Origin of the sequence: Shimia sediminis (genome assembly GCF_003990645.1) — a bacterium.
GTDB classification, from domain to species: domain Bacteria; phylum Pseudomonadota; class Alphaproteobacteria; order Rhodobacterales; family Rhodobacteraceae; genus Shimia; species Shimia sediminis.
The window spans coordinates 1-115,343 of the sequence record NZ_RYZK01000003.1 but is presented as its reverse complement, the minus strand read 5'-3'; the positions used below and the strand labels follow the sequence as shown (position 1 = coordinate 115,343).

General features: G+C 58.3%; 102 protein-coding genes and 1 tRNA gene (1 of these 103 running past the window's edge). 37 read left to right on the top strand and 66 right to left on the bottom strand.

The features are described 5' to 3' along the window. Positions 1–341 carry the end of an SDR family oxidoreductase gene (locus EK369_RS08515; protein ID WP_127113507.1) on the top strand. 517 nt of this gene lie to the left of the window's left edge, so the window shows 341 of its 858 coding nt (coding positions 518–858); its start codon lies beyond the left edge, outside the window; it ends in the stop codon at positions 339–341. 136 nt (positions 342–477) lie between these two features. Here EK369_RS08515 and msrA read toward each other — a convergent pair whose 3' ends face one another. The 5 genes from msrA to EK369_RS08490 all read right to left on the bottom strand — a co-directional run bounded on the left by msrA (position 478) and on the right by EK369_RS08490 (position 6,773). Further along, on the bottom strand, positions 478–978 hold the full coding sequence (gene msrA, locus EK369_RS08510) for a peptide-methionine (S)-S-oxide reductase MsrA (protein WP_127113505.1): 501 nt from the start codon (positions 976–978) through the stop codon (positions 478–480). After that, positions 971–1,426, bottom strand: a complete 456-nt coding sequence (msrB, locus tag EK369_RS08505; RefSeq protein ID WP_127113503.1) for a peptide-methionine (R)-S-oxide reductase MsrB — start codon at positions 1,424–1,426, stop codon at positions 971–973. The genes msrA and msrB overlap by 8 nt, the downstream gene beginning before the upstream one ends. A gap of 204 nt (positions 1,427–1,630) precedes the next feature. Beyond that, positions 1,631–2,626, bottom strand: a complete 996-nt coding sequence (locus EK369_RS08500; RefSeq protein ID WP_127113502.1) for a GlxA family transcriptional regulator — start codon at positions 2,624–2,626, stop codon at positions 1,631–1,633. 24 nt (positions 2,627–2,650) lie between these two features. After that, the gene (locus tag EK369_RS08495; protein ID WP_127113500.1) at positions 2,651–5,125 is read right to left on the bottom strand and encodes a GcvT family protein; all 2,475 of its coding nucleotides are present in this window, start codon (positions 5,123–5,125) and stop codon (positions 2,651–2,653) included. 130 nt (positions 5,126–5,255) lie between these two features. Then, positions 5,256–6,773 carry a trimethylamine methyltransferase family protein gene (locus tag EK369_RS08490; protein ID WP_127113498.1) on the bottom strand — a complete coding sequence of 506 codons (1,518 nt, stop codon included), beginning with the start codon at positions 6,771–6,773 and terminating at the stop codon, positions 5,256–5,258. 96 nt (positions 6,774–6,869) lie between these two features. Here EK369_RS08490 and EK369_RS08485 point away from each other — a divergent pair, with 96 nt between their 5' ends. Beyond that, positions 6,870–7,778: a LysR substrate-binding domain-containing protein gene (locus tag EK369_RS08485; RefSeq protein ID WP_127113496.1), complete on the top strand. Its 909-nt coding sequence runs from the start codon at positions 6,870–6,872 to the stop codon at positions 7,776–7,778. Between the two features lie 98 nt (positions 7,779–7,876). Here EK369_RS08485 and ubiB read toward each other — a convergent pair whose 3' ends face one another. Together ubiB and ubiE are read right to left on the bottom strand one after the other, a co-directional pair. Then, positions 7,877–9,409, bottom strand: a complete 1,533-nt coding sequence (ubiB, locus tag EK369_RS08480) for a 2-polyprenylphenol 6-hydroxylase (RefSeq protein ID WP_127114051.1) — start codon at positions 9,407–9,409, stop codon at positions 7,877–7,879. Beyond that, positions 9,406–10,158, bottom strand: coding sequence for a bifunctional demethylmenaquinone methyltransferase/2-methoxy-6-polyprenyl-1,4-benzoquinol methylase UbiE (gene ubiE, locus EK369_RS08475; protein WP_127113494.1), 753 nt, complete (start codon positions 10,156–10,158; stop codon positions 9,406–9,408). The genes ubiB and ubiE overlap by 4 nt, the downstream gene beginning before the upstream one ends. Positions 10,159–10,270: 112 nt before the next feature. Here ubiE and EK369_RS08470 point away from each other — a divergent pair, with 112 nt between their 5' ends. From EK369_RS08470 to dnaA, 5 genes are all read left to right on the top strand, one after another. Further along, on the top strand, positions 10,271–10,900 hold the full coding sequence (locus EK369_RS08470) for a hypothetical protein (protein WP_127113492.1): 630 nt from the start codon (positions 10,271–10,273) through the stop codon (positions 10,898–10,900). A gap of 68 nt (positions 10,901–10,968) precedes the next feature. After that, positions 10,969–11,820 carry a bifunctional DNA-formamidopyrimidine glycosylase/DNA-(apurinic or apyrimidinic site) lyase gene (gene mutM, locus EK369_RS08465; RefSeq protein WP_127113490.1) on the top strand — a complete coding sequence of 284 codons (852 nt, stop codon included), beginning with the start codon at positions 10,969–10,971 and terminating at the stop codon, positions 11,818–11,820. A 64-nt stretch (positions 11,821–11,884) separates the two neighbouring features. Further along, a complete protein-coding gene (acuK, locus tag EK369_RS08460; protein WP_127113488.1) occupies positions 11,885–12,661 on the top strand; it encodes an acryloyl-CoA hydratase in 777 nt (258 codons plus the stop codon). Between the two features lie 221 nt (positions 12,662–12,882). Beyond that, entirely contained in the window at positions 12,883–13,146 is a 264-nt protein-coding gene (rpsT, locus tag EK369_RS08455) for a 30S ribosomal protein S20 (RefSeq protein WP_127113486.1), read from the top strand. Positions 13,147–13,646: 500 nt separating this feature from the next. Further along, entirely contained in the window at positions 13,647–15,026 is a 1,380-nt protein-coding gene (gene dnaA / locus EK369_RS08450) for a chromosomal replication initiator protein DnaA (RefSeq protein WP_127113484.1), read from the top strand. 45 nt (positions 15,027–15,071) lie between these two features. Here the strand turns inward: dnaA and EK369_RS08445 are convergent, their stop codons facing one another. Beyond that, positions 15,072–15,950 (bottom strand): phytanoyl-CoA dioxygenase family protein, encoded by an 879-nt coding sequence (locus EK369_RS08445; protein WP_127113482.1) that lies wholly within the window; start codon positions 15,948–15,950, stop codon positions 15,072–15,074. Positions 15,951–16,162: 212 nt separating this feature from the next. Here EK369_RS08445 and dnaN point away from each other — a divergent pair, with 212 nt between their 5' ends. From dnaN to EK369_RS08415, 6 genes are all read left to right on the top strand, one after another. After that, entirely contained in the window at positions 16,163–17,281 is a 1,119-nt protein-coding gene (dnaN, locus tag EK369_RS08440) for a DNA polymerase III subunit beta (RefSeq protein WP_127113480.1), read from the top strand. Between the two features lie 58 nt (positions 17,282–17,339). Further along, positions 17,340–18,443, top strand: a complete 1,104-nt coding sequence (gene recF / locus EK369_RS08435; RefSeq protein WP_127113478.1) for a DNA replication/repair protein RecF — start codon at positions 17,340–17,342, stop codon at positions 18,441–18,443. A gap of 96 nt (positions 18,444–18,539) precedes the next feature. After that, complete coding sequence (gene gyrB / locus EK369_RS08430) at positions 18,540–20,954, top strand: DNA topoisomerase (ATP-hydrolyzing) subunit B (RefSeq protein WP_127113476.1); 2,415 nt, start codon at positions 18,540–18,542, stop codon at positions 20,952–20,954. Between the two features lie 248 nt (positions 20,955–21,202). Beyond that, positions 21,203–22,306 carry a chorismate synthase gene (aroC, locus tag EK369_RS08425; protein ID WP_127113474.1) on the top strand — a complete coding sequence of 368 codons (1,104 nt, stop codon included), beginning with the start codon at positions 21,203–21,205 and terminating at the stop codon, positions 22,304–22,306. Further along, entirely contained in the window at positions 22,306–22,971 is a 666-nt protein-coding gene (locus EK369_RS08420) for an HD domain-containing protein (RefSeq protein ID WP_127113472.1), read from the top strand. The genes aroC and EK369_RS08420 overlap by 1 nt, the downstream gene beginning before the upstream one ends. Beyond that, entirely contained in the window at positions 22,968–23,912 is a 945-nt protein-coding gene (locus EK369_RS08415; RefSeq protein WP_127113470.1) for an AEC family transporter, read from the top strand. Before EK369_RS08420 ends, EK369_RS08415 begins: the two co-directional genes overlap by 4 nt. Here EK369_RS08415 and EK369_RS08410 read toward each other — a convergent pair. After that, positions 23,909–25,072, bottom strand: coding sequence for a cytochrome P450 (locus tag EK369_RS08410; RefSeq protein WP_127113468.1), 1,164 nt, complete (start codon positions 25,070–25,072; stop codon positions 23,909–23,911). The two genes, EK369_RS08415 and EK369_RS08410, sit on opposite strands and share 4 nt — an antisense overlap. An 87-nt stretch (positions 25,073–25,159) precedes the next feature. Between EK369_RS08410 and EK369_RS08405 the strand changes: the two genes are divergently transcribed. Beyond that, entirely contained in the window at positions 25,160–25,669 is a 510-nt protein-coding gene (locus tag EK369_RS08405) for a MarR family winged helix-turn-helix transcriptional regulator (RefSeq protein WP_127113466.1), read from the top strand. Between the two features lie 46 nt (positions 25,670–25,715). On the opposite strand, the gene EK369_RS08400 is transcribed toward EK369_RS08405, so the two are convergent. After that, positions 25,716–27,218, bottom strand: a complete 1,503-nt coding sequence (locus EK369_RS08400; protein WP_127113464.1) for a malonate--CoA ligase — start codon at positions 27,216–27,218, stop codon at positions 25,716–25,718. A gap of 120 nt (positions 27,219–27,338) precedes the next feature. Here EK369_RS08400 and EK369_RS08395 point away from each other — a divergent pair, with 120 nt between their 5' ends. Then, complete coding sequence (locus tag EK369_RS08395) at positions 27,339–28,259, top strand: DMT family transporter (protein ID WP_127114049.1); 921 nt, start codon at positions 27,339–27,341, stop codon at positions 28,257–28,259. On the opposite strand, the gene EK369_RS08390 is transcribed toward EK369_RS08395, so the two are convergent. After that, positions 28,256–29,752: a malonate decarboxylase subunit alpha gene (locus EK369_RS08390; protein WP_127113462.1), complete on the bottom strand. Its 1,497-nt coding sequence runs from the start codon at positions 29,750–29,752 to the stop codon at positions 28,256–28,258. The two genes, EK369_RS08395 and EK369_RS08390, sit on opposite strands and share 4 nt — an antisense overlap. A gap of 5 nt (positions 29,753–29,757) precedes the next feature. Next, on the bottom strand, positions 29,758–30,627 hold the full coding sequence (locus EK369_RS08385; protein WP_127113460.1) for a branched-chain amino acid aminotransferase: 870 nt from the start codon (positions 30,625–30,627) through the stop codon (positions 29,758–29,760). Positions 30,628–30,792: 165 nt separating this feature from the next. On the opposite strand from EK369_RS08385, the gene EK369_RS08380 reads away from it, so the two are divergent. From EK369_RS08380 to dxs, 7 genes are all read left to right on the top strand, one after another. Further along, a complete protein-coding gene (locus EK369_RS08380; protein ID WP_127113458.1) occupies positions 30,793–31,290 on the top strand; it encodes a MarR family winged helix-turn-helix transcriptional regulator in 498 nt (165 codons plus the stop codon). Beyond that, entirely contained in the window at positions 31,287–31,988 is a 702-nt protein-coding gene (locus EK369_RS08375; protein ID WP_127113456.1) for a response regulator, read from the top strand. The genes EK369_RS08380 and EK369_RS08375 overlap by 4 nt, the downstream gene beginning before the upstream one ends. A gap of 79 nt (positions 31,989–32,067) precedes the next feature. Next, positions 32,068–32,559 carry a hypothetical protein gene (locus EK369_RS08370; RefSeq protein ID WP_127113454.1) on the top strand — a complete coding sequence of 164 codons (492 nt, stop codon included), beginning with the start codon at positions 32,068–32,070 and terminating at the stop codon, positions 32,557–32,559. A gap of 118 nt (positions 32,560–32,677) precedes the next feature. Further along, positions 32,678–33,613, top strand: coding sequence for a histone deacetylase family protein (locus tag EK369_RS08365; protein ID WP_127113453.1), 936 nt, complete (start codon positions 32,678–32,680; stop codon positions 33,611–33,613). After that, positions 33,610–33,852 (top strand): exodeoxyribonuclease VII small subunit, encoded by a 243-nt coding sequence (locus EK369_RS08360; protein WP_127113451.1) that lies wholly within the window; start codon positions 33,610–33,612, stop codon positions 33,850–33,852. The genes EK369_RS08365 and EK369_RS08360 overlap by 4 nt, the downstream gene beginning before the upstream one ends. Then, complete coding sequence (locus EK369_RS08355) at positions 33,853–34,722, top strand: polyprenyl synthetase family protein (protein WP_127113449.1); 870 nt, start codon at positions 33,853–33,855, stop codon at positions 34,720–34,722. Positions 34,723–34,740: 18 nt separating this feature from the next. Next, on the top strand, positions 34,741–36,669 hold the full coding sequence (gene dxs / locus EK369_RS08350) for a 1-deoxy-D-xylulose-5-phosphate synthase (protein ID WP_127113447.1): 1,929 nt from the start codon (positions 34,741–34,743) through the stop codon (positions 36,667–36,669). Between the two features lie 108 nt (positions 36,670–36,777). Here the strand turns inward: dxs and EK369_RS08345 are convergent, their stop codons facing one another. The 7 genes from EK369_RS08345 to EK369_RS08315 all read right to left on the bottom strand — a co-directional run bounded on the left by EK369_RS08345 (position 36,778) and on the right by EK369_RS08315 (position 48,454). Next, positions 36,778–38,784 (bottom strand): hydantoinase/oxoprolinase N-terminal domain-containing protein, encoded by a 2,007-nt coding sequence (locus tag EK369_RS08345; protein WP_127113445.1) that lies wholly within the window; start codon positions 38,782–38,784, stop codon positions 36,778–36,780. A 46-nt stretch (positions 38,785–38,830) separates the two neighbouring features. Beyond that, entirely contained in the window at positions 38,831–39,940 is a 1,110-nt protein-coding gene (queG, locus tag EK369_RS08340) for a tRNA epoxyqueuosine(34) reductase QueG (RefSeq protein WP_127113443.1), read from the bottom strand. A gap of 27 nt (positions 39,941–39,967) precedes the next feature. Next, the gene (gene fzlA, locus EK369_RS08335; RefSeq protein WP_127113441.1) at positions 39,968–40,633 is read right to left on the bottom strand and encodes an FtsZ-binding protein FzlA; all 666 of its coding nucleotides are present in this window, start codon (positions 40,631–40,633) and stop codon (positions 39,968–39,970) included. Positions 40,634–40,691: 58 nt separating this feature from the next. Beyond that, positions 40,692–41,348: a monofunctional biosynthetic peptidoglycan transglycosylase gene (mtgA, locus tag EK369_RS08330; protein ID WP_235871373.1), complete on the bottom strand. Its 657-nt coding sequence runs from the start codon at positions 41,346–41,348 to the stop codon at positions 40,692–40,694. A gap of 249 nt (positions 41,349–41,597) precedes the next feature. Next, positions 41,598–46,136, bottom strand: coding sequence for a glutamate synthase large subunit (gene gltB, locus EK369_RS08325; RefSeq protein WP_127113437.1), 4,539 nt, complete (start codon positions 46,134–46,136; stop codon positions 41,598–41,600). Between the two features lie 110 nt (positions 46,137–46,246). After that, positions 46,247–46,909 carry a hypothetical protein gene (locus tag EK369_RS08320; protein WP_127113435.1) on the bottom strand — a complete coding sequence of 221 codons (663 nt, stop codon included), beginning with the start codon at positions 46,907–46,909 and terminating at the stop codon, positions 46,247–46,249. A 111-nt stretch (positions 46,910–47,020) separates the two neighbouring features. After that, positions 47,021–48,454, bottom strand: a complete 1,434-nt coding sequence (locus EK369_RS08315) for an NAD(P)-dependent oxidoreductase (protein WP_127113433.1) — start codon at positions 48,452–48,454, stop codon at positions 47,021–47,023. A 221-nt stretch (positions 48,455–48,675) separates the two neighbouring features. Between EK369_RS08315 and EK369_RS08310 the strand changes: the two genes are divergently transcribed. Then, the gene (locus EK369_RS08310) at positions 48,676–49,479 is read left to right on the top strand and encodes an undecaprenyl-diphosphate phosphatase (RefSeq protein ID WP_127113431.1); all 804 of its coding nucleotides are present in this window, start codon (positions 48,676–48,678) and stop codon (positions 49,477–49,479) included. 49 nt (positions 49,480–49,528) lie between these two features. Here the strand turns inward: EK369_RS08310 and EK369_RS08305 are convergent, their stop codons facing one another. Beyond that, a complete protein-coding gene (locus tag EK369_RS08305) occupies positions 49,529–50,509 on the bottom strand; it encodes a complex I NDUFA9 subunit family protein (RefSeq protein ID WP_127113429.1) in 981 nt (326 codons plus the stop codon). Between the two features lie 226 nt (positions 50,510–50,735). Between EK369_RS08305 and EK369_RS08300 the strand changes: the two genes are divergently transcribed. Beyond that, positions 50,736–50,822 (top strand) — tRNA-Leu (locus EK369_RS08300). A 58-nt stretch (positions 50,823–50,880) separates the two neighbouring features. Here EK369_RS08300 and EK369_RS08295 read toward each other — a convergent pair. Next, positions 50,881–51,165 (bottom strand): hypothetical protein, encoded by a 285-nt coding sequence (locus EK369_RS08295; RefSeq protein ID WP_127113427.1) that lies wholly within the window; start codon positions 51,163–51,165, stop codon positions 50,881–50,883. A 223-nt stretch (positions 51,166–51,388) separates the two neighbouring features. Here EK369_RS08295 and EK369_RS08290 point away from each other — a divergent pair, with 223 nt between their 5' ends. After that, the gene (locus tag EK369_RS08290; RefSeq protein WP_127113425.1) at positions 51,389–53,044 is read left to right on the top strand and encodes a U32 family peptidase C-terminal domain-containing protein; all 1,656 of its coding nucleotides are present in this window, start codon (positions 51,389–51,391) and stop codon (positions 53,042–53,044) included. Here EK369_RS08290 and EK369_RS08285 read toward each other — a convergent pair whose 3' ends face one another. The 8 genes from EK369_RS08285 to EK369_RS08250 are packed head-to-tail and all read right to left on the bottom strand — an operon-like array spanning position 53,045 to position 60,825. Continuing rightward, complete coding sequence (locus EK369_RS08285; protein WP_127113423.1) at positions 53,045–53,521, bottom strand: class I SAM-dependent methyltransferase; 477 nt, start codon at positions 53,519–53,521, stop codon at positions 53,045–53,047. Positions 53,522–53,523: 2 nt separating this feature from the next. Further along, positions 53,524–54,279: a polysaccharide deacetylase family protein gene (locus EK369_RS08280; RefSeq protein WP_127113421.1), complete on the bottom strand. Its 756-nt coding sequence runs from the start codon at positions 54,277–54,279 to the stop codon at positions 53,524–53,526. Continuing rightward, positions 54,276–55,415, bottom strand: coding sequence for a glycosyltransferase family protein (locus tag EK369_RS08275; protein WP_127113420.1), 1,140 nt, complete (start codon positions 55,413–55,415; stop codon positions 54,276–54,278). Before EK369_RS08275 ends, EK369_RS08280 begins: the two co-directional genes overlap by 4 nt. Next, the gene (locus EK369_RS08270) at positions 55,412–55,996 is read right to left on the bottom strand and encodes a histidine phosphatase family protein (RefSeq protein WP_127113418.1); all 585 of its coding nucleotides are present in this window, start codon (positions 55,994–55,996) and stop codon (positions 55,412–55,414) included. The genes EK369_RS08275 and EK369_RS08270 overlap by 4 nt, the downstream gene beginning before the upstream one ends. Next, the gene (locus EK369_RS08265; protein ID WP_127113416.1) at positions 55,993–57,063 is read right to left on the bottom strand and encodes a glycosyltransferase family 4 protein; all 1,071 of its coding nucleotides are present in this window, start codon (positions 57,061–57,063) and stop codon (positions 55,993–55,995) included. The genes EK369_RS08270 and EK369_RS08265 overlap by 4 nt, the downstream gene beginning before the upstream one ends. Positions 57,064–57,066: 3 nt before the next feature. Continuing rightward, positions 57,067–58,302, bottom strand: a complete 1,236-nt coding sequence (locus EK369_RS08260) for a glycosyltransferase (RefSeq protein ID WP_127113414.1) — start codon at positions 58,300–58,302, stop codon at positions 57,067–57,069. Next, entirely contained in the window at positions 58,299–59,522 is a 1,224-nt protein-coding gene (locus EK369_RS08255; protein WP_438672159.1) for a glycosyltransferase family protein, read from the bottom strand. The genes EK369_RS08260 and EK369_RS08255 overlap by 4 nt, the downstream gene beginning before the upstream one ends. Before the next feature lie 25 nt (positions 59,523–59,547). Next, on the bottom strand, positions 59,548–60,825 hold the full coding sequence (locus EK369_RS08250) for a nucleotide sugar dehydrogenase (RefSeq protein ID WP_127113410.1): 1,278 nt from the start codon (positions 60,823–60,825) through the stop codon (positions 59,548–59,550). A gap of 206 nt (positions 60,826–61,031) precedes the next feature. Between EK369_RS08250 and EK369_RS08245 the strand changes: the two genes are divergently transcribed. Beyond that, a complete protein-coding gene (locus EK369_RS08245) occupies positions 61,032–63,392 on the top strand; it encodes a mechanosensitive ion channel family protein (RefSeq protein ID WP_127113408.1) in 2,361 nt (786 codons plus the stop codon). A 315-nt stretch (positions 63,393–63,707) separates the two neighbouring features. On the opposite strand, the gene EK369_RS08240 is transcribed toward EK369_RS08245, so the two are convergent. The 4 genes from EK369_RS08240 to EK369_RS08225 are packed head-to-tail and all read right to left on the bottom strand — an operon-like array spanning position 63,708 to position 69,551. Then, positions 63,708–64,859, bottom strand: a complete 1,152-nt coding sequence (locus EK369_RS08240; protein ID WP_127113406.1) for an ABC transporter permease — start codon at positions 64,857–64,859, stop codon at positions 63,708–63,710. Then, positions 64,856–65,884 (bottom strand): ABC transporter permease, encoded by a 1,029-nt coding sequence (locus tag EK369_RS08235; protein WP_127113404.1) that lies wholly within the window; start codon positions 65,882–65,884, stop codon positions 64,856–64,858. Before EK369_RS08235 ends, EK369_RS08240 begins: the two co-directional genes overlap by 4 nt. Before the next feature lie 12 nt (positions 65,885–65,896). After that, positions 65,897–67,786 (bottom strand): ABC transporter substrate-binding protein, encoded by a 1,890-nt coding sequence (locus EK369_RS08230; protein ID WP_127113402.1) that lies wholly within the window; start codon positions 67,784–67,786, stop codon positions 65,897–65,899. Continuing rightward, on the bottom strand, positions 67,779–69,551 hold the full coding sequence (locus EK369_RS08225; protein WP_127113400.1) for an ABC transporter ATP-binding protein: 1,773 nt from the start codon (positions 69,549–69,551) through the stop codon (positions 67,779–67,781). The genes EK369_RS08230 and EK369_RS08225 overlap by 8 nt, the downstream gene beginning before the upstream one ends. A gap of 219 nt (positions 69,552–69,770) precedes the next feature. Between EK369_RS08225 and EK369_RS08220 the strand changes: the two genes are divergently transcribed. The 6 genes from EK369_RS08220 to EK369_RS08195 all read left to right on the top strand — a co-directional run bounded on the left by EK369_RS08220 (position 69,771) and on the right by EK369_RS08195 (position 75,278). Beyond that, entirely contained in the window at positions 69,771–70,262 is a 492-nt protein-coding gene (locus EK369_RS08220) for a class I SAM-dependent methyltransferase (RefSeq protein ID WP_127113398.1), read from the top strand. 138 nt (positions 70,263–70,400) lie between these two features. Next, positions 70,401–70,988, top strand: coding sequence for a DUF4833 domain-containing protein (locus tag EK369_RS08215; protein WP_164726935.1), 588 nt, complete (start codon positions 70,401–70,403; stop codon positions 70,986–70,988). Further along, positions 70,985–72,091: an inositol-3-phosphate synthase gene (locus EK369_RS08210; protein ID WP_127113394.1), complete on the top strand. Its 1,107-nt coding sequence runs from the start codon at positions 70,985–70,987 to the stop codon at positions 72,089–72,091. The genes EK369_RS08215 and EK369_RS08210 overlap by 4 nt, the downstream gene beginning before the upstream one ends. Before the next feature lie 163 nt (positions 72,092–72,254). Further along, a complete protein-coding gene (locus EK369_RS08205; protein ID WP_164726933.1) occupies positions 72,255–73,001 on the top strand; it encodes a phosphatidate cytidylyltransferase in 747 nt (248 codons plus the stop codon). Positions 73,002–73,041: 40 nt separating this feature from the next. After that, the gene (locus tag EK369_RS08200) at positions 73,042–74,151 is read left to right on the top strand and encodes an LptF/LptG family permease (protein WP_127113390.1); all 1,110 of its coding nucleotides are present in this window, start codon (positions 73,042–73,044) and stop codon (positions 74,149–74,151) included. Further along, entirely contained in the window at positions 74,148–75,278 is a 1,131-nt protein-coding gene (locus EK369_RS08195; RefSeq protein WP_127113388.1) for an LptF/LptG family permease, read from the top strand. The genes EK369_RS08200 and EK369_RS08195 overlap by 4 nt, the downstream gene beginning before the upstream one ends. On the opposite strand, the gene EK369_RS08190 is transcribed toward EK369_RS08195, so the two are convergent. Then, positions 75,275–76,024: a phosphocholine cytidylyltransferase family protein gene (locus EK369_RS08190; RefSeq protein ID WP_127113386.1), complete on the bottom strand. Its 750-nt coding sequence runs from the start codon at positions 76,022–76,024 to the stop codon at positions 75,275–75,277. The two genes, EK369_RS08195 and EK369_RS08190, sit on opposite strands and share 4 nt — an antisense overlap. Positions 76,025–76,110: 86 nt before the next feature. Here EK369_RS08190 and EK369_RS08185 point away from each other — a divergent pair, with 86 nt between their 5' ends. From EK369_RS08185 to EK369_RS08175, 3 genes are all read left to right on the top strand, one after another. Next, entirely contained in the window at positions 76,111–77,223 is a 1,113-nt protein-coding gene (locus EK369_RS08185; RefSeq protein WP_164726928.1) for a glycosyltransferase family 4 protein, read from the top strand. A gap of 78 nt (positions 77,224–77,301) precedes the next feature. After that, complete coding sequence (locus EK369_RS08180; protein ID WP_127113382.1) at positions 77,302–78,843, top strand: xylulokinase; 1,542 nt, start codon at positions 77,302–77,304, stop codon at positions 78,841–78,843. A 9-nt stretch (positions 78,844–78,852) separates the two neighbouring features. Continuing rightward, on the top strand, positions 78,853–79,470 hold the full coding sequence (locus EK369_RS08175; RefSeq protein ID WP_127113380.1) for a CDP-alcohol phosphatidyltransferase family protein: 618 nt from the start codon (positions 78,853–78,855) through the stop codon (positions 79,468–79,470). Here EK369_RS08175 and EK369_RS08170 read toward each other — a convergent pair. The 12 genes from EK369_RS08170 to napF form a co-directional block, all read right to left on the bottom strand. Next, entirely contained in the window at positions 79,455–80,216 is a 762-nt protein-coding gene (locus EK369_RS08170; RefSeq protein WP_127113378.1) for a Frag1/DRAM/Sfk1 family protein, read from the bottom strand. The two genes, EK369_RS08175 and EK369_RS08170, sit on opposite strands and share 16 nt — an antisense overlap. Beyond that, positions 80,213–81,928: an ATP-binding cassette domain-containing protein gene (locus EK369_RS08165; RefSeq protein WP_164726926.1), complete on the bottom strand. Its 1,716-nt coding sequence runs from the start codon at positions 81,926–81,928 to the stop codon at positions 80,213–80,215. Before EK369_RS08165 ends, EK369_RS08170 begins: the two co-directional genes overlap by 4 nt. A 66-nt stretch (positions 81,929–81,994) precedes the next feature. Beyond that, on the bottom strand, positions 81,995–83,107 hold the full coding sequence (locus EK369_RS08160) for a THUMP domain-containing class I SAM-dependent RNA methyltransferase (RefSeq protein WP_127113374.1): 1,113 nt from the start codon (positions 83,105–83,107) through the stop codon (positions 81,995–81,997). A gap of 32 nt (positions 83,108–83,139) precedes the next feature. Next, a complete protein-coding gene (locus EK369_RS08155) occupies positions 83,140–83,658 on the bottom strand; it encodes a DUF2478 domain-containing protein (protein ID WP_127113372.1) in 519 nt (172 codons plus the stop codon). Positions 83,659–83,799: 141 nt separating this feature from the next. Beyond that, complete coding sequence (locus tag EK369_RS08150; protein WP_127113370.1) at positions 83,800–84,057, bottom strand: hypothetical protein; 258 nt, start codon at positions 84,055–84,057, stop codon at positions 83,800–83,802. Between the two features lie 3 nt (positions 84,058–84,060). Further along, positions 84,061–84,768: a NapC/NirT family cytochrome c gene (locus EK369_RS08145; RefSeq protein ID WP_127113368.1), complete on the bottom strand. Its 708-nt coding sequence runs from the start codon at positions 84,766–84,768 to the stop codon at positions 84,061–84,063. A 32-nt stretch (positions 84,769–84,800) separates the two neighbouring features. Beyond that, the gene (locus EK369_RS08140) at positions 84,801–85,235 is read right to left on the bottom strand and encodes a nitrate reductase cytochrome c-type subunit (RefSeq protein WP_127113366.1); all 435 of its coding nucleotides are present in this window, start codon (positions 85,233–85,235) and stop codon (positions 84,801–84,803) included. A 22-nt stretch (positions 85,236–85,257) separates the two neighbouring features. Then, positions 85,258–86,181: a quinol dehydrogenase ferredoxin subunit NapH gene (gene napH / locus EK369_RS08135; RefSeq protein ID WP_127113364.1), complete on the bottom strand. Its 924-nt coding sequence runs from the start codon at positions 86,179–86,181 to the stop codon at positions 85,258–85,260. Further along, positions 86,181–87,041 (bottom strand): ferredoxin-type protein NapG, encoded by an 861-nt coding sequence (gene napG / locus EK369_RS08130; RefSeq protein WP_127113362.1) that lies wholly within the window; start codon positions 87,039–87,041, stop codon positions 86,181–86,183. The genes napH and napG overlap by 1 nt, the downstream gene beginning before the upstream one ends. A 27-nt stretch (positions 87,042–87,068) precedes the next feature. After that, a complete protein-coding gene (gene napA / locus EK369_RS08125) occupies positions 87,069–89,570 on the bottom strand; it encodes a nitrate reductase catalytic subunit NapA (protein WP_127113360.1) in 2,502 nt (833 codons plus the stop codon). 14 nt (positions 89,571–89,584) lie between these two features. Next, complete coding sequence (locus tag EK369_RS08120; RefSeq protein ID WP_127113358.1) at positions 89,585–89,854, bottom strand: chaperone NapD; 270 nt, start codon at positions 89,852–89,854, stop codon at positions 89,585–89,587. Then, positions 89,775–90,674 carry a ferredoxin-type protein NapF gene (gene napF, locus EK369_RS22290; protein ID WP_127113356.1) on the bottom strand — a complete coding sequence of 300 codons (900 nt, stop codon included), beginning with the start codon at positions 90,672–90,674 and terminating at the stop codon, positions 89,775–89,777. The genes EK369_RS08120 and napF overlap by 80 nt, the downstream gene beginning before the upstream one ends. Positions 90,675–90,841: 167 nt before the next feature. On the opposite strand from napF, the gene EK369_RS08110 reads away from it, so the two are divergent. Further along, a complete protein-coding gene (locus tag EK369_RS08110) occupies positions 90,842–91,537 on the top strand; it encodes a Crp/Fnr family transcriptional regulator (protein WP_127113354.1) in 696 nt (231 codons plus the stop codon). Positions 91,538–91,643: 106 nt separating this feature from the next. Here EK369_RS08110 and EK369_RS08105 read toward each other — a convergent pair whose 3' ends face one another. The 20 genes from EK369_RS08105 to EK369_RS08010 all read right to left on the bottom strand — a co-directional run bounded on the left by EK369_RS08105 (position 91,644) and on the right by EK369_RS08010 (position 114,071). Next, the gene (locus EK369_RS08105; RefSeq protein WP_127113352.1) at positions 91,644–94,052 is read right to left on the bottom strand and encodes an FAD-dependent oxidoreductase; all 2,409 of its coding nucleotides are present in this window, start codon (positions 94,050–94,052) and stop codon (positions 91,644–91,646) included. Positions 94,053–94,077: 25 nt separating this feature from the next. Beyond that, positions 94,078–95,631 (bottom strand): trimethylamine methyltransferase family protein, encoded by a 1,554-nt coding sequence (locus tag EK369_RS08100; protein ID WP_127113350.1) that lies wholly within the window; start codon positions 95,629–95,631, stop codon positions 94,078–94,080. 101 nt (positions 95,632–95,732) lie between these two features. Next, entirely contained in the window at positions 95,733–96,746 is a 1,014-nt protein-coding gene (locus tag EK369_RS08095; RefSeq protein WP_127113348.1) for a LysR substrate-binding domain-containing protein, read from the bottom strand. Positions 96,747–96,971: 225 nt separating this feature from the next. Beyond that, positions 96,972–98,039 carry a proline racemase family protein gene (locus tag EK369_RS08090; protein WP_127113346.1) on the bottom strand — a complete coding sequence of 356 codons (1,068 nt, stop codon included), beginning with the start codon at positions 98,037–98,039 and terminating at the stop codon, positions 96,972–96,974. A gap of 9 nt (positions 98,040–98,048) precedes the next feature. Beyond that, positions 98,049–99,554, bottom strand: a complete 1,506-nt coding sequence (locus EK369_RS08085) for a M81 family metallopeptidase (RefSeq protein WP_127113344.1) — start codon at positions 99,552–99,554, stop codon at positions 98,049–98,051. A 33-nt stretch (positions 99,555–99,587) separates the two neighbouring features. Continuing rightward, on the bottom strand, positions 99,588–100,874 hold the full coding sequence (locus tag EK369_RS08080) for a TRAP transporter large permease (RefSeq protein ID WP_127113342.1): 1,287 nt from the start codon (positions 100,872–100,874) through the stop codon (positions 99,588–99,590). Then, positions 100,871–101,365 carry a TRAP transporter small permease gene (locus EK369_RS08075; RefSeq protein WP_127113340.1) on the bottom strand — a complete coding sequence of 165 codons (495 nt, stop codon included), beginning with the start codon at positions 101,363–101,365 and terminating at the stop codon, positions 100,871–100,873. Before EK369_RS08075 ends, EK369_RS08080 begins: the two co-directional genes overlap by 4 nt. Before the next feature lie 53 nt (positions 101,366–101,418). After that, on the bottom strand, positions 101,419–102,447 hold the full coding sequence (gene dctP, locus EK369_RS08070; RefSeq protein ID WP_127113338.1) for a TRAP transporter substrate-binding protein DctP: 1,029 nt from the start codon (positions 102,445–102,447) through the stop codon (positions 101,419–101,421). Positions 102,448–102,660: 213 nt separating this feature from the next. Continuing rightward, positions 102,661–103,590 carry a LysR family transcriptional regulator gene (locus EK369_RS08065; RefSeq protein WP_127113336.1) on the bottom strand — a complete coding sequence of 310 codons (930 nt, stop codon included), beginning with the start codon at positions 103,588–103,590 and terminating at the stop codon, positions 102,661–102,663. Between the two features lie 357 nt (positions 103,591–103,947). After that, complete coding sequence (locus tag EK369_RS08060) at positions 103,948–104,787, bottom strand: alanine racemase (protein WP_127113335.1); 840 nt, start codon at positions 104,785–104,787, stop codon at positions 103,948–103,950. A gap of 2 nt (positions 104,788–104,789) precedes the next feature. After that, positions 104,790–105,947, bottom strand: a complete 1,158-nt coding sequence (locus tag EK369_RS08055; protein WP_127113333.1) for an amidohydrolase — start codon at positions 105,945–105,947, stop codon at positions 104,790–104,792. A 10-nt stretch (positions 105,948–105,957) separates the two neighbouring features. Next, positions 105,958–107,133, bottom strand: a complete 1,176-nt coding sequence (locus tag EK369_RS08050) for a thiolase family protein (protein ID WP_127113331.1) — start codon at positions 107,131–107,133, stop codon at positions 105,958–105,960. 12 nt (positions 107,134–107,145) lie between these two features. Further along, on the bottom strand, positions 107,146–108,438 hold the full coding sequence (locus EK369_RS08045; RefSeq protein WP_127113329.1) for an ArgE/DapE family deacylase: 1,293 nt from the start codon (positions 108,436–108,438) through the stop codon (positions 107,146–107,148). A gap of 8 nt (positions 108,439–108,446) precedes the next feature. Next, complete coding sequence (locus EK369_RS08040) at positions 108,447–109,100, bottom strand: 3-oxoacid CoA-transferase subunit B (RefSeq protein WP_164726924.1); 654 nt, start codon at positions 109,098–109,100, stop codon at positions 108,447–108,449. Further along, a complete protein-coding gene (locus EK369_RS08035) occupies positions 109,087–109,779 on the bottom strand; it encodes a CoA transferase subunit A (RefSeq protein WP_127113327.1) in 693 nt (230 codons plus the stop codon). The genes EK369_RS08040 and EK369_RS08035 overlap by 14 nt, the downstream gene beginning before the upstream one ends. Continuing rightward, positions 109,776–111,131 (bottom strand): aminotransferase family protein, encoded by a 1,356-nt coding sequence (locus tag EK369_RS08030; protein ID WP_127113325.1) that lies wholly within the window; start codon positions 111,129–111,131, stop codon positions 109,776–109,778. Before EK369_RS08030 ends, EK369_RS08035 begins: the two co-directional genes overlap by 4 nt. Continuing rightward, positions 111,128–111,898: an amino acid ABC transporter ATP-binding protein gene (locus tag EK369_RS08025; protein WP_127113324.1), complete on the bottom strand. Its 771-nt coding sequence runs from the start codon at positions 111,896–111,898 to the stop codon at positions 111,128–111,130. The genes EK369_RS08030 and EK369_RS08025 overlap by 4 nt, the downstream gene beginning before the upstream one ends. A gap of 15 nt (positions 111,899–111,913) precedes the next feature. Further along, on the bottom strand, positions 111,914–112,570 hold the full coding sequence (locus EK369_RS08020; RefSeq protein ID WP_127113322.1) for an amino acid ABC transporter permease: 657 nt from the start codon (positions 112,568–112,570) through the stop codon (positions 111,914–111,916). Positions 112,571–112,588: 18 nt separating this feature from the next. Next, positions 112,589–113,236 carry an amino acid ABC transporter permease gene (locus EK369_RS08015; RefSeq protein ID WP_127113320.1) on the bottom strand — a complete coding sequence of 216 codons (648 nt, stop codon included), beginning with the start codon at positions 113,234–113,236 and terminating at the stop codon, positions 112,589–112,591. A 61-nt stretch (positions 113,237–113,297) separates the two neighbouring features. Continuing rightward, a complete protein-coding gene (locus tag EK369_RS08010; protein WP_127113318.1) occupies positions 113,298–114,071 on the bottom strand; it encodes a transporter substrate-binding domain-containing protein in 774 nt (257 codons plus the stop codon). 142 nt (positions 114,072–114,213) lie between these two features. Here EK369_RS08010 and EK369_RS08005 point away from each other — a divergent pair, with 142 nt between their 5' ends. After that, a complete protein-coding gene (locus tag EK369_RS08005; RefSeq protein WP_127113316.1) occupies positions 114,214–115,173 on the top strand; it encodes a LysR family transcriptional regulator in 960 nt (319 codons plus the stop codon). Positions 115,174–115,343: the final 170 nt, after the last annotated feature.

Sequence of the window (115,343 nt, the reverse complement as noted above, 5' to 3'; positions counted from 1 at the left end):
AGAAAAACCAGGTCTTCAGCCGCACCCATATCGAAGACATCGCCCAGGTGCTGATGGCCTCCATGGCCAATCCCAACCCAGGCCGCATCTACAACGTCTGCGACGATGATCCCGCCCCGCCACAGGACGTCATCGAATACGCCGCCGAACTCCTGAACATGGAGCCCCCCCCAGAGGTACCATTTGAAGAGGCACAGATGAGCCCCATGGCCCGCAGCTTTTATTCCGACAGCAAATGCGTACACAACACCCGCATCAAACAGGAACTGGGCGTCACCCTGAAACACCCCACCTACAAGGCCGCCCTGCGCGCCATGCTGGACGCGGAAAAAAACGCCTGAACTTCATTTCGCCAAAAATACTTCGGGGTGAATTGGCCGCAGGCCAAGAGGGGCAGCGCCCCTCATCAGGCTCAGCTTTGCTGAGCCACGCCCAACGCGGACACATCGCGCCAGCGATGCGTCCAAGGCGGGAGGATTACCCCTCCCGCTTGGGCAATACCCAATCGGGACGCACAAAATGACAGGTATAGCCGTTGGGGTTCTTCACCAGGTAATCCTGGTGATAGTCCTCGGCCTCCCAGAAATCACCCACCGGCGCGACCTCGGTCACCACCTTGCCGGGCCATAGCCCCGAGGCATCCACATCTGCAATGGTGTCCTCGGCCACGGCCTTTTGATCGGCGCTCACATAGTAGATCGCCGACCGATAGGACATGCCAACGTCATTGCCTTGCCGATTTGCCGTCGTCGGGTCGTGGATCTGGAAAAAGAACTCCAGGATCTTGCGGTAACTCAAACGCGCCGGGTCATAGGTGATCTCGATCCCCTCCGCATGGGTGCCGTGATCGCGATAGGTGGCATTGGGCACGTCGCCGCCGGTATAGCCCACCCGCGTTGACACCACGCCGTCCATCCTGCGGATCAGCTCTTCCATGCCCCAAAAGCACCCGCCTGCCAGAACCGCCCGCTCAGTCATTGCCGATCTCCTCAACCTGCGCCAGATATGCCCCATACCCTTCGGCCTCCATGTCATCGCGGTGCACGAACCGCAAGCTGGCCGAGTTGATGCAATAGCGCATGCCACCCCGGTCCACGGGGCCATCGGGGAACACATGCCCCAGATGGCTGTCCCCATGCTTGGACCGCACCTCAACCCGCACCATGCCATGGGTGCTGTCATGATGTTCAGTCACATGCGCGGTCTCGATGGGCTTGGTAAAGCTTGGCCAGCCACAGCCTGAGTCATATTTGTCCGAACTGGCAAACAACGGCTCACCCGACACCACGTCCACGTAGATCCCCGGCTCTTTGTTGTTCAGCAGCTTACCCGTTCCGGGCCGCTCGGTGCCGCTTTCCTGGGTGACCCAGAATTGTTCATCCGTCAGCGCCGCAAGCGCGTCCGGGTCCCGGCGATAGGTGGTCATAGGCGTCTCCTGTCGTCCAATTCGCTTCACGATATTAAATGGGGCTGTGGCTGGAATTACAAATACCCATTTCAATCAGCTGACGCATTGGTGATCACGCACCGCCCAGGCACCGCTTCCGGTCAGACCTGTTCGATGACGACGACGCCCCGGATTTGCATCCGCCCAGGGTCGAGAAACAGCCTAGTTTCGCTGAAACAGACTCTAGTTTCGCCCCACATCGCGGCTTGGGGCGACGCCATAGCGGGCGCGATAGCTCTTGGAAAAATGGGTTTGAGAGTTGAAGCCACAGGCAAAGCAAATCTCGGACAGGCTCATGTTGGTGTGAAACAGCAACTCGCGCGCTTTGGCCAGACGCAACCCGATGTAATAGGCTTTCGGCGTGGTGCCCAGGTGCTTGCGGAACAGGCGCTCGAGCTGACGCCCCGAAAGCGCAACCATCTCAGCGATTGCGGCCGGGGACATGGGCTGTTCGATATGCTCGTCCATGATGCGGATGGCTTCGGCGAACTTGGTGTGCCGCGTGCCGGCGCGCAGATGCAGGGACAGGCGCTGGTTCTGATCCTCGCGGCGCGGGCTGGTATAAACCATCTGATCGGCCACGTGATTGGCCAGATCGCGGCCCTGATCGCGCTCGATCAGATGCAGCATCATGTCCATCGACGCCGCCCCTCCGGCACAGGTTGGCCGGTCGCTGTCAATCGCGAACAACGCGTCCCGCAGGTCCACCGCCGGAAAGACCTCGGCAAAGGTCGAATGATAGACCCAATGGGTCGTGGCGGGCCGATCCCGCAGCAATCCGGCATTGGCCAGCGTGTAAGAGCCGCTGCCCAGCGCGCCCACACAAACCCCCAGCCGCGCCTGCCGTCGCAGCCAGTTCATGATGCCCAGGGTCGAGTTGGCGGCAATGTTATCGCCACCCACCACGATCAGCGTGTCATGGCGGCTCAGTTCGCAGAGCGCGCTGTCGACCATCATCGACAACCCGTTCGAGGCCCGCACAGGGTCACCGGTCTCGCCAACCACCAACCAGTCAAACCACCGTTTGTCCTCGAACCCGTTGGCCATGCGCAGGGCTTCCAGCGCACAGGTAAAGCTGAGTTGCGAAAAATCGTTCAGCAGCAGGAACACATAACGTTTGAGCGCAACCGACGTCACCGGTTGCGCGGCTTTTGTGGACAAGGGCACAGGTTTCGTCATGGCACCCTCCTCGGTTTCACAACATCACGCGCGCATGTTGGCGCCATTGGCATCGTAGACAGGCGCACCCTGAACCTCGGCGTCAAACATTTCGCCCAGGATTTCGACCTGTAACAGGGTGCCCGGCGCAGCGTGTTCGGTCGCGACATAGCCCATGGCCATCGACTTTTGTACGTGATGGGCATAGCCACCCGATGAGATATAGCCAACCGCTTCGCCATCTTTCAGGATCGCCTCGTCATTGGACACATCGATTCCGTCAACATCGATGGTCAATGTCACAAGCCTGCGGGCCGGACCGGCCTGTTTTGCGTCAGCTGTTGCGGCTTTTCCGACAAAATCCTTGTTCCAGTTGATAAAGACGTCCATGCCGCTTTCCACCGCGTCGAAATCCGGGCGGAAGTCCAGCGTCCACACGCCCCATCCCTTTTCCAACCGCATCGACATCAGCGCCCGCGCGCCATACCAGCGATAGCCCAGATCGGCCCCCGCCTCTTCGATCGCTTCGGCCAGTCGCAACAGGTACTGCGGTTTGCAGTAGATCTCATACCCCAGCTCTCCCGAGAACGAGATCCGGTTCAGGATCACCGGCACCCCGCCGACAAAGGTCTGGCGCAGGTCACGGAACTTGAAGGCCTCGGCGCTGACATCCTCGCGGGTCAGCCGCTGCAACAACGCGCGCGAATTTGGCCCCGACAGGGCGATGCCATGCCAGTCGTCCGAGACATTCTGATAGCTCACATCCGCGGGCAGGTCCTTTTCAAACCACCGGCGGTGCGCCTCTTGCATGGCGCCCGAACCGAACAGCATGAAATGATCCTCGGCCAGGCACGCCACCGTCAGATCACCGTAGAGTTTGCCCTTGGGTGTCAGCATCGGCGTCAGAGTCAGCCGCCCCGGTTTGGGCACGAATCCGGCAAGGATAGTGTCTAAATACGCCCGTGCGCCCGCCCCTTTGAACTCGTGTTTGGCAAAGTTCGCAATCTCGATCCCGCCCACGGCCTCGCGCACCGCCTTGACCTCGCGGGCGACATAATCGTGGCTGCGGTTGCGCTCAAAACTCGGCTCTTCGTGGGCATCTTCCGGCCCATCCGCGAACCACAGCGCGTTCTCCAGACCAAAGCCCTGATCCATCCGCGCACCCTTGGCCACCAGCCGATCATAGAGTGCGGTGGTCTTCTGCATGCGCCCCTTGGGCAGGGTCTCGTTCGGGAAGGTCATGACGAACCGACGCTCGTAATTCTCGGTCGACTTGATGGTGCCCCAATCCGGCGTCGCAAACTCGCCAAACCGCGCCACATCCATCGCCCAGACGTCAATCGACGGCTCGCCGTCAATCATCCATTCGGCCATGGTCAGCCCCACGCCGCCGCCCTGACAGAAGCCCGCCATGACACCCACAGCGACCCAGTAGTTTTTCATCCCCGGCACCGGACCGATCATCGGGTTGCCATCTGGGCCAAAGGTAAACGGCCCGTTGATCATGTCCTTGATCCCGGCCTCGCCAATCGCCGGAATACGCTCGAACGACATCTCCAGCCGGTCGGCAATGCGGTCCAGATCAGGCTGCAACAGCTCATGCCCAAAGTCCCACGGCGTGCCGTCCACCTTCCACGGTGTCCCCTTCGGCTCATAGGTGCCCAGCAGCATGCCCTGCCGTTCCTGCCGGAAATAGATGTTGGCTTCGTAGTCAATCCCCGCCGGCAGACGCGCGCCATGATTGACCACGGCGTCAATCTTGTCGGTGATCAGGTAATGGTGCTCCATCGGTTGCACCGGCAGATGGATGCCCGACATATGCCCCACCTCGCGCGCCCAGAGGCCACCGCAGTTCACCACATGCTCGGCGTTGATCATGCCCTTGGGCGTGGTCAGGTCCCACGACCCATCCGGGCGCTGACTCATCGCCGTCACACCGCAATGGGTGAAATACTGCGCCCCGTGCACCCGCGCCGACTTGGCAAAGGCATAGGTCGCGCCCGAGGGGTCAAGATCACCGTCCTGATCGTCCCACAGGGCCGCGTGATAGTGCTTTGGATCAATCAGCGGGTGCCGTTCGGCCACCTCTTTCGGGCTGATGAATTCCTGATTCAGCCCCATGTAGCGCGCTTTCGACCGCTCACGCTTGAGGTAGTCATACCATGTCTTGTTCGACGCCAGATAGAACCCGCCCGTGATGTGCAGACCCACCGAATGCCCCGAGGTCTCTTCGATCTCTTTATAGAGGTCGATGGTATAGCTCTGCAGGCGGCTGATATTGGGGTCAGAGCTGATCGTGTGAATCTGCCCCGCCGCGTGCCACGACGAACCGCTGGTCAGCTCGTCCCGCTCTAACAGCACCGCATCTTTCCAGCCGAACTTGGCCAGGTGAAACAGGATCGAACACCCGACAACACCGCCGCCGATCACCACCACCTTGGCGTGGCTGGGCAGCTTCTTGCCCTCCGAGGATTCTTCTTTGTGAATGTTCAACGTCGATTGAGCGAACGTGTCGGACATCTTCCGGTTTCCTTATGAACAAATGGTGTCGGCAGCGAACGGTCGCACCGACGTAATACCGACGTCATACCGACGCGATACAGACAGGGGTTTTTCAAGAGTTTGCATAAGCTGAGACAGGGGCAAGAGATCAGTACCAGGCATCCGGCAACTCCTCTTTCCGCCGCGCCACATAGGCACTCAGTTCTTCGCGTTTTGCCTCGTCCATGGGCGGGGTCTCATACTGGTTCAGCATCTCGTTCCAGCGTTCATAGGCGCGGCGGCGCATGTCTTTTGAGCCACCTTCTTCCCAGCTTTCAACGTTTTCACTGTCGCTGAGTTTCGGCTCGTAAAACGCGGTCTGATAGTTGCGCATGGTGTGCGCCGACCCCAGGAAGTGCCCGCCCGGCGCCACCTCGGCGTAAGCATCCCGCGCCAAGGCTTCGTCGCTGACATCGAGGCCCTGCGAGAGCTTCTGATAGCCCCCCAAACGATCCGCATCCATGATGAGTTTCTCAAACCCCGTGCACAGCCCGCCCTCAAGCCAACCTGCTGCGTGCAATACAAAATTTGCCCCGGCCAGCATGGTGGAATGCATCGAATCCGCGCTCTCGTAAGCCGCCTGCGCATCCTCGATCTTGGACGCTGTCAGCGACCCGCCACAGCGCAACGGCAAACCAGCGCGCCGGGCCATCTGGCCAATGGCATAGTTCGACATCACCGGCTCGGGCATGCCAAAGGTCGGCGCCCCGGACTTGAGCGACATCGACGACAGGAAGTTGCCCAGCACAAAGGGTGCACCGGGCCGCACCAGCTGTGAAAACGCACAGCACATCAGCGCCTCGGCCATGGCCTGCGCCACACTCGCCGCTGTTGAAACAGGCCCCATCGCCCCCGACAGGATGAACGGCACCACAACGATCCCCTGTCCTCGCCCGCAGTAAACCCGGATCGCCTCGGTCACCACCTTGTCCACCAGCAGCGGCGAGTTGGTGTTGACGTTCCCCATGATGACGCAGTTTTCCTCCATGAAATCAGCACCATGCACGATCTCGGCCATGTCGATACTGTCCTGCGCCCGGCTCATCTCGGTGATCGCGCCCAGGTGCGGTTTGTCGGAACAGGTCATGTGGGTGAACAGCATATCCAGATGCCGTTTGCTGACCGGCACGTCACAGGGTTCACAGGTCACGAACCCACCGTGATGCAGGTTCGGATGCATATAGCTCAGCTTGACCAGCTTCTCAAAGGCATCCATGTCACCGTACCGGCGCCCCCCCTCAAGATCGCGCACAAAGGGCGCGCCATAGATCGGCGCAAAGACCTGATTTGTGCCGCCCATGGTGACGGACCGCTCGGGGTTGCGCGCCACTTGCGTGAACTCACGCGGCGCGGTCTTGCACAGGTCACGCAGCCAATCCGCTGGTGCCCGGATGATATCCCCATCCACCTTTGCCCCCGCCGCCTGCCAGATACGCAGAGCTTCGGGGTCATCGCGAAAGGCAATGCCAACCTCTTGCATGATCCAGTCGACCTGATCCTCCAGGCGGGCGATTTTCTCGTCGTCCAGAACATCAAAGAACGGCAAGGATCGCTGAATGAACGGCGACGCCTGCACCGATGAGGGCGCGGTGGCACGGGCGCGGGATGCGCGGGCACGTCTGGCCATTGAGGATCTCCTGAACGCATAAATCAGGGGCATGGTAATACGGGCACCAGACCTCGTGATCCTTGAAAATTCTGATGCTTTGGATAAACCACAGTTATGCAAGAACTGTGGAAACTGCTCACCTCGCCCCGCCACCTCATCTTTTTCGAGGCCGCCGCCCGCCTTGGCTCATTCACCCGGGCGGCGCAGGAGCTGAACGTACAACAGCCCGCCGTCAGCGCCGCAATCCGCCAGCTGGAAGCGTCCCTCGCCGTCCCGCTCTTTCACCGCGCGCATCGCTCGGTGACCCTCACCCCGGCAGGAGAGCGTTTGTTTTCAGACGTTTCCGTGGCGCTCGAGCGTATTCTCAATTCGGCCCGCGCCGTGCATCAAAGGGGGCGCAACGATCATGTCACCCTCTCGGTGTCCACCGCTTTTGCCAACTACTGGATGGTGCCGCGCCTGGGGGCCTTCAACGCGGATCACCCCGACATCGACCTGCGTCTGCAAACCAGCGACCGGGAACCCGACCTTGTCGCCGAATCGATCAGCCTCGGCATCAGGCGCGGATATGGCAACTGGGATGACTGCCACGCCGCCCTGATCGCCCCCGAGGTGATCTATCCCATCGCCAGCCCCCAGGTCATGGCCGCGGCCGTGAATCTCAAGACCGTGCCAAACCTGTTGCACGAACGCCTGATCCACCTCGAAGAACCCACCCGCGAGCGCCCCTCTTGGGGGGACTGGTTTGCCCATCATGGCGTGACCGACCGTGCCCCCAGCGCTGGTCTGCGCCTCAACGACTATGCCCTCGTCCTGCAGGCCGCCATGGCCGGCGAAGGTTTTGCCTTTGGCTGGCAACACGTGACCCGCAAACTGATTGACCAGGGCCTGCTCACCGCCCGCAAGGATTGGGCCTGGCACACCGGCGCCGGGTTCTGGCTGGTCTGGTCCAAGGATCTGCAGATGATCGAACAGGCAACCCGGGTCCGCGACTGGCTGATCGCCAACGCCGAACCCGCCTAGGCTTCATTTCGCCAAAAATACTCCGGGGTGAATTGGCCCTTCAGGGCCAAGAGGGGCAGCGCCCCTCCACAGGCTCAGCTTTGCTGAGCCACCGCAAGCTACAGCAGCATATGCACGGCCATCACAGCCGCCGCGCCAACAACGACACCGGACACCCCGGCCGCAAAAACCACCGGCCAGATGCGCGGCTTTTCCTCTTCCACGGCTGTGGCCTGACGGATCAGCATCCCTTCGACCAGAGCGGGCAGACGCGGACCAAACCGCGCCAGCACGCGGGCGGTTTTCATCAGGTCACGCCCCACGGCACGCGGCCCGATGCTTTCCTTGATGTAGCCTTCGACCACCGGCTTGGCGACGTCCCAGATGTTGACCTCGGGGTCCAGCGACCGCGCCACGCCCTCAACCACCACCATGGTGCGTTGCAACAGGATCAGCTCGGTCCGGGTTTCCATGCCGAAACGCTCGGTCACCTCAAAGAGATATGACAACAACCGCCCCATCGAGATGCGCGTCGCATCCATGCCAAAGATCGGCTCTCCCACGGCGCGCAGCGCGCGGGCAAACTCATCCACATCGCGGTCCGCAGGCACATAGCCTGCCTCGAAATGCACCTCAGCCACGCGCTGATAGTCACGCTGAATGAACCCGAACAGAATCTCTGCGTAAACCCGGCGGGTGTATTCATCGATGTGGCCCATGATGCCAAAGTCATAGGCGATGATATGCCCATCGGCCGCGACCTTCAGGTTGCCCTGATGCATGTCGGCGTGGAAATAGCCGTCGCGCAGCGCATGGCGCAGGAACAGGCTCAGCACCCGGCTGCCCAGCGCATGACGGTCATGCCCTGCCGCATCCAGCGCGTCATTGTCGCCCAGCGGATCGCCCTCGGCCCAGTCCAGCGTCATCACCCGGCGCCCGGAATGCTCCCACAGCACGGTGGGCACCCGAAAGCCTTCGTCCTTGATGGTATTGGCGGCAAATTCGCTGGCCGAGGCCGCCTCGAGCCGCAAATCCAGCTCGCCCGCGACCACGCCGTCAAAATGCTCGATCACATCACGCGGACGCAACCGGCGCGAGGCCGGGGACAGGAACATGATGGTGTCCGCCGCAAAGTAAAACGCGTCAATGTCCTTGCGGAACGCGCGCTCGATACCGGGGCGCAGCACTTTGACCGCAACCTCTTCGCCGGTTTCGGCCAGACGCGCCTTGTGCACCTGGGCAATCGACGCCGCGGCGACCGGTTCGGAAAACTCGGAAAACAGCTCTTCAACCGGCTGATCCAGCTCGGCCTGAACGGCCTTTTTGGCAATCTCGATGGAAAACGGCGGCAGCTTGTCCTGCAGCACACGCAGTTCGGTCGCCAGATCAGGCCCCACCACATCGGGGCGCGTCGACAGCACCTGCCCGAACTTGATATAGGCAGGCCCCAGCGCGTTCAGCGCCCGCACCACCGGCGGCATCGAGGGATCACCCTTGATCCCCAGCCAACGGAACGGCCAGACCAGCGTGCGCGCGACGATCCGCAGGGCACGCGGGGCCTCCATCGCGTCCATGACGACACCCATCGCCCCGGTTCGCTCCATCGTGGCCCCGGTGCGGATCAGCCGCCAGATATTGTGCGGTCCTCTCAAATCTTCCACCCCGAATGCAGCGCGGCAATGCCCAGCGACAGATTGCGATACTTGGCGTTCTCGAACCCGGCTGTTTTCACCATCTCCAGAAAGGTGTCCTGATCCGGGAACTTGCGGATCGATTCGACGAGGTATTGGTACGAGTCGCGGTCATTGGCAATCATCTGCCCCATGCGCGGGATGACGTTAAAGGAATAAAGGTCATAGGCCTTTTGCATCATGTCATTGGGAATCTGGCTGAACTCCAGCACCATGAGCCGCCCGCCGGGCTTCAGCACGCGAAACGCTTCGTTCAACGCTTCTTGGGGCCGCGTGACGTTCCGGATGCCAAACGAGATGGTGTAGACGTCAAAGGTGTTGTCCTCGAACGGCAGCGCCATCGCGTCGCCAACCACCCAATCCAGGCTGTCCGCCTTTTGATCGGCCTCGGCGCGCTTGCGTCCCTCGACCAGCATCGGCTCAGTCAGGTCCAGCACCGTGGCATGTCCATGGCCCGCACGATCCAGAAACCGAAAGGAAATGTCCCCGGTGCCGCCTGCAACGTCCAGCAAACGCTGGCCCGGACGCGGCGCCAGCCAATCCATCATCGCATCCTTCCAGACACGGTGAATCCCGACGCTCATCACATCGTTCATGATGTCGTATTTCGACGCCACCGAGTTGAACACGCCCTGCACCTTACCGGCCTTTTCGGCCTCGGGGACCGTGGTGAACCCGAAGTGAGTGGTTTTGTCGTCTGAACCGGCCATCGGAAGTTCCCAACCTCGCCATATTTCCGTCCGCTTCGGGATACACATATGCGAGGGAAGACACAAATCCCCTTTTGACGCGGCTCTGGCCCATGCGAATTTGGTATATTTGATGACTGATCTGAAAATGCTCGCCCTCTATCTGGGGATCGCCATTGTCCTGTCCCTTGTGATGGGTCGTTCGGTCCTGTTTCGCCGGATTCTGGGGTCGCGCGACCATGACGAAAAAGCCGCGCGCAGGACTGAAAAGGAACGCTACGTCCATACCATCGCCAGCTCTGGCACCGGCGTTACGCCGGAGACGCTGTATGGGCGCACAACCTTTCGCGCCACATGGGGGCTGCGGCTTGTCGGGCTGGCGCTCAGCAGCTGTGTTCTGTTCATGCTGGGCCAGAGCGTCTGGACCGACATGATCCTGGGCAAAGTCGGCGGCGATGCCTTTTGGTTCCTCGGGGCCGTGGCGGTGTGGATCTACTACAACTTCTACATCTTCACCTACGAGGTCACGATTTTCGAAGGCGAAATCATCAACTCGACCTGGCTCTTGGGCCGCGCACGGTTTCCTTTGCACAAGCTCAAGCACTTTGAACATGACACCAGCGGGTTCTACCGGCTCGAATTTGCCGGCGGCGGCATGACCTATGTGCTGCAGTATGTTCAGGGGCGCGACAGGCTGCACAGAGCCCTGAAAGAGGCATTGGAGATGGAGACATACGCCCCGGTTCCCGGCTTGCCGCGATAAAAAGCTGTTCCCCCGAACCCGTGGGGTATGCGACACAAGACCAAGCGCAATCAGACCCACGAGGCCCCATGCCCGAACTGCCCGAAGTTGAAACCGTCCGGCGTGGCCTGTTGCCTTCCATGCAGGGCGCGCGGTTCGCTCATGTCGCCGTCAACCGCCCCGACCTGCGCTGGCCTTTTCCGGATCGTATGGTCGAGCGACTGACAGGCGCAGAGGTGACGGCCCTGCGGCGGCGGTCTAAGTATATCCTGGCCGATCTCGACCGGGGCGAAACCTTGTTGATCCACCTGGGTATGTCGGGCCGCATGACGGTCTCGGGCGACCCACTGGGGCAGTTCACCCACAACCACCCTCAGGCCGAGAAACACGACCACGTGGTCTTTGACATGGAGAACGGGGCGCGCGTGACCTTTAACGACCCGCGCCGGTTCGGGGCGATGGATCTGCTAAAGACGGCCACGGCGGATCAACACCCCCTGCTGGCCAGCATCGGGCCGGAACCGCTGGGCAACGCCTTTGACGAAAAGTACCTCTCCCAACAGCTCAAGAATCGCAACACGCCGATCAAATCGGCCCTTCTGGACCAGAAAATCGTCGCCGGATTGGGCAACATCTATGTCTGCGAAGCACTTTTTCGCGCTGGCGTGTCGCCGCGTCGCAAGGCCGCGAATGTGGCGGCCAAACGGGTTGCAGCCCTGGTGCCGATCATCCGCCAGGTGCTGTCAGATGCCATCGACGCAGGTGGCTCATCGCTCAAGGATTTCCGCCAAGCCGATGGGGAACTTGGATATTTTCAACATAGTTTCGATGTTTACGGTCGAGAAGGCGCCCCCTGCCACACAGAAGGATGTGACGGCACCATCGCGCGAATCACGCAATCCGGTCGCTCATCCTTCTATTGTCCGCAATGCCAAAGATAACTTGATCCACCCCCTCAGAATGGTAAGGAATCGTTCCTGACCGGAACAAGAGAAAGCACCACTCATGGCTTTTGAGACGATCATCGTCGACGTCGAGGACCACGTGGCCCTCATCAAACTGAACCGCCCCGATGCCCTGAACGCCCTGAACCAACAGCTTGTTGGGGAACTGTGCACCGCATTGGAAGAGGCAGACGCCAATGACAAGGTCCGCTGCATTGTCGTGACCGGCTCGGAAAAAGCATTTGCCGCAGGCGCCGACATCAAGGAAATGTCCTCGATGACCTATGCCGAGGTGAACGCGACAAACCTGTTCGCCTCGGTCAACGACCGGATCGTGGCCATTCGCAAACCGATCATTGCCGCCGTGTCGGGCTATGCCCTGGGCGGTGGTTGCGAGCTGGCCATGGCCTGTGATTTCATCATCGCGTCGGACACCGCCAAGTTTGGCCAGCCCGAGGTTAACCTGGGCGTCATCGCCGGTATTGGCGGATCACAGCGCCTGACCCGCTTTGTCGGCAAATCCAAGGCCATGGACATGAACCTGACCGGGCGTTTCATGGATGCAGAAGAGGCCGAACGCTCGGGTCTCATCAGCCGCATGGTGCCCGCGAAAAAGCTGATGGACGAAGCCATGGGCGCGGCCCAGAAGATCGCCGAGAAATCCATGATCGCCACTCGCGCCGCCAAAGAGGCCGTGAACCGCAGCTACGAGACCACCCTGACCGAAGGTCTGCTGTTCGAGCGCCGCGTGTTCCACGCGCTGTTCGCCACCGAAGACCAGAAAGAGGGCATGAATGCCTTCATGGAAAAACGTCAGGCACAGTTCCGCGACCGGTAAGCCGGTGCAGCAATTGCTGAGAATCAGGGGCGCGACCAGTCACGCCCCTTTTTTCTTTGGCCTTTAGGCTTGCATCCCACCCAAAAATCGTTAGTAAGCGCCGTCATACATGCGCGTGCAGCCCGCTCTGGCTTGAATCGATTCTTCCCCTCGGGAAGACGTCCTGTTCGGGAAGTGGCACGCATTAAACGGAACGAACACTAGATAAGGACCTGAGATTCATGGCAAATTCGCCCCAGGCAAAGAAACGCGCCCGTCAGAACGAGCGCCGTCTTGAAGTCAACAAAGCCCGCCGCTCGCGTATCCGCACCCACCTGCGCAAAGTCGAAGAAGCCATTGCTTCGGGCGACAAAGATGCCGCAACGGCAGCCCTGCGCACCGCTCAGCCCGAGCTGATGCGCGGCGTCACCAAAGGCGTTTACCATAAGAACACCGCCTCGCGGAAAATGTCGCGCCTGTCGTCGCGCGTCAAGGCAATGGCCTGATCCGAGCCTGCCAAGTTATTGATGTCAAAAGGCGTCCCGGACCGGGGCGCCTTTTGCTTTTTGTGACCTCTCTGCAGGCGCGAGAGATTCTTTTTCGCAAATCCCCGAGTCAAGTTCGAAGATCGGTTGATCGGCGTGTGCACACGTTGCTAATTTCGGTCTTGCGATTCACGTCGCACCACGGGGGGGACAGACTCCAAATCACAACGGTCCGGGGGGACCGTTTTATGGGAATAGCCGCAAGACCTGACTTTGCGGTGCTGCCATTTTTGGCCGACGAAGCCTTGGCTTCCGGTCTGTCCTGACAACCTGCGCATTCCGCGCGAATGACGACAACCACTTTCGGACCGGGACGTCCGAGGGAACAATGGTTTCTTGCTGTCATTTGGGGGGATTGGGGGCATGCAGGGTTTCGTGATGCCGTGAGCCGCGGGAAGGCATAACTACCGGGCTTTCGGGCCCACAGACGGACGGCTGAACGGCACCAGAAACGGGGACACATGACACAAGAACAATGGGGCGCTTTGAAACAGGACCTGCTCAGAACTGTCGGGCAGAACAATTACAAAACCTGGATCGAACCCCTTGAATTTGCCGAACTGGACGAAGGTGTGGTCACCTTTCACGTTCCGACAAACTTCATCGGCAACTATGTGTCGCAAAACTTTGGGGACCTGATCCTGCACAAGATGGTTGGCGCAGGAGAGACCGTGCGCCGTCTGCACTTTAAGGTCGCCACCAATTCTGCCGCCAATTCAATCGCGCGCCCCGCGGCACAGTCCGCCGCACCAGCGTCAGCCAAAGCGCCCCGCAAAGCCGCAGCCGCCGCCCGCGAAGAGCTGCCGGGCGCGCCCCTGGATGCACGTTTCACCTTTGACAGTTTCGTGGTCGGCAAGCCGAACGAACTGGCCAATGCCGCCGCCCGTCGCGTGGCCGAAGGCGGCCCTGTGACCTTTAACCCGCTGTTTCTTTATGGCGGCGTGGGCTTGGGCAAAACCCACCTGATGCACGCCATCGCCTGGGAGCTGAAAAACCGTCGCCCGGACCTGAACGTGGTGTACCTCTCGGCGGAACAGTTCATGTACCGCTTTGTGCAGGCACTGCGCGACCGCAAGATGATGGACTTCAAAGAGCTGTTCCGCTCGGTTGACGTTCTGATGGTGGATGACGTGCAATTCATCGCCGGCAAGGATTCAACGCAGGAAGAGTTCTTCCATACGTTCAATGCGCTGGTGGATCAGAACAAGCAGATCATCATTTCCGCCGACCGCGCGCCGGGCGAGATCAAGGATCTCGAGGATCGCATCAAGTCGCGCCTGCAATGTGGTCTGGTCGTCGACCTGCACCCCACCGACTATGAACTGCGTCTTGGCATCCTGCAATCCAAGGTCGACCAGTACCGCGCCCAGTATCCCGAGCTGCAACTGGCGGACGGCGTGCTGGAGTTCCTGGCCCACCGCATTTCGACCAACGTGCGCGTTTTGGAAGGCGCCCTGACCCGGCTCTTTGCCTTTGCCTCGCTGGTGGGTCGCGAGATCACCATGGATCTGACGCAGGATTGCCTGTCGGACGTTCTGCGCGCCTCAGAACGCAAAATCTCGGTCGAGGAAATCCAGCGTCGCGTGGCCGAGCATTATAACATCCGCCTTTCCGACATGATCGGCCCGAAACGGGTGCGCACACTGGCCCGCCCGCGTCAGGTGGCAATGTATCTCTGCAAGCAGCTGACCAGCCGCTCCCTGCCCGAGATTGGCCGCCGCTTTGGCGGACGTGACCACACAACGGTCATGCACGGTGTGAAACGCATCGAAGAGCTGCGCATTCAGGACGGTCAGATCGCCGAAGACCTCGAGCTTCTGCGCCGCGCCCTCGAAGCCTGACGACCCCTCGTAGGTCGGACAAACTGTCCGACCTACCTGCGCGCCTCAGGCATACCATTTATCCTCGACGTAATGCGGTTCGGGCCGGTCATGCAGCTGCTCCCACTTGCAGAGCTGCGGGGTCTTGCCCAGCGGCACAGACTGCCCGCCGCGAAACGCCCATTCGCCGCGTTCAGAATTTTCGGCCCGCACATAGCTGGAAATCGCAAAGGAGCGGTCCTGTTGTGACTGGTTGGGCAAGGACCCGTGCACCGTCAGCAACCCCCAGAGTGCCATGTCCCCCGGCTCCATCTCGAGCGGCACCACCTCGCCCGGATCAATCCCCTTGGCACGTAGTTCATCCTCGGCTGTCAGCCCTTTCATGATCTGCCCGTCGCCGTCATCCGAAAGACCGATATAGCCGCGCTTGTGCGACCCCGGCACAACCTGCAGACAGCCATTCTGCATCGTCGACGGATCGATGGCCAAACCGGAGTTCACCGTCGATCCGGCAATGTCGACGTAAGCCTCGCGTGCTTCGCGAAACCGCAGGTCCTGATGAAAGCGATACCCGGTTAGCCCCGCCCCCGGTGGTTTCCAGTGAATTTGCTGCGCCACCTGTTTGATGCTCTGCCCCAAAATGGGTTCCAAGAGCACGCGGTAGCTTTCAGACCGCCGGAACGACTCGAAATACTCCGATATCCAGGCAATCCAGTAGGCCTGGATCACATAGCGCGCGCCAAAATCCTCTTCCGGCAGGATTTCGAAGCTGAGGTTGCCATGCCGCCAGGTGCGGGGATGCCTTAACCCCTCCTGGTAAATCCGCGCGGTTTCTGTGCGCAGCCGCTGCAGCTCATCCCCATCGATGAACTGCCGCACCAATGCGTAGCCTTCTTCGCGGTATTGCTCGGCAGCCTCGCGGGCCTGTGTCTCAGTGATCGGCATGTGCCCTCTCCCGGAATTCACAGGCAGTCTGGCATGATCGGGGCCTGGCGCAAAAAAGTATCTTCCCTACATCGAAAAACACTCAGAACGCACCGCGACCCTGCCATCTCTTGACGCTCCCGCAAAACCATCGGAAAACTCTAAGAAAAGGCTTGAGCCGAAGGGGGAATAGGTTACCTTGCCCCTCCCGGCACCGCAAAAGGGACAAGGATATGAAGATCAGCATCGAACGCGGCAACCTGCTCAAGGCCGTCAGCCAGGCCCAATCCGTTGTCGAGCGCCGCAACACCATTCCAATCCTTGCCAACGTGCTGATCGAAGCCGAAGGCAATACGGTACAATTCCGAGCCACCGATCTGGATATCGAGGTGGTCGACAAGACCCCCGCCATGGTCGAACGCGCAGGGGCCACCACGGTTTCGGCCACGACATTGCACGAGATCGTACGCAAGCTGCCGGACGGCGCTCTGGTCACGCTGACCGACGATGGCGCCTCGGGGCGTCTTACGGTCGAGGCCGGGCGCTCGAACTTTTCGCTCGCCACCTTGCCGCGCGAAGATTTCCCGGTCATGGCATCGTCTGAATACCACTCGAACTTTTCGGCCCCCGCCCCGGTGCTGCGCCGCCTGTTCGACAAGTCCAAATTCGCCATCTCGACCGAAGAGACCCGCTACTACCTGAACGGCGTCTACATGCATGTGGCCGACAGCGAAAACGGCAAGGCCCTGCGCTGCGTGGCCACCGATGGTCACCGCCTGGCGCGCATCGACGCGGATCTGCCTGAGGGCGCATCGGACATGCCCGGCGTGATCGTGCCGCGCAAAACCGTGGGCGAGCTGCGCAAGCTCCTGGATGATGACGAGATGCAGATCGCGGTTTCGGTCTCGGAAACCAAGGTGCGCTTTGCCACCCCCGACATCACGCTGACGTCCAAGGTGATCGACGGCACCTTCCCCGACTACACCCGCGTCATTCCACAGGGCAACACCCGCAAGCTTGAGGTGGACGCCAGCGAATTCGCCCGCGCCGTGGACCGCGTGGCCACCGTGTCATCCGAGCGGTCGCGCGCCGTGAAACTGCAGCTGGACGAGGACAAGCTGGTCCTGTCGGTCAACGCACCTGACAGCGGTGCCGCCGAGGAAGAGCTGGCCGTGGCCTATTCCGACGAGCGGCTCGAGATTGGCTTTAACGCCAAGTACCTGTTGGAGATCGCCAGCCAGGTCGATCGCGAGAATGCGGTGTTCATGTTCAATTCGGCCGGTGACCCGACCCTGATGCGCGAAGGTGGTGACACCAGCGCGGTCTATGTCGTGATGCCGATGCGGGTCTAACGGGCTGACGCCCGTGCCTGCGGCGCGAGTATTTTTGGCGAAATGAAGAGGCGGGGATATGGCTGGCCTCTTTCTTGATTCTCTCTCCCTCTCGCATTTCCGATCCCACAAGAAAGGGTCCGTGACCGTAGACGCGCGCCCAGTGGCGATCTACGGGCCCAATGGGGCGGGCAAGACCAATATCCTCGAGGCGGTGTCGCTGTTTTCGCCCGGACGGGGCCTGCGCCGCGCCAGCGCCGAGGCCATGACCAGACGCCCAGAGGCGCTGGGATGGAAGCTGACCGGGCATCTGCGGTCGCTCGGCCAGCTGCACGAGATCGAGATCTGGTCCGAAGAGGGCCGCGCGCGACAGTTGCGCCTGAATGGCAAGGCGGCAGCCCAGACCGAGTTGGGGCGCGTCGCCCGCGTACTCTGGCTTGTGCCTGCGATGGACCGGCTCTGGATCGAAGGGGCCGAGGGGCGCAGACGGTTTCTGGATCGCATGGCGCTGTCGTTCTTTCCGTCCCATGCCGAAGCGTCGCTGGTTTATGAAAAATCCATGCGCGAGCGCAACAGGCTGTTAAAGGATCAGGTGCGCGATCCGGCGTGGTATGGCGCGCTCGAAGCGCAAATGGCCGAGTCAGGCGCTGCGATCCATGCCAACCGGATTGCTGCCGTCCGCCACCTCAGCGCCGCACAGACCGAGGCCGAGACGGCTTTTCCGGTGGCTAACCTGACGCTCAGCCATCCGGATGCGAAGATGCCGGACACGGCAGATGAGCTGCGCGCAGCCCTTGCCGACAGCCGCCCGCGCGACCTGATCGCCGGACGTACGCTGATCGGCCCCCATCGCGCCGACCTCGATGCCATCTATACCGCCAAGGGCGTGCCGGCGCGCGATTGTTCCACAGGTGAGCAAAAGGCGCTGCTGATCTCGCTGATCCTTGCCAATGGCCGGGCTTTGACGCGCGACTTTGGCGCCCCCCCGATCCTGTTGCTCGACGAGGTTGCCGCGCACCTCGACGCCACCCGCCGCGCCGCGCTTTACGACGAGATCTGCGCCCTTGGGGCACAGGCCTGGATGACCGGCACAGGCGCGGAATTGTTCGCCGATCTGGGGGATCGGGCACAGTATCTGGAAGTCACTGAAGAAGAGGGCATCTCGTCTCTCAAACCCCATTGATTCCACAGGATTCGTGACACAAAAAACTTGGCGCTATTGCGTGACATTCCCTGCCCGACACCCTATTTTGGCCGGACTGAATAGGGGAAATACCAAATGTCCGAAGAGACCCAGAGCAACCCGGAATACGGCGCGGATTCCATCAAGGTTCTCAAAGGCTTGGAAGCCGTCCGCAAACGTCCCGGTATGTACATCGGTGATACCGACGATGGCTCGGGCCTGCACCACATGGTGTATGAGGTCGTCGATAACGGCATTGACGAGGCGCTGGCCAAACATGCCGACCACGTGCGGGTGAAAATTCACGCCGACAGTTCGGTCTCGGTGTTCGACAACGGACGCGGGATTCCCGTGGGCATCCACGAGGAAGAGGGCGTCTCGGCGGCCGAGGTCATCATGACCCAGCTGCACGCCGGTGGTAAGTTCGACTCGAACTCGTACAAGGTTTCGGGTGGTCTGCACGGGGTTGGCGTCTCGGTTGTGAACGCGCTCTCGGACTGGCTGGAACTGCGCATCTGGCGCGAAGGCAAGGAACATATCGCCCGGTTCGAACATGGCGACACGGTCAAGCACCTCGAAGTTGTGGGCGACACCGATCAGACCGGCACCGAAGTGCGCTTCATGGCCTCGCTCGATACCTTCTCCAACCGCGACTACGTGTTTGAGACGCTGGAAAAGCGCCTGCGCGAACTGGCCTTTCTGAACTCGGGCGTACGGATCCTGCTCGAAGATGAACGCCCTGCCGAAGCCCTGCGGACCGAACTGTTTTATGACGGCGGCGTCATGGAATTCGTCAAGTATGTCGACCGCCACAAAACCCCGCTGATGGAAGAACCGATCTACGTCAAAGGCGAGCGGGACGATATCGGCGTCGAGGTGGCGATGTGGTGGAATGACAGCTATCACGAGACCGTGCTGCCCTTTACCAACAACATCCCGCAACGCGATGGCGGCACCCATATGGCGGGTTTCCGGGGGGCTTTGACCCGCACCCTGCAAAAGTACGCGCAGGAAACCGGGATCGCCAAAAAGGAAAAGGTCAGCTTTACCGGCGACGACGCCCGCGAAGGCCTGACCTGTGTGCTGTCGGTCAAGGTGCCGGACCCGAAGTTCTCGTCCCAGACCAAGGATAAGCTGGTCAGCTCCGAGGTCCGCCCCGCCGTCGAAGGGTTGATGAACGAAAAGCTGGCCGAGTGGTTCGAAGAAAACCCGAACACCGCGAAAATGATCGTCTCCAAGATTGTCGAAGCCGCCCACGCCCGCGAAGCCGCCCGCAAGGCGCGCGAGCTGACCCGGCGGAAATCGGCGATGGACGTGAATTTCCTCGCGGGCAAGCTCAAGGATTGCTCGGAAAAAGACCCCTCGCAAACCGAAGTGTTCCTCGTCGAGGGGGATTCGGCGGGAGGCTCGGCCCAGACCGGCCGCGACCGCCGGACCCAAGCCATCCTGCCGCTCCGCGGGAAAATCCTCAACGTGGAACGCGCGCGGTTTGACCGGATGCTGTCGTCCCAAGAGATCGGCAACCTTGTCATGGCGCTGGGGACCGGCATTGGCCGCGATGAATTCAACATCGACAAACTGCGCTATCATAAGATCGTCATCATGACCGACGCCGACGTCGACGGCGCCCACATCCGCACATTGTTGCTGACGTTCTTTTACCGTCAGATGCCGGAGCTCATTGAAAAGGGTCATCTTTTCATTGCTCAACCACCACTTTACAAAGTGGCGCGCGGCAAGTCCGAGGTTTACCTCAAGGATCAGGCCGCGCTGGATGACTACCTGGTGGAACAGGGCATCGACGGTGCGGTTCTGAAACTGGGCAGTGGCATGGACATGGTCGGCGCCGACCTTGCCCGCGTGGTGGGCGAAGCCCGTCAGCTGAAACGCGTGCTCGACGCCTTCCCGACCCATTACCCACGTCACATCCTGGAACAGGCTGCCATTGCAGGCGCCTTTGTGCCCGGTGCCGTAGACGCCGACCTGCAGGGCGTGGCCGACACCGTGGCCCAGCGCCTTGACCTGATCGCTCTGGAATACGAACGCGGCTGGCAGGGTCGCATCACACAGGATCACGGCATCCGTCTTGCGCGCATCCTACGCGGTGTGGAAGAGGTGCGCACGCTGGACGGTCCGATGCTGCGGTCGGGCGAGGCGCGCAAGACCGGCAGCTTCACCGAAAGCCTGCAAGAGGTCTACAACACCCCGGCAACGCTCATGCGCAAGGACCGCAGGCAGCTGATCCATGGGCCGCTTGACCTGTTGCACGCGATCCTGACCGAAGGCGAAAAGGGCCTGTCGCTGCAACGCTACAAGGGTCTGGGCGAAATGAACCCGGACCAGCTGTGGGAAACCACGCTGGACCCCGATGCCCGTACCTTCCTGCAGGTCAAGGTTGAAGACATGGCCGAGGCCGACGACCTCTTTACCAAGCTGATGGGCGACGTGGTGGAACCCCGCCGCGAGTTCATCCAGAAAAACGCGCTGAGTGTCGAAAACCTCGACTTCTGATCGCACACGGAAAACCAAACACACAGGGCGGTGATGTTCTCACCGCCCTGTGTGCTTTCCGGCGGGATTGGGGGCCAAAGACACGGCAGAGAAATGTTGTACAAAATGGAGAGTCACCCCCAAAACTTTTGTACAAAATGGTCATTTTGCCCATGTTACGGTTTAATCCGCGTCGGATTACGGCCCCAAGGGGTCTTGAGAAACTGCCCCCTGCCCGCTATGCCGCTGGCAAGCAAAGGAGCCACCCCATGTCGATGAATTCCTTCGGACATCTCTTCCGCGTCACCACCTGGGGTGAAAGTCACGGACCCGCTTTGGGCGCCACGGTCGATGGCTGCCCTCCGGGTGTTCCAGTGGACGAGGCGATGTTGCAAAACTGGCTCGACAAACGTCGTCCCGGCCAGAACAAGAACACCACGCAGCGCAATGAGCCTGACGCCGTGCGTATCCTGTCCGGCGTGTTCGAAGGCCAAAGCACCGGCACACCGATCCAGCTGATGATCGAAAACACCGATCAACGCAGCCGCGACTACGGTGACATTTCCGAGACGTTCCGCCCCGGCCACGCCGACATAACCTATTGGCAAAAATACGGAATTCGCGACTATCGCGGCGGCGGTCGGTCCTCTGCGCGTGAGACCGCAGCCCGTGTTGCCGCCGGTGGGATTGCCCGCGAAGCCATCAAGGCGCTGGCCCCGAACGTCGAGATCAAGGGCTACATGACCGCCATGGGCGCGTTGGATATCGACCGCTCCGCCTTTGACTGGGACGCCATCGACCAGAACCCTTTCTGGATTCCGCAAAGCGTCGAAGTGGCGCAGGAATGGGAGGATTACCTCCAGAAACTGCGCAAGGATCACAACTCGGTCGGCGCGATTGTCGAAGTGGTGGCACGCGGCGTCCCCGCAGGCCTTGGCGCGCCGGTCTATGGCAAGATCGACACCGATCTGGCCGCAGCCATGATGTCCATCAACGCCGTCAAAGGCGTCGAAATCGGCGAAGGCATGGCCGCCGCCCGCCTCACCGGCACCGACAATGCGGACGAGATTTTCATGGGTGAAAACGGCCCGGAATACGGATCAAACCACGCTGGCGGCATCCTTGGCGGGATCTCGACCGGGCAGGACATAACCGTAAGATTCGCTGTAAAACCAACGTCTTCCATCCTGTCTCCGCGTAAATCCATCCGCAAGGACGGCTCCGCAATCGAGGTCATCACCAAGGGTCGTCATGACCCCTGTGTTGGCATCCGCGCCGTGCCTGTGGGCGAAGCCATGATGGCTTGCGTGATCCTCGACCACCTGTTGCTGCATCGCGGTCAGGTTGGTGAGAACCGCGGCAAGATTGGCTGATGAAACTCTTGCGCGCCGAATTGCGCCAGATCGTTCAACAGCAGATGAGCCAGGACCCCGCGCATGACATTGCGCATCTGGATCGGGTCTGGGCCAACGCGCACCGTATCGCGCGCGATGAAGGCAATGCCAATCTCAGGGTCCTGATGGCTGCGGCCTATCTGCATGATCTGGTCAATCTGCCCAAAGACGCCCCCAACCGGGCCGAGGCCTCGCGCATGTCCGCCAAGGCAGCCGTGCCAATCCTGACCGATCTGAACTACACGGCGGAGGAAATCAAAGCCGCCCAGCACGCCATTGCGGCGCACAGCTATTCCGCTCAGATTCCACCGGAGACACCCGAGGCGGTGATCTTGCGCGACGCCGATCGACTGGACGCTCTGGGCGCCATCGGTATTGCACGGACTTTCATGGTGGCGGGCACGATGGATCGCGGTCTGGCGGACCCAAACGATCCCTTTGCCGCCAATCGCCCGCTGGACGATCAGATGTGGTCGATCGACCACTGGCACCTTAAGCTGTTGCAATTGCCTAAAGAAATGGCAACGGCCAAGGGCCGTAAGATTGCCAACAAACGCGCGCGCCTGATGCTGGCCTACCTGACGCAGCTGTCAAAAGAGATGGACACGGAGCTGCCGGACTATTGGTCGGAGCTGTTGCAGTGACCGACATTCTGACCATCACCTTTCCGATCTACGCCGCCATTGCCATTGGCTATCTGGTCGTCCTCAAGGGGTGGTTCACACAGGCTGATATGCGCAGCTTTGGCAAATACGTCATGAACATCGCCATGCCCGCACTGTTGTTCAATGCTGTGGCTTCGCGGGACGTCGGAGAGGTTCTGCACTGGGGCTATCTGGCCGCCTATACCCTTGGCGGCGTTGCAACAATTGTGATCGCCTTTCTGTGGTTCTCGGTCACAGCCCGCGACAAAAGCCGCCGTGCCATTGCCGTTCTCGGCAGCACCTGTCCAAACTCAGGGTTCATCGGCTACCCCCTGATGCTGCTCACCTTTCCCGAGATCGCGGGCATCGTTCTGGCGCTCAACATGCTGGTGGAACTGATTGTGCTGATCCCGGTCTGCCTCGTCCTGATGGACATGGCTCGCGACGGTGCACACCAGTCTCCCGTGCGCCAGATCGCTGGCAACATCGCCAACACGTTTAAACGCCCGATGATGCTGGGGCTATTGCTGGGGCTGGCGGTCTCGGCACTGAACCTGCCAGTGCCCGGACCGGTCGACCACCTGTTCCGCATGATCGCCGCCTCGGCCGCAGCACTGTCGCTGATCGTCATTGGCGGCTCGCTTGTGGGCCTGCCGCTCAAGGGCAATCGCCTGTTCGCCACACAAATCTCGGCGGCAAAACTGTTCTTGCACCCGGCCATGGTGTTTCTGGCTGTGCTGGCCTTGCCTGCCCTCGGGATCGCGCCGCTGGACCCCCAAATGTTTGCCGCCGTGATCCTGTCTGCCGCCATCTCGATGTTTGGCATTTACACCGTTCTGGCGCAGGAAAGCGGGCTAGAAGGGCTGGCCTCGATTGCGATGCTGATCGCCACCAGCACTGCGTTCTTTACCCTGTCCGCCCTATTGATGCTGCTGACCTAAGCGTCCCAGGCCACCGGCATGGTCAGCGGCCCGCGAAAGGCCCAGCCGCCAAACGGCACATCACCGTTCAGTCGCAGCCCCGGTAGGTTCTCAAAAATCTGCGGCAATGCCACTTCCGCGATCAAACAACGCGCCGCCCATGCCCCGGCGCAGAAATGCGGCCCGGCCCCAAAGGCGATTGACGGGCCGACGTCCTGTGTCATGTCGAAGATGTCCGGTCTTTCAAAAACGGCCTCGTCCCGATTGCCCGACCCGAACATGAAAAACACCCTATCCTCAGGTTCAAAGGTGACGCCACCGGTCTCATGGCGTTGAGCCACCCGGCGTGGCGACATGCCGATAGGTGAATTCCACCGCGCGTATTCCTCAAAGGCCTGCAACCAAGTCATCGCGCCGTCTTGTACCATCGCCAATTGTTCGGGATGGGTCAGCAGCGCCCAGACCACCCCCGCAATCGCATCACGCGGTTCATTCTGCCCGCCGCTGATTGCCAGCTTGATGTTGGCGCGGATGGCCGCGTCCGGCAGCCCGGATTGCATCTGGACCGACAACAGGGAATGGTTGGGATCGGCCTCCAGCACAGGCTTCATCTCGTCGATGTGGCGATCAATTGATGCGGTGCAATCATGGCAGGCCGCCTCGACCTCCGGGTCACCGGCATAGTTCGAGCAGCCATCAATCATGCCCTGGCTGACGCGGTCCATTTCCTGCCATGTCATGTTGGTCAGCCCGGTAATCGACTTGAGCGCCTCACCCGAAATGCGCATGGCAATGTCGCGCACCATGTCGGCCTGTCCCTTGGGGTGCAGTTCACGCAAAACAGTCTCTGTTGCAGCCTGAAACTGCGATTTCCAGACATCCCGCACGGTCCGGGGCGAGATTGTTGGAAAGATCGCCTTGCGCTCGGCGCCATGTGCCTCGCCGTCTTTGCGCATCATGTTTTGGCCCATGAGGACGGTCATCAACCCATTCGGCTGATCCGAGGAAAACACGTCGATCTTTTTTTCATTCTCGAAAATGTCATCCCGCCGCGTGAACAGGGTCGCGTCCAGTTGCGGCACATAGGCAATAGGCGCGGTGGCACGCATCTCTTTGAGGGTCGGGTAGGGATCTCGCCAGAACGCTTGCGGATCGATTTCGAAAACGGGGGCAGTGGACATTGGAATCACCCTTGTGTTGTCAGGTCAACACGACCAACTCACCGCAATCGTGTTGTCATGTCAACACATAACATGTAAACTAATCACATGACCAATCTGACCGATGATCTGTTCCTGATCGACCCCAACGACTCGCCAGAAACTCCGGCCCGCCGCACGCTTAGCTTTTCGCGCACGCCAACGGTGCTGCTGACGTTTGCAGCCAACCGGTTTACCCGCAGCGCGGCGCGACATTATCAAGAGACCTTTGGGATCGGCGCCATGGATTGGCGTATGCTGGTGATGTTGGCGCGCGAACCGGGCAGCAGCGTGTCACATGCGTCCAAGACGATGGGCATCGACAAGGCCGCCGTCAGCCGCAGCCTGCAGCGGTTGCAGTCCAATGACCTGGCCTCGCCCGCTGCAACAGGGCCAGATGAGCGCCGAAAGGACTGGACGCTGACGCAGACGGGCGCGGAACTGCATGACCGTATCCTTGAAGACGCCCTGGCACGGCAACGCCAATTGCTTGACGGGTTCTCACCGGAAGAGGTTCAGCAGCTTAACGGCTACCTCACTCGGTTTCTGACCAACCTGGATGCCCTGAACGACGACTAGATCGCCCCCGCGGCCTCTTATTGGTCAAAACGCCTACATCCGACCGTCAGGCAAACAAGTCCGCGTAGGTTTCGCGAAGCGCTTTCTTTTGCACCTTGCCCATAGTGTTGCGCGGCAGTTCCGGCACCAGAAGCACCTTTTTGGGCTGTTTGAACTTGGCCAGTTGTCCGTCCAAGGCCATGGCAATGCCCTCGGCCTGCAGGGTGTCGGCATCAGGCACCACAACGGCCACAACACCTTCACCAAAATCGGGATGAGGCACCCCGATCACAGCGCTTTCCAACACGCCGGGCAGGTCGTCGATCAACGCCTCGACCTCTTTTGGGTAGACGTTGAACCCCCCGGTGATCACCAGATCCTTGTCGCGCCCGACGATGGTGACATAGCCATCCGCATCGATCTTTGCGAGATCCCCGGTGATGAACCAGCCATCGGGCAGCAATTCTTCTGCCGTCTTCTCAGGCATCTGCCAATAGCCCTGAAACACGTTGTCCCCACGTACTTCCAGCACGCCGATCTCTCCGGCCTCAACCTCTTGCCCATCCTTGCGGATACGGGCCTCGACCCCGGGCAAGGGAAAGCCCACGGTCCCGGCCCTGCGGTCGCCGTCATAAGGGTTCGACGTCGACATGTTGGTTTCGGTCATCCCATAGCGTTCCAGAATGCGATGACCGGTGCGATCTTCCCATTTTTCATGGGTATCCACCAACAACGGCGCCGAACCAGAGATGAACAATCGCATGTTCGCCGCCCGCGCTCGGGTCAGGCGCGGGTCATCCAGCAGGCGGGTGTAAAACGTGGGCACCCCCATCAGCGCAGTGGCACGCGGCATGGCGTCAAGGATCTGATCGGCATTGAACCCGGCAAGAAACTCGACCGACGCCCCGGCCAGCAGCGCCACGTTGGTGGCAACGAACAGCCCGTGGGTGTGAAAAATCGGCAAGGCATGAATCAGCACGTCTGCCTTGGTGAACCGCCAGTAGTCCCGCAGCATCTCGGAGTTTGAGGCGAGGTTCTTGTGGCTCAGCATCGCGCCCTTGGACCGTCCCGTCGTGCCCGAGGTATACAGAATTGCGGCCAAATCGTCGGGCCCACGCGCAACGGGTGTGAACCCACCCCGTCCCACGATGGCCTCTTCCAACGTGCCGCGCCCCTTGTCGTCGAGTGTCAGAACCTTGGCGTCACCCGCGATGTTGCGCACTGCGTCTTCATGCAAAGGATCACATACCACCACACGCGGGGTCGCATCGCCCAGAAAATACGAGACTTCGGACGTGGTGTAAGCCGTGTTCAGTGGCAAAAAGACCCCGCCAGCCATCACGGTGCCAAGGTAAAGCTGGATTGCTTCGATAGTCTTGGACACCTGAACCGCGACGCGATCTCCGGGCTCAACGCCCAGGGAAACAAGCGCCGCTGCCATCCGTTCGGCCCCTGCGAACAGCTCGCCAAAAGTCATGCTGGCGCGCTGGTGAATGCGCGCAAAATTGCGCGTTTCCTGGCCGACAGATGCAGCATGCAGACGGGATATCAAATAGTTCTGGTCGTACAAGGTCGGCTCCTTCACAAGTCTCTTGCGGTTTGTCCCCTGCGCCAAGGCCAAGATCAAGCCCTCTGCTTGCTCTTATTGCCGCATTTAGTTAACGTGACAAGCACATCGAAAGCACCCCATATGCACCCCCTTCGCGGCATTCTTCTCAAAGTCATCTCGGTCCTGCTGTTCTCAGTCATGGCCGCATGCATCAAGGCGGCATCAGCACATGTGCCCCCCGGTGAAGCGGTGTTCTTTCGGTCGATCTTTGCCATGCCGGTGATATTCGGCTGGCTAGCGATGCGGCGAGAATTGCGCACGGGTCTCAAGACCGACAACGTGATGGGCCACTTTTGGCGCGGGGTGATCGGCACCACAGCGATGGCACTGGCGTTCGCTGCACTTGGACTGCTGCCATTACCCGAGGTCACTGCGATCGGCTATGCCGCACCGCTGCTGGTCGTGGTTTTTGCCGCCATGTTCCTGGGCGAACAGGTGCGATTGTTCCGCCTCTCGGCCGTCGGACTTGGTTTGATCGGCGTGATGATCATTCTCTATCCTCGCCTCTCAGCCTTTAACGGGGTCGAGCGCGATGCAATTGCCGCCCTTGGCGCGGTCATCACGCTGGGGTCGGCCACCTTTATGGCGCTGGCGCAGATCCATATCCGTAAACTGGTGCAGACCGAGAACACCGCGGCGGTCGTGTTCTATTTCACCCTCAGCTCGACCCTGCTTTCGTTACTGACAGTTCCGTTCGGCTGGGTCATTCCGAACACAACCGAATTCCTGCTCTTGGCCATCGCTGGACTATTGGGCGGCACCGCGCAGATATTCCTGACGTCGGCTTACCGCTTTGCGCCTGCCTCGGTCGTGGCACCTTTTGATTATGCCTCGATGCTCTTTGCGCTGCTGATCGGCTACTTCATCTTTCAGGAAGCACCAACCGTTCCGATGCTAGTCGGAGCCACAATTATCATCTTGTCCGGTATCCTGATCATCTGGCGTGAACGGCAGTTGGGTCTGAAACGCGGCGCCCGCAAGACCCTGACCCCCCAAGGCTAGGCCCGGATCACATCCAGAACCGAGCCGTCGCGGTATTCACAGACGGCCACAATGCGGCCTTCTGCGCGGCCTTGCACGGCCCCCTCACAGGCAGCGCGCGCTTGCCGGATCAGCTCTGCAATCTCAACAACCGGCAGACCCGCTTTCAACGCTTGGTCTTTCAACGCCGGGCGGCTCGGATGCACTGCTATTCCGACCTCTGTCACCACGGCCCCGATCGTGTCTCCGGGGGTCGTGAGGCAGGTCAATTCAGGCACTAACTTGGGGAATCCGCCCGCTGTGAGGGATGTTGTCACAATCGGCAGCTTTGCCCCTGCCGCCGTATCCGCATGACCGCCGGACCCGCCGATGATGCGGCCATCACTGGCTTGGGTGACATTGACGTTGAACCCTGCGTCCACCTCTGCCGCGCCGAGGATCATCACGTCGAGCAGGTTGGCAATCGCCTCTTGCCGCGCCGGGCTGGCATAGAGTGCTGCGGACATGGCGTGGTGTGACGGGTCCCTGGCATAGGATTCCACCGCCTCAAGATCAAAGGCCTGTACATCCCATATTTCGTCGAACAGCCCGGTGCGGTGCATCTCGACCAACGGCCCTGTCACGCCCCCTGCTGCGAAGCTTCCGGTCACGCCGCGGTCTGCCATGATCGGCGCAAGCGACCGCGCCACGGCAAGCGACGTTGCCCCTGCTCCGGTCTGAAACGAGAACCCGTCAGTCAGCAATCCTGAGGCCGCGATCAGGCTTGCCGTGAAATCGGCGATTGCCTTTCCCTTGGCGGAAGGGGCACGGCCTGTTGTGCCCGATACGATCTCGGACGCGGCCCCGATTGAGGCGACCTGAACCACCTGATCCACCTGATGCGCCGGAATGCAAATGCGGGGCAATCTGTCGGCCATGTGATCCGTCACGGCAATCACCTGCGCCGCGTGGGCCGCATCGACCATCGCATAGCCCAAGGGGCCACAGGCCTCTGGTCCAACTGCCCCGGTGAGGTTTCCCAAGCGATCCACTGCCGGGGCCGCAACAAAAGCCACATCGATCTTTAAACGCCCGCTTTCAATCGCGCAGGCCCGCCCACCGTGGGTTTGCAAAACCGCAGGGTTGCGCAACACGCCCGCCTTGACCGCATCCGCCAGCGGCCCGTTCATGTACGAGGTGGTGATCCGCGTCACGGTTCCGTCTTTTAGCAAGGGAACCAGGCTGGCGTGGCAGGGAAACAGCGACGAGGCAGCGATATGCAGGTCCCCAATGCCAAGCGCCTTGCAGGCAAAAAGCACCTGCCGCATGACGTCATCACCGTTTCTCAGATGATGGTGGAACGACAGGGTGGCACCGCTCTGCACCCCGGCCTGGCGAATGGCTTGACCGAGTTCCTGTGTAAACCGTGTCTCGACCGCGTCGCGGGGCGGTTTGGGCAAGGTCAGAGACGAAACGGCCCCGGCATAGATATGCACGGGGCCGTAACCATCAATGTATCTCGGCAGGTCCGACACCCGGATCAGGCGCGTACGAGTTTTTCGTAGCTCTCTGCGATATCACGTGTGATGTCGCCAACCTCAAAGGTGTAGTCACCGATCTGACCCACCGGGGTGACTTCGGCCGCAGTACCGGTCAGCCAGCATTGCTCGAAATCGGCCATTTCCTCGGGCAGGATGTGGCGTTCGATCACGGTGATGCCCTTGTCCTTCAACATCTGGATCACAGTCTGACGGGTAATGCCGTTCAGGAAGCAGTCGGCCAGCGGCGTATGCACCTCGCCATCTTTCACAAAGAACACGTTGGCACCGGTCGCTTCGGCGACATAACCGCGATAGTCCATGAACAGCGCATCCGAGCAGCCCTTGGCCTCGGCCTTGTGCTTGGAGATGGTGCAGATCATGTAAAGGCCCGCGGCCTTGGCATGCACCGGAATGGTCTCTGGCGAGGGACGTTTCCACTCGGCAATGTCCAGCTTGGCACCCTGCATTTTGGCGTCACCGTAATAGGCCCCCCAAGGCCAGACGGCGATCGCCATGCGCACCGGGTTCTTGGCTGAAGCCACACCCATGTCTTCGCCCGACCCGCGCCAGACCACTGCACGCACATAGGCGTCGGTCAGGCCGCTTTCCTTCAGCGTGGCCTCTTTGGCGGCTTCGATCTCGTCCACCGAATAGGGCATCGGCATGTCCAGCGCTGCCGCGCTGGCGATCAGACGCTCAGAATGCTCGCGGCTCTTGAAAATCTTACCGTTGTAAGCACGCTCACCTTCAAACACCGAGCTTGCATAGTGCATGGCATGGGTCAGCACATGCACCTTGGCCTCGCGCCAGTCGACGAATGCGCCATCCATCCAGATTTTGCCGTCCCGATCATCATAAGAACCCGACATGAGCCCTCCTCCAGCATAGTCAGTTTGCATTTGTTGCGCGAAAAAGGGCCGAACCGGACACAATGTTGCGCAAAATCTGAGAGTCGCTATCAGTTCACGCTTGGAGTGTCAACAAAGCTGACGTATTGTGACCTGTATACAGGCAAAAATGATTGGTGTGCGGGCATGCCGGAAACCAGTAGCAGCGAAAGCCTTCTTTACCTGACCGACGAACAGCTGCGTCAGGGGATTGAGGCCATGTACTTCGCTTATCGCGGCTTTACCGCTGATCCGGATCGCATCCTGGCGACAATGGCCTATGGGCGGGCGCATCACAGGGCCATTCACTTTGTCAAACGCGCGCCGGGCACGACGGTCACCAACCTGTTGGAAATTCTCGGCGTCACCAAGCAGTCGCTGAACCGCGTTTTGCGCACTTTGATCGAAGACGGGTTGATAGAAAGCCGTGTGGGGCCAACAGACCGCCGCGAGCGCAACCTGTTTCTGACCGAGGCCGGTGAGGCGCTGGAAAACCGCCTGTCCGACGCCCAGCGCGCGCGCATGCGGTCAGCCTTTCGCGATGCCGGCCCCGAAGCCGTCGCAGGGTTCCGTCGCGTGCTCGAGGCGATGATGGATGGGGAAATGAAGCGCCGCTATACAGGCCTCAGGGAGAGCGGCTCATGAGTGATATCGACCCTCACCTGTTGATCGTGGACGACGACGAGCGCATTCGCGAACTGTTGAAAAAGTTCCTGATGCGCAACGGTTTTCTCGTGACTTCGGCGCGTGATGCCGCCCATGCACGTCGTATCCTCTCGGGGCTGGACTTTGACATGATCGTTCTTGACGTGATGATGCCCGGCGAAGATGGCATGAGCCTGACCCGTGCCATCCGAGAAACGTCGATGACGCCGATCATGTTGTTGACGGCCAAGGGCGAGACCGAAGACCGCATCAAGGGTCTTGAGGCGGGCGCAGATGACTATCTGCCCAAACCTTTTGAACCAAAAGAGTTACTCTTGCGGATCAATGCCATTCTGCGCCGCATGCCGGAAGTTACCGAAAGCGATGCGGCCCCCAAAGTGCTGCACCTGGGTGCGATCCGCTATGACATCGAACGCGGCGAGATGTGGCAAGGCGAAGAGATCGTGCGCCTGACCGCCACAGAAAGCCAGTTGATGAAGATCTTCTCAGCCACGCCAGGAGCCCCGGTCAGCCGTACCAAACTGGTCGAGGATCTGGGCCGCGACAAGGGTCAGGCCCAGGAACGCGCCGTGGATGTTCAGATTACGCGGCTGCGCCGCAAGATCGAGGCAGACCCCAAACAACCCAGATACTTACAGACAGTCCGGGGTGCAGGATATATGCTGGCTCCTGAATAGGCCGCGTTTTTGTCAGTTCCCCAGGTTACGAGGACTTCGCCACGAGGGCGCAAAGGGCCTGTTGCAAAGGGAGAACACCATGCCATTCAAGAAACTGACCACACTTGCCGTCGCCGCGATGCTGCCGCTTTCGGTTGCTGCGCAAGAGCTCGAAGCCTGGGGGAGCGCCGGAGGTTGGGACATCCTGATTGACCCCAGCCTGGGTGATGGCTGTTTGATTCAGGCCGCATACTCTGATGGGTCCGTTGTGCGGATCGGCTTTGATCGCAATGAGGGCATGGGCTATGTGACCGCCTTTAACGAGGCCTGGGGAGATATCGAGGAAGGCGCGCAATACGGTATCCTGTTCGATCTGGATGGTCAGGAGTATGACGCGACAGCCACCGGAATTTACCTCAATGGGGTGCCGGGGGCGGACATCTATTTCGACAATCCGGATTTTCTGTTCGACATTGCCGCCAAGTACACGATGACGATCTATAACGAGAACGGCTATGTCACGGCGATTGACCTCGGAGGCACCATGGTGGGTCTCGAAGGTGCCATCGAATGCCAGAACGAAATGGGCTGATGCCCCGTCCCCACGCGGATTTGTAAAGGCAGGGCATTGCCCTGCCTTTGGCCTTCGGCGAGAGTATTTCTAACAAGATGAAGCCGGGGTGTGCCCCGCTGGAGGAGTCCGTATTTGCATGACCACTGCCCTGTTTAGCCACCCCGACTGCCTTGAGCACAAGACACCTTCCGGTCACCCGGAACAGGTGGCGCGGCTCGAGTACATCACCGAGGCGCTTTCGACATCCGCCTTTGATGCTCTGGAACGGCGCGAGGCCCCCCTGTGTCAGGACGGCGATATTCTGCTCTGCCATCCGCAGAGTCATCTGGACATGATCAAGGCGGCGGAACCCACCTCGGGCAGCCGCGCTCTGGATGCTGACACGCATATGTCACCGGGATCCATGCAGGCCGCCCGCCGCGCCGTTGGCGGCTGCGTGACCGCAGTTGATGCCGTGCTGGCTGGCGAGATCAGAAATGCCTTTGTTGCTTGTCGTCCTCCGGGCCACCATGCTGAACAATCCACGCCGATGGGCTTTTGTCTTTTTGGCAATGCCGCCATCGCCGCCCGTCATGCTATGGAGCGGCATGGGCTGGATCGCGTCGCCATCGTCGATTTTGACGTTCATCACGGCAACGGCACCCAGGCGCTGTTGTGGGACGAGCCACGGGCATTGTTCTTTTCCAGCCATCAGAACCCGCTCTGGCCGGGCACCGGCATGCCCGAAGAGACCGGTGGCCACAACAACGTGCACAACCTGCCCCTCCCACCCCACAGCGATGGCCGCCTGATGCGCGCCACATATGATGCGCAGGTCTGGCCGGTGATCGACCGGTTTCAGCCTCAGCTCATCATCATCTCTGCAGGCTTTGATGCACATCAGGACGACCCGCTGGCCAACCTCAACTGGTCCACCGAAGACTTTGCCTGGCTCACGCAAAAAATCTGCGATCTTGCTGACAAACATTGCCAGGGTCGCGTTGTCTCGACTCTCGAGGGCGGATATGATCTGAGGGCTTTGGCGGCCTCGGTCGCCGCCCATGTCAGCGTTTTGATGGAGAATGGCGCATGAGTGAGACGCCCGTGAGCGAGCTGAGTTTTGAACAGGCCATGGCCGAGCTTGAAAAAGTGGTTGGCCAGTTGGAACGCGGCGATGTCGCACTGGACGACTCCATCGCGCTGTATGAACGTGGTGCCCTGTTGAAAAAGCACTGCGAGGATAAGCTGAAAGCTGCCGAAGAAAAGGTTGCCGCCATCACTCTGGATGGCGACGGCAATCCTGCTGGGTTGAAACCTGTCGAAGGCCTCTGAATGTTTCAGTCCCGTCTGAATGAGGTCGCCAGCGCCGTTCAGGCGCATCTGGACGCGACGCTTGCCCCGATGGGCGACCTGCCCGTGGCCCAGGCCATGGGATATGCCAGTGCCGGGGGCAAACGCCTGCGTGCCTTTCTGGTGATGGAAAGCGCCCGCCTGCACGGCGTTGATCCGGCATTGTCGATCTGGCCGGCCACGGCCATCGAGGCCATGCACGCCTATTCGCTGGTACACGATGACCTGCCCTGCATGGACGACGACGACCTGCGTCGGGGGCAACCCACCGTGCATGTCAAATGGGACGAAACCACCGCTGTTCTGGCCGGTGACGCGCTGCAGACCTTTGCCTTTGAGTGTGTCAGCCGACCGGAGTGCCATCCAAACCCCGCCACCCGCGCGGAACTGACCGTGCGGCTCGCGCGGGCCGCAGGCGCGCAAGGAATGGTTCTGGGACAAGCGTTGGATATCGCGGCTGAAACCGCTGCCACGCCTCTGACACTCGACGAAATCACCCGGCTGCAGGCTGGCAAGACCGGCGCGCTGATTGCCTGGTCCGCCACGGCGGGCGCCGTCATGGCCGACTCTGACACCGCCCCCCTGCAACGCTACGCCGAAGACCTCGGCCTTGCCTTTCAGATTGCGGACGACATTTTGGATGTTGAGGGCGATGCCGCCAAGGTTGGCAAGGCCGTCGGTAAGGACGCCGAGGCAGGCAAGGCAACCTTTGTATCGCTTCTTGGACTGCAGGGGGCAAAATCCCGCGCCCGCGACCTCGTCGAGGATGCCTGTGCCGCGCTGGACATGTATGGTAGCCGGGCAGATACCTTGCGGGAAGCGGCCCGTTTCGTTATTGCGCGCGAGAGTTAAGTACAGAAAGGGCGACAGATGTCGGCCAGACCCGAGACCCCGCTGCTGGACAAGATTGATCGTCCTGCGGACCTCAAACAGCTCAGCGACGCCGAGCTGACACAGCTGGCGCATGAATTGCGCGCCGAGACCGTGTCTGCCGTTTCGGAAACCGGCGGGCATTTGGGCGCGGGTCTTGGGGTTGTCGAGCTGACCGTCGCCCTGCACGCCATTTTCGACACACCCCGGGACAAGATCATCTGGGACGTCGGTCACCAGTGCTATCCACATAAGATCCTCACGGGCCGCCGTGACCGCATTCGCACCCTGCGCCAAAAGGATGGCCTGAGTGGGTTCACCAAGCGCAGTGAAAGCGTCTATGACCCCTTTGGCGCGGCGCACTCTTCAACCTCGATCTCCGCCGCCCTCGGTTTTGCCGTAGCGCGCGACCTTGGCGGTCAATGCGACGGCGGCCTTGGGGACGCCATCGCCGTGATTGGTGACGGGTCGATCAGTGCTGGCATGGCCTATGAGGCGATGAACAATGCTGGCCACCTGAACAGGCGTATGTTCGTGGTGTTGAACGACAACGACATGTCCATCGCCCCGCCTGTTGGCGCGATGTCCTCCTATCTTTCCCGGCTTTATGCCGGTGAGCCCTTTCAGGAACTGAAGGCCGCCGCCAAGGGCGCTGTTTCGCTCCTGCCCGAACCCTTCCGCGAAGGCGCCAAGCGCGCCAAGGAAATGCTCAAAGGCATGGCCGTTGGCGGAACGCTGTTCGAAGAGCTCGGCTTTTCCTATGTCGGCCCCATCGACGGCCACGATATGGAGCAGCTCCTGCCGGTCCTGCGCACCATCCACCAGCGCGCCACCGGCCCCGTGATGCTGCACATCATCACCAAAAAGGGCAAAGGCTACGCACCTGCCGAGAACGCCCGCGACCGTGGCCATGCCACCGCGAAATTCGACGTCCTGACTGGCAAGCAGCACAAAGCACCGTCAAATGCGCCCTCGTACACCTCGGTCTTTGGTCAGGCGCTGGTGGACGAGGCCGCGCGTGACGACAAAATCTGTGCCGTGACCGCCGCCATGCCCGATGGCACCGGCCTCAACCTCATGGCCGAACGCTATCCCAGCCGTTGCTTTGACGTGGCGATTGCCGAACAGCATGGCGTCACCTTTGCTGCGGCACTGGCCGCAGGCGGCATGAAGCCGTTCTGCGCGATGTATTCGACCTTCCTGCAACGTGGCTATGATCAGGTCGTGCATGATGTGGCGATCCAACGCCTGCCCGTGCGCTTTGCCATCGATCGTGCTGGTCTGGTGGGCGCCGATGGCGCCACCCACGCAGGCAGCTTTGACATTGCCTATCTCGCCAACCTGCCCGGCATGGTTGTCATGGCCGCTGCCGATGAGGCCGAACTGGTGCACATGGTCGCCACCGCCGCCGCCCATGACGACGGCCCCATCGCGTTCCGCTATCCACGCGGCGAAGGTGTCGGCGTCGACATGCCCGAACGTGGCGAGCCGCTGGAAATCGGCAAGGGACGCATCATTCAACACGGCAAACGCGTCGCACTCCTGTCCTTCGGCACACGCCTGGAAGAAGTCCGCAAAGCCGCCGAGGCCCTCTCGGCCCGGGGCATTACGCCCACCGTCGCGGATGCGCGCTTTGCCAAGCCCCTGGACCAGGACATGATCCTCGACCTCGCCCACAACCACGAGGCGCTGATCACCATCGAAGAAGGCGCCATTGGCGGCTTTGGCAGCCATGTCGCCCAGCTTCTCGCGGAAAATGCTGTCTTTGACGACGGTCTAAAGTTCCGCTCCATGGTCCTGCCCGACATCTTCATCGATCAGGCCAGCCCCAGCGACATGTACGACGTCGCGGCGATGAATGCCGAACAGATCGAATCCAAAGTTCTGGCCACTCTGGGCATTGCCCAGATCACCACCAAACGCGCCTGATCTTCACCTTGTGACAAACACGTCCACCAGAGGCACCCCGAGGCTCCGGGCCATTGGCCCGGGGACGAGACGTCCTGCGCGCCGCAGGCGCTCAACTTGACAGCTGCCCTACTCGACTGCGATGCGGGGACGCCCCGAGGCTTCCACGGTCAACACCCCTTGCAGGAAAATTTCCCGCCCTTCGGCCGCGGCGGTGCGAATGTCTCGTGACACCGTCACCTGAATGCCCTCGGCACCGGCCTCAGTCGCCTCAGCGCGCGCGGTCTCGGAAAGATGCCGTTCCAACCGCCCGAGCGCTTCGTCCGCATCGGCAAAATCCTGTGGCCCACTCTCCAGATGCACCCGATACCGCCCCTCGGCTGGGGCGCTAACCTCGCCAGACCGCCGGATCGTAACCCGACCCACCACGGCACCAATGGCATTGGCCACACCGGCATGGGTCGGCAGGTCCATCCGACAGGACAACCGCTCTCCCACCGCCGGATAATAGCTCGCCGCCGAAGCGCCCAACCCCACAACCGGCAGGTTCAACCCGGCGTCAAGCCGCACCAACCCTTGGTGTTTTGCCAACCCACGCTGCATCAAAACATGGCGCGCCAACTGACTTGGCGGCAGGCCAAATCCATCCGTCTCTTCCGCAAAAGCAGTCTCTAACAAGGCCAAAACCGTCTGTTCCGTCAGCTGATCGACAATGATCTGCGCCATGTCCTCTGCCACAGGGGCCAGCATGTTGCCCGCGCCGGTGCGCCGTCGCCCGAACAGGGTCAGCGCCTTTTCCGCCGCGCCGGCGTCCCAGGCATCAACCCGGCCCAAAACATGGCTCGCATCCGAAGGTGTTACCCCGGCAATCTGCACGATGCCGCGCTCCACCAGCCGCCGGAGCGCCTTGATCTCGATCCGGTTGCGCAACACCTGCGCCAGCGGTTGCACCCTGTCTCCGATCCGCTCCAGCACGGTGGCCTCGCGGCCTTCTACGCCATCGCGTGGCACCCCCTGCACGGCGCGTACAAAACGCCCGTCATGTTCTCCCGGCGCTGCGGCGCGCAGCTGCTCGTCCAACGCGTGATGCACCACGTCGGGCGCTTCCACCGCCATCAGGGACACAGGCAACAACCGCCGCGGCCCCAGGGTCACGCCCCCTTGCAGCCCTTCGCTGATGAAATGCACCTCACTGTCACCACCCAACCCAGTCGTTCGCATGGCCACAGCCTCGACCATGGTGCGATAGGGTCCGACCCGCGCGCCGTCGGGGTCGATCGAAGGCCGCCCATCGCGCAGCACCGCCACATCTGTCGTGGTGCCGCCAATATCACTCACCAGCGCGTTCTGGGCCCCGGTCATCCACCGGGCCCCCACGATGGATGCCGCCGGGCCACTCAGGATCGTCTCAATTGGCCGCTCTCGTGCAAAATCCGCCGAGATCAATGCGCCGTCGCCACGCACCACCATTAACGGCGCCGTGACCCCCAACTCACCCAACCGCGCCTGTGCGCGCCGGATCAGCCGGTCGATCATTCCGATCAGCCGCGCATTCAGCACCGCCGTCATCGCCCGCTTGGGCCCGTTCAACTTGGAAGACAGATGATGCGAGCAACTCACCGGGCGCCCGGTGATCTCCTGCACCATCGCCGCCGCGCGTTGCTCATGCGCCGGGTTGCGTGTCGCAAACTGCGCGGCCACCGCATAGCCCGACACCTCGCGGCCATGGTCCTGCAGCCAGGCACGCAGCGTCGCCTCATCCAGTGCAGTTTTCTGATCTCCGGCGTGGTTATGCCCTCCGGTCAGCAAAATAGCGGGATCACCTGCCAGCGCCTCGGCCAGCCCATGCCGTTCCAGATCATTTTCACGAAACCCGATCAGGATCAGCGCCACGCGCCCGCCCTGCCCCTCAACCAGGGCATTGGTGGCAAGCGTCGTCGACAGCGAGGCCAGCGTGATCTCGCCCGGATCGATTGCCGCCTCATCCAGTACCGCGCTCACGGCGGCACCGATCCCTTCGGCCAGGTCATGCCGCGTGGTCAGCGCCTTGGCCGTCGCAATCACGTCTTTCTCGTCCCGAATCAGAACCGCATCCGTATAGGTGCCGCCCGTATCCACCCCCAATGACAACGCCATGAGATTCCTTTCTGTTCGCGCCCCCTGCCTGCCACAACGCAAGCACCTATTCCGGCCTGTTTGCGACCTCTTGCAACCGCTCTTCCGCCCAGGACGCTGCGTCCGACACGGTTTCGTCCGGGTCATCTTTCAGCATCCGCACAGGGTCAAGCAGCGCCACCTGCCCACTGTTGCCAATGGCGTACAAAACATTGCGGGTGAACCGATTGCGCCCAATGCGCTTGATCGGACTGCCTGAGAAATGCGCGCGGAACCCGGCGTCATCAAACCCCACCAAGTCCGCCAATGCTGGCGCCGTCAGATCGTCCCGTGCGTGGTAACGCATCTCGCGCGCCTCAATCGCAAACTTGTTCCAGGGGCAGGCTGCCAGACAATCGTCGCAGCCATAAATCCGGTTACCAAGGAGGGGACGCAATTCAACATCCACCGGCCCGTGGTGTTCAATCGTCAGATAAGAAATACACCGCCGGGCATCAATCTGATTGGGCGCGGGAAAGGCATGCGTCGGACAAGCATCCAAACAGGCCCGGCACGAACCACAATGGTCGATTTCCGCTGGATCAGTCTCTAGATCCACCGTCGTGAACACCGACCCGATAAAGAACCACGATCCCAGATCACGGCTCACCAAATTCGTATGCTTACCTTGCCAACCCAATCCCGCCGCCTGCCCCAGGGGTTTCTCGGGCACCGGAGCAGTATCGACAAAAACCTTCACCTCGGTCGTATCACCCGCTTCGGTAATCAACCACCGCGCCAACCGCTTCAGACGCTTTTTGACGATGTCGTGGTAATCCTTGTTCTGCGCATAGACCGAAATCGCACCACGATCGGCCATCCCATGCACCGCCGTCGGATCATGCGCAGGCGTGTAACTCTCGCCTAACATGATGATCGACCTCGCCTCAGGCCACAGCGCCGCCGGATTGCTGCGCCAATGGGTGCGTTCCGCAAGCCACCCCATTTGCCCGTGAAACCCCTCGCTAATGAACCCCGCCAGCCCTTCGGGAACCTGCGGCACTGCATCCGGACGGCACACACGACACAGGTCAAAGCCCATGGCCTCCGCCTCAGCGACCAGACGCGCTTTCAGATCGGCCTTCACTGGCCCGCTCCTTCTTTTGGCCAAAAATATCCCGGGGGTGAATTGGGCCATAGGCCCAAGAGGGGGCTGGCCCCCTGATCAGAAGTCCAGATCAGCATAGTGCTGTGGTGGAGGAAAGCCCGGAATCTGATCGGCCAGGATTGAACGAAACGCCGGTCGGGACTTGATCTTGGCGTACCAATCCTTGACCACCTCGGACCGGTTCCAATCCACATCCGAAATGTAATCCAGCGCCGACAGATGCGCCGCGGCCGCGAAATCCGCCAACGTCATCGAATCTCCGGCCAACCAGCGGCGATGATCCAAAAGCCACGTCATGTAGTCGAGGTGATATTTGATCGCCCGCGCCCCCGCCTTTACGTTGGCACTGTCGGGATAACCCTGCCCCATCACTTTCTTATTGACCCGCTCATACAAGAGCTTTGAAGTCACCTCGTGATGAAACTTGTCGTCGAACCACGACACCAGCCGACGCACCTCGAAACGTGCATCTGCATCCTTTGGCATCAATGCCGGTTGCGGGTATTTTTCTTCGATGTACTCACAGATCGCCGCGCTTTCGGCCATCATTTTGCCATCCATCTTCAACACGGGCACCTTGGCCGCCGGGTTGCGACGCAGGAAATCCGGGTCCTGTTCCCAGTAACGTTCTTCGACCAGCTCTACCTCGATTCGCTTTTCAGCCAGCGATAGCCGTACCTTGCGGCAAAACGGAGAGAGCGGCACATGGAAGAGTCTGTTCATGGGATCGTTACGCGTTATTTGGAATGCCATCCCTCAATGCACTGACATTGCGGCTTTTTCAATCCTCGAAACACGTCGCGCGCCCATCCAGGCGGATGGTTTCCGCCCCGTCGATGATCCGGACCGCTTTTTGGCGAATGGCCGCCGATGGGTTGGACGCCGACCGCGACTTTGGTGCCGGAAGGATCGCGGCGAGCCGCGCCGCCTGCACGGCGCTCAGCGCTTCGGGGCCCACCCCGAAATAGTGACGACTGGCGGCTTCGATACCAAAGACACCCTCATCAAACTCGGCCACGTTCACATAAACCTCGAGAATGCGCCGCTTGGACCATGCGATCTCCACCACCGGGGTCAGCAACGCTTCCAGCGATTTTCGGAACCAGCTGCGCCCCTGCCAGAGATAGACATTCTTCACCGTCTGCTGGCTGATCGTCGAAGCGCCGCGGCTGGCGCCGCCATCCAGCGCCTCTCGGATGGCTTTCAGATCAAACCCCCAATGCTGACAGAAATTCGCATCCTCTGCCGCCACAACTGACCGCAACAGGACCGGCGCGACCTCTTCAATCGCCACCCACTCGCGGTCAATCTGCCCAAGACGGCGTTTTTCCGTCAGCATCGTCCATGTCGTCGGAGGGTTGATGACCGTAAAGATCAAGACCGCAAAAATAGTCAGAGACACAGCCCACACGGCAACACGGCGAACAGTTTTGCGCATCCTATGCCATTGCCGCCTCAGCAGGCCCGGCGCAGCCTTTTTCTTTGCCTTGGCTTTTTTCTTTGTCGCTTTACCGGCCACGTTACTCTTCCTACGGCGTTTCGACATAAACTTGTGCCCCAAGTCCCTCTCGAAATGCTTTACCTCGGGAACGGCCTAATTGAGGCAGCCGATTCAATCAACCGTGGCAATATTGAAAAAAGCCCCGCAGGGGTAACCTGCGGGGCTTTTGATGAGCTTCCGGCGCTGTTACTCAGCCGGTACAGCCGCCTCTTCTTCGGTCAGCGGCGCTGGCAAATGCACCAGCATCTCTTTCGGGCACACCTGCAGGAAGTTGGACTTTTCCATATCCCAGTGTTGCAGGATATCTGCCGCCTTACGGCTGCCGGTTTCTTCCAAATGCCTCTCGATCAGACCTTTCAGCTGATCTTCCCAATGGGCCACGGTCACCGGACAGGTGACCAGCGTCTCCATGTTCATGACGTTTTCGGCCTTGCCTTCGGGGTCATAAAGATAGGCCATACCCCCGGTCATGCCTGCGCCAAAGTTGGCGCCAATCGACCCGAGGATCACCGCAATACCACCGGTCATGTATTCACAACCACAGGCACCGCACCCCTCGATCACCACCTTTGCACCAGAGTTCCGCACACCAAAACGCTCGCCTGCGCGTCCTGCAGCAAAGAGATACCCGTCAGTCGCACCATAAAGCACAGTGTTGCCGATAATGGTGTTCTCGCTGGCGTTCAGCGGGCTGTGCATTGGCGGACGCACGACAACCGTGCCGCCCGACAGACCCTTGCCCACATAGTCGTTGGCGTCGCCCGACACTTCGATCTTCAGGCCAGGAGCGGCAAACGCCCCCAGCGACTGCCCGGCAGATCCGGTCAATTTCACTGTCAGGTGATCGTCCTGCAGCGCGTTGCGCATGCCAAAGTTGCGTACGATATGGCTGGATGTGCGCGTGCCCACGGTGCGGTGCGTGTTCTGCACCGCATAGCTGAGCTGCATTTTTTCACCATCTTCCAGGAATCGCGCGGCATCACGCACGATCTCGGCGTCCAGCGTATCCGGCACCACATTGCGGTCCTTGTCGCGGTTGTAAACGATCTCGGATGCGCCATCGACCGTGATCAACAGCGGGTTCAGGTCGAGGTCATCCAGATGCGCCGACCCCCGCGAAACCTGCGCCAACAGGTCCGCACGACCGATCACGTCACCCAAGGATCGCGCACCAATCGAAGCTAGGATTTCCCGCACTTCCTGCGCATAGAAGGTGATGAGGTTCACAACCTTGTCCGCAGACCCGGTGTATTTGGCGCGCAACTCGGGGTCCTGCGTGCAAACGCCGACCGGACAGGTGTTCGACTGGCACTGACGCACCATGATACAGCCCATCGCGATCAGCGCGGCGGTGCCGATACCGTATTCCTCGGCGCCCAGCATCGCGGCCATGACGATGTCACGACCGGTGCGCAGACCACCATCGGTCCGCAGGGTCACACGTTCGCGCAGGTTGTTCATTGCCAGAACCTGATGCGCCTCGGTCAGGCCCATCTCCCACGGCAGACCTGCGTATTTGATCGAAGTCGCTGGCGAGGCCCCGGTGCCACCGTTGTGGCCCGAGATCAGGATGATATCCGCCTTGGCCTTGGCCACACCGGCGGCAATCGTGCCAACGCCCGAAGACGCCACCAGCTTGACCGTCACCTTGCAGCGTGGGTTGATCTGCTTGAGGTCATAGATCAGCTGCGCGAGGTCTTCGATCGAGTAGATGTCGTGGTGTGGCGGAGGCGAGATCAACGTCACACCCTTGGTCGAGTGACGCAGGCGCGCAATCAGGTCGGTAACCTTCATGCCCGGCAGCTGACCACCTTCACCCGGTTTCGCACCCTGTGCGACCTTGATTTCCAGCTCTTCGCATTGGTTCAGGTATTCGGCGGTCACACCAAAGCGCCCAGAGGCCACCTGTTTGATCTTGGCCGAGGGATTATCGCCATTTGGCTCCGGCACAAAATGCGCCGGATCTTCGCCGCCCTCGCCCGAGTCGGACTTGGCACCAATCCGGTTCATCGCCACGTTCAGCGTCTTGTGCGCTTCCGGTGACAAGGCACCCAGCGACATGCCCGGCGTGACAAAGCGTTTGCGGATCGCGGTGATCGACTCGACCTCTTCAATCGGGATCGCCTTGCCCATGGGTTTGATGTCCAACAGGTCCCGCAAATGGATCGGCGGGTTTGACCGCATCTTGGCCGAATACTGCTTCCACAGCTCATAGCTCGCCCGATCACAGGCCGCCTGCATCATGTGCATGGTCTGAGCGCCCCAGGCATGGGTCTCGCCCGATTTTCGCGCCTTGTAGAAACCACCGATTGGCAGAACATCCTGCCCACTCAGCCAGCCCTTGGCGTGAACCTCGACAGCCTTGGTCTGGATACCACTGACACCGATGCCCGAAATCCGGCTGGTCATGCCGGGGAAATACTCGGCGCACATGGCGCGGCTCAGGCCCACGGCCTCAAAGTTCAGACCGCCGCGATAAGACGAAATCACCGAAATGCCCATCTTGGCCATGATCTTCAACAGACCCTGGTCGATGGCTTCGCGGTAGCGCGCAATCGCGGTGGTCAAGTCGGTGTCCAACAGTCCGCGTTCGATGCGATCCGCCAGCGAATCCTCGGCCAGGTAGGCATTGACCACGGTCGCACCGGCTCCGATCAGCACGGCAAAATAGTGTGGATCAATACACTCGGCAGCACGCACACTCAGCGAACAGAAGGTTCTCAGGCCCTTGCGCACCAGATGGCTGTGCACGGCGCTGGTTGCCAGGATCATCGGCATACCCACGCGGGTCTCGCTCTGGCCCTCATCGCTCAGGATGATGTGGCCCGCGCCGGAACGCACCGCATCTTCGGCCTCGGCACGAATACGGGTCAGACCGGCCTGCAACGCACCTGCACCCTCGTCGGCACCAAAGCTACAGTCGATGCGCGCCACCGAGTCGTCAAACGTCTCAAGCAGCTTTTCGAACTGCGCATTGCCCACAAACGGGCTTTCCAGCATCACGATCTCGGTTTGGCTACCATCTTCGTCCAGCACGTTCTTGAGGTTGCCGAACCGGGTCTTGAGGCTCATCACGCGGTATTCGCGCAACGAGTCGATCGGAGGGTTGGTCACCTGGCTAAAGTTCTGGCGGAAGAAATGGCTGAGCGGGCGATACTTTTTAGACAAAACCGCCGACGGGGTGTCATCCCCCATCGAGGCAATCGCCTCTTTGCCGTCCTCGGCCATGGGCGCAAGAATCTGTTCCAGCTCTTCCATGGTAAATCCGGCCGCAATCTGACGCTTGCGCAGTGCTTCGCCGCTGAACAGTGCCTTTTCCGAAACGCTGCCCAGGGTCTCTGCCAGATCGCGGATCTTGCCAACCCACTCACCATAGGGCCGTGCATTGGCCAGTTTGTCCTTGATTTCGGTATCGTGGTACAGCTTGCCCTCGGCCATATCGACGGCAATCATCTGCCCCGGCCCCAGAGCGCCCTTTTCGACAACACTTGCTTCGTCCGTCGGCACCATGCCGGCCTCGGACCCCGAGATCAGCAGACCGTCACCGGTCACAACATAGCGCATCGGACGCAACCCGTTCCGGTCCAGACCGGCACAAACCCAACGGCCATCGGTCATCGCCAATGCGGCGGGGCCGTCCCACGGCTCCATGACCGAGTTGCAGTAAGAATACATGTCACGCCAGCTTTGCGGCAGCTCAACCGCCTGCTTGGACCAGCTTTCCGGGACCAGCATGGTTTTTGCCATCGGCGCCGAGCGCCCCGCGCGGACCATCACCTCGAACACCGAATCCAATGCAGCCGAATCCGACGACCCGCCCTGCACGATGGGTTTGATGTCTTCCGCCAGTTCTCCGAAGAAGGCGCTTGCCATACGGATCTCGTGGCTCTTCATCCAGTTCAGGTTGCCCTTGAGCGTGTTGATCTCGCCGTTGTGCGCCAGCATGCGGAACGGCTGTGCCAGCCACCACTGCGGGAAAGTGTTGGTCGAATACCGCTGGTGATACAGCGCAAAGGCGCTCTCAAAACGTTCGTCCTGCAGGTCGGGGTAGAACACGGCGACCTGCTCGGCCAGCATCATGCCTTTGTAGATGATCGACCGGCAGCTGAACGACGCGATGTAGAGGTCGCGAATATTGGACGCCACCGCGGCTTTCTCGATCCGGCGACGGATCACATAGAGTTCGCGCTCAAAGGTTTCTTCGTCGACACCTTTGGCGTTCGAAATCAGGATCTGCTCGATCTCAGGACGGGTTGCATTGGCCTTTTCGCCCAGACAGGTCACATCCACCGGCACATGGCGCCAGCCGTAGATGCTGTATCCCATGCGCAGCACTTCGGTCTCGACAATGGTCCGGCAGGCTTCTTGTGCGCCGTGATCCGTGCGCGGCAGGAACACCTGACCAACGGCCATCAACTCGTCCAGACGCGGTTCGTGACCAGTGCGACGGATCTGGTCGTAAAAGAACTGAACCGGGATCTGCACGTGAATGCCCGCGCCGTCGCCGGTCTTGCCGTCCGCGTCCACGGCACCGCGGTGCCAGATCGCTTTCAACGCGGTGATGCCCGCCTCGACCACCTTGCGGCTGGGTTTGCCATCCAGTGACACAACAAGGCCCACGCCACAGGACGAATGCTCTTCATCTTCGCGATAGAGGCCATTTTCGGCCATCCATTCGCGTTTTGCCTGTTCTTCCCGAACCCAGTTTTCGTCGTACTTGGTCATTGGTGATCTCCTGTCCCAGTCTCTTGGGGTATTCCGTGTCGCGACCCTGTCTTTTCAGATCTTAAGGCGCGCAAAATCGTCTATTCTTTGTCTTGCTTCGACCGCTGGCCTCAGCGCTCACAGCCCGCGTGGGCCGCGGTTGTCATGAACCCATCTTCACCCGGTCGTACGATCCGCGTCGGTGTCCAAGCCAGCGTATTCACCTTGCCGAATTGCTCCACATCTACCTGGCCTTCGATGAACAGCGATGCGTCCGGTGCTGCAAACACCTGAAACGCCCACTTCGAGGTCACGCCGTTCTTGCGCACTGTCATATCTCGCACCAGAGTGCCGACGCGAAAAGTCTCGCCGCTGATCTGAACTTCCTCGTCGCTCATCCGCAGCTCGGACACGAGGTCAACCATGTTGCCTTTGAGTACACCAGTTGAGAACTCCAGCGCGCGGGTGCCCAGGCTCTCGCCTGTCTCCAGAGCGCGGGTAAGTGATGCCTCGGGCGCGCTGCCTTTGACCGCGGCTGCATCGGTGCGCCCACCCTCGGCCTGATAGCGCAACAGGTCCCAATCAGCGCCAAAATAGTGGCTGTCCGACAGCGTGCCGTTCTCATAGCTGTGCACTTCGATGGTCGAGCCACACCGCAGGTAGTTCGACACCATGCAGCTTTCGCGATGGATCGTGACCATCGCCTCGCAGCTCTCGGGAACTTCCTGAACCGCGGCATTGCCCAAAGTCCCGAAACAAGTCGCGAGAACGATACCCATTAAGGTCTTCTTCATCTCCCAAGTTTCCTTTTGCTGCGGCTAGGTCAGTGACCCTGCCCTGTTAACCTTTATCACCGTACGGTCGCACCGACGTTATACCGACGTTAAACCGACGCGATGCAGACCCTATTCCGCGGCCACCGAAGCTGACGTGTTAAGGCGCTCAATGATGGCATCTGCGCAGTCTCGGCCATCCTTGATCGCCCAAACAACCAACGATGCCCCGCGGACGATATCGCCGACGGCATAGACGCCATCCATCTCGGTGGCTCCTGTGGTGAACTGCGCCTTGACGGTGCCCCAACGGGTCACTTCCAACTCGGGCTGTTCCCACAATGTTGGCAGGTCTTCCGGTTCAAAGCCCAGCGCCTTGATGACCAGATCGGCCTCTTCCACATAGTCGGCACCTTCAATCACTTCGGGCGACTGGCGGCCCGAGGCGTCGGGCTGTCCCAGGCGCATCCGCTGCACCATCACGCCAGTGACGGGGTCACCCGCAAAGCCCTTGGGTGCGGCCAGCCATTCGAAAATAACGCCTTCTTCTTCAGCATTGGCTGTTTCACGCTGCGAGCCCGGCATGTTGGCGCGGTCGCGACGATACAGGCATTTGACGCTTGTCGCGCCCTGACGGATCGCCGTGCGCACACAGTCCATCGCGGTGTCACCGCCACCGATCACGACAACCTTTTTGCCCTCGGCGTTCAGCTCGCCACTGTCAAATTCGGCAACGCTGTCACCAAAGCTCAGACGGTTCGAGCATGTCAGGTAATCAATCGCTTTGACGATCCCCGCAGCGCCTGCACCGGGGCCACCCAGATCGCGCGACTTGTAGACGCCGGTTGCAATAATCACAGCATCATGGGCTGCGCGGAGGTCTGCAAAGGAAATGTCCTCGCCCACCCGGCAGTTCATCTTGAAAGTCACACCGCCCTGTTCCAGCTGATCATTGCGGCGCATCACAATGTCTTTCTCCAGCTTGAAACCGGGGATGCCATAGGTCATCAAGCCGCCCGCACGGTCATGGGCGTCATAGACGGTAACCTGCACACCTGCACGACGAAGGCGATCGGCCGCAGCCAGTCCACCGGGGCCCGCGCCGATGATCCCGACGCTCTCGGCACGTTCTTGTGCGGGAACGATTGGCTTGACCCAGCCTTTTTCCCAAGCGGTATCGGTGATGTATTTCTCGACAGACCCAATGGTGACAGTGCCATGTCCTGACTGTTCAATCACGCAGTTGCCTTCGCACAGACGATCTTGCGGGCAGATGCGGCCACAGATTTCAGGGAAGGTGTTGGTGGCCTGGCTGATAGCATAAGCCTCTTCCAGACGCCCGGTCGCGGTCATATGCAACCAGTCGGGGATATTGTTGTGCAATGGGCAATGCGACTGGCAATAGGGCACACCGCACTGCGAGCAGCGGCTCGCCTGCTCTTCGGCCTTGGCCTTGGCGTACTCTGCATAGATTTCATTGAAATCCTCTTTCCGTACTGTCGCATCACGCTTTGCGGGCATGTCACGATCAACGGTTACGAATTTCAGCATCGGTTGCTTAGCCACGGCAGCTGCCTCCTGAATTACTCTGCTGCGCAGTGTTTAAGCAAAGTTGAAAGGAGATAAAAGTCAATTATACTGACCTAAATATCAAAAAATGACGCCCCCAGCGGAAAAAATTTGATGGGTTACCCTAAAATTAATTCCGATCCGGACCTAAATGCGCTCTTTCTTTATATTTCCAAAGCCTTATAGCTGTACGCAATTTAGAACGCAGGCTGAAGCATATGAGCTTTCTCCACATTTTATTAGTCGCGATTATTCAGGGTATTACGGAATTTCTGCCCGTCAGTTCCTCGGGACACCTGATTCTCTTGCCGAATCTCACCGGACTGCAGGACCAAGGTCAGGCCGTGGATGTTGCCGTGCACGTCGGCACGCTCGGCGCCGTGGTTCTGTTTTTCTGGCAGGATGTTCGACTCGCCGTCACCGGATTGCCCCGCGCCCTGCTGGGGCACCGAGACACCCCCGCCACCAAGCTTGCCTTTCTGCTCTTGATTGCGACGATTCCCGTGATCGTACTCGGATTCGTCCTGAGCATAACCGGCCTGAGTGATGCGATGCGATCCATCAAGGTGATTGGCTGGACAATGCTTGGATTTGGCCTCGTTCTCTGGGTTGCGGACAAGCTAGGCCATGTGGAAAAAGAAGCCTCGGACTGGAGCTTGCGTGATGCCGTCGTGATGGGCATCGCTCAGGCAATTGCGCTTGTGCCCGGCACCTCGCGGTCCGGCATCACCATCACCGCCGCGCGCGCCCTGGGCTACGAACGGTCGGACGCGGCGCGGCTGGCCATGTTGATGTCTATCCCGACGATCATTGCCAGTGGTGTCTTGCTGGGCATCGAAGTGGCTGGCGAGGCCGACATGCAGATCGCCCGCGACGGCGCGATCGCCGCAGTAATCTCGTTCTTTGCAGCCCTGCTCGCCCTGGTGCTGATGATGCGCCTGCTCAAGTCGGTCAGCTTTGCCCCTTACGTGCTATACCGTATCTTGTTGGGGATGACTCTTTTGACCATCGCCTACAGTTAGGGCGAACCCTTTCGAGCTCGCCCCAGATAACACGACAATTTCGTCAGCTTCAGATTTTGAGATTCTTTGCCGAATCCTTGATGGCGTCGAACTGACCCGTCGGGCGATATCGCCACAAGTAACTGGGCAGGATCGACGCAGTGTTGGTCGCTTTGATCCCAAGATCCGACAACGTACGTGCGTCATCAGCCACAACGTTGTCTTCCCGCAAAAGCTTGACCTGATCACGGGTCAGAACCTTGTTCTCGATCAGGCCCATAAGAACCTTTTGCGTCAGGTCGAAGCCAAACGCCATGAGGCGGGCAACCCAAAACGGCAGGTTCACGACAATCCGCTTGCGGTAGATCACGGCCAACATCTCGTCGATAAACTCGCGCAGTGTTCCCGTGTCGGGGCCACCCAACTCATATATGCCAGAGGCTTGTCCCGTGACGCCCTTGACCGCAGCTGCGGCCACATCGTCCACAAAGACCGGCTGAAAGCGTGTGTCCGCGCCAACCAGTGGCAGGATCGGGCCAAACCGGGCCATCGACGCGAAACGGTTGAAGAACCCGTCATCCTGGCCAAAGATCACCGACGGACGCAGGATCATTGCGTTTGGCATATGCTCCAGAACGGCAGCTTCACCGGCTGCCTTGGACTGTGCGTATTCACTCTCAGAGTTGGCGTCGGCCCCGATGGCCGAAACGTGGACCATGGTCGCAACGCCATTCTCGGCGGCCAGTCGCGCAATGCGCCCAGCACCTTCGGCCTGAACCGCATCAAAGGTGTTTCTGCGATGCTCTCCCAGAATGCCTACACAGTTCACAACCGCATCCGCACCCTGCATTGCCGCCGCAACCGAGACGTCATCGCGGACGTTACAGGGGAAAGGTTCGACCTGGCCGACGGTGCCATAGGGTTTGACAAACAGCGCCTCGTTCGGCCGACGCACAGCCACGCGCACGCGCCAGCCTTCTTTCGCCATACGACGGGCAATGTACCGCCCCACAAATCCCGAGCCACCATAGATCGTCACAAGTTTCGGCATGGGATCCTCCGCTAACTGAATTCCTTGATCTGGAATACTCTCCACACGCTAAGGGAACAAGGTGCAAAGACCACCCCGCGACAAGAATACACCCGAATCCTGCTGAATTCGCCGAGACCCGCGTTTTGATCCGAAAATCCGTGCCGGTTGGAAATTTCCGAGAATCTTCAGAATCGCCGTTGACACCACCCTGTGACGGGTCTAAACGCCTGCCTCACCAACCCGTGCCCAGATGGCGGAATTGGTAGACGCGCTAGCTTCAGGTGCTAGTGTCCGTATGGACGTGGAGGTTCGAGTCCTCTTCTGGGCACCAAAAAAACCCCGACACTATCAGCACGACCGCGACGAGAATTGCCATAGGCAAAATGCGTCTAGTGGTTTGTCCTGTATCTCGTGAAACCGGCTGGCCTGGCTGCGCCGGAGGTGCGTTTAACGGCGCCAAGCGACAAAACAGAAGCGATCAGGAACACCGCGACAAGCAGCAGAGCATCGTGAGGCAGTTTCAAAACCCAATCGAACGAGAATTGCATATCCATGATCGAATCCAACTTGATGTTGGACAGGTCCACGGGCACGGCCTCTTTCAATCGGAGCATCGAAACAGCCAGGCCACATGCGGACAGAATAAAAAATGTGAAGGCGATCAAGAAAAACATCTTCACCATCTCCTGTTTTGGACCTTGGCAAACTGCCCGGAAACGTTGGCAAAAGATGGGCAGTTTCTTGTTCACAATTGGTTAAACACACCTGAAACGAGTGCGGCTTTGAAACTGGCTATTCCCAAGGACACTTTGGGCAGACCGTAAGGCTACGACTCCTTTTGCTCATGCCGGCATTGTGCTGTAAGGAAGGGCCGCGAATTGGATGGAAGCGTGAAACATGACTGAGCACAGATCAGAGCTGCTGATGCCGGCAGGCAACCTGCGCAAGCTGAAGATGGCGGTTCTCTATGGGGCCGATGCCGTCTATCTTGGGACGCCTGACCTGAGCTTGCGGACCAAGTCGGAATTCTCGCTGGAAGACGTGATCGAAGGCGTTAAGTTCTGCCATGCCCATGGGCGGCGGGCCTATCTGACGCTGAACCTGTTTTCCCACAACAAAGACATCCCCAAGCTTGACGAATACCTTGAAACGGTTCGCAAGGTCAGGCCTGATGGCTTGATCATCTCGGACCCCGGCGTGTTTCAGTACGTCCGCGAGCGCGCCCCTGAGATTCCGCTGCACGTCTCAACACAAGCCAACATTGCTTCGTGGCTGACAACACAGTTCTGGCAGGCGCAGGGGGCGGATCTGGTTGTTCTGGCCCGCGAGGTTTCCTTTCCCGAATTGGAAGAAATTCGCGAAAAGTGCCCCGATATCAAATTGGAAGCCTTCGTTCACGGCGCCATGTGCATGACGTACTCAGGCCGCTGCCTGCTGTCGAACTTCATGGCCGAACGGGGTGCGAACCAAGGCAACTGCGCCAATTCCTGCCGCTGGAACTACAAGTTCCACATGCGCCTGAAGGACGGCACAGTGCAGGAACTGATCGTTGATGAAGACAATCTGCACATGTTTGAATTCCTTCTGGAAGAGGGCGTGCGCCCTGGTGAATTCCTGCCCATACAGGAAGATGAACGTGGCAGTTACATCCTGAATTCCAAAGACCTCTGCCTGATGCCGAAACTCGACGACTACCTGCGCATTGGTGTCGACAGTCTCAAGGTCGAGGGGCGCGGCAAGTCGGAATACTATGCCGCCATCGTGGCGCGGGCCTATCGCATGGCAATTGATGACTATTATTCAGATCCCGAAACCTGGGATGCTTCAAACTACATGGAAGAGCTGGAGACAGTCGGCAACCGCGGCTACACGCTGGCGTTCCACAAGGGGCGGCTGACCAATCTTGCGCATGGGTATGAACAGACGCAGGCTATTGCCCAGTGGGAATACGCGGGTTTCGTCACCGAGGTGACAGACGACGCATTCCTTGTTGAGGTGAAAAACAAACTTGAGCCGGGCGATGTGATCGAGATTGTCAGCCCGGTCGCCCGCAACACGATCCTGTTGCGGGGGTATGAGTATGAAGTGGCGGAAACCGGCGAGAAAAAGGATGTGATCCATGGATCAACCAAGACGGTGATCCGCCTGCCCTTTGCCCTGTTCCAGCATGAAGACCTTGACGATCTGCGCACCAACTTCCCGCCCATGACGGTTTTGCGCAAGGAACGCGCCTTGACCGAAGAGCAGTGGAAACGGCTGCAACTCGACAAGACCGCGCTGGCCATGGAAGTGAAGGATTCAAGCAATGAGACAGCTTACAAACGCCGTCGCGATGCGCTGGTAGATGCCATCGAGGCGGACGCAAACACCAAACGCTTCAAGACCAATCGGAAGGGCACCGAAGGCTGTTGTGGCAAGGGCTGCAATGGTTGCCTGATCTTCTGGCAAGACGACATTTACGCCAAGGCCCGCGAAATCCTGTTGCAACGCAAACAGGGGGCGATGCTGACCAAAGCGGAAGCGGCGGACCTGAAATTGCCCGCCGCCGAGTAATCAGGTTCGATAGAAACAATAGCGATCCGGCGCCACGGTTTCCGGACCGCGCACCTGTTCAAACCCGACCAAAGGCTGACCAGAGATCAAGACGCCTCCGGGCGCCATAACGACTGCAATCATCGGCGACAGGCGCGCTGCTTCGGCGACGTCCTTTTCCTTGACACCAAAGCCGAAGTCATAGTGACCCAGAGCAATCTGTGCGCCCTGAGCGGCCAGTTTGTTCAACATTTCCTCGGCCTCACCCTCCAGAAAGTCCTCTTTCGGAGGGACACAGGATGGATGGCAGTTCAGCGACCGGTCGATCACCCAGATCCGGCGATCCGAGGCAATTTCCCGCAGATGGTCATAGGTGCGCCCATTTCCGAGCCCCATGTCGAGGTAGTCCCCCGCGATGTCTGCGGCCATGGCATGACCCCATTCAAGCCCGTCACGCTGCGCTGCCAGGCGACGCATCATACTGTCCAGTCGGCTCATGCCTATTCCTTCTTGTCATGGCGATAGAGGCGGATTGGCCCGTCGCACATTTCATGCAAAAACTGCCGTGAGAACTCCCAGATATCCGCACCATGCACAAGATGGTGCGTGAGATACCCAAAGGGTTCTGCATTGTCGGTGATAGCGCGGCGCCGATCTTTGAGCAGAGCGACGATCAAAGCCACAAGGTCTTCTGGCGGGACAAGTCCGCGTGTTCCACGCCAGTGGATCGGATCAAGGTGTGTGTTGATCTGCGCCAGTCCCGGCGCGGCGTCAGGCTCTCGACGCGGGAGAAAGGTCGATACAGCGTTGTAACCCGCCTCGGCCAATGGGGTCATGAGCGCCGGATCTATCCGATTCCAGGGCGGTACGAACATCGGCGCCAACCTTTCGCCCACCAGTGACTTCATGCGCACAAGGGATTGTTTCAAGTCGGCAACACAGTCATCGGCTTCGCGTGTTGCACCAAACTCGGCCTTTTTCAAACTGGGTGGGGCGTAGTTCTCATGTGCCCATCCATGCACCACCGGGATGAACTCCTGAGAGGTCTCAAGGGCGTTGCCCAACTCTTGGGTCGCATCACGTGGGATTATGGCGAGGTGCACCGGAACAGCTGTTGCAGTGGCCAGAGAACTTAACTCTTCCAGCGCTTTGGTCGGCTCGGTCGCATCGTCATCCCGCCACCAAAACGGCAGCTGCAACCCAGCACTGCGCCACAGTTCAAACTCGGCCCGTAATGGGTGCCAGTCGACGTTCATGCGGCCTCCTGAAGCAGATTTTCCACGATTTCAACCGAACGCGCCGCACCGTCCATCAGTAACGTATCATCGTGACGCCGCCCTTCCTGAACCACTTTTTCGACCAGCGCTGCCATGCGCTCTGGTGTGGCGTCAGAACTTTTCAGAACCTCCATAGCGCTTTGGCTGGCAAGCGAGCGCGCGCGCAGGGTTTGTTCGACCTCTCCACCATCATCAAATGGAACCAACACCGAGGGCGCCCCGGTTTGCAACAGATCCAAAGCCGTGTTGTAGCCACACATGCTGACAGAACACGCCGCGCCGTGAAGCATCTGGCGAAAGTCAGGGCGCACTCCTTCAATCGTTATGTTCAAAGCCCCTGCACGCTGTCGCAGCTGGGAAATTCTGTCTTCGCGATCCTTTCCGCCAACCAACAGGCGCCAATGGTGCGTCGTCAATCGAGCAGCATCAATCGCGCATTCAAACAGTGCCTGACCAACAGAGCCACCCCCAGCGCTGACAAGGACCTCGTCCTGGCCAGTTTCCATCGGATGCGGTTCCGCGGCCTCTGGGGCGACGTAACCGGTGTACATCAGCTTTTTGCTGAGAGCTTCGGTGGTCGGCCAACTGTCCGCCAATGTGGTGACATGAGGGTCGGAATGCACCAAGACGCCGTCAAAGTGTTGGCTGAGAATCTGCTCGGCCCTTTCAGCTTTTGACGGCTTGGAGGGCGGCGCGAGGATATCACGTATAGAACACAACACCCGAGGTCGGGGAGATTGGTTTACGGCCGCATCAAGCAGCGCAAGAAACTCTTCGGACAAGGACCGCCGACCAAAGGGGAATAGCTCAAGGATCAAAACATCGGGTTTGATGTCGTGCAAAGCCCCTAGGGCCGCGGCCTTGCGCCTGTCACGATAGGCGCCATCCACGTCCCCGCCGTTCGCATCCAAAAGTCGCGTAAAGTTCGTGCCATCCGACGCGATGGGTGGCATTTGGATCAGCCGCACGCCCGAATAGTCAAGCTGGGGTGCGGGCTGTCCGCCGGACAAGACGGTCACGTCATGCCCTGCGGCACCAAAGGCACGGCCAAGGGTCAGCGCTCGGGCAAGGTGGCCTGTGCCCAAAAGGTGTGTGACGGCAATCAGGACCTTCACGCAGCAGGCTCCAATCGCACGATATCCGGGTCGGCGACGCGCACAGACCTTTCATCGACCTCAACCACGAACAAGCGATTTCGTTTGACCGCAAAGGGGGCTGGGCCGTCGAAATCCCAGCCATGGGCCTGCGCCAGAACCATGCGCATGATCCCAATGTGGCAAACGGCTATGCTGTCTTGCTTCAACCCAAACAGCCAGCCGGAAATCCGCTGCCAGACGTCAGCCGGACTCTCACCTTGTGGTGGACGATAGTCCCAGCCCCAATGCTCGATGTCACGAAATCCGTTTTTTGGATCCGCCTTCAGGTCCACGCCTTTCTTGCCTTCCCAGAGGCCCCAATCCATCTCGATCAGGGCATCGACGGTTTGCGGGTCTCGGCCTGAAACGATCTGGCCGGTCTCAAATGCGCGTTTCAGAGGGCTGGAGTAAAGATCAGCCTCGTGCCACCCCTCAGGCAAACGAAACGCGCGCAGTCCCTCGCGGGCCTCATCATCCAGCGGAATGTCTGTGCGCCCCTGAATCTGTCCGGCACGGTTCCATTCCGTATGTCCGTGGCGCAGCATGGCAAAGCGGATCATGTTCCTTCCTCCAATAACGGGTCCAAAACGGACCAAAGCGTCTGTCTCGCTGCGGTGATGAGATGGTTTTTGCCAACCAGCTCACGCGCCTCAAGACTGCGGGTCGACCAGACCGTATCACTTTGCAAAAGCGCGGCAACCGCATTGGCAAGGCGGGTTTCCTGCCCGACTGGCACGAGCGCCGAGGTTGGCACGACGTCGCGCACGCCCGGTCGATCCTGCGCGACCACGGGGACACCAGCCGCCTGGGCCTCCAGATAAACCATGCCAAAGGCTTCGTTCACGCCCGGCCAAAGAAAGACTCGGGCACCGTCATAGGCCGCTTGCACCTCCTCTGCGTCGCGTTGACCCAAAAAACGAACCTTGTCACCAAAAGTGGCAAACAATGCCTCGATGTCCGACCTTGCCGGACCATCACCAACGATGTCATAACGCCAGTCTCCGGACAGATGCGCAAGCGTCTCGGCGATGATCTTGTACGACGCCAGCTTATCCCCGTGCCGCATCATACCAACGCTCAGAATACTTTGACCCCGACTGGGCGCGGGCAGGTGTTCGGATCTGAGAAAAGGGTGCAGGTTGACCATGGGCTGGTCGTCTCGACGGTAGGGGGCCAGACCTTCTGCATCGAGGGCCGTCAGGTAGAAAATCGCACTGGCAGCGTCGCAAGCCGCGTCAGAGGCTCGTGCAAACTGATCCCAAGGTCCATCCAGCCGTTTGGAGGCTCGGGTCGCTTCGATCAGCAGATACGGAATTCCAAGAGCCTTTGAGACCGCAGGGCCGATCAAGTCGGGGGCCTTGTAATAGTTGTGGTAGGTCACCCAAGCGTCCCATCCACCCTGTATTTCAAGGCGCTCAGCCTCAACCCTGGCCTTATTGATAAGGTGGTTCTGTGACGCCGTATCGCCCTTGCCTTCGTAGCTGCGAAACTCTGACACAAGCTCGACCTCGGCTTTGCGAAAGGGGTGCTCAAGCGCGGCCATGATGCCCCGTGCCATTTCGCGATCGCCCGAAGGAACCGGGTGGTTGGGCGTTTTCATGGGCGCGTAAAAGGCAATGCGAGCCATGACCTAATCCTGAAACAAGCTCGCCAAACGACCATCCAGAGTCCTGATACCAGGGGCCATCAGGAAGTCCTGCGTCAAGCGTTCATAGGCTGCCTCGGACATGGCATGACGTGTCTGTGCACTGCTCGCCAGTTCCGCCATCGCCGCCGCCAGAGCGTCGGGCGCATCGCTGGACAACAGCCCATGCGTGCCACTGTCGATGAACTCTGGAATTGCCGACACCGGGGTCGACAGAATGCACAGCTTTTGTGAGGCCGCTTCCATCAGGACATTTGGCAATCCGTCTCTGTCACCATCGCTGGCAATGCGGCTCGGCAACACGAAGATATCCGATTTGCGCATTGCTTCGATGACCTCGGGCTGATCGCAGGCCCCGTGCCACGTGATGTTGTCGGCGATCCCGAGTTCCAGCGCCCGGTTTTTCAAAGTATCGCCCAAACCCCCGCCACCGATATGGTCCCAGTGCCAATCCAGGCCTTGTGGCAACAAAGCCAAGGCTTCGATGAGATTGTCAAAACCTTTCTTTTCGACCAAACGACCGACGGACAGAAAAGTGACCGTCTCTTTGTCGTTTCGCATCTGGGGTGGCGCTGGAAAGCGCGCCAGATCAAGCCCGTGATAGATCAACTCAACCCGATCAGGTGTATCTGCCAGTTCTTTCAGGTGTTCGGCCCCAAACCCGGTACAGGTCGCGAGAAACGTGGCGCCAGAGGACTGCGCGGTCAGCTTTTCCTGCTTCTCCCAGTCGGGAGACGTCCAGATGTCCTTGGCGTGCGCTGAAACACCCCATTTGAGACCCCGCATGACTGCCGCATAGCGCGCAACAGACGCAGGGGTATGCATAAAGTGGGCATAGAGTGCCGAGGTATCGCCAGGCATTTCAGCCGCCAGCACACAGGCCTGGCCAAAGCGACGTACACGATTGCGGCTGACATCGCGCTTCAGGTCGCGCAGCCAAAGACCCGCCGCGCGCCAGAACCCGGGGCGCAGCACATTCCGGATCACGCCACGCGTAACGCGCAGCGGCTCTTGGTGCAGATATTCAGGGAGATAGCGCACCAGTGCATTCAGGCGATCATGCAGCGGGTGACGCTTTTTGTCTGTGGGAAAGCGCAAGGACCAGATTTCAAGGGTGTGACCCATCTCTTCGAGAGCCACGAGTTCCTGCGCAATGAAGGTTTCAGACAGGCGTGGCCATCCTTTGACAACCACCGCCAGCCTTGGGTGTTTTCTGGTCATGCGACCCCTTGCGCGTCTCGCAGCCCCAAGAGATCAAGCGCCCGATCTGACACAAAATCCAATCCATCCAAAAGGCCCGGTACGAAAGCGGCCGAAGGTTTGGGTTGGCTGGGCAGGGCACGGATGGCTTTAATCATGGCGTCAACCGTGAGGCCGTCGCGATACTCGTCCAGCACACGCACGAGGCCAAGTTCCTCGGCGCGGTTCGCACGGATGTATTGCTCGAGCCTGGGTTTTGTGCGCGGCACGATGACGGCAGGCTTGTCAAAAGACAAAACCTCGCAGAAAGTGTTGTATCCGCCCATCGAGACAATACCCCGCGCGCCGGCGATCAGGTTCTCAATACGACTGTCAAACCCGGTGGTTTGCACGCGGCCATTCAAGGCCTCGACACGGGCTTCGAACTCGGCGCGGTTTTCTCCGGACAGGAAGGGCCCGTAAACCAGCTTGGCATTGGGCTGCAGATCTGGATCCTGCTCATAGGCCGAGAGGACGAGATTCACCATCCCCGCGCCATCACCGCCGCCCCCAGGTGTTACCAGAACGTATTCCTCATGTGGGACGACGCCGTCCTGCAACTCTTCACGATGCAGGTAACCGGTGTATTTCATCCGAGACCGGAACGATGGAGACAGATCGAGACCGGCGGTCGGATCATAGATAGAGCGCAGGCCATAAACCCAGATTTCATCGTAGTACTTTTCGGCCGCGACCAAGGCACCCTTGCGCTCCCATTCGGCAGCCAGAACATCGGGCTCGTCCAGAACATCCCGCAATCCAAGAACCAGCTTTGCCTTGCGTTTGTTGCGCAGCCAATCCAAAGCAGGGATCAACTCTCCGCGAAATCCCGTTGGTTCCTTGTCCACAATCAGTATGTCGGGATTAAAGTGCATTGCCGCGGATTTGATCAGCCCAGCGCGCAACTCGGTAGTCTCATCGATATCCAAGCCAAGCGCCTCTGACGCATATGAGCCATCCGGGTTCTTGGTGACGCCGGGCAACCGGATATGGTCGACATGTTTGGGGAAAGTGAAACGCCCCGCAACGGGAGATCCGGTCAGGATAATTGCCGATATCCGATCATCTGCCGAAGTTATTGCACTGGCCAGAGCCCGGGAACGCCGCAAATGGCCCAGACCAAAGGTATCGTGGCTATAAAACAGCACGCGCGGCGCGCTTGGGCCGCCCCCTTGTCCAGGATTATTTGTCACGTCAGGCACTCCCCGCCCCAAACAATTACGCAATCTAAAGTCGCAGGTCCGACTCAGACTTCGCCAGTACCCCTTTGATATCGTAAAGCAAAGCGTCAGGCTTTCCGAGTGCTCTTATTGCGTCACTTCCCATCGAGGTAAACTGAGAATGCCCAACGGCAATGACGATACCGTCATATGCGTCTTTTTCGGGCTTTTCGACACAGGATAACCCGTATTGCTGCTGTAATGTCGACGGATCAACCCAGGGATCCCAGATATCCACATCGACCGAGTACGCCCGAAGCTCTTCCACGATGTCCGCAACGCGCGTGTTACGCGTATCGGGGCAGTTTTCTTTGAATGTGAACCCCATGACCAAAACACGAGCGTGCGCCGGGTTGTCGCCACGCGCCAGAATGGCCTGAACCATTTTTTGTGCGACGTGGCGCCCCATGTGATCGTTTATCCTGCGACCGGCAAGGATCACCTCGGGATGATAGCCGAGTTGCTCTGCGCGGTAGGTCAGATAGTAGGGGTCAACGCCAATGCAATGCCCCCCGACCAGCCCCGGCCGAAAGTTCAGAAAGTTCCATTTCGTGCCTGCGGCCTCAAGGACTTCCAATGTGTCCAAGCCCATCTTGTCAAAGATAAGAGCGAACTCATTTACCAAGGCGATGTTCAGATCGCGCTGGGTGTTTTCAATCACCTTGGCCGCTTCTGCGGTTTTGATGGAAGGGGCGCGATGCAGGCCCTTGGTGATCGCAGGTTTGTAAATCGCTTCGACCCGGTCCAACGTCTCTTCATCCTGAGCGGCGATGACCTTGACGACGTTTACAAGCGAATGCTGGGCATCGCCTGGATTGGCGCGCTCGGGCGAATAACCCAGTTTGAAATCGCGCCCCGCAGCGAGACCGCTTTTTTCTGCAAGAATCGGCCCACAAACCTCTTCAGTGACGCCGGGATAAACCGTTGATTCCAGGATGACCAAGGCACCCTTCTCAAGATATGGCGCAATGGTTTCACATGCAGCTTCCACCGGCGACAGATCCGGCTTGTTGGCATCATTGACCGGTGTTGGCACCGAAAGGATAAAAACACTTCGTCCTCGAAGCGAGGGCGCATCAGCCGAGAATGTCATGCTCGAGGCCGCCAGTGTTTCCGGCGATACTTCACCGCTGCGATCCTTGCCACAGGTCAATGCGGCGACATGGTCCGCATCAATATCAAACCCCAGAACATCAAAACCGCACTCTGCCAAGCGCACGGCAAGCGGCAATCCAACGTACCCCAGTCCGAGGACTGTAATTGTCTCTTTTTCAGTGTGTTTCACGGCTTGCGTTCCAGCCCTTTTGTAGGAGAGCGTACAACTCTGCGCTAGCGAAATTGCTTGGGATTGTCACCCCCAAAGGCAACACGCGGCCAAATTCACACCCGGTGTTTCTTACAACAGTCTTCACAATCCTGATGAGCAGGTTTGCCCGGCTGAACTCAATGCATTAGACCTGACAAAACACACATTGGTCAGGATATCCCGGCATGGTTTTTCAACGCCTGTTTTTTTTGCTCGTAGCGGCTCTCCTGTGCTTGGTCGCCCCTTCGTACACGCTGGCTCAGGATAGTTCTTCCAACACGGAAGAACTGGCAGAGATCATGCGGCATGCTGCTGAGAGCGGCGTCAGCGTGGTGGTGGTCGATAGCTCGGGAAATGTCCTGAGTGCAGGATCTGCGCCAGCCGCCGAAGAAGAGGCACCCGCTGAAACACCCGACGACCGGATGTCGACCCTGATGAAAGCCCAAACCACAGTAGATGGTTTTCGGCAGCTGCTGCGGCAACGTTTGGAGGCCCTGCCCGCGGCGCTGAACGAGGTCGAGTTCATTTTGCGCGCCTCTAGCCCAACAGGACAGATCTGGGCTTTTGTCGAAACCGCCTTGTGGACAATTGGCCTTTTGCTTCTGGGCCATCTCTTTGAGCGAGAGATTTTCGGCAAGCGGATGATGAAAAACTATGTTGTTTCCAAGATTAAGGCCAATCCGCAGGGCTATGCCGAAAAGCTGCCGTTCCTGGCGTTCCGGTTCTTTGCCGGGCTGATTGGCATCACGGTCTCGGTGATCGTCGCGATGCTGCTTGGTGCAATATTGTTCAGTTCTAGCAGCGATTCCGCGATCGAATTCACCTATTTCACGGTGACCACGGCCTATGTCATGGTTCGCGCTGTATCACTGATCTGGCGCATGATGCTGTCGCCCTATCTTGAGCAATACCGTATTCCGGCCTTCTCAACCCCGGATGCCAAAAAGCTGCACCACTGGCTGTTTCTGCTGGCTGTATTTGACATCTGCACAGCGATGTTCGGGGTTTGGTTGAGTGAGTTGGGGCTGAACTACGATGTCTACGCCGTCATGGTGACTGGCCTGACGACACTGTTTGCGGCGCTGAACATCGCCATGATCCTGGTAAACCGCCGCGCCATTTCCAGCGCGTTGCGCAATGGGCGTGAGCCGGATGAGGTGATGTTTGCCACGCGTTTGGCAAGCCAGGCCTGGGCCCCGATGCTGGCACTTTATGTCGTGGCCGGCTGGGCGCAGCTCAGCTATCAGTTGATGCTGAACCTGCCGGTCTCGATCCCCTTGATCGCCGGGGGTTACATCATCGTCACGTCGATCATCGTGGTCTATGCCACGATCAACTATGTGATCGAGCGTTACTTTGACCGTGCGCGTGCCATTCGCGAAATGAACGACGCTGCAGAGGACGCAGCCGAAGCCCTGACGGCCGGTGAGGAGATCACCGATGCCGAGGCAGAAAATCTTGCCTCGATCCTGAAGCAGCACGCACCGCGCCGCATGGAAACCTTTGAGGATCTTGCGCGGCGCGTGTCCGGAATTCTGGCATTGGTCGCGGGTCTTATTGCCTGCGTCCGGATCTGGGGCGGTCAGCGTATGATCGATGGCGACGACAATGCTGGCCGCATCATTGATGTCATCGTTGTCATGTTCATCGGGTACATCGTGTTTCATGCGTTCCGCATCTGGATCGACAGCAAAATCCGAGAAGAGCAGGGGGATGTACCAGAAGATGACGCCGAACTGGGTGACGAAGGTGGCGTGGGCAGTGCCAGCCGCCTTGCCACGCTGCTGCCGCTGTTCCGCAATTTTATCCTGATCATCATCATCGTCACGATCGGGTTGATCGTCTTGATGGAGATGGGCGTCAACGTCAGCCCACTGTTTGCCGGAGCCGGTGTTGTTGGCCTGGCCATCGGTTTTGGCGCGCAAACACTGGTTCGGGATATCTTTTCCGGCGCCTTTTTCCTGTTCGACGACGCCTTTCGCAAAGGCGAATACATCGACATCGGTGGCGTCAAAGGCACGGTCGAGAAGATCTCTGTGCGCTCCTTTCAACTACGTCACCACTTGGGTCCTCTGCACACGGTGCCTTTTGGTGAAATCCAGCATCTGACCAACTATTCACGCGACTGGGTGATTATGAAGCTGCCCCTTCGGGTGACCTATGACACGAACGTCGAACAGGTGCGCAAGCTGATCAAGAAGCTTGGCGTCGAGCTTTTGGATGATCCGGTCATCGGGTCGAACTTTATCCAGCCGCTGAAATCCCAAGGCGTGATCGAAATGCAGGATTCTGCCATGATTATCCGGGTCAAGTTCATGACCAAACCCGGTGACCAATGGCTGGTTCGCAAAAAGGTCTTCCAGGAAATCCGGGATCTGTTTGAGCGCGAGGGCATTCGCTTTGCTCACCGGGAGGTTACCGTGCGGCTTGCCGACGAGGATGCCGAGGACTTGACACCGAAGCAGCGCGAGGCCGTCGCGGGCGCCGTGCAGGCCGCCATCGAAGAGGACCTGCTGGATGGAGACGATGGCGGGGACGACCGTTAAGTCGACAGAGCGCCCCATTTCCAGGCGCGCTGGTTAAGAGTTCCTGAATGCAGCGCACAAGGGTTGTGACTGACTGAGTGGCGAATCCGCCCTAAAACGCTGTGGTTAACGGCCAAAACCCACGTCTGTATCGTGTCGGTGTAACGTCGGTATTGCGTCGGTGTTTGGGGCCGCCAGTGACGAACGTTAACCGACCGCACGATGCAAATCGCGTTGAAACGTTCTGACGAGAGAGATTTCGCAATCTCGGGACGCCGTTGGCGGGGGTGAGGTAGGTCGGACAAGATTGTCCGACCTACGTGAGAAATCGACAGATCAACTTCGGTTGGGATCCAGGGCGTCGCGCAGGCCGTCGCCGAAGAAGTTGAAGGCCAAGACCACAATCACGATGGGCAACATCGGGATCGCCGTCCACGGGTAGATCTCGATCGACGCAAGGTTCTGCGCGTCGTTGAGCATCACGCCCCAACTGACCGCAGGCGCCCTGAGTCCCAGTCCAAGGAACGACAGTGCCGTTTCCCCGAGGATCATGGCCGGTATCGAGAGCGTCGCCGAGGCTATCAGGTGACTGAGGAAGTTCGGCAAGAGGTGCTTGCTGATGACCCGGCTGGGTTTCGCCCCCATCATTTCGGCAGCGCGCACGAATTCCTCTTCCCTGAGCGACAGGAACTTGGATCGCACGGCCCGCGCCAATCCGGGCCAATCCAATATCCCGAGGATAATGGATATTATAAAGAACACGGCCACCGGGCTCCAATGGGACGGCACGGCTGCTGACAGCGCCAACCAAAGAGGCAGTTCAGGCAGGCTTCGCAGAATTTCGATCACACGGTTGATGATCCAATCGAGGAACCCGCCAAAATACCCGGCAATACTGCCCAGAACGATACCGATGACGAAGGACACGGTGATCCCCACCAAGCCGACCGTCAGAGAGAGTTGCGCGCCATAAAGAATGCGCGAGAACACGTCCCGCCCCAGCCTGTCAGCACCCAAAAGAAAGATCGTGGCCCCTTCTGGGGCACAGAACAGGTGCCTGTTGGTTTTGAACAGACCGGCAAGCTTGTAGTAGGAGGCTTCGCAAAAGAACTCCAGCCGGGCCGGATTGTCATAGTCAGCCTCGTACTCCCAGCTAAAGGTTTCCAGATTCACATTGGCCGTGATGGGATACACGTAGGGGCCGATGAGCTTGCCTTCGTGGAACAGGTGGATGCCCTGTGGAGAGGCGTAGAGATGATCCGGTGCCCGTTCATTCGCAGTGTAAGGCGAAATGAAGCCGGCAAAGGGCAACATCAGGTACGAGAACAACAGAAACAGGGCCGAAACCAGGCCCAGCTTGTGTTCCCTGAAGCGCCGCCAGACCAAGCGGGTGTTGGACATGTCCAGTTCGGCATGACGGGCTTCTTCGCCGATGTCGGTTTCATAGGGCTTGTCGTCGACGTAGCGACCGTCGGGCAAAATGCTCATGAGCTGCGTCCCCCGAACCGAATGCGTGGATCAAGAAGCGCCAGAAGCAGGTCAGAGATCAGTGTGCCAATCAAGGTCAACAGCGCCACGAACATCAACACGAAAGCTGAGAGGAACAAGTCCTGACTCTTGAGAGCCGTCAACAACACGGGCCCGATTGTCTGCAAGCCCAACACCACCGACACCAGAACGGACCCGGACACCATCGCGGGCAAAAGCGTGCCGATGTCAGCAACAAAGGGGTTAAACGCTACGCGCAAGGGGTATTTGACCAGCATTCGGGTTTCGCTCATGCCTTTTGCCCTGGCAGTTTCAACATAAGGTTTGCCCAATTCATCAAGTAAGTTGGCGCGCAGGCGTTGCATCATGGCTGCGGCGCCCGAGGTGCCGATGACAAAGGTCGGAATGATCAAGTGGATCAATACCGACTTCATCTTTTCAAAACTCATCGGCTCGCCTTCGAACCTGGGATCCATGAGGCCGCCGATGGGCAGGTCCAGATAGCGGTTGCCGTAGTAAAAGAGGATCAGCGCCAAGAGAAAGTTCGGCGTCGCCAAGCCGATATAGCCAAGAAAGGCCGAGGTGTAATCGACCCAGGTTTTGGCACGCGCGGCGGCAAGAACGCCGAGCGGCAGGGCCACCATATAGACAAACATGATCGCGGCGAGGTTCACCAGAACCGTCAGCCAAAGCGCGCCGCCAACCAGTTCGGCCACCGGGCGGTCAAATTCGAAAGACCAGCCAAATTCACCCTGAATGAGGCCCGAGAACCCATGCGGGCCCGGCGCGAATCCCATCCAGATCAGGTATTGCTGCCACAGGGGGCGATCCAGCGCATATTCCTGTCTCAGGAATTCTGCCTTGGCCACACCCGAGGACTGCCCCGTCGCGCGAAGCTCGTTGATTTGGTTCGACAGGTAATCACCGGGCGGCAGATTGATGATGATAAAGATCAGCACCGATACGACCAGCAGAGTCGCAAGCATGGTGAAGAACCTGAAAACTGCAAAGCGCAGCATTGCCATGAATGCGTCTCCTTACCGATCGAACCAGAATTCATCGGGACGGTGTATCCCGAAGTGCGCGCCCGGAGACCAGGCCCAGATACCTTTTTCGGGCACGTTGATCAGATCGTTGCGCACCACAACCGGTTGGCGCGCACCGGCAAGAATACCGATGGCAAAGACCTGATCTGCGTGGATATCCACAATCTCTTGCCAGATACCCATACGCTCTTCTTTTGACACCGAGCGCATCCACATGTCCCCGAGGTCCATCAGACGAATGGCTTCGGGCATATCGGGTGCTTCTCCGGCATCTCCATGAGTCTGGTAGTGCTGGCCCCACTTTGGCCAGGCAAAGAACTCCTGATGATGGGGGATGGCATAGGATGGGCGCGTAAAGGGTTGGGCAAGCCCATTGTCCCAACCGAACCAGACCGCCGCTTGCGTTTGCCCCGAGTACACCCGATTGCGCAGGATATCCCGTTCGAGCGGACGCATGATGAGCTTCACGCCGATATCGCGCCAATTGTCGACAATGATCTGCAGTGCGTTCTCGACCTCTTGGCGTTCGCCGGCAGTTTCCACCACAAGCCAGAGAGGGCGTCCATCCGGCAACAGCCGGTGACCGTCGCGGTCGCGTTCCGTCAAACCGATTTCATCCAAAAGCACATTGGCCTGCTCGGGGTCAAAACTGGCCCATTTCTGCAGGTTCTCTTCCTTGTAAAACGGGCTTTCCGGCAGCATCGTCATGTTGCCCTCTGCCGCCAAACCAAAGTACAGCGCCTTGTTGATGATCTTGCGATCAATCGCGAGCGACAACGCCCGGCGGAACCGCACATCGCGCATCAGGGCGCGCCACCCGTCGTCATTGTAATTAAGGTTCAGATAGATCGCGATTTGCGAAGCGGTGCCGTTGCTCCAGAGGTTGGTGTGGTAATTGCCTTCTTTTTCGCCTCTTTTCAGAACTGCGATGTCCTTGAAGTCCAAGCCACGCGCCTGTAGATCGACCTCGCCTGCATTGGCCTTGGCCGCCACCAACCCGCTGCTGACCACGTTCATCTCGACAATATCGATGTAGGGCAATTGCGTGCCCTCTGTATCCACCCGGTGGAAATAAGGATTGCGCACAAAGAGATAGCGGCTTTTTGCGTCCTTTGTTGCCAGCATCCAGGGTTGCAGCGTCGGAAGCTCGGCATTGTCGAACTTGTACATATTGTCCGACTTGTTGTGCAGCGCCGCCCAGCTGCGGACACGTTTTTCCCGCAGGGTCGCACGCAGCGAGTCCTCGTCTGCATAGGTGGCATGGAAACGTTTCAGAAAGTGCGCAGGACGATAGATAAATGGCGGGCGGGCCTCGGCCAGTTCCTGGACAAATTGCGGATTCGGTTTCGACCATTCGTAGATAACGGTTGTCTCATCCGGGAAGGTGACAGTCGGCAATTCGCCTTCTACCCGCAGGAATTCCAGTGGACCAGAAGGAGACAGGTCAGTGTTGTTTGCGACGTCTTCCCACCAATATCGGAAGTCCTCAGAGGTGAACGGATGGCCGTCAGACCACCGGTGCCCGGGCCGCAGACGCAGTATAAACCTGCGGTTCTCCTCCACGTCCAAGGCCTGCAGAAGATCAGGCTCGATTACGTAATCAGCGTTGTAGCCGACCAGTCTGGTGTACCCATACACAACCATCTGGCGTACATCTTTGGTGCGCGTCACAAGCGTGCGCAGCGTTCCACCCTGTTTGCCGATCTGGCGACCTTTGGCTTCGAGATCAACGGTCAGGGGCACGCGTGGCAAACGTTGGCCAACGGGCGGCAGATTACCGGCATCAACTTCGGCTTTCCAAAAGGAGCTTTCAGTGAACTGCGCTGAAACCGAAGTTGCCGCAAATAGCGTGCAAAGCGCGAGAACAAGACGTTTAAGCATAGTAACGCACCTTGTGTCCTACCCCCAGTTTCGTCAGCGGCGGCACATTTGCGCCGTCAAAGCGATAGGCCTCGGGCCAGGTAGAGGGATCTCCTGCACCCTGCGCCACGATCTTGAGGTTGATGGGACGATTGATATCCGGTTCCGGCTGCGCCGCCAGCAGGGCCTTGGTGTATGGATGTTGCGGATTGTGGAACAGGGCCTCGGTCGTCCCCTGTTCAACCACCAAACCATCACGCATAACGGCCACTTCGTCCGCAATTCGGGCCACAACGGCCAGATCATGGCTGATGAACATGTAAGACAGGTTCAGACGGTCCCGAATATCTTCGAGAAGTTGCAGCACCTGTTCCTGAACCGAAACATCCAAAGCCGAGGTCGGCTCGTCACACACCAGGAACGTCGGGCCCAGCATCAATGCGCGGGCGATGGATAGACGCTGGCGCTGACCACCAGAAAAGGCGTGTGGATAGCGGGTCAGCATATTGGGGCTGAGATCGACCCAACGCAACATCTCAGCCGCGCGATCAACCCGTTCCTCACGGGTGCCGATCCCGTGAATGTCCATTGGTTCGCAAAGCGCGTCCTTAACCCGCATGCGAGGATTCAACGTCGAATAAGGGTCCTGAAATACCATTTGCGCCTGCCGCTGAAAGGCAAGCCGCGCCTGGTTGTCCAAATCCTGCAAGTTTACGGTTTCGGCGCCAGCTTTGGGGCGGAACAAAATTTCAGCGCCGGGATCAGCCCGCTCAGCGCCCAGCGCCATGCGTGCGCAAGTCGTTTTGCCTGATCCGGATTCACCAACCACTGCGAGCGTCTTGCCGCGTTCCACACCAAATTCAATGCCGCGTACCGCCTGTACATGGATTTTCGGATGCCAGGCCGCCTTGCCCTTGAGCGTGTAGGTCTTGGACACATTGCGCATTTCCAGGATGTAATCGCGGTCATGCTCTTCGGCGGCATCCTCGCCGGATTCCGGGATCTTTGGTGCCGCTGCAAAGAGATCCCTGGTGTAGCCGTGCTGCGGATCGCCCAAGACCAGCGGCGCAGGTCCTGCCTCCATCACGCGGCCACGATTCATGACCGTGACAGTGTCTGCCATATTGGCCACGACACCCAGGTCGTGCGTCACCAGAACCATAGCCATGCCGGTGTCTTGCTGGATTTCTTTGATCAACCCCAGCACTTGCGCTTGAGTGGTCACATCCAGCGCTGTTGTCGGTTCGTCTGCGATCAAAAGATCAGGTTTGCCAACCACGGCCATTGCAATCATCGCTCTTTGGCGCATTCCGCCGGACAGCTCGAAGGGATAAGACTGAAAAACTCGCTCCGGATTGGTGAAACCAACGCGTTCAAAGGTCTCGAACACCCGCTTGCGGGCACCCTGACCCTTGGCCGTTCCGTGCAGGCGAAGCACCTCGATCACCTGGTTCCCGATTCTGTGCAGCGGCGACAACGAACGCATGGGTTCCTGGAAGATCATCGAAACCCGGTTACCCCGGATGTCGCACATAGCGCGTTCACTCAGCCCCATCAGGTCTACCGGTCCCTTTGGACCATCCAACATCACGGACCCAGAATGCACTGTGGCCATGGCCGGCAAAATGCGCAGTGCGGCCCGGCAGCTCAGGGTTTTTCCTGAACCCGACTCGCCCACCAAGGCCAGAGTCTCGCCGGGTTCGACCGAGAAACTGACGTCATCCACCACGTGAGCGGCGTTACCAAAACCAATTGAAAGCCCCTCAACCTTTAATAGTGCAGCCACGTCGTCTCCCTCGCCCGCCTGTCCGGCTTTTCGTTTTGTCCCGGGCACTCCCCACCGGTCCGCGCCGAGTGAAGCACGTTTTGTCGCGGTCGGGCAACCCGCTTGAACAGATCGGTGCACCCTAACTTATGTTTTGAGGTGGATTCGATCACAAGACTGTCAATACAAGGAAATCTGGTCTAGGACCGGGACACAATAGCCTGCCCAAAGGAGCACCGAATGAGCCGCCTTGACGTTTTCATCAACCGTATGGTTTCGCAACGCGCCTGCCTGGATTTTGGCATCGCTGCCACAAAAGGCATGGCCGGGCCGGTTTTTGAGTTGGGGTTGGGCAACGGACGCACCTTTGACCACTTGCGGGACAATACTGCGGGACGCGATGTTTACGTTTTTGAACGCAAAGTGGAATCAAACCCCGCCTCTACCCCAACCGATGAGCAAACGATCCTGGGCGACGTGATGCAGACCCTGCCCCAGGCGCTGGAACACTTTGGTCCGACAGCGACGTTGATCCATGCGGATCTTGGCGGGCACAACCTGGAAAAGAATGATCTTTTCGCGCGCAAGGTGTCGCCTTTGATTGAACCGCTTCTGGCAATTGGCGGGTTGATGATCTCAAGCGACCGGATGTATTTCGACAATTTGGTGGAACAGCCCTTGCCTGAGGGCGCAATTGAAGGGCGTTGTTTTATCTACAAACGCGAGACCTAAAGCCAACGGCCCTGTCACGAACAGTATCGGAAAAACACTACTGCCATGAGATCCACCTGCACACTGAATACCCGAGACTGGTACGGCCGAGCCTGTCAGTCGATCTGCTATTCTGCAAACTGGTTACGGTGGGTTTTGGTGCTCGGTGCAGTTCTGATCGTGCTGGCGCCGGGCGCTGCAATGGCCGACGCAACTTTGAGTCTGACCCAAATCAGGTCATCGGACACGTTGCCGCTGGCGCGACCGCGGTGGCCTCAACCTTTGGACAAGCACCAGGTTTTCTACCTGCAGCGTGACATGAATCGGAACACCATTGTGTATACGGCACACTTTGGTGCCGATGGCATGCTCAAGTCGCCGCCGATAAATGCGTACTGGCGACGCTTTGCCGAAGAGGGCCAGACCAAGCCCTTGAAGACGGTCGAAAAGCTGCTGGCTTATGGTGTGAAAGCGCGCAAAAACCACGCTGGCAAAGATAGCTGGAATGTGGATTTTGTCGCCTTGAGCGCCCTGAAAGCCGAGCTGCGCCAATCCGGCCCATTTCGCGCTGATCTGTGGGCCAGTATCAATAATCGGGAATACAAACTGATTTATGGCTTTCTCGACCTTGACCGAAGCGGTTTTATTACGAAAGTTGAGCGCTTGCACCTTTACACTTTCGATCCTGTTACGGAAAAGTACGTGACACATATTATTAACGTTTCCGGTGGGGACATCCGCGAATGACTGCCAAAAAGACCAACAAAATCCGCACCGCAATTGTCGGCGTCGGAAATTGTGCCAGTTCACTCATTCAAGGCGTATCCTACTGTCGCTCGCTTGGTGAAAAAGCCGTCGGTGTTAGCTTTCCGGACCTCGCAGGATACTGTCCCGGTGATGTTGAGCTGGTCGCAGGGTTTGATGTGGATGCCCGCAAGGTTGGCCGCACACTTGGAGAGGCCGCCTTTGCCACGCCCAACTGTACCGAGCGTTTTCACACGGATCTGGCCGAACAGACCGCAAAGGTGCATCGCGGCCCAGATCTTGATGGGGTCGCATCACATATGCTGGCCAACCCAGAAGATCGAAGCTTTCGTCTTTCGGACGCACCGGCGCTCAGCCGTGAAGAAATCGTTCAGATCCTGAAAGATACCGGCGCGGAAGTGATGGTCATCTTTCTGCCGGTTGGTTCCCAAAAGGCCGTTGAGTTTTATGCGCAATGCGCCCTGGACGCGGGCGTGGCAATCGTCAACGGCATCCCGGTTTTCATCGCCTCAAATCCCGTCTGGGCCGAAAAACTCAACGCCGCGGGCATTCCCTGCCTGGGGGATGATTTCAAGGCGCAACTCGGGGCTACTATTGTACACCGCACGTTGGCGAACCTTGCCGATATGCGCGGGGTCGAAATCGATCGCACGTATCAGTTGAACGTTGGTGGCAACACCGACTTTCTCAACATGAGCGAACAAGGTCGCCTGACCCTGAAGCGCGAATCTAAAACCGAAGCCGTTCAATCGGTGATGGAGGATCGCCTGCCCGACACGGACATCCGTATCGGCCCTTCTGACTATGTGCCATGGTTGGAAGATCGCAAGGTGGCCTATGTCCGCCTTGAGGGGCGGCTGTTTGGGGGCGCGCGCACAAACATCGAATTGCGCCTGGACGTCGAAGATAGCCCGAATGCCGCAGCCGAAGCTTTGACGGCGATCCGATGCGCCCGCATTGCGCTGGACCGGGGCCTTGCCGGGCCGATTTCCGCAGCCAGCGCCTTTCTTTTTAAGCATCCGCCGGAGCAGATTGAAGATACGGATGCCCATGATCAACTGCTTGCCTTTGCCAACGGTGATTGATGCCTGTCACGAGCAGAGCTAGACGATGGCCGAATTGACCGTTGATCAGATTGTGGCAACGACGCTGGTTCTTCTGGTGATTGGCGTCGTCCTGATTTCGTCCTTGTTTCTTGTACCGGGCAAACGGGACGCGGCACGCGACACGTTTGAAGCCCTGTGGTCAATGTTGCTGGTCACGGTGACCACCTTGGCAGTGTTTTGGGGGGGGCCATTCACATTGGTGCCGTTCCTGATCCTGTTGGCTTTTCGAACAGGCTATGAAGCAGCCCACGTTCTGTTGGGCAAGACATTCGCGGTTCGGATTGGTCTCGGCTCTGCACTGATTGCGGCGATAACTGCCAGCTTGCCGATTCTCGCGTTTATGTTTGCTGGTGCTTGGGCCTTGCTCTTGGCCCGCCGTGTTATGGTGCCTGCGGCCACCGGCGTGTCTGTTTCAAAGCTAATTGACCTGTTTCTGTATCCAATTTTGCCAGTGGCAATTTTAACGGCGGCGACGTTGGATCCAGAACTGCGGCCGATGATATTAATCCTGTATGTTCTGGTCGAACTGTTTGACAGCATGGCTTATGCATCCGGCAAGTTCCTAGGGCGTACGCCTGCTTTTCCGGTCTTGAGCCCGCGGAAAACTGTAGAAGGGTTGGCGGGCGGCGCGGTGTCTATCCTCGTCATCGCAATCGGTACATCCTGGGTGGTGGGTCTTTCGGTTATTCAGAGCGCAACCCTGACACTGTTCGCCTGTGTTCTTGGCGTGGCCGGGGATTTGGCCGGCTCCAGAATAAAGCGGGCTGGAAAAGTTAAGGATTATCCGCCTGTTCTAAAGAAACAGGGCGGTGCGCTGGATATTTGGGATTCCTGGATCGCAGCGGGTGCCGCATTTTTTGTTCTCGTCGCAATCCGGGATATGCTGTGAGCCTCTTGCCTAGGAAAGGGTTAGCAGGGACACTCATGTCATGATCCGTCTTGGTCCTGTTACTCGCCTGCTAGCGCTGCCAGCGCTCAAGCGTCTTATTCTGATTTTGTCCATGATTGTCGCAATTTTTGTCGCTGAGTCCTTCACCGCGCTCTTGGAGCAGGCGCTGCGTCACGATGGAGGAAGCTTGCTGGTGGCCTGGCTGTTACTCTTGCAGGCGCCCGAGATTGTGGATCTGGCTCTCGCCATTGGGATGCTTGTGGCGGTATTTTTTGCGGTGAACGATGCGCGCAACCGTGGAGAATTGATTGTTCTCGCTACCAATGGTGTGCGATGGACGCGCGTTCTGGGGTTCGCCGTGTGCATGGGTGCACTGGGTGCGGTGATGTCTGTCGCGGTTGCAGGATACGTCATCCCAAAAGCACGATATGCCGAACGCGTTACCAAAAGTACGATGCGCGCAGATCACATCCTGAAGCAAATGACCGAGGCACGCCCGCAAAACACGCGACAAACAATTCGCGGGACGACGTTCATCGCCTCACCCCCGGCCGACAACAGCCAGGAAAGAGGTTTTTTGTTCGTGTATCAGCCGGGACCGGATGGCAGCTGGCAGGTTGGACAATCCCGCGACTGGACCGTTGAGGGGCCAAACGACGAAACAAAGCACGAGATTATCCTGAAAAACCTCAAGGCTTACAGCGGCACGTTTTTTGCGTCCAGACCGGTACCCGTCAATGCATTCAACGTGGAACAGGGGGGGATGGGCTTTCATATGTCCGAAGTCACTGGCCCCACCGATCTGACACATCGGGCCAAGGAACGATCATTGCTGCCCTCGACGGCGACTCCTGAGCGCCTGTCTTCCGTGGGATCGCGGGCATTGTTGGTTCCAACCGCTGCCCTTCTTGCGTTGGCGGCGGTCCTTTTGAGCGGCGGTGGCATGATGCGCTATTTCAGCCTGCCTTTGGCCGCTGTGGTTTTGCTGGCCTACGACGTGCTGGGCAAGACACTGATCGCCGACGCAAGTCAGGTTTTTCACCCGTTTTGGGTAATACTCGTTGCTGTTTTGGCCTACCTTGTGCCGCCTCTTGTCTATGTTCTCTGGCGCGGCGAGAGCGTCATGATCCCGGTACGAGGTGACGCTTGATACCCCGACGTTTCATCGGCATCGCGGTGCGGGACATAGTCCGCACGCATCTCAAGGCAATCGCCTTTGTCATGTTTGTGCTTCTCGTTGTGGCGATCGCCATTGATCTGACCAAATTTCTGGACGAAGTCCGTGAAAAGGCCGAGCGGGACGCCATAGCTTTCGTGCCACTGCTGTTAGAGTACCTGCTCTACCGTACGGCGGACATTGTTGTGCGGCTGTTGCCCATGGCCTGTCTGACCGGCAGTTTTATTGCCGAGCTGTTGCGACACCAGCGCATGGAGCCTGTTATCCTGTCTGCAGCCGGGGCGTCTCCTGGCATTGTCTTTGCCGCGCTGATCGGGGTCGGTCTGATCCTGGGCGGTGTTCAAGTGGCGCTGGAAGGCTGGTTGCGGCCGTCAGCCGTTCATGCCCAAGGCAAATTGGAAATCGGGATCTATGGTCACAGGTTCTATCTGGGCAATACCGGCAAACATTGGTTTGTCGAAGGGGATCTTGCCATGGAGGCCCGCGTGATCCGCGACGACCCGCCTGAATTGCAAGAGCTACGTATGTTCTATGGTCTGGGAAATGTCGCTTTGTCCCGAATTGTCGAAGCCCGGATCGCGGTGCCCACAAGTGATGGGCGTGTATGGCAATTGAAGGATGCCGTCATCTGGGAGGGACCTCCGGGTGCGATCATGCGACCAACGCAATATGAAGCGCTGGATTTTGAGCTGCCTTTTACCTCGGCGCACATCCGCTACCACCGTATCCCGGAGTTCAACCTGCCGAATGCTGATCTGGCCCGTGTGAATGCGCTGAAGAGAGAGTCGCGCGTGGCCGAGACTGAACTGGCCGTAATACGGCGGTTCACCGCGCTGTTTCTGCCCGGCGTCTTCGCTTTCCTTGGTGCGTCGCTTGCCCAATGCGGTCGCGACGGGCGCATGTTCGCATGGTGGCGTCTTTTGGTGCTGGGCACGTTTGGCTACGTGACCGTAGTTTCGGTCAAATCATTTTGGTCTCTGGGAGAGTTTGGCATCCTCTCTCCAATGGCTGCCGCCACATTACCGATGCTGTTTGCATTTGGTGTGGGCGCTCTTTTACAGCTTTGGCTCAGCGGGCCACCTGAAAGAATGTCGCGTTAGGCCCCGGCGTCACGCTTTTGGATTTCCGGCCAGATCACACTGACAGCCCGTGAGTACATGGCCTCGTCATCCATCTCGGTCCACGCCAGATCCTCAAACTTGAAGCACGGAATATCGCGGGTTTCGGCCATGTGGACCACCGCGGACTCGTAATCGGCCTTTGGGTCTGTGAGCAAGGTTTGCAGGGCTGCGCGTTTCAATGCTTCGGTTTCGCCTGCATCAAAAACACTAACTCCGACCAATTCACCAAGGCACGGTTCAGCTCGATGCGATTTGTCTTTGGACATCGTGTGAAAAATGGGCTGCCCCTCTTGGCCGGGTCGGCTCCAGATATACACCTCGTCTCCTGACTTTGTCACTCCGGACACGAGAATACGAGACCCCGCTTGCAGTATTGGCGCCAATGTCGCAGCTTCAAAAATCAGGTCGGATTCAAGAACAACAACCGGGCCTTGCTGACCGCTCAGCCCTACAGCTAGTGACCGGAGACTGCCGGTTGTTTCATACTCTGGATTGTGCACCAATTCGACGCCCTCGGACGTGCCAAATTCGGAGTAATACTGATCGCTCAGATGTCCTGTCACAATCCGAATGGTGCCAATGCCTCGTTTCTGAAGCAGGCTGACAGATCGCCTCACAAGTGGCACGCCGCCGACTCGAATCAATCCTTTGGGCGTAAGCTCACCTCGAGGTCCCATTCGGATACCGCGCCCAGCGGCCACAATTACGGCTTTCAATTCTGACATATTGTGAAAACCCGAAACTTCTCGAAACTCTCGCGCAGCCTATGGTAGGGCTGGAGCATTCGCAAGAAACGGGTCACCGAAGTCAGATGAAAATTGTCCAGGTCAGCCCGTATTCAATGGACCGCCCCGGAGGCGTGCAGGCCCACATTCGCGACTTGGCCATTTGGTTGCGACATGAAGGGCACGAGGTCCGAATTGTGTCACCCCCCGGTACCGGAGACCTGGAGGGCGGCATGGCGCTTGGGTCTTTCAGAACAATGAAGCTGCACGGTACGGCATTTGAAATCAGCCGTGCGGGGCGACGCGAGGTGCGCAGCTGTCTCGATGATCTACGGAACTGGGGCGCTGAGGTGATGCACTTGCACACACCATGGACGCCCATGTTGGCCTGGCAGGTCTGGCGAGGCTTGAGCATTCCCTCGGTTGCGACGTTTCACGCCACCCTTCCCGAGGGATCAGGCTTTGATCCGTTTCGTTGGTATATTCATCGCGCGGCCCGGTATTTCAATCGCCGCCTTGATGCGGTTCTGGTTCCGAGCAGGGCGCCGCAATCACAGTGGCAGGCATTGGGGTTCGACCCGGTCCCACAAATCTCGCCTCCTGCAATAGACCTAAGCCGGTGGAGTGCCGCACGGGTACCGAAACAGGGCGGACCCCACGTCGTTTTCATGGGACGGCTGGAAGAGCGCAAAGGTGCGCGCGTTTTGCTTGAGGCTTGGGCGCGTATTGCGGCGGCCTTGCCCGAGGCCCAGCTTACGATTGCGGGGGATGGTGGTTTGAAGCAGGAATTGATTCAGTTCACACAGGAACAAGCTCTACAGCGCGTGCAGTTTCTGCCGCCTCCTTCGGACGACGAAGCGCCAAAGCTGGTTGCAAGCGGCGATTTTTTTGCCGCGCCCGCGATCGGCGGCGAGAGCTTTGGGCTGGTATTGATCGAAGCAATGTCGGCAGGCGCGCTCCCTATTGCGGCGGCGAACCCGGGCTATGAGACTGTACTTTCTGGCGGGGGAGAAGCCTTGTTGGTACCGCCATCGGACCCGACTGCGCTGGCCGAAAAGGTCATTGAGCTGACCCGCGATGTTGACCGTCAGTCCCAGTTGCTGACATGGGCAGCCACCCACGCCAAGAGTTTCGATGTTTCCACCGTAGGGCCAAGCTTGGTAAAGGTTTTTCAGCAGGCCATTTCTCGCGCGGAGTGAACCGTTTGCCGCAGGTGCAAAACTTGCGTTTGGTGGGTCATTTGTGCCAGCTTGGCGCCAGGAATTCGGGGGAAATCAGTGCAACAGGGCGATCTTGTGATCTCGGCCGATTTTGGCACTTCGTCTGTCAAAGTTGGGGTCGTCAACGGCGACATGAACATGTTGGCAAGGGCCACGGAAGAATACCCTATTCACCTGGCGGCAGGGGGTGTGGCGGAACAGAATCCGGCGGATCTCTGGGCCGCACTTGCCCGCGCGGTGACACGCCTGAGGCAGGACGTTCCAAACCTGGTTGAACGCGCGACGACCTTGGTGTTTTGCAGTCAGATTTGCGGTGTCATTTGCGCGGATGAAAATGGTCGTCCGCTTCTGCCTTGTATGACCTGGCTGGATAAACGCGCTGCCAAGCTGGGACAGTCGCTGATTGGCGGCTTTCCGTCGGCGCATGGGTATCAGTTGGGTAAGCTTTTGCGCTGGTTACATATCGCCAATGGTGCTCCTTCCAAGAATGGTATGGACCCAACGGTGAAAATGCTGTGGCTCAAACACAATGAGCCGGAAGTTTTCGAAAAGACCCGTTGGTTTCTGGATGTGAAAGACTGGCTGGTTCACCGGGCGACAGGCCGATTTACCACCGCCGCAGAAAGCGCCAATCTGACCTGGCTTTTGGATTCTCGGCAAGGCCGCAATTGCTGGTCGCCGACGCTTACCAAAATGACCGGCGTTCCAATCGAAAAACTGCCCGAGATCGTCGATGCTGATGCCCCGGTAGATAAGCTGACGCCGCAAGCGTCGGCAGAGCTGGGGTTATCTGCGGATACGTTGGTTTTGGCCGGAACCTCTGATGTAACAGCAGCTGCTTTGGGGTCCGGCGAGGTCGAAGACGGCGCGCTACACATCAGTGTTGCGACAAGCACCTGGATTGCAGCCTTTGTTACCGGGCGCAGACTGAACGCCAGCCATTCCTATGCAACAATTGCCAGCAGTCTTGACTTTCGTCCACTGCTGGTTGCCAGCCAGGAAAACGCCGGATCCGCGCTGAGCTGGGCCGTGAACATCAGCGGTGGTAATTCTGACGGCGAAACTCTTGCCGGTGCCTTTGAGGATATGGGGGAACCGCAGGATGACGATCCCTATTTCGCGCCCTGGCTCGCCGGTGAACGCGTGCCCGTCGACAATGAAACGCTGCGCGGCACGTTTCATGGCCTGTCATTGCACCACGATGCGCGTGCTCTGCGTCGGGCAGCGGTTGAAGGCGTCGCGCTGAACATCCTTTGGTCCTTTGACAGCGTCTCCAAGGTAAAAGGTGTACGGCGTGCGGGTCCGATATCACTTGTCGGGGGCGTTGCAAGCAATCCGACCTTTGGACAAACACTCGCCAATACGCTCAACCGTGAAATCCGGGTGGGAGAGGCGCGGCATGCCGGAGTACTGGGCACCGCAACGCTGGCCGCCAAGACGTTGGGCTGGGCGGACAGCACGTTCGAGGCTGCGGCAAGGCTGAGTGACAATACCGTCGCGTTTTATGAACCCAAGCCCGAGCGGGTTGACGCGATGGCCCTGCGGCGGGAAAAGTTTGAGAGAATTCGCCGTCAGCTCATTCGTAGCTACCGCGACTAGGAGCGCACCATGATTGACGGCCTCATCAAATCCAAAATCGATCCGATCTGGGAATCCCTGTCCACGCCGCTGGTGCGGGCCGGATGGACACCAAATCAGGTGACCTTGGCCGGGTTGCTGCTGATCGTGATCACTTCGCTGGCCTATGTTTGGCATGGCTCACCGCTGATCTATGGGCTGACACTGTCCGTTGCCTTTGCTTTCGACGCACTGGACGGTGCCGTCGCGCGTCGACGCAACATGCGCAGCTTGTCAGGTGGGTATTTCGATGCGGTTGTGGATCGCTATCAAGAGCTCGCCGTTCTGGCCACCCTGGCCTACATGCACGATGCCTGGTTGCTTGCGTTACTGGCGTTTTCAGGCAGCGTTCTGACCAGCTATGCCAAGGCGCGCACCGCCTTAGAAATGCCCGTCAGTAATGAAGATTGGCCCGATTTCTTTGAGCGTCTGGAACGGGTGATTTTTATCTGCACCGTCCTGATCGTCGCTGGCTTTTTTGATCAGTGGCGCGACGGTGTCATTCTGACGGGAATGGGGATTTTTGCACTCTTGTCGCATGGCACAGCATTGCAACGCGCGCGCCGTGCCTGGGAAATGCTGAAAGAAGAAGATCAGGCCCGCAAATAACGACGGACCGCGGCCCCCATATCGGCGTGGTATGTCAGAACGTACCCCAGATATGCCGTGAGGAGTAACGGTTCGGTCGTTGTGTAAAGAATGTATAGTGGCGGGTTCACTGCGCCCAGATCAAAGTCTTTTGCGAAGAACAACGACAGATAAAGCACGCCAAGTAAGATCGGCACCCAAACATAGAATTTGCGAAACCGCGCCATCCCGAACGAGAGCAGTGTTCTGTCTTGGGGGAGTTTGCCAAAACGGCGCGACACAAACTCACCAAACATCACGACAAAAGCCTGCGAAAAGAAGAACAGGTAGCTGCCCTTCATGTGCAACTTGTTGTCGTTTGGAAATCGAAATTGGCTGAGCATCACCATGCCAATGGCTGCAAAGACCTGTAGTGCGATCAGTACCAGGCAAAGCAAAACAAGGATGCGCCATTCTTTTTGGGTTGGCGCCCCTCCGTTCCGGTGCAATTCGATCAACGCGGAAATGATCAGCAAGGCGACACCAATCGCCAAAAGCGGTGCGCACACCAACATCCAGTTTGCAAAGGGCTCGCCCACCTGCGGGTCCGAGATGGCCCGGCTGATCGTTGCAGGGCGGCGGGAAACCGCATCGGGATTGTAGTAACCGTATAGATAACGCGCGAGGTAGATCTGAACGTTGACCGCAACGATCACGACGCCCGTCAAGACCATCGAGAGAGACATCATCAATGCCGTATCGCGACGCGGCACCATTTGTCCGCTCATTGTGCCGCCCCTGCGACTTCGCGCACCTGCCTTTCATCCGAGACAATCCGGCCGCCTTCCATCTTGATCAGACGGTCACATTTGCCGAATTGGTGGTCATCATGGGTGACCGCGATCACCAGCTGCCCCCCTGCTGCCAGTTCAGGCACCAAAACGTCGTAGAAAAAGGCCCGATTTGCCGGGTCCTGATCCGCCGCGAACTCGTCCAGAACAATGATCGGGCGATTTTCAGCCAAGGCAACGGCCAGTGCCAGTCGACGGCTTTGCCCGGCAGAAAGCGACAGGGTTGAAAACCGATCTTCATGTACTGACACGCGATCAGACAACTTCAGTTCTGCAATGCGCTCTTGCAAAAGCGCAACTTCTTCATCGGTCAGACCAAATGTTCTATCGAACAAATGGTAGCCACTGAAAACACCCGAGAACAATTCCCGAAAACTCGCTCTTGTTTCGGCGGTCAGGGCCTCTCCGTCCAACAGGATTTGACCGCTGTCAGGATTTCGCAGGCCGGTCAAAAGGCTAAGGAGGGTTGTTTTCCCAGACCCATTGCCGCCGCAAATGAACACGGTTTCGCCGGGTTCAAAACTCAGATTAATGGGTCCAAGGACAAAAGCTTCATCAGCCTCGCGACCAGCTTCCGAAACGTGCGCGACGGCGTCCCGAAGCTCAATGTTCGCAAACTGCTCGCGTGGAACGATTTCCCCCTTCAGAGCAGGGGATTGCGCGGCATTCAACTCAGCCTCGACAATCTGAATTCGGTAGTAAGAGTTTTCGGCACGCGACATCCGCGTCATGGCCGAAAACAAGTGTTCGATTGGTCCACTGGCCAGGAAAACAACGGTCAGAATTTGAAACATGACCTCAGTGCCGCCGCCGGACATCAGTGGCACAATGATGACAACGAAGCACAGGAGCAGAATTGTGGAGGCCTGCCCAAAGGTTGTGCTGAGGGAGTAGAGCTGTTGTGTGCGATTGGCAGAGGCGCCGAACTCTTCGATCACCCGCCGGGTTTCGTCTTCCAGATCCTGACGGCGAGTGTCGCGCAGACGCACCTCTTTCCACCCCGCCAGCATATCCCGCACCCGATCACAGAACTCGGCCCGCATACGCGACGACAACACCATTTGTCTGCGCGCAGGCTGGTCGAATACAAAATACCCAAACACACCGACGCAAATCGCAACCAGAGTTGCAAAACCGGCGTAGGGTGAGATCCAGAACAGATAGGGCACCGCAATCGAGACAATTAGAACGGCCTCGGCCGCCTCGATCAAGTTGATGATGGCTCCGGAGACTTCGTCCACTTCGCCGGTTATGGCTGAATAGACCTGCCCATGTTTGCCAGAGAGCAGAAATTCGATGTTGGCGCGTAACAGGCTGCGGGTCAGACGCAGGCGCAGGTCCTCTTTCAGTTTGATGATCAGCCTGTGCGCGCGCACGCGATTCATGTGGCTGATGGACAGCATGGCCAAAGCTGACACAACGAGGACAACGACAGACCAACCCATGCCATCGTCTGCGGTGCGCGCGGTCTCATTGACTGAGAACATCAAAAGCGAGCGGCTGAGACTGCTCAGAACTGTCAGAATTACAATCGGGTCGCGGATCACTCCGCTGGCCACCAATTGATAGCGAATTACGGTCAGTCTCCGGTCAATCAGGTTGCGGAAACCCGCTTCGTCCGGGCTGGCTATGATTTTTGAGTTTTGCACGGCCACTCACTGAAAATCTTTTGGGCAAGCTATCGGCTTTCGCCGGGCTTCGCCAGCCATTGCACGTCAAATTGGTCCTGTCTGGTACAGCTTGACCCGCAACCCACCATTGGCAATTGGTGGACCAGTCTCGATGAAGGCCAGCCCAGTTGCCTTGGCCAGCCCTCCGTCACTTGTCACGATACCAACGCGCCACCCAGGAAAACGAGATTTGAGCATTTTGCCGAGCGTTCCGTAAAGAGAGAACAGCGATTTCCTGTCTCCGATCCGCGCGCCATAAGGTGGGTTTACCATGACCAGTCCCGGCGCGCCGGAAGGCGTTTCAAGATGGCTGAGCGCCTGTTCTGAAAACGCGGTGTGCTTTTCAACACCTGCGCGCTCGGCATTCTTGGTGGCGCCGCGGACAGAACCCGCATCACGGTCGAAGCCAAAAAACAGGTGCTCTGGCTCGTGCGTTGGCTCTGATCGTCGCATCGCCTGAAAGGCGTCTGCATCAAAATTGGCAAGTTTTTGAAAGGCAAACGTTCGGTCGCGGCCCGGCTGCAACCCCGCAGCCAGTTCTGCCGCTTCAATCACGAAAGTGCCTGATCCACACATCGGATCAACCAGCGGCTCAGATCCATCAAACCTGCACTGCCGCAGCAAAAGCGCGGCAAGGGTTTCTCGTATCGGTGCTTTGCCGGTGTAAATCTTGTGCCCACGTTTATGCAGGGACTCGCCGCTGGTATCGATGCTGAACGTGCACAGGTTGTCTTCAATCCGTACCTTAAGAGTAATCTCTCCGTCGGGCCCGGTTGGGGCACCCAGTTCTTCTGAGATTGCCTTTTCAATGCGCTCGGCTGCGGCACCCTGATGGTAAATCTTCGATTTACGTGACGAGACTTCTACGCGAACCGATACATCCGGGCGCAGGATATCACCCCAGGGAAAGGTGCGCGCACGCTTATCAAGCTGGCTAAGGTGCATGGCCCGGAAGGCCCCGATCCGTGCCAGAACACGTGTCGCGCCGCGCAGTTCAAGATTGGCGCGCCATACGTCATTCCAATCACCACGAAAGGAAACACCACCGGCGAGGTTTGACGATCTTTCAAACCCCTTTTCACGAACTTCACGGCCCAGTGCCGGCTCAAGGCCAGGTGCCGTCGCGACAAATATCTCGAATGTGTTCTTGCGCCTCATGTGGTCTGCATAACGACAAAGATCACAAGGGGCTAGGCTGCATCCACCTTGGCCAGACAGTCATTCACCCAAGCCATCAGGGCATCATGGTCTGCAGAGATAGGTTCGGCCAACCCGCCGCAGAACTCAACCAAAGCATCGACATTCAATTTGTTCGCGCCAACCAAAACGGGGACGCCCAATTCCAACGCCCGCCCAATCGTGTCACGAAAGCCGCGCCCGTCGGCCTCGTGCTTGCCGAATTTGTTGACAATCAACAGATCGGCTCCGTCGTCCAGGGCATCATTCGTCAGCGCAACGGCCTGTTCCAAAGCATCCGGGTTCAGCCGGCATCCGCGCGAGTCTTTGCCCAAAGATTGCGAAATGCGGATCATTGGCCCATCCGGCAGGACCTTGACGTCCATATCGCATTTGTGGGCCGCATCAATCTCGGTATCGATCTGAACGGTCCCGCAAAGCCGCAAGCCCTGAGCGGCCAGCGTTTGAGAGAGGGCGCCTAGAACCAGATTTGTTTCGCCCCGTCCCGGCGCAAGCGTGTATGCAACGTTCATCTTTGGGTCCCCTAACGAAAGCTGTGTAGCGAGCTGCGGTTGGAATTGTTGTCCGCCCCCCTGTTTACGGGATGGCCGAACACTCGTCGAGCCGCCCAAACTGGGCGGCCCGTTTTTTTCGGACAACTTTAGTTTGCCCTGTCAGACTGTGGTTCCCTTGATCCGGATCGCGCAGCCGACTGCCGCGGCGAGTATGCCGACTGCGACGGCAACGAAGAGTTCAAGGAAATCGATGTTGGCCGTTTGGAATTTGGCAAACAACATCGTTTCGCCCACGCCAACGACGGCACCCAGAACAGCAGCAACAACATAGTTGCGCGTGGTCAAGCCCAAAGCCAGACCCAAAATCCCCGGAAGGCTGAGGATGTTACCTGCAATCGTACCCAGTAAATTCAGCATTGATCAGCCTCCTGCGTTTTCTTTGGAGCCGAGCCCAAGAAAGCCACGAATGCCATCAGCGTCAAACTTGGCGTCCTGCTGCGAATCCACTTCCAAGCCCAGTTCATCTACCACACGGTTGTACTCTTTCAGGTAGCCTTCGGGCAGCTGGTGCGCGATCCCCTGGTGGCAATCGATACAGGTCATGCTGGTGTCGATGGCACGTTGGTGTTCCTTGGCTGCGCGGCCTTCCTGGATGGTAAAGTCCATGTATTCGAAGTTGTGACAGTTCCGGCATTCCCGGCTGTCAGACTGCTTCATCTTTTTCCAGGTCTGCGCTGCCATGGCCAAGCGATGCTCTTCATACTTTTCCGGAGTCGCAATCGTGCCCATCAACTCGTGATAGACGTCTTTGACCGCCATAACCTTGGCTTTTACCTTGTGGTTCCATTCTTTCGGCACGTGGCAATCCGAACAGATCGCGCGCACGCCAGAGTGGTTGTTGTAGTGAATGGTCTCACGATATTCACCAAGGTTGGTTTCCATGGTGTGGCAGCCCGTACAGAACTCTTCCGTGTTGGTCATTTCCATGGACCAGTTGAAGCCACCCCAAAACAGGATGCCAACCAAGAATCCCACAATCAAAAGAAAGCCGGAGCTTACCGCAACAGCCGGTGTCCAGAACCAGTTCCAGAGACGGCGGATGAAGCCCGGTGAGTTGGATTTTGTCATTGTTTCATTCCTCGCACAGGGATCCAGCCGGATCAGTTGCTGCCGCTCGATGCCTTAAAGGTGTTATCCACCAAGGCAGGGGCATCGACCTGAGGCACGTGGCACTGGTTACAGAACCAGCGTGTTCCCGCAACGCGATCAAGCTGATTGCCATCACGATCCAGATAGTGGGTCATCGACAGGGTCGGCGCATTGCGCTCGCCTGCGGTCGACCAGTCGTGGCACCGCAGACATTGGTTGGCCTTGAGGTCGATTTGATACTGCTCGACCGAGTGTGGGATCAACGGCGGCTGCTGGCGGTAATTCCGACCAAAGCGCTGCTTGTCCTGCTGGAAAACATCTTCGACAATGTTCTGCTCGTCGACAGGTGTGGTGCGCAGGGATTGAACCTCTTGCGCTGTGACAAAGCTCGCGACGGCCAACAGGGCCGATACGGCAATGGCGCTGATAAGGGCTTGCTTCTTCATGGGTTTATACTCCGTTGCTTGCTCAGGCGGCTTTGCTGGCCCCGGATGCAGGTTGAGTTCTTGTTCGTTGGACGCGTCCAGGTGCGGGCGTGTCATCGAAACGGTGAGTGAATTTGAAGACGTCCATGGCACAGACGTCGATGCATCGACCGCAATTGGTGCAGTCGGGTGAAAGGATGATTGGTGTGTCATCATCCTTGCCGCGCAGGGCAGGTGTGATGACGTGCATCTCGGGGCAGACCGCGAAACAGTCCATGCAGTCGTCGCAGTCGGACCGTTTGACAGCCGACACGCGCAGGACCGATTTGGTGCCCAAGAGGCCATAGAACGTGCCAACCGGGCAAAGGTGTCCGCACCATCCGCGGCGCGAGACAAAGATGTCGAACAGGAACACGGCCAGCACAAAGGCCCAGGCGAACCCCATGCCAAAGATCAGACCACGGTGCAGCATCGAGATCGGGTTCACGACCTCCCAGGCAATCGTGCCGGTCAGGGCCGAAACCGCAAGCACCATAGTAAGGATCCAGTAGCGTGTCCCCTGTTTGGGCTGCCAACCCTTTTGCATGCCCAGCTTTTCATGAATCCAATGCGCGCCATCGGTGACAGGGTTGATCGGGCAAACCCACGAACAATAGACGCGTCCACCAATCAGGGCATAGGCAACGCCTACGATCAGCGCGCCAATCAGTGCGGTTGTTTCCGGCCAGTAAAGGGCAAAGAAACCCTGAAGCGTGATGAACGGATCGGTCAACGGCAGGACATCAAAAGTCATCGACCCCGAGAGGTTACCCTTGACCCACCAGATGCCAAACCATGGCCCCAGCATGAACAGGCCAAGGAAGAACACCTGCGACGCACGGCGCAAAAGCAGGAAGCGATGGGCGTAAAGCCAGCCGAATTCCTCGATGGCTTCCTGACCCACGGGAAGCTTGGTCTTGTCACTCATCAGTTTGACCCTCCCATGCTCGGGAGCGAATAGGACGGTGCAAACCCGCCATCCATGTTTGGATCGGGCAAGGCGTCAGGGGCGTAGCCACCGGGCGCCACAAGGTTGTCTGTGCCGGGTCCCGGCAAGCGATCAGGCAGGTCAATCAGCTCATCAACCAGCGGGTTCCGGTCTTCCCAGCCCAATTTGTAGTGATCGGCGGCAGGGGCCATGGCGATGCGGCGCGGCAAAACCTTGATGGCGGCCGCGTCCGGCAAAACACAGGATTTCTCGCACTTTCCGCAGCCTGTGCATTTGTCGGAATGCACAACCGGCATGAAGATCGCGTGGTGACCCGAACGCTCGTTATGGCGGCGCTCAAGGGTGATGGCTTCGTCGATGACAGGGCAAACGCGGTAGCAGACATCGCAGCGCAAGCCCAGCGCGTTAAGGCAGGTTTCCTGATCAATCAGAACCGCCACGCCCATGTCGGCGTCATCAATGTTTGTCAGGCCGTGGTCCAGCGCGCCGGTGGGGCAAGCGACAACACAAGGGATGTCGTCACACATCTCGCAGGGCACATCGCGCGCGGTAAAATAGGGGGTGCCGGTAGCAGGGCCGTCATACCCCAGCTCAGCCAGTTTCAGCGTGTCATAGGGACAATCCCGCACGCACAGACCGCAGCGAATGCAGGCGGCGAGGAAGTCATCCTCGTCCAAAGCCCCGGGTGGGCGGATCGCCTGCGCAGGCAGCGCGCGGGCGTCCGACACCAGATAGGCAAGTCCCATGCCCGCCACCGCACAGCCTGCCACGCCGCGTGCCGAGTCCTTCAGGAAACGGCGCCGGTCCATGGGCGAGGATTTGCGTTGAGGGGCGGACATGGTTTTCTCTCTTTTTCTTACTGCAAGTTAGGCGCGTTCAACTTTACAGGCGCACTTCTTGAAGTCGGTCTCTTTCGAGATCGGGCAGGTCGCATCCAGCGTCAGCTTGTTGGTCAGCTGGCCTTCGTCGAACCAGGGCATGAACACGACACCTTTGGGCATCTTGTTCCGACCACGGGTTTCGACGCGGGACAGTACCGTGCCACGGCGGGTCGAGACCTCGATCTCCTGACCACGACGCAGACCACGATCCTTGGCATCTTCGGGGTGCATGTAGACCACGGCCGATGGGTACGAACGGTGCAGTTCAGGCACACGACGGGTCATCGACCCCGAATGCCAGTGCTCGAGCACACGACCGGTCACGAACCACAGGTCATACTCGTCATCCGGGCTTTCTGCCGCTGGCTCATAAGGCGCAAAGATGATGTTCGCCTTGCCGTCCGGCTTGCCGTAGAACTGAACACCTGTGCCCTTTTCGACATAGGGGTCATAGCCTTCGCGGAAGCGATACAACGTCTCTTTGCCGTCAACCACGGGCCAGCGCAGACCGCGCGCCTTGTGATAGACGTCAAAGTCGGCCAGATCATGCGCCTTGCCGCGACCAAAGCTGGCATATTCTTCGAACAGACCTTTTTGAACATAGAAGCCAAAGTCGTTGGATTCGTCGTTGTTGAAGCCTTCGGCCACTTCGGAAACCGGGTATTTGTTGACCTTGCCGTTTTCATAAAGAATTTCGAACAGGGTCTTGCCGCGGTATTCGGGTTTCTGTGCGATCAGCTCTTCGGGCCAGACATCTTCGACCTTGAAGCGCTTTGAGAACTCCATGACTTGCCAAACGTCAGACTTGGCTTCACCCGGCGCGTCCACTTGCTGGCGCCAGAACTGGGTCCGGCGTTCTGCGTTCCCATAGGCACCTTCCTTTTCGACCCACATCGCTGTGGGCAGGATCAGGTCAGCGGCCAAGGCTGTGACAGTCGGATAGGGATCGGACACAGTGATGAAGTTGTCCGGGTTGCGATACCCTGGCCAACCTTCTTCGTTGAGGTTCGGCGCCGCCTGAAGGTTGTTGGTGCACTGGACCCAGTGACAGTTCAGGTCACCGTCTTTCAGTTTGCGGTGCTGCAACACGGCGTGGAATCCGGGTTTGCCCGGAATGGTACCTTTGGGCAGGCCCCATTTTTCCTCGGCAAAGTCGCGGTGCGCTTCTTTCATGACCACCATGTCGGCGGGCAGACGGTGGGCAAAGGTACCAACCTCGCGCGCGGTACCACAGGCCGAAGGCTGGCCGGTCAGCGAGAAGGGCGAGTTGCCCGGCTCGGCGATTTTGCCAACCAGCAGGTGAACGTTGTACATCAGCGAGTTCACCCAGGACCCGCGGGTGTGCTGGTTGAAGCCCATTGTCCAGAGCGACATCACCTTGCGGTTGGGATCAGCATATTGCTGGGCCAGACGCAGCAGGTTGGCCTCGGGGACGCCGGACAGTTCTGATACTTTTTCAAGCGTGTATTCCGATACCGCCTCGGCATATTCCTCAAAAGTGATCGGCGTCAACTTGCCGTGCTTACCTTCGTGCGAAGGATTGGCAGCCGCTTCTTCCAATGCGTGATTGGGGCGCAGACCATAGCCGATGTCGGTGTTGGTTTTGGTGATATTGACGTGCTTGTTGACGAAATCTTCGTTCACCGCACCATTCTGGATGATGTAGTTCGCGATGTAGTTCAGGATCGCCAGGTCGGTCTGCGGCGTAAAGATCATGCCGTTGTCAGCCAACTCGAAAGAGCGGTGTTCGAAAGTCGACAGAACGTGCACTTCGGCACCCGGTTTGGTCAGGCGCGTGTCGGTCAGGCGTGACCACAGGATCGGGTGCATCTCGGCCATGTTCGAGCCCCAGAGCACAAAGGTATCCGCGTGCTCGAGGTCATCGTAGCAACCCATCGGTTCGTCGATACCGAAAGTCCGGATGAATGCGGCGACCGCGGACGCCATGCAGTGACGGGCGTTGGGGTCGATGTTGTTCGACCTCAGGCCAGCCTTCATGAACTTGGCGGCGGCATAACCTTCCCAGACGGTCCACTGGCCAGAGCCAAACATGGAAACGGCAGTCGGGCCTTTTTCCTTGATGGTGCCTTTCCACTTTTCAGCCATGATGTCGAAGGCTTCGTCCCACGACACAGGCTCAAATTCGCCGTTCTTGTCATAGACGCCGTTCGACTTACGCAAAAGCGGCGTGGTCAAGCGGTCTTTGCCGTACATGATCTTGGACAGGAAGTAGCCCTTGATACAGTTCAGGCCGCGGTTTACCGGCGCCTCGGGGTCACCTTGAGTGGCAACCACCTTGCCGTCTTTTACCCCTACCAGAACCGAGCAACCGGTGCCGCAGAAGCGGCAGGCGGCCTTGTCCCAGCGGATATTGGGTCCGTCGAGCTGCGCCGCGGCAGCATTGGGCAGTGTGATCCCGGCAGCCGACGCCGTTGCGGCGGCGGCAGATGCCTTGAGGAACGTGCGGCGGGAAGTTGGCAAAGTCATGGGCTATCTCCCGTTCAATGTGTGGGTTGGTCGAGGGCCGGGCCGTTTGCGTTCAGCTCCTCGAAATGGTGATAAGTCAGGGTGACGGTCAGAACGCCGGGGATCTGGTGCATGTCCATGATCTGATCCGAGGCATACTGTGTTTCTGTGTCTTCAACGGTCACGACGATGCGACCATCTTCATGAGCGTGAACCTCGCCGCCCTCAATCTCGGCAATGGCTGCGATGACGCTGTTTGTCATTTCGGGGATCGAGTGGACGAGACATCCGCAGATGTTGTGCATAGCTGGCCTCCGTTGGCTGGCTTTGTTTCCGGGTGAGTGAAATCGCGTCGACTGGACAGGGCGCAACACAAAAGCCGCAACCGGTGCAAAGCGAAGAATCGAGATCCATCTGGACCTTGCCGCCCACGACCGGGCGAAAACGAATGGCGCGTGCATCACAGAAATCCTGACAAGCGCGGCATTCGACACCCTTGGTGGACAGACAGCTTTCTGCAATGGATGTTGACCAGGGCCACGGACGATCCGGAACAAGGGCGCCAGTTTCACAGGCCTCGATGCAGTCCCCGCAGAAACTGCATCCGTTGTTCGACATATCGACACGGGGATAGCCGCCTTCTCCTTTGAAAAGAATGGCTTCGGGACATGCAGCGGCGCAATCCCCACAGCCTGTGCACGCTTCCAGAAACGCGGGCTCTGCCAATGCCCCAAATGGGCGCATCTCAGCCGGGGCCTCAAATCGGCCCCGTAAGAACGCGCGTCTTGAGGGTGCAGCTGTCACGTCAGCGACTCCTGTATTTTGATGGATAAAGTTCTGTTCACATGAATTTGGTATCGCTCCGACCAAGTGGCCGTATTGATCCAAGTCATGTTTTTTGTGGGAAACTTCGGAATCGCCACACTTGTAAGTATTTGTTTTTTTGAATGTTTTTACATAAGTGACTAATTTTAAGACACTTTGTGAACGCGGACGTGCCGTGCACCGCGAGCGACGACCATTCAAATTTTTTGGCGAGTATGGCCGACGTTTTATCGAAAATCGACCGTCAGGACGCCTGTCGAGTGACTCGTCGTTCCGGAAACAGACATCTTCGGATGTCATTTCTAAGGCCGTCCAGTTCAGCGGGCACCAAAAGTGCGGGTACCAGCAAGCGCAGCACACAAGTGCGCCCTAACCACGCGGTTGCGGTAGCAGATGTTGTGCGTGGCCGAGGTTATCAGCTATCTACAAAACCAAGTTTGCGTTTTCTCAACTTTTGCAGGTTTTCCGTGGCCAAACTCGATGCTTCGCTGCTCAATAATCTGGCGCCATTCGATCAGTTGGACGCCCGACAACGTCAAGAAGTCCTTGATCTCGCGCGTGTGCGCCGCATCCCCGCCGGTAAATCAGTTTTTGAAGAAGGCATGGAAGCGACTCACTTCAACCTTCTTCTTGATGGCCATGTCCGTGTTGAACGGCTGAACCCCGAAGGCGAAAAGGTTATCTCGCTCCACATTCCACCGGGACAATTGTTCGGAATTGCCCGTGCCTTGGGACGCGACCATTTTCCGGCCACTGCCCTGGCCGTGACCGAATGCCTGGTCTTGGTTTGGCCGACAGCTCTTTGGGACACCTTCGTTGAGCGCTATGATGGTTTCGCGGCTGAAGCCTACAAAGTTGTGGGAAATCGGGTGTCCGAAATGAACAACCGGATCATGGAACTCGCGACACAACACGTGGAACAACGTGTCGCGCGAGCGATACTTCGCCTCATGCAAGAACATGGCCTCGCGAACGACGCGGGAACACAAATTGCCTTTCCCGTGACCCGAAAGGTCATCTCAGAAATGACCGGCAGTACTCTCCATACAGTCTCTCGCCTTCTTTCGCGCTGGGAGCGTCAAAAGATAGTGCAAAGCCAACATCGCCGGATCTGCGTCTTGGATGCTGTTCGCCTGGAGCAGCTCACCCATTCGGTTCACTAACGTTTTGCTAGTACTCATGATCGTTCACAAAGAACGACTGGCGGCTACGAGGTCAACGCAGCGCGCCAAGCCAAAGGCGGCTTAACGCAACACCGCCGACATTTTGTTAGGCCTTTTGACGAGAGTTGTCCGCATCCCAAACCGGTGCGCCCAGCAATGTCATCGCGCGCCGTTGCCCAAGGATGACGACCTCCAGCCCGGCGATTGCGTCCGGGTCGACATAGGCAAATGCCAGGCTCTTGCCCGTGGCATGGCCGTACCCGCCCGAGGTGCAGACACCGACAACCCTGTCCCCTTGCATTACAGGTTCACCACCGTAGATGTCGCAATCGGTGGCGGCAACTTCGCCATAGACGAGCTTTGTAGTGATGCCCTGTTGACGCACAACCTCGGTCGCAGCACGGCCCTGGAACTCGCCCTTGCCAGGGGCATAAAAACGCGCGCAGTCGGCTTCGATCAGAGTGATTTCGTTGGTCAGTTCGGCGTTCATGCCATGATAGCCTTTCTCCATCCGAAGGCTGTTGACCGCGTGCACGCCAAAGTCAGCGATACCGTGCGCCTCGCCAGAGGCCCAGATCGCATCATAAAGCCGGGCAAGATCGGCCATCGGAGCGTGTAACTCCCAGCCGAGTTCCCCGACATAGTTCACGCGCAACGCTCGCAAAGGAACGCCGGCGATGGTGATCTCTTGTCCTGAAAGCCAGCGGAAAGCGGGCGTTGTCAGGTCGGATTCGGTCAAAGGTTGCAGTACATCGCGCGCCTTGGGTCCGGCTACGGCGAGCATGCCATAATCGTCGGTGACATTGGTGACAGTGACGTCATCACCAGCCCCGGAAAACTGATCCAGTGCCTGCAATTCTGCACCAGCCCCGGTCAGCACATAGAAATGATCATCAGCAAACCGGGTGATCGTCCATTCACCGATGATGCGGCCATTGTCCGAGAGCACATGGGTCAGGTTGATGCCACCCTGTTTTTTCGGCAGTTTGTTGGCCGTCAGACTGTCGAGCAGCGCCTCAGCGCCCGGACCGGTGATGTCGAACTTGGCAAAGCTCGACAGATCGCAGATGCCGACCCGCTCGCGCACCGCTCGGCATTCCTCGGCGACGATGTCGAAAGTGTTGTTGCGACGGAATTGCAGATCTTCGACGAATCCTTCGGGCGCGAAATACTTGGCGCGCTCCCAGCCAAAGACCGTGGTATAGGCCGCGCCCTTGGCCTTGAGCGGCTCATAGAGGGGCGTCGTGCGCGCCTCGCGCCCGGCCACTGCCTCGCGTCCCGGCATCGGGGTCACGAACATCTCGTGATAGTCCTCGAAACTCTTGGCGCGGGTATAGTCCTGATCGGCAAAGCCTCCGAAGCGACGCGGATCGGTGCAGGCCATGTTGATCTCGCTGTCGCCGTGGACCATCCACTGGGCCAGGTACTTGCCCACACCGGCCCCTTGCGCGATACCGATGGACGATCCACAGCATTGCCAGAAGTTGCGCAGCCCGGGCGCAGGCCCGGCCAGAGGGTTGCCATCAGGCGTATGGGGAATGGCGCCGTTGATGATGCGTTTGATCCCGACATCGGCAAATATCGGCATCCGCTCAAACGCTTGTTCCAGCCAAGGAGCGATGCGGTCGATATCACCGTCGAACAACTCGTTCTCGCTGTCCCATTCCGGAAATCCACCACGGTGATCCCAGGCTTCCTTGGCACCATAATGTTCGTAGATGCCGACAAGTCCGGACTTTTGCTCTTGCCGGTAATACCCGGCGGTAGCCGGATCGCGCATCACCGGCAGCTCGCCATCCCAGGTCTTGAAAGCATCAAGCGCTTCGGTCACCAGAAAATGGTGCTCCATGTTGGTGATCGGCGTATCCAAACCAACCCAGAGCCCAACCTCGCGCGCATAACAGCCCCCGGCATTGACCACATGTTCGCAGGTGATGTTGCCTTGTTCAGTCACCACCGTCCACTCGCCCGAAGGCTGCTGCTTGATGTCAGTGACCCGATTGCGGCGAACGATCGTCACGCCCATCTGGCGCGCGCCTGCCGCCATGGCATTGCAGGCGCTTGATGGGTCCACGTGGCCGTCCATGTTGGTGTAGGCGCCGGCGATAACCCCGTCGGTTTCCAGCCAGGGGTTCAGCTCTTTGATGCGCTCCGGGCCGATGACCTCCAGGTGGAAGCCGACATTGGCTGAGAACCCGGCCACATAATTGAACCAATCCACCTCTTCCTGTGTCGTCGCCAGCCGGATGCCGCCACAACCATGCCAGCCCGCAGGCTGACCAGTAATCTCTTCGAGGCGTGGATAGAGCGTGTTCGAGTAATGGTGAATCTTGGCCATGTTGTAATTGCCGATAAAGCTGGGGCATTGCCCCGCGGCATGCCAGGTCGACCCGCTGGTCAGCTCGCCCTTTTCGATCAGCACCACATCGGTCCAACCCTCTTCGGCCAGGTGATAGGCCAGGCCCACCCCCATCATGCCGCCACCAACGATCACCACTTTTGCATGAGATTGCATTTCGCTGTTCCTTTCTTATCGTGCCTTACCAAACGCCGTTGCCCGCGCGCATGCGGCTGGCTGGCAGGGTGATGTTGTAAGTGTCACGCAACCACCGGTCGGTCTCGGGCGTGACGTGATTTGGATAATGATCCGCAAGAATATGCTGCACCTTGGTCCGGGCAACTTCTCGGGCGTCGTGCCCACCCGCGTCTTCCCATTCACTGATGCTGCGTCGATCTGCGATTTCGGGGTAGAGATAGTCAGTCTTCATCCGGTTGTATGTCTGAGGATGGCCGAGGAAATGGCCTTCGCCCAAGACCACGTCCCGGATCACTTCAAAATTCACCGTGTCCTCATTGACTTCGACCCCTCTAACGGTGCGCAGGATCGCGCCCAACAGGTCATTATCGAGGACATAGCTTTCAAAACTGGTGCCCATCAGGCTGCCATGCATGCCCGCGCTTTCATGGATCATTGACGCCCCGGCATGAGCGGCCAGTGAAATGGTGTATCCTTTTTCGCCACCAGCCTGCATGTCGGGCAATTTGCTGTCGGTCATGCCTGCGGGCACCGAGCCAGGCAGGTCGTAAAACCCCGCCATCTGAGCGCACGCGGCAGACAGGAGCGCCTGTTCGCCCGAGCCGCCCGACATCGCGCCCGTGCGCAGATCGCTGACAAAGGGCCAGGTTGCAAAGATTCCGCGGCAGTCGGGATCAATGATGTTGCACAGGATTAACCCCGCCAGCACCTCGGCGCAGGCCTGCGCAACAGCTCCGGCAAGAGCTGCCGGGGCCGTGGCTCCGGCCTGACCGGCGGCCACCAGAAGGATCGGCATGCCCGCCTCAACCGCAGCCTCAAGCGCCTCGCAGCTTTCCGTGGCAAAGCGCATGGGCGGAACCACATGGCAGCAAACTGCGGTGCAAAAAGGCCGTTCGCGGAACTTACCTTCACCGCCCGCCACTGCATCAAGCATTGGCAGCACCGCCTTAACACTGGCGCTGTCAGTATAGCTTACGGCGATGGATTTTGAAGTTCCGGACAGACAGGCATAAGTCGTGTTGATATCCAGATCGAGGACCGTTTCCGTATCCCGCGCAACAACCGAGCGATGATACCAGTGAATATTGTCCATCCGGTCGACAAGCCGGGCGATGTCGTAAAGATCGGCAACCGTACTTTCGCGATACTTGCCGGAGTGGAAATCCATGATCGTCGGGGCCGCACCGCCGGTCCCGGCGTGCACACGACGCCCACCGATCTCGATGTCATGTTTGGGATCAACGCCGTGCAGGGTAAACTTGCGCCGTGTCCGGGCAATCACGTCCTCGACCAGCGCGCGGGGAAACCGAAGGCGGCCATCACCGTCCACCTCACAGCCAGCCGCAACGGCGCGGGCTTGCAAGCTGGGCGTCACTTGCGACAGGCCAAGATCGGCCAGCAATTGCAGCACCAGTTCGTGGATGCGTTCCATCTCTGCCGTGGTTAATGGGCGGTAATGGCCACCGGTCATGCCCGGCGTGATGGGAGGCAGTGCCAGACCATCATCCGCTTTGCTCCGGCCTCGGCGGTTTGGTTTTCGGGCGACAGTTGCTGGCATAAGAGACCTCACAGCGTTTTCTGAACGCCAGTAACCCGAAAAACATCTCTTGCCTCAAACGATCATTTCGAATGCAACGCATTCCGTGAAATCATGCGAATTTAGCCGACCACCTTGCGCTCCTCTATGATCCATTGAAGAAAAGCAGCAACTTCAGGGCGTTTGGAGACCTGATCCAATGCGCCGATGTAATAATCATTTTTGGTCTCAATCGCATTTTCGATCGGGCAGACCAGCTGTCCGCTGTCCAGCATTTCGTCGGTAATGTAACTCCACCCAAGGGCTACTCCGCGCCCCGCCGCCACGCCTTGAAGTATCATCGGGTAGCTGTTGAGGCGGATACCCCGGCGTATGGGCTGTCCGGTGACACCTTGCTGCACCAACCATGTCTGCCAGTCGACGCTGCCCCAGATCGTACCGCCACCGTCCAGGTGCAACAGGGTCTGGTCCAGCAAATCGCTCGGGCGCTGCAGCTCCTGATGCTGCTGCAGGTAAACAGGGCTGCAAATCGGATACACCCGCTCGCCAAACAGAAAACGGGCATCGACCCCTTCCCAATTGCCATCGCCATGCAGCACTGCAATATCAGCGCCCTGTTGAGTCAGATCCACCTTTTGGTCGGTGGCCAGAACACGCAAGTCAATCTCGGGATAGCGTTCCGAAAAACGCTCCAACCGGGGCATCAACCAATAGTAGGAAAAGGCGACCGACGCCGCGACAGTGATCTGAGGCGTATCAGTAGATGCGCGCAGTTCTGCGATACATTGAGAAATTTCATCCAGCCCCCGCGTGACCGCCTCAAACAACCTCCGACCTTCTGAAGAAAGCTCGATGGCCCGGTGCCGTCGATGAAACAAGGTCTGTCCCAAATCTTCTTCCAGAGATTTGATCTGACGGCTCACTGCACTTTGCGTCAGGCAAAGTTCATCAGCGGCCACGGTAAAGCTCAACCTACGGCCAACTGCTTCGAAGGTGTGAAGCCGAGACAATGCTGGCAGAGGGTATTTTCTCACCTGGAGAATCCTTGGTCTGAAAATGATCAAGCAGCTAGTAGATGCGCAATAATTGCACGGCATGAAACGGCTGTGTCCAGCCTTGAAAACTGCCCAAAACATGCAAATCGCCGATTGACCCCACTGCAGGTAGCCCAAAAATACGGAGCGCTGCTAAGGAGGTTACGCTTACCAAGACTGATACCGGGCTGTCCGTTAGGGCCTCGGTTGGCGAGAATGAGCCTTTCAAAAGAACGACCTTTCCTCGTCGTGCGACAGAGTCTCGTGGCACTTTGGCCTCCATTACAGAAACCCGCTTGAAACAAGCAAGTACTTAAGTGTGCCGCCTTAAGAAACGGTTCCCAGCGTAAACCCCCCGAGAAGAGGGTCCTGAGGGTCAAAGACGAAATCGCTGAACGCTGTAATAAAGGGACGGCATGCGATTTGGGGGATCACGCCGGAGAATTCGCCTATGTTTGTCTTTTCAAGGATCATTACGTCAAACACAGTTTTGATTGAGCTTTCATGCCGGAACAATTGGCCAACCTCCAGACGCCCTTTGGCATGCTCCGCCGCCACCCGTGCGCAGGATCCGGTGCCACAGGGCGACCGGTCCGCCTGGCCATCGCCCAGAATAACAATATTGCGTGCATCGGCATGAGCCCCGCTGGCAGGCCCGGTCAGCATCGCAATGTCAATAGTGTCGATATGGGGCAACAGCGGGTGCAGATAGCGCAGCTGCCGGTTGGCCGCCGCCCGGAGCGCCACACCGGCCTCAATCAGTTTGTTCGTATGTTCAGGGTCGATGGACCTGAAGCCGAAATCCGAAGCTGCGGCTATAACGAAGATATTGCCGCCGAAACTGATATCTACAGTAACCGTTCCAAATTCCGGGACGTCTAATTGGACATCAAGGTCAAAGGCGAATGACGGAACATCTATCAAAGATACGTGTTCGACACCTCCGTTTTCATCGGTGCGCACGGTCCCCGTCACCAGCCCGGCCGGCGTATCGATTCGAATTTCGGTTTCGGGACCGGTGATCGGCACTTGCCCGGTTTCAACCAGCATACCGCAAATCCCTAAAGAAGCGTGCCCGCACATGTTGTAGAAACGCCCACCATCCATATAAACCGCCCCGATGTGGGCGTCAGGATCGACCGGGTCCATCAGAATGCAGCCAAACATGTCCCTGTGGCCGCGGGGTTCGTGCATCGTTGCGCGGCGGAGCCAATCCATCTCTTCTTCAAGGAACTTTTTGCGGTCCGCCATCGTAGCGCCCTTGATCTTCGGATAGCCGCTGACAACCATGCGGGTCGGCTCCCCCGCGGTGTGGGAGTCGATTATCGACAAACGATTACGAATTTTCACTTGCAGCCTCCTTTGACGGACAGATTGGAACGTTGATCCGAACACACCGCTTCGCTAGGCGTCCCGATGAGGACCGAACGGGGACGGCACTTGCGGCCAGAATGGTGTCTTTATTTTGGTTAGAGCGATTTTTTCAAAATCAGGCGAGGTTCCGCCCGGCGTGGCAACTTGCAAAATGTGATCGGAAACTTCACTGAAGGCGCTGTAGAAATGGAACATCGACTTGAGAGCTACGGCTTTCTTGTCTGCAAGCCGGACACCAATCTGTTCAAAGGCTTCTGGATGATAAACCTGCGTCCGCAAGTTGTTGATGAGAATGTCCACGTCATCATCCAGCCGCAGCCATACCAGAGTGCCCAGCGGCTCTAGGCTGGGGCCGATATGCTGGCCCAGATCAGATTGAATATTCATTATCCTGGCTTCGATATCGATCGGAAAACCTGAGACAGAGCTGGCCTTGCCCCCGATACGGAGTTTCAAGCGGCTGCCCACCCCGGCATCACAACAGATCCGGACAGCGCCAGGATCCCAGATGATCCCACATGCAAAATTTCGGATTCCACCTTCAAGCAGAGCTTGCAGCAAGGCCGTTGTGTCCCCCGGCGAACCACCGCCGGTATTGTCTCCCATATCGGCGAGAACTGTCAGCTGGCTTGCCGTGGTTTCCGTTCTCTCAATCGCTTCCGCCATAGACAGATAGGGGATCGTGACCTGTTCCCGCAGATCATAGAATTCCCGGCCCAATTGCTCTGCCATGCTACGCGCCAGGGCCTCATCTCGGTCCGTCACAACCAATGTCCGCGCGCCCACATCGGAAACATCCCCCCAGGGAAATGCGTGGCTCAACGACACCGAGAGCACACCATCCAGCTTTTCCGCAGCACTCAACCGGGCCACAAAATCCTTCATGGCACCTGATTTGGTGAGATAGAGGTTGATCATGCGGCAATCGAACATCGCCATGCGTGGTCGAATGTTTTCCGCACGCGTGCGCACAGCCAGATCAAACACCTCGTCGGCACGGGCGGTTGCATCGTCGTGGGGGTATTCCTTGAAGCAGACAAGCAGATCGCTAGCCGTAAGCATTTTATCCGTCAGATGGCAGTGAAGATCCAGCAGCGCACCCAGCGTGGCCTCTGGACAGCGTGCGCGAATGCGTTCCAGCAGGTCGCCTTCGCAATCTTCAAGATGCTCCGCCACCATGGCCCCGTGCAATTGAAGTAGAATTATGTCTGCCCCGCCGGCCGCTTCCAGATCAGCCAGGATTTCCCCGCTCAGAGCTTCATAGCAGCTGCGAACTGTTGGCCCTGCAGGTTCGGCGATGGCTGAAAGGCTTTCAATGACTTCCCAGCCAAGCGCCTCTGCCCGGCTGCGCCAAAGATGCAGGGCTTCTGTCATCAGATTGGGCACATCCTGAGTTGCATTCCCATGCCTCAGATAGAATTCTTCAAACCCCGACATGGCCGTAGGCAGTGAGCAGAAGGTGTTGGTTTCAGTCGACAAAGTCGCAATGAAAAGGCGCATAGAGCCCATAGCCTCTAAGTTAGAAAAGGTGATCAAAAGCCGAGCCAATCGTCCGGATATTCGCGCGTTTTAGCTTCCCATGCCGAATACGGCTGGTAGCCAAAGAGTAAGCGGCGGGAACAGGATCAGCAGCAGCAAGACAAACAATGCTGTCAAAACAAACGGCCAGATGGTGCGGAACAAAGACACGATGTCCAGCCCACTCACGGCCGCTGCCACATACACACATGCCCCCATAGGCGGTGTGATAAGTGCGATCGTGATGTTCAGGGTGATAACGACGCCCAAATGGATCGGATCGATACCGGCGCTCAAAGCCACAGGAACCACAATCGGAGTAAGAAGCATCAATGCAGAGACTTCCTCCATGAACATACCGGTCAAAAAGCAAATCCCGCTGATCATAAGCAAAACCACGACCGGATGGTCGACATAGGGCGACAGCAGGGACACGAATTGGTTCGGCACTTGCGCATACGCGAGCAGCCAACTTACCGTTGTCGAAGCAGCCATGATGAGAAAGATGGCAGAGGTCAGTTTTGTGGTTTCGACAACTGCACGCCAAAACGCCGAAATATTCAGCGTTCCAAGAACAAGCCCGCACAACGCAACATAAGCCACGGTCAACGCCCCGGACTCTGTCGGTGTGACCAATCCGATGACAATCCCGGTAACGATAATGAAAGGGGCGATGAGCGCGGGCAAAGCGCTTAAGGCCGTCCAGGCAAATTCACCTATGGTGGGAAACCGGCCGCGGCTTTCAAGGCCATGTTTCCATGCATACCAGACATTCATTCCCATGAAGGCAAGACCAAGTATCAACCCTGGAATGACGCCGGCCAGAAAGAGACCGCCAACCGATGTATTGGTCAGCGAGGCATAGAGGATCATGAATATGCTGGGCGGGATGATCGGGCCGATCAGCGAACTCCCGGCGGTCAGGCCTGCAGCAAAAGACGTCGAATAGCCTTCTTTGCGCATGGTTGGGATCAGCAACGACCCGAGCGCAGAGGTATCTGCCACTGCAGATCCGTTGACGCCTGCGAAAAACACACTGGAGACCACATTGACGTGCCCCATTCCGCCGCGCAAATGACCAACCAGAAGCTTGGCAAACGCCATTAGCCTGTCAGTAAGACCACTCACATTCATGAGATTGCCGGCCAATACAAACAGCGGAATGGCCATCAGCGAGAACACATTAATTCCAGAGAAGAACTGCTGGGGCATCATGCGCGGGATCATACTTGGGTCCACGAACATAAACCCAACGGCTGCCGCAGCAAGCAGCGAGATGAACAGTGGCACCCCCAGCAGGACATGAACCAGGAAAACAATAAGCATCGTGAGGGTCATTCGGCGATCTCCTCTGTCTGGTCGCTTGCTCCCCAAGGCCCCGCCAGAAGCAGATGCCAGGAAAGCAGTCCCAAACCGATTGGGATCGTAAGCAGCGGAATTGTTCGCGACACCCCAAGACCTTGCGTCTTGAAAAAGGAAACGGAGAACGCGTATCTGTAGCTAAAAACCGTACCCAGCAGGGCAATGACCAAGATCAGAAGCCACTGGTAAACTTTCAGAATATTGCAGAGCTTCTTAGAAAGCAGGCGCTCAATCGCATTCACACGCATGTGACTTCCGTCAACCCACACGGCACCGGCGGCAATCATGACACCGCCAATAATCAGGTAGCGTGCAAGTTCATCAGTCCAAATCGGCGCGCCGCCAATAACATATCGGGTGATGACGCCGAATAGTATGACAAGCAAATCCAAGAAAAGCAAAACTGTAGCAAGCTGCAAAGACAGGTGGCGGCTCGCGTTAAGCAACTTTGGTATCGTGTGTTTCATCGGAGCCCTCGGAAAAGGTGGGCAGGGGAAAGCTCCCCTGCCTGTAGTAGCGGTTACTGTGCGCTTGCGCCCGCATCATTCAACGCTTGTGCGATGGATGCTTCGGAAATTCCCTGCTCTTTGAGCCAGTCAAGATAGGCAGGCTGTCCCAGATCACGGAATTTGGCCAACTCTTCAGTCGAAGGCTGGATCACAACCATGCCTTTGTCTTCCAGATACTTGATCCGATCGTTGACCTGCGCTTCGTTGGCGCTGCGGGTTGCTGCCGAGGATTCGTCAATGGCTTCAAGAAAGGCTGCACGTGTTGCCTCGTCCAGACCGTCGATGAACGCCCCGTTGCCTACAAGGAACTGGGGGGAGTACTGAATGTTAGCCAGCGTCAGATAAGTTTGCACCTCATAGAGGCTACCCAGAATGATGTAGGCAGGTGGATTCATTTGGCCATCAGCGACGCCGGTCTTCAGCGCCTGATACACCTCAGTCCACGGAATCGGGGTGCCCGAGGCGCCAAACCCTTCGTACAAAGCCACCTGGCCAGGATCCATTGCACGGAATCTCAAGCCATCAAAGTCCTGCGGCGAGGAGATCGGTTTTTTGTTGTTGGTGAAGGCCAGAAAGCCGCCTTCTTCGACAACAGCGAGCATTTCCACACCAGCGCGCTCCCGCATCGAGGCCTTCACGCCAGACCAGAACTCGCCTTTGTCAAAAAACGCACGCGCTGACGTGAAATCTTCAAATAGAAACGGGGTTGAGCTGACAAAGACCTCGGGGACGATGGGTGTCACGCCGGCGAATGACGCAACATTCAAGGAAGGAGTGCTGATGGTTTGCTCCATCCGGTCCTGTTCTTCACCCAGCATGCTGTTGGGAAATAGCTTCAGTGTGATTTCACCCTTTGTCTTTTCCTCAACACGCGCTTGCAAATCGATTGCAAAAGCATGGACCGGGTTTTTCCCTGCGTCGGGTGCACCATTGTAGCTCAGGTTCACTTCTGTTCCAGCCTGGACAGAACCCGCGAGGCACACCGCAGTAAAACAAGCGGCACTCAGTGTCTTGACTGAGAATTTGCTCCAAAAGTTCATTAGTCTCTCCTTGTTGGGGTTAGTAGTACGTATTCTTGTTGCGTTCCCCGAGAGCTTAGGTGTTGAAAAGCGGGCGAATCAATGCCAGAAGTGCTGCATTTTTCGCAACACTGACTTCGCAAGCTACATCAACCTGCATAAGGCAGTTTTGCTCCTTTTGGGTTTGTTCGGACCTTGCGCCGGTTGTTTCCAAATACGGATTTGCGCAGTTTGTCAGCGCCTGATCAGACGCGGCGCATCGGCGTTGAAAAAACGCATTTTTGCACGAAGATAGTCTAGGCAGCACTGTGTTGCGATCGTTCTTTCACGGTCTACCAAACTAGCGATTTGTGCGCGCGTACTGCTGAAGATATTATGCTCCAACGGAATTGCGACCAGTGTGCCCGCGCTAATTTCTTGAGCAACGGTCAGCTCGGGCATGAATGTTATACCCCGGCCGGAGCACACATAATGCCTAAGCACATTGACAGAATTGGTCAGAAGCTGTGCCTCGAACACAACTCTTTGCTGATGGGCAACGGCGTCCAGCATTTGGCGCAACCCAAATGAGGGGTCCATCAAACCTATAGGGTGCTTGGCGATTTCCTGAAAGGACAGTGGCTGTGTTATTCGGGAGAACGGATGATCGGCAGGCACAATTAGATCAATCGGCTGAATTGTTTCAGCATGGCATTCAAGCATATGGTCGACAGGCGGTGCGTAGAGAATTGCCAAGTCTACATCTCCTGACTTCAGCAAATCCGTGGCTTCATCGACTCCACTCACAGAGATTTCAACTTTCACACCCGGGTTTTCGGCCATGAATTCTCCCAAAGGTTCCAGCATTAAGTCAGAAACGAACCCCTCGCCAACAGCGATTCGGACCCATCCGGCAACAACCCCCTGAAGCTCGTTAAGATGGGACAAGATTGCCGCCTCTGAAGCCTCTTGTTTATGGTGATGCTGTGCCAGCAATCGGCCTGCTTCTGTCAAGATGGTCCCGGAAGCCCCTCTCTCGAGCAAGGTCACATCCAAGATTTCTTCAAGCTGGCGGATCTTTCGACTCACCGTCGACACATCGACACCTGACATTGACGCTGCCCGCCGCAGCGATCCTCTGCGGTTGATCGCACTTAGGTAAAATAGCGCTCTTGTATTCAGCATGAGATACCCTGTTTCAACCCAACCAATGCAATGACTTAGAGTAGTATGCCTTAAGGTTAAAGCCCATGTGGCGGGCCTGTCACGGTTTGATTCAGCGATGCCGCTCAACGTACAAATTTTGAGGCAACCCTCACCTGAAGACGCAGCGGTGCAATTGGAAATGGAATATGAGTACTTCATGTCTGGAAGTTCTCGGTCTGATCAGGAGATTAATTCTATCAATTTCGAAGACCACTAGGCTTTCAAAGAAATGGTCAAAGGTACTCGCTTGGCATGAGTTTCAACGACTTTCACCCGGCTGTAGACCTCCCCATCATCAATCAGTTCCAAACCGGTTTCGATGGCATCCGTGATAACCTATGCCTTCAGACGGCGGTCCGTTTCCAAGAGGCAGTCGCGATCATAGCCCACGGTTGCGCCCTTGGGGTAATCTCCCAGGTGAACCACACGAGACTTGAGTTCCATGCTTGGGCGAAAGCCAAGTTCCGGGTTCAAGATACCATAAAGGATGGCCCCGCATCGGTACAGGTCAGTTTCAATCTGTTCGCCAGAGAGCAAAGTCAACGTGCTGCCTGCGTGGGCCAGTATATCCGACCTCTTCAGGGAACCGTAGTCATAGATCCATGCAACTTGCTGCTTGAACAGGTCCGAATTCTGTCTGAGTAGAGCGGGCTCGTTCGATGGGAAATGGGTGCAGATGCCAACGACATGCGGGCCGATTTCATCAAGGATTTCCCAACATTCCTGTTGACCAGCTTTGGTCGACACTTCTAACCCGTCGCGGCTCATACCATCGCTATTCAGCGCAAGATGAACGCCAATCGGCCGCGAACCAGAAGCTAGATTCTGACGCAGATGTTTGGCTGCCCAAAGTGAACCGACCTGTTCTTCAACGCGGTCAGCGCACGCCTCGGTCATCTCCTGCGGTGTGGCGGCGCGCAGGCGCATTAGCCTACCGGAAAACCCTGCCTTCCGAACGGCGCGGGCTTCGGCGTTTGAGGTTATTCCGACAACGCTGACCCCTTGCTCCAGAAGTAAAGGGACCACTCTTGCGATCCCGTGCCCATAAGCGTCCGCCTTTAACACCGCGCAAAATCCTACACCGTCCGGCACAAGACCCAGCGTCAGTTCGAGGTTGTTTGAAATGCGGTCGCAGTGGATTTCACACCAGGAGCTTGGAATGGGGGATGTGGACATATTCAGATCTGCGCGCGCCCCAGAATGGCGTCTATGATGCCACTGAATAGATCAATCACTATCGGGATCAACGCATCAGGAAAGTCGTAGTCAGGATTGTGCAATTGAGGGTGGTTTTCACCCGCGCCCACATAGATCATGGCCGCTTTGGCGCCATCCCCGCCGATCCGGCCAAAGTCCTCCGACCAGCGCATTGGTGTCGGCATTTCGCGCAGGCTGCGGCACTGGGATTGGGCTATCTGACGGGCGATGTCAGTCGCTTCCGGGTCGTTGGTCACCGACAAAAAGACATCGTGCCAATGAAACGAGACCGACAGACCGTCACTATAACGCTCGACGAGCGACAGCGCGTCACACACCAGAAGGTCCATGCGGGCATCGGTCATGCAGCGCAGTGTAACGCGCAGTTCTCCTCGCCCTGGAGCGATGCCAAAGGTTGGATCGCCCAATTGGGCATGGGTCAGCGTAGCGAGTGCAAAGTCCCCATCTGCAATCGTACCTGCGCTAAGAGCTGGCAAGGCATGCATCAAACTGGCCATGGTCGCACCTGGAGAAACCCCGTCTTCAGGTGCCGCCGCGTGAGAGCTTTTGCCCTCTAGCAGGATTTGCATCCCGCGAGAGGCGCAATTGCCCGGACCAGGGCGTAATCCAATCTCTCCAAGCGGACGGCCCGGCACGTTATGATAGGCAAAGGCATAGTCAGGGCGGATTTCCGGCCAACGCGGGTCTTCCATGACCGACTTGGCCCCAGCGCCGGTTTCTTCAGCCGGTTGAAAAAGCAGGATCACGCGGCCCGATGTGGGCCGGATGGCGAGCGCCATAGCCACACCCAGCATCGACGCCATATGCCCGTCATGGCCGCAGAGATGCCCCCTGCCTTCGATTTCGGATTTGTGAGCAATGTCGGAAATTTCATGAATCGGCAGCCCATCAAGTTCGCAACGCAGAAGAACCGTTGGGCCATCCGTTGCGCCGTCAAAAGCTGCCGCAACACCATGACCGCCCAACCTCTGCCAGATCTGATCCGCCCCAAGTGCAATCAGCTCGTTTCTGATGCGCTTTGCCGTCTCACGCTCCTCGCCCGAACTTTCGGGACGGCGATGAAGCTCATGACGAAGGGATGTCAGCGTCGCAATTTGCGCCTGTGTCAGAATGGCCATGGGGACCCCTTTAGAATATCTCGAACAATCCAGCCGCACCTTGACCACCGCCAACGCACATAGACACAACGCCCCATCTTGCGCCACGGCGGCGGCCTTCCAGCAGGATATGCCCCGCCATACGCGCCCCCGACATTCCATAGGGATGCCCGATCGAAATGGCCCCGCCGTTGACATTGAGCTTTTTATTAGGGATGCCCAGATGGTCGCGGCAGTAGAGAAGCTGTGAGGCGAAGGCCTCATTGATTTCCCAAAGGTCGACATCTTCCATGCTCAAACCTGCGCGGCTTAAAAGGCGCGGAATGGCGACAACGGGACCTATGCCCATTTCATCGGGTGCAACGCCAGCAACTGCAAAGCCTCGCATGGCCCCCAAGGGCGAGAGTCCGCGCCGCTCGGCCTCTTGAGCCTCCATTACAACCAAGGCCGCGGCGCCGTCTGACAACTGGCTGGCATTGCCTGCTGTCACGGTTTTGCCTGCGCCCATCACAGGGGCAAGGCTCTGGAGCCCGTCGGCGGTTGTTGTGGGTCTGTTGCATTCGTCCGCTTCAATGCGCACGGGGGCATTTGATGTTTCGCCGGTGGATTTGTCCGTCACCAGTTTCACGGCCTCAACTGGAACAATCTCATCTGCGAACAGCCCCGCCTCTTGTGCCCGCGCCGTACGCAATTGGCTCTCAAGCGCATAGGCATCCTGTTCTGCACGGTTCACGCCATAGCGCCCGGCCACGATTTCGGCAGTGTCGAGCATACTGAGGTAATAGGCGTCAGGCGTGCTTGGATCGCGATAGCGATGGCCATTCCAAAGGGTATTTTGTACCAGTGAAATACTCTCGAGACCACCCGCCAACGCCACGTTCACGCCTTCGCATTGCGCCATGTGAGATGCGATGGACAGCGCATTCAAACCAGAGGCACATTGACGGTCCACCGTGGCTCCGGCCACGCTATCGGGCAGACCAGCGGCCTGAACGATGTGGCGGGCCACGTTGGCCGCAGATGACCCTTGGGTCAGGGCCGAACCAAATATCGCCTCTTCCACTTCCGACCCGCTCACATCAGCGCGTTCCAAAGCGGCCCGGACGGCTGGCGCGGCGAGGCTTGGCGCTTCAAGGTTATTGAACGCGCCGCGGTAGGCTTTGCCAATAGGGGTTCGTGCTGTTGAAACGATAACGGCATTGCGCATTTGGCGGCCTCCTCAGATGTCTTCGGTGCCGCACCATTGCGCAATAAACGCAGCAGTGGCCTTGGTCACCCGGCGCATACTTTCCAACTCAACCCGTTCGTTGAAACCGTGGATCGCCTCAGCACGGGGGCCATAAACCAGCGCGGGCGTATCCGCATATAGACCAAAGAAGCGGGCGTCTGTTGTGGCGGTGATGGCTTCGCGCTCAAGGGCTTTGCCCGTGGCGCTCTGATGAGCCTCGTCGAGCGCTCTGATCGCAGATGCGGCCTTGGCCGAGCTGTCCTGAGACAGGGCGTACCCTTCGGCATGGAACCCGTGATAGACGATCTCCGGCAAAGAGTTGCGCAGGAACTCATTGTCGCGTGCAGCATCCAGGATGACCTCCTCGATCTCGGCCTTTGCAGCGTCAATCGATTGGCCAGGGAAGATTGCCATGCGCACATCAAAGGTGCTCCAAGCGGGGACAGAACTGGTCCAGTCGCCGCCCTCGAATTTGCCAATGTTGAGGTTCAGCGCGTGGTCCATGTGGGCGTAATCTGCGGGCCGCCTGTCTGCGGTATTCCAGTGATGCTCCATCTGATGCAACGCGTTGATCAAAGGGATTGCTGCCTCGATCGCATTGGCACCGCTGCCCGCATATGCGACGTGGGTTGGCAGGCCCTTGAGGTGGACCTGGAACCAGATCACGCCAAGCTGAGCGGTGACAAGATACTCGGAAAAGGGTTCGGGGATAATCGCGGCATCGGCGGTGTAGCCGCGGGCAAGACAGGCCAGCGCACCATTGCCTGTGCATTCCTCTTCGACCACGGATTGATAGAACACATCCGCTGCCGGCGCCAAACCGCAGGCCGCCAGCGCATCCAGAGCGAACAGGTTAGAGGCCAGCCCTGCCTTCATATCGCCGCCGCCGCGGCCATAAAGCCAGCCATCCGCAATACGAGGTTCAAAGGGCGGGCTGTCCCACATATCGAGCGGACCTTCCGGGACAACATCGATATGACCGTTAAGAATGAGCGACCGGCCCGTTTGCGTTTTTGAGCGGTGCACGCCAACGACATTGAGCGCGTCTTCGTAAGGGCCAAGCACGGGCGAAAAACCTGGCAAATGCTGAATGTCGGCCACGTCGATCTGCCAGCGATCTATCTCATATCCGCGCGCTGCAAGCTCTGCCGCCATGAAATCCTGCGCCGATTGCTCTTGCCCGCGCAACGACGGGTGCGAGGTCAGCTCGCTGAGGAACGCGGTTTGTTTGTCAAACGCGACGTCCACAGCATCGAACAGGAGGTTTTGAAGATCAGATTGCATTGGCGTCCTCAAAAGCTTGGTAATTTCGTGGCTGGGACGATCAGCGGGGCGCCAGTGGCCTCTTTGATCTCGGCCAAGCCGACACCTTCGGCGGTTTCAACAAGGTGGAAGCCGTCTGCGCCAATATCAATGACAGCCAGATCGGTAAAAATCCGCCTGACACAACCTCTCGCCGTAATTGGCAGCGTGCATGCGTCTTTCAGCTTTGGGTTGCCGGCGCGATCTGTATGTGTGGTCAACACAATCACACGCCGCGCTTTTTGCGCCAACTCGATGCCGCCGCCCATGCCCGGAGAGAACTTCCCCGGAATTTTCCAATTGGCCAGGTCGCCATTGGCCGCAACCTCAAAAGCCCCAAGCATCGTCAGATCAAGCCGACCAGAGCGCACGAGGGAAAAGCTGGTCGCACTGTCAAAAAAGGCCGAGCCGGGAATGGTCGAAACATAGGCACCGCCCGCATCAATCAGGTTGCGGTCGGCCTGTTCGGGGGACAGCGTTGGGCCGATCCCCGCCAGCCCGTTCTCCGTATGCAGGCACACGGGGAAATCAGCAGGCAAGTGATTGACCACCTTGGTTGGTAAGCCAATTCCAAGATTCACCACCATTCCAGGCTGAACTTCACGGGCCGCGCGGGCGATCATGCGATCTCTAGCGTTGGACAACAGCGTATTCCTCCGACAGTTCGCCAAGCTCTGTGACATGGTCAACAAAGACGCCGGGGGTGTGAATGTCATTGGCGGCAAGTTCACCCAGCGGCAAAAGGCTTTCGACTTCGGCAACAACACGATCAGCGGCCATTGCCATCAGCGGATTAAAATTCTGTGCCGTGCCAACATAGGCAAGATTGCCAAAGCTGTCGGCCTGCGCAGCGTGCAGTAGGGCCACATCAGCGCGCAGGGCTGGTTCGATGATCTGTGTCTTGCCGCCGAACTCGATCTCTTTCTTGCCCTCGGCCAGTTCGGTGCCAATACCGATATCGCTGAGGACGCCGCCAAGCCCAGCTCCGCCCGCGCGGATGCGTTCGGCCAGAATGCCCTGTGCGTTGAACTCCACCTCGATTTCGCCCGCATTCATCAGTTTGATTGCATGGCCATTGAGACCCAAATGCGTCGTGACCAGCCGCGCGACCTGTCCGCTTTTCAAAAGATGATCAACGCCCATATCAGGCTCGTTTGCATCGTTTTTTACAATCGTCAGGTTGCGTGCCCCATGTTTCACGAGCGCATGGATCAGCACAAATGGCGTGCCCGGCACCCCAAATCCTCCCAGCATGACCGTATCGCCATCTTTGATGTGAGCGATAGCCTCTTTGATGCTGGTTTGTTTGCTGGGAAGCTTCACGCGGCTTCCTCCATGACGGGCAGTCCGGCTTCGGCAGCGAAAGCATCCAGCGCATCCCGCAGGATGCTCATCATCTCGCCAATTTGCTCTTTGGTGATGATCAGCGGTGGAGCCAGCAGGAAGTGATCCCCAGACGTGCCCCCACGGGTGCGACGGGAATAGATGATCAGGCCGCGCGCATAGGCCAGTTCCACCAAGCGATCATATGCATTTAGAGCGGTTGGAAGCGGCTCCATCGTATCGCGGTCCGCGACAAACTCAAACGCAGTCAACAGCCCCTTGCCGCGCACATCCCCGATAAAGGGGTAGCGGTGCATCAGGTTGTGCAACTCAGCCATCAACACATCGCCCATGCGGGCAGCGTTTTCGATCAGATTCTGCTGTTCCATCTCTTCCAGAACAGCCAGCCCGGCAGCACAGGCCATCGGGTTGCCCGCATATGTAAAACCATGCAGGAAGCCGCCCGCGTCGAGCACGGGTTCGACCAACCGCTTTCCTGCAACCATCGCGCCCAGCGGCGCATAGCCCGCGCCAAAGCCTTTGGAAAGCGCCACGATATCAGGCGTGATCCCCCAGTGCTCAGCCGCAAGAAACTTGCCCGTGCGTCCTGCTCCGGTCATCACCTCATCATAGATCAGCAGAACGCCAAACTCGTCGCAGATTTCTCGGATTCGCCTATAATAACTGTCGGGCGCCACAAGCGCGCCAGTCGAAGCGCCGCCAACAGGCTCCATGATAAAGGCAAGAACGGTTTCAGGGCCTTCATCAATGATCTTGTCGCGCAAGAACTCCGCGTATTTCAGCCCGCGTTCTTCTTCAGTCAGGTTGTCACGATCCAGATATGTGGCTGGAGAAGAAACTTTGGGCATCTCGCGCAACATGGGTTTGAACGGCTTGCTCAACGGTTCATAGCCTGTCATTTCCAGCGCCCCAAACGTGCTCCCGTGATAGGATGGAAACCGCGAGATGACTTTGTACCGCCCACTCTCGCCTTGGGTCAGGGCATATTGACGAGCCAGCTTCACAGCGCTTTCCACGGCCTCGGAGCCACCTGAGACAAAGAAAACACGATCAAGCCCTTCAGGCATCAGCGATACCGTCTTTGCGGCCAGATCCTCGGAGGGGTGGGTGCGAAAATGTAGCCGGTAGCCGAACGTCGCCTTGTCCATTTGCGACTTGATCTTGGCCAGAACGCGCGGGTTCGAATGCCCGATATTGGACACCATGGCCCCCGAAGAACCATCAATATACCGCTTGCCGCCTTTATCAAAAAGATAGATCCCCTCACCCCGCTCCAGAAACGGGCGCGGGTTACGGGTCTGGTAGAAAAGATATGAGGGCGCGTCGCTCATTTGGCACCTTCCAGATGTTTGCGCAGGAATTCCCGGGTTCGCGGTTGTGTTGGATTTCTGAACAAAACATCAGGAGGACCTTCTTCGACAACCACGCCTTGATCCATGAACAGAACCCTGTCACAGACCGAAGCGGCAAAATCCATCTCATGGGTCACGATGATCATTGTCATGTGCTCTTCAGCCAGTTTCCGCATAACAAGGTTGACCTCTTCCACCAGCTCCGGATCGAGCGCCGATGTTGCCTCGTCAAACAACATGAGCTTGGGTTTCATGGCCAAGGCGCGTGCGATGGCAACGCGTTGTTTCTGACCACCAGAGAGCTGCGACGGGTAATAGTCGATGCGCTCGAGCATGCCGACTTTGTCCAGTTGCTCTTTGGCCAGCGTATTGGCCTCTTCCTTGGAAATACCCTTGAGCATCAGAGGCGCCATTGTCACGTTTTCGCGCGCGGTCATATGCGGGAACAGATTGAAATGCTGAAACACCATTCCGACTTGTTGGCGCATCTGGTTGATGTGTTTTTCGTATTTGCGGTGCGAAAGCTTCTGGTTCACTTGCACACCATCAAGCCAGACCTCGCCGCCGGTGAGCGGATCAAGATCATTGATCGCCCGCAGCAACGTGGATTTGCCGGATCCAGATGAGCCAATAATACCGACGATCTGGCCGCGCTCAACGGTCAGGCTGATATCTTTCAGAACCTCGAGCGCACCAAAAGATTTCTGGGCATGTCGGATTTCAACGAAATGGGATGGGTCGGTCATAACTGCCTCTTGGCGTCAGCGGGAAATCGAGATGCGGCGTTCAATTTTGCGCTGCAGCCATTCCATCGCGAGGTTGATTACATAGTAGCAGGCCGCAGCCATCAGGTAGAACTCGAAGGGCCGGTAGGTCCTGCCGATCACGCGCTGCGCCGATAGGGTGAGTTCGCTTACGCCGATCACCGAGACCAAAGCGCTGTCTTTCAAAAGCGCAATCATGTTGTTGCCAATCGGTGGAATCACTGCTCGCACAGCTTGAGGAACGACAACCTTGCGGAGAGCTTCCGTGCGGCTCAGTCCCAAAGTTCGGGCGGCTTCCATCTGACCCTTGTCCACCGACAGGATCGCGGTTTGGATCAGTTCGGAGTTATAGACTGCAAAGTGCAGTCCCAGCCCAATGATCCCAGCCACAAAAGCAGGCAAGTCGATACCGATCTGCACCAGCCCGAAATAGATCAGGAACAGCTGCAGCAGAAGCGGCGTGCCCATGAACAGCCATTCGATCAGCCGAAACGGCTGGCGAATAAGCCATGGCGCATACAGTGCGATCACAGCAAACAAGATGCCGCCGATAAAGCTCAGGATGGCTGCAGCGAGCGTGATGCCAATGGTCCAGGCGCAGCCCAGCAGGATCACGTCGAGATATTTGGGGATGATTGTAAAACCGAGGCCCATCTGGTTGTCCTTTCGCGATCAGGTGATCTGCACTTTACGGTCCAGCCAGGCGACGCCCCGGCCCGTCACGTAAATGATGATCATGTAAAGAACCCCTGCGAGGAGGAACATCTCGAACGGCTTATACGTCGAGCCGATGTAGCGCTGCGCAGTGTAGGTGAGTTCAACCACCGAGATCGCCGCGACAAGGGCTGTGGCCTTGATCAACGCGTTGATATTGACCCCAAGCGGACGCACCATCAGGCGCGCGGATTGCGGAAGGATCACCTTGTACATCGTTTGCCATTGGCTGAGGCCAAGGGTGCGGGATGCTTCGCGTTGCCCCTTGTCGATCGAGATAATCGCGCCTCGGATTGTCTCGGTCATGTATGCGCCTGCATTCACACCAAGGCCGATCACACCAGCCTCAAAGGCATCCAACTGAATGCCAATCTGCGGGCCTCCGAAATAGAGAATGAAGAGTTGAATCAGAGCAGGCGTGCCACGAATGACGCTGACATAGGCCGCGCCCAGAAAACGCAAGAACGCAAATCGCGACAAGCGCGCTGCCGCACCCAATGCGCCGCAGATCAAGCCCAGTACCGCTGTCAGAACGGCCAACAGGATGGTGATCCAAGCCGCCTCAAGGAAGAACGGGTAGACCTTTAGCATCAGTTCGAAGTCCACAACGCACCCCCTTATGTATGTGCATGGCTCCCGCGTCCCATTGGGCGCGGGAGCAAAAAGCTTAGCGGATGTCCGCGCCGATCCACTTCACGGCCAGTTCAACATATGTGCCGTCTTCCATCATGGAATCGAGCGCCTTTTGCATCTCTGCCGCCAACTCGGGGCTGCCCTCACGAATAGCAATGCCAGCGCCGAAGGGCTCTGTCGTCGGGTCACCGAACATTTCGAATTCCTGGCCCTTTTCCTTCATCGCCAGAATGGCAGCGATCGAGTCATTGACGATGGCGTCAACGCGGCCGTTCTCCAGCTCGAGCAGAAGCTCTGGCAGGCCTTTGTAAGTGTTGATGCTGTAGCCGCGTTCACGTGCCCAATCTTCGTGGGTCTCGCCAAGAGTGAGACCGACTTTCTTACCTTCCAGATCGTCAAGGCTTGAGATTCCTGAGCCCGGCTTGGTGAAAATCGCTCGCTTGTCGGAATAATATGGACCGACAAAGTCGACAACTTCATCACGCTCGGCGGTAATCGTCATTGAGCCTACAATTGCATCATACTTGCTTGCAAGCAGGCCGCCAATGATCCCGTCCCATGCGGTGGTGACGATCTCGACTTCAAGCCCCATACGCTTAGCGATCTCTGTGCCAATGGCCGGATCAAACCCGACAACCTGGTTTTCTTCATTCACAAAGTTGAACGGAGGGTAGGCACCAGACATCGCAATGCGGATGACGCCCTTGTCTTTCAGCGTGTTCAGTTCTTCGGCGGCAACGCTCATGCCAAAGACAGCAATGCCCGTGGCAGCGATTACAGATTTCAAAAACGTTCGGCGAACAGTCATATTTTCAGTCTCCCTGTAGGTATAGCGCTTTGTGGCTATTGCCCTTGGCGCGCCAGCGGAAATGTCCGCTCCGAAAAAAACCTTGCATGCCGCGTGATATAGCGCAAATAAATATTGAATATCTTCAATATCGAGGAAATCTATGGTCCTTTCGCCAAAACAACGCTTCACATGGAACCTCGACTGGAACCTTCTGCGCACCTTCATGGTGGTGGTTGAACAGAAAGGGATATCAAAAGCAGGAGATTTCCTGGGGCTCAAACAACCAACGATATCAGCGGCTCTGAAGCGGTTAGAACAACACACTGGACAAGTGCTTATCATACGGAAACCAAACGAGTTTTCCGTCACACGGGCAGGTCAAGTGCTCTATACGGAGTGCGCTAAAATCTTCGGCGCGGTCTCGCAGTTGCCGTGGCTACTCGATGTCGCTGACTCCGAGCTGCGTGGGCATCTTTCAATTGCCACAACAAGCCATGTGGTTTCGCATCACTTCGACAGATTTCTGAACACGTTTACCAGCGCGCATCCACATGTAACATTTTCATTTACGGTTTCCGAAAGTGACGAAGTTGAAACAATTGTCTCACAAAACCGCGCAAGTTTTGGCATATGCCTGCTTTCGGAGATGCCGAAGTACCTCGAAACGATGGTGCTCTATCGAGAGTATTTCGGGTTTTATTGCGGCGAACGCCATCCTTTGTTCGCGGCGGATGAAATCCTACCGGAAGATTTAGAGGGAGAGCCGTTTGTGGCGTTCCAAACCGAGGCAGAAGGCGGCCCTCTTGAGGTCATGGCACGCCTTCGCAATCGGCTGGGTCTTGCCAGCAATTGGCGCGGAGTTTCGTCCAGTCTAAATGAGATCCGGCGAATGATCATGGCTAATATCGGCATTGGCGCGCTCCCGGTGCACGTCGCCAAACAGGATGTTGACGCCAAACGCCTGCGCCAGCTACCGCCCTACACCGATCTTCCAATGGTGAACATCTATCTGATCAGCAATCCCGATCGCCGCCTGTCCAACGCCGAAGCGACATTCCTGTCCACCTGCGTTGCAGAACTTTCGGCAATCGACATCTTGGAACGCACCTATGGAGCGTAATGGTGAACCCCATTCCCATGAAATCAGGGTGACTCAATCGCAAGGCGCCGAAGCAATCGCGCAGGTGCTCGCTGATCGGAGGTGGCTTTTTGTACTGTTTGGTTGCGGGAGTAGGATTTGAACCTACGACCTTCAGGTTATGAGCCTGACGAGCTACCGGGCTGCTCCAT

What these genes read in the sequence shown, in the direction of transcription:
- EK369_RS08185 (WP_164726928.1), top strand. Translation starts at nt 76,111, where the DNA reads ATGAAAATTGTCCAGGTCAGCCCGTATTCAATGGACCGCCCCGGAGGC.
- EK369_RS08140 (WP_127113366.1), bottom strand. Translation starts at nt 85,235, where the DNA reads ATGAAGAAGCAAGCCCTTATCAGCGCCATTGCCGTATCGGCCCTGTTG.
- EK369_RS08145 (WP_127113368.1), bottom strand. Translation starts at nt 84,768, where the DNA reads ATGACAAAATCCAACTCACCGGGCTTCATCCGCCGTCTCTGGAACTGG.
- msrA (WP_127113505.1), bottom strand. Translation starts at nt 978, where the DNA reads ATGACTGAGCGGGCGGTTCTGGCAGGCGGGTGCTTTTGGGGCATGGAA.
- EK369_RS08020 (WP_127113322.1), bottom strand. Translation starts at nt 112,570, where the DNA reads ATGGGCCTCGGTTTTACAATCATCCCCAAATATCTCGACGTGATCCTG.
- EK369_RS08095 (WP_127113348.1), bottom strand. Translation starts at nt 96,746, where the DNA reads ATGTTTTGGGCAGTTTTCAAGGCTGGACACAGCCGTTTCATGCCGTGC.
- EK369_RS08100 (WP_127113350.1), bottom strand. Translation starts at nt 95,631, where the DNA reads ATGCCAGCAACTGTCGCCCGAAAACCAAACCGCCGAGGCCGGAGCAAA.
- EK369_RS08370 (WP_127113454.1), top strand. Translation starts at nt 32,068, where the DNA reads ATGCCATTCAAGAAACTGACCACACTTGCCGTCGCCGCGATGCTGCCG.
- EK369_RS08120 (WP_127113358.1), bottom strand. Translation starts at nt 89,854, where the DNA reads ATGCACAACATCTGCGGATGTCTCGTCCACTCGATCCCCGAAATGACA.
- msrB (WP_127113503.1), bottom strand. Translation starts at nt 1,426, where the DNA reads ATGACCACCTATCGCCGGGACCCGGACGCGCTTGCGGCGCTGACGGAT.
- EK369_RS08155 (WP_127113372.1), bottom strand. Translation starts at nt 83,658, where the DNA reads ATGAACGTTGCATACACGCTTGCGCCGGGACGGGGCGAAACAAATCTG.
- mtgA (WP_235871373.1), bottom strand. Translation starts at nt 41,348, where the DNA reads ATGCGCAAAACTGTTCGCCGTGTTGCCGTGTGGGCTGTGTCTCTGACT.
- EK369_RS08230 (WP_127113402.1), bottom strand. Translation starts at nt 67,786, where the DNA reads ATGCTTAAACGTCTTGTTCTCGCGCTTTGCACGCTATTTGCGGCAACT.
- rpsT (WP_127113486.1), top strand. Translation starts at nt 12,883, where the DNA reads ATGGCAAATTCGCCCCAGGCAAAGAAACGCGCCCGTCAGAACGAGCGC.
- EK369_RS08495 (WP_127113500.1), bottom strand. Translation starts at nt 5,125, where the DNA reads ATGTCCGACACGTTCGCTCAATCGACGTTGAACATTCACAAAGAAGAA.
- EK369_RS08470 (WP_127113492.1), top strand. Translation starts at nt 10,271, where the DNA reads ATGACTGATCTGAAAATGCTCGCCCTCTATCTGGGGATCGCCATTGTC.
- EK369_RS08395 (WP_127114049.1), top strand. Translation starts at nt 27,339, where the DNA reads ATGCACCCCCTTCGCGGCATTCTTCTCAAAGTCATCTCGGTCCTGCTG.
- EK369_RS08265 (WP_127113416.1), bottom strand. Translation starts at nt 57,063, where the DNA reads ATGGCTCGCATTGCCTTTTACGCGCCCATGAAAACGCCCAACCACCCG.
- EK369_RS08005 (WP_127113316.1), top strand. Translation starts at nt 114,214, where the DNA reads ATGGTCCTTTCGCCAAAACAACGCTTCACATGGAACCTCGACTGGAAC.
- acuK (WP_127113488.1), top strand. Translation starts at nt 11,885, where the DNA reads ATGGCTTTTGAGACGATCATCGTCGACGTCGAGGACCACGTGGCCCTC.
- fzlA (WP_127113441.1), bottom strand. Translation starts at nt 40,633, where the DNA reads ATGAACAGACTCTTCCATGTGCCGCTCTCTCCGTTTTGCCGCAAGGTA.
- EK369_RS08170 (WP_127113378.1), bottom strand. Translation starts at nt 80,216, where the DNA reads ATGAGCGGACAAATGGTGCCGCGTCGCGATACGGCATTGATGATGTCT.
- EK369_RS08205 (WP_164726933.1), top strand. Translation starts at nt 72,255, where the DNA reads ATGTTGCTGGTCACGGTGACCACCTTGGCAGTGTTTTGGGGGGGGCCA.
- EK369_RS08285 (WP_127113423.1), bottom strand. Translation starts at nt 53,521, where the DNA reads ATGAGCCGACTGGACAGTATGATGCGTCGCCTGGCAGCGCAGCGTGAC.
- dctP (WP_127113338.1), bottom strand. Translation starts at nt 102,447, where the DNA reads ATGAACTTTTGGAGCAAATTCTCAGTCAAGACACTGAGTGCCGCTTGT.
- EK369_RS08050 (WP_127113331.1), bottom strand. Translation starts at nt 107,133, where the DNA reads ATGCGCAATGCCGTTATCGTTTCAACAGCACGAACCCCTATTGGCAAA.
- EK369_RS08410 (WP_127113468.1), bottom strand. Translation starts at nt 25,072, where the DNA reads ATGTCCACTGCCCCCGTTTTCGAAATCGATCCGCAAGCGTTCTGGCGA.
- EK369_RS08235 (WP_127113404.1), bottom strand. Translation starts at nt 65,884, where the DNA reads ATGGCAATGCTGCGCTTTGCAGTTTTCAGGTTCTTCACCATGCTTGCG.
- EK369_RS08065 (WP_127113336.1), bottom strand. Translation starts at nt 103,590, where the DNA reads ATGCTGAATACAAGAGCGCTATTTTACCTAAGTGCGATCAACCGCAGA.
- EK369_RS08500 (WP_127113502.1), bottom strand. Translation starts at nt 2,626, where the DNA reads ATGACGAAACCTGTGCCCTTGTCCACAAAAGCCGCGCAACCGGTGACG.
- EK369_RS08010 (WP_127113318.1), bottom strand. Translation starts at nt 114,071, where the DNA reads ATGACTGTTCGCCGAACGTTTTTGAAATCTGTAATCGCTGCCACGGGC.
- EK369_RS08290 (WP_127113425.1), top strand. Translation starts at nt 51,389, where the DNA reads ATGACTGAGCACAGATCAGAGCTGCTGATGCCGGCAGGCAACCTGCGC.
- gyrB (WP_127113476.1), top strand. Translation starts at nt 18,540, where the DNA reads ATGTCCGAAGAGACCCAGAGCAACCCGGAATACGGCGCGGATTCCATC.
- EK369_RS08105 (WP_127113352.1), bottom strand. Translation starts at nt 94,052, where the DNA reads ATGCAATCTCATGCAAAAGTGGTGATCGTTGGTGGCGGCATGATGGGG.
- EK369_RS08385 (WP_127113460.1), bottom strand. Translation starts at nt 30,627, where the DNA reads ATGTCGGGTTCTTATGATGATCGGGACGGCAAAATCTGGATGGATGGC.
- EK369_RS08055 (WP_127113333.1), bottom strand. Translation starts at nt 105,947, where the DNA reads ATGGCCATTCTGACACAGGCGCAAATTGCGACGCTGACATCCCTTCGT.
- EK369_RS08210 (WP_127113394.1), top strand. Translation starts at nt 70,985, where the DNA reads ATGACTGCCAAAAAGACCAACAAAATCCGCACCGCAATTGTCGGCGTC.
- recF (WP_127113478.1), top strand. Translation starts at nt 17,340, where the DNA reads ATGGCTGGCCTCTTTCTTGATTCTCTCTCCCTCTCGCATTTCCGATCC.
- dxs (WP_127113447.1), top strand. Translation starts at nt 34,741, where the DNA reads ATGTCGGCCAGACCCGAGACCCCGCTGCTGGACAAGATTGATCGTCCT.
- EK369_RS08355 (WP_127113449.1), top strand. Translation starts at nt 33,853, where the DNA reads ATGTTTCAGTCCCGTCTGAATGAGGTCGCCAGCGCCGTTCAGGCGCAT.
- EK369_RS08025 (WP_127113324.1), bottom strand. Translation starts at nt 111,898, where the DNA reads ATGACCGACCCATCCCATTTCGTTGAAATCCGACATGCCCAGAAATCT.
- EK369_RS08280 (WP_127113421.1), bottom strand. Translation starts at nt 54,279, where the DNA reads ATGAACGTCGACTGGCACCCATTACGGGCCGAGTTTGAACTGTGGCGC.
- aroC (WP_127113474.1), top strand. Translation starts at nt 21,203, where the DNA reads ATGTCGATGAATTCCTTCGGACATCTCTTCCGCGTCACCACCTGGGGT.
- EK369_RS08075 (WP_127113340.1), bottom strand. Translation starts at nt 101,365, where the DNA reads ATGAAACACACGATACCAAAGTTGCTTAACGCGAGCCGCCACCTGTCT.
- gltB (WP_127113437.1), bottom strand. Translation starts at nt 46,136, where the DNA reads ATGACCAAGTACGACGAAAACTGGGTTCGGGAAGAACAGGCAAAACGC.
- dnaA (WP_127113484.1), top strand. Translation starts at nt 13,647, where the DNA reads ATGACACAAGAACAATGGGGCGCTTTGAAACAGGACCTGCTCAGAACT.
- EK369_RS08365 (WP_127113453.1), top strand. Translation starts at nt 32,678, where the DNA reads ATGACCACTGCCCTGTTTAGCCACCCCGACTGCCTTGAGCACAAGACA.
- EK369_RS08360 (WP_127113451.1), top strand. Translation starts at nt 33,610, where the DNA reads ATGAGTGAGACGCCCGTGAGCGAGCTGAGTTTTGAACAGGCCATGGCC.
- mutM (WP_127113490.1), top strand. Translation starts at nt 10,969, where the DNA reads ATGCCCGAACTGCCCGAAGTTGAAACCGTCCGGCGTGGCCTGTTGCCT.
- napG (WP_127113362.1), bottom strand. Translation starts at nt 87,041, where the DNA reads ATGTCCGCCCCTCAACGCAAATCCTCGCCCATGGACCGGCGCCGTTTC.
- EK369_RS08030 (WP_127113325.1), bottom strand. Translation starts at nt 111,131, where the DNA reads ATGAGCGACGCGCCCTCATATCTTTTCTACCAGACCCGTAACCCGCGC.
- EK369_RS08080 (WP_127113342.1), bottom strand. Translation starts at nt 100,874, where the DNA reads ATGACCCTCACGATGCTTATTGTTTTCCTGGTTCATGTCCTGCTGGGG.
- EK369_RS08260 (WP_127113414.1), bottom strand. Translation starts at nt 58,302, where the DNA reads ATGACCAGAAAACACCCAAGGCTGGCGGTGGTTGTCAAAGGATGGCCA.
- napH (WP_127113364.1), bottom strand. Translation starts at nt 86,181, where the DNA reads ATGAGTGACAAGACCAAGCTTCCCGTGGGTCAGGAAGCCATCGAGGAA.
- dnaN (WP_127113480.1), top strand. Translation starts at nt 16,163, where the DNA reads ATGAAGATCAGCATCGAACGCGGCAACCTGCTCAAGGCCGTCAGCCAG.
- napF (WP_127113356.1), bottom strand. Translation starts at nt 90,674, where the DNA reads ATGACATCCGAAGATGTCTGTTTCCGGAACGACGAGTCACTCGACAGG.
- EK369_RS08160 (WP_127113374.1), bottom strand. Translation starts at nt 83,107, where the DNA reads ATGAGGCGCAAGAACACATTCGAGATATTTGTCGCGACGGCACCTGGC.
- EK369_RS08295 (WP_127113427.1), bottom strand. Translation starts at nt 51,165, where the DNA reads ATGTTTTTCTTGATCGCCTTCACATTTTTTATTCTGTCCGCATGTGGC.
- EK369_RS08310 (WP_127113431.1), top strand. Translation starts at nt 48,676, where the DNA reads ATGAGCTTTCTCCACATTTTATTAGTCGCGATTATTCAGGGTATTACG.
- EK369_RS08045 (WP_127113329.1), bottom strand. Translation starts at nt 108,438, where the DNA reads ATGCAATCTGATCTTCAAAACCTCCTGTTCGATGCTGTGGACGTCGCG.
- EK369_RS08485 (WP_127113496.1), top strand. Translation starts at nt 6,870, where the DNA reads ATGCAAGAACTGTGGAAACTGCTCACCTCGCCCCGCCACCTCATCTTT.
- EK369_RS08490 (WP_127113498.1), bottom strand. Translation starts at nt 6,773, where the DNA reads ATGGCCAGACGTGCCCGCGCATCCCGCGCCCGTGCCACCGCGCCCTCA.
- EK369_RS08305 (WP_127113429.1), bottom strand. Translation starts at nt 50,509, where the DNA reads ATGCCGAAACTTGTGACGATCTATGGTGGCTCGGGATTTGTGGGGCGG.
- EK369_RS08060 (WP_127113335.1), bottom strand. Translation starts at nt 104,787, where the DNA reads ATGTCCACATCCCCCATTCCAAGCTCCTGGTGTGAAATCCACTGCGAC.
- EK369_RS08200 (WP_127113390.1), top strand. Translation starts at nt 73,042, where the DNA reads ATGATCCGTCTTGGTCCTGTTACTCGCCTGCTAGCGCTGCCAGCGCTC.
- EK369_RS08270 (WP_127113418.1), bottom strand. Translation starts at nt 55,996, where the DNA reads ATGATCCGCTTTGCCATGCTGCGCCACGGACATACGGAATGGAACCGT.
- EK369_RS08420 (WP_127113472.1), top strand. Translation starts at nt 22,306, where the DNA reads ATGAAACTCTTGCGCGCCGAATTGCGCCAGATCGTTCAACAGCAGATG.
- ubiE (WP_127113494.1), bottom strand. Translation starts at nt 10,158, where the DNA reads ATGGCCGGTTCAGACGACAAAACCACTCACTTCGGGTTCACCACGGTC.
- EK369_RS08190 (WP_127113386.1), bottom strand. Translation starts at nt 76,024, where the DNA reads ATGTCAGAATTGAAAGCCGTAATTGTGGCCGCTGGGCGCGGTATCCGA.
- EK369_RS08380 (WP_127113458.1), top strand. Translation starts at nt 30,793, where the DNA reads ATGCCGGAAACCAGTAGCAGCGAAAGCCTTCTTTACCTGACCGACGAA.
- EK369_RS08320 (WP_127113435.1), bottom strand. Translation starts at nt 46,909, where the DNA reads ATGAAGAAGACCTTAATGGGTATCGTTCTCGCGACTTGTTTCGGGACT.
- napA (WP_127113360.1), bottom strand. Translation starts at nt 89,570, where the DNA reads ATGACTTTGCCAACTTCCCGCCGCACGTTCCTCAAGGCATCTGCCGCC.
- queG (WP_127113443.1), bottom strand. Translation starts at nt 39,940, where the DNA reads ATGGCCCAATTCACCCCCGGGATATTTTTGGCCAAAAGAAGGAGCGGG.
- EK369_RS08240 (WP_127113406.1), bottom strand. Translation starts at nt 64,859, where the DNA reads ATGAGCATTTTGCCCGACGGTCGCTACGTCGACGACAAGCCCTATGAA.
- EK369_RS08405 (WP_127113466.1), top strand. Translation starts at nt 25,160, where the DNA reads ATGACCAATCTGACCGATGATCTGTTCCTGATCGACCCCAACGACTCG.
- EK369_RS08245 (WP_127113408.1), top strand. Translation starts at nt 61,032, where the DNA reads ATGGTTTTTCAACGCCTGTTTTTTTTGCTCGTAGCGGCTCTCCTGTGC.
- EK369_RS08375 (WP_127113456.1), top strand. Translation starts at nt 31,287, where the DNA reads ATGAGTGATATCGACCCTCACCTGTTGATCGTGGACGACGACGAGCGC.
- EK369_RS08175 (WP_127113380.1), top strand. Translation starts at nt 78,853, where the DNA reads ATGATTGACGGCCTCATCAAATCCAAAATCGATCCGATCTGGGAATCC.
- EK369_RS08345 (WP_127113445.1), bottom strand. Translation starts at nt 38,784, where the DNA reads ATGGCGTTGTCATTGGGGGTGGATACGGGCGGCACCTATACGGATGCG.
- EK369_RS08220 (WP_127113398.1), top strand. Translation starts at nt 69,771, where the DNA reads ATGAGCCGCCTTGACGTTTTCATCAACCGTATGGTTTCGCAACGCGCC.
- EK369_RS08150 (WP_127113370.1), bottom strand. Translation starts at nt 84,057, where the DNA reads ATGCTGAATTTACTGGGTACGATTGCAGGTAACATCCTCAGCCTTCCG.
- EK369_RS08445 (WP_127113482.1), bottom strand. Translation starts at nt 15,950, where the DNA reads ATGCCGATCACTGAGACACAGGCCCGCGAGGCTGCCGAGCAATACCGC.